Annotated in this window: 109 protein-coding genes, 1 tRNA gene and 1 riboswitch (1 of these 111 running past the window's edge); of the genes, 55 read left to right on the top strand and 55 right to left on the bottom strand. The window is 62.6% G+C overall.

Annotated features, from left to right (window positions below; translation table 11 throughout):
• The 4 genes in view from pgl to BLT42_RS06255 are tightly spaced (at most 39 nt apart) and all read right to left on the bottom strand, a layout consistent with a single transcriptional unit that may run on beyond the window.
• A protein-coding gene (gene pgl / locus BLT42_RS06270) for a 6-phosphogluconolactonase (RefSeq protein ID WP_091768515.1) crosses the window boundary here: on the bottom strand, positions 1–165 show its beginning. It extends 522 nt beyond the left edge of the window; only the first 165 of its 687 coding nucleotides appear in the window; it begins with the start codon at positions 163–165; its stop codon lies off the left edge, out of view.
• Positions 143–1,357 carry a glycosyltransferase gene (locus BLT42_RS06265; protein WP_143024066.1) on the bottom strand — a complete coding sequence of 405 codons (1,215 nt, stop codon included), beginning with the start codon at positions 1,355–1,357 and terminating at the stop codon, positions 143–145. Before BLT42_RS06265 ends, pgl begins: the two co-directional genes overlap by 23 nt.
• Before the next feature lie 39 nt (positions 1,358–1,396).
• Positions 1,397–2,860 carry an ABC transporter ATP-binding protein gene (locus BLT42_RS06260; RefSeq protein ID WP_091768504.1) on the bottom strand — a complete coding sequence of 488 codons (1,464 nt, stop codon included), beginning with the start codon at positions 2,858–2,860 and terminating at the stop codon, positions 1,397–1,399.
• A 12-nt stretch (positions 2,861–2,872) separates the two neighbouring features.
• On the bottom strand, positions 2,873–3,586 hold the full coding sequence (locus tag BLT42_RS06255) for an ABC transporter permease (protein WP_176780278.1): 714 nt from the start codon (positions 3,584–3,586) through the stop codon (positions 2,873–2,875).
• A 552-nt stretch (positions 3,587–4,138) separates the two neighbouring features.
• On the opposite strand from BLT42_RS06255, the gene gmd reads away from it, so the two are divergent.
• From gmd to BLT42_RS06235, 3 genes are read left to right on the top strand one after another with little or no spacing between them, the layout of a single operon-like run.
• Complete coding sequence (gmd, locus tag BLT42_RS06245; RefSeq protein WP_091768492.1) at positions 4,139–5,209, top strand: GDP-mannose 4,6-dehydratase; 1,071 nt, start codon at positions 4,139–4,141, stop codon at positions 5,207–5,209.
• Positions 5,193–6,194: a GDP-L-fucose synthase gene (fcl, locus tag BLT42_RS06240; RefSeq protein ID WP_091768489.1), complete on the top strand. Its 1,002-nt coding sequence runs from the start codon at positions 5,193–5,195 to the stop codon at positions 6,192–6,194. The genes gmd and fcl overlap by 17 nt, the downstream gene beginning before the upstream one ends.
• Before the next feature lie 58 nt (positions 6,195–6,252).
• A complete protein-coding gene (locus BLT42_RS06235) occupies positions 6,253–7,728 on the top strand; it encodes a glycosyltransferase family protein (RefSeq protein WP_091768485.1) in 1,476 nt (491 codons plus the stop codon).
• On the opposite strand, the gene BLT42_RS06230 is transcribed toward BLT42_RS06235, so the two are convergent.
• The 4 genes from BLT42_RS06230 to BLT42_RS06215 all read right to left on the bottom strand — a co-directional run bounded on the left by BLT42_RS06230 (position 7,685) and on the right by BLT42_RS06215 (position 13,823).
• Entirely contained in the window at positions 7,685–8,974 is a 1,290-nt protein-coding gene (locus tag BLT42_RS06230) for a glycosyltransferase (RefSeq protein ID WP_091768482.1), read from the bottom strand. The genes BLT42_RS06235 and BLT42_RS06230 overlap by 44 nt on opposite strands.
• An 18-nt stretch (positions 8,975–8,992) precedes the next feature.
• Positions 8,993–9,874, bottom strand: a complete 882-nt coding sequence (locus BLT42_RS06225; protein ID WP_091768479.1) for a 6-hydroxymethylpterin diphosphokinase MptE-like protein — start codon at positions 9,872–9,874, stop codon at positions 8,993–8,995.
• A 55-nt stretch (positions 9,875–9,929) separates the two neighbouring features.
• Positions 9,930–10,499, bottom strand: coding sequence for a D-sedoheptulose-7-phosphate isomerase (locus BLT42_RS06220; RefSeq protein WP_091768476.1), 570 nt, complete (start codon positions 10,497–10,499; stop codon positions 9,930–9,932).
• A gap of 141 nt (positions 10,500–10,640) precedes the next feature.
• On the bottom strand, positions 10,641–13,823 hold the full coding sequence (locus BLT42_RS06215) for an FkbM family methyltransferase (protein WP_091768473.1): 3,183 nt from the start codon (positions 13,821–13,823) through the stop codon (positions 10,641–10,643).
• A 412-nt stretch (positions 13,824–14,235) separates the two neighbouring features.
• On the opposite strand from BLT42_RS06215, the gene BLT42_RS06210 reads away from it, so the two are divergent.
• Together BLT42_RS06210 and BLT42_RS06205 are read left to right on the top strand one after the other, a co-directional pair.
• Positions 14,236–16,770, top strand: coding sequence for an acyltransferase family protein (locus BLT42_RS06210; RefSeq protein WP_091768470.1), 2,535 nt, complete (start codon positions 14,236–14,238; stop codon positions 16,768–16,770).
• A gap of 76 nt (positions 16,771–16,846) precedes the next feature.
• Positions 16,847–19,369 (top strand): acyltransferase family protein, encoded by a 2,523-nt coding sequence (locus BLT42_RS06205; protein ID WP_176780277.1) that lies wholly within the window; start codon positions 16,847–16,849, stop codon positions 19,367–19,369.
• A 24-nt stretch (positions 19,370–19,393) separates the two neighbouring features.
• On the opposite strand, the gene BLT42_RS06200 is transcribed toward BLT42_RS06205, so the two are convergent.
• The 4 genes from BLT42_RS06200 to glmM all read right to left on the bottom strand — a co-directional run bounded on the left by BLT42_RS06200 (position 19,394) and on the right by glmM (position 24,839).
• Positions 19,394–20,914 carry a phosphomannomutase/phosphoglucomutase gene (locus BLT42_RS06200; RefSeq protein ID WP_091768465.1) on the bottom strand — a complete coding sequence of 507 codons (1,521 nt, stop codon included), beginning with the start codon at positions 20,912–20,914 and terminating at the stop codon, positions 19,394–19,396.
• A gap of 123 nt (positions 20,915–21,037) precedes the next feature.
• The gene (locus BLT42_RS06195) at positions 21,038–22,348 is read right to left on the bottom strand and encodes a UDP-glucose dehydrogenase family protein (protein WP_091768462.1); all 1,311 of its coding nucleotides are present in this window, start codon (positions 22,346–22,348) and stop codon (positions 21,038–21,040) included.
• Positions 22,349–22,419: 71 nt separating this feature from the next.
• Positions 22,420–23,493, bottom strand: coding sequence for an acyltransferase family protein (locus tag BLT42_RS06190; RefSeq protein WP_091768460.1), 1,074 nt, complete (start codon positions 23,491–23,493; stop codon positions 22,420–22,422).
• Complete coding sequence (gene glmM, locus BLT42_RS06185) at positions 23,493–24,839, bottom strand: phosphoglucosamine mutase (protein WP_091768459.1); 1,347 nt, start codon at positions 24,837–24,839, stop codon at positions 23,493–23,495. Before glmM ends, BLT42_RS06190 begins: the two co-directional genes overlap by 1 nt.
• A gap of 134 nt (positions 24,840–24,973) precedes the next feature.
• On the opposite strand from glmM, the gene galU reads away from it, so the two are divergent.
• Positions 24,974–25,861 (top strand): UTP--glucose-1-phosphate uridylyltransferase GalU, encoded by an 888-nt coding sequence (galU, locus tag BLT42_RS06180; RefSeq protein WP_091768456.1) that lies wholly within the window; start codon positions 24,974–24,976, stop codon positions 25,859–25,861.
• On the opposite strand, the gene BLT42_RS06175 is transcribed toward galU, so the two are convergent.
• The gene (locus BLT42_RS06175) at positions 25,858–26,832 is read right to left on the bottom strand and encodes an NAD-dependent epimerase/dehydratase family protein (RefSeq protein WP_091768453.1); all 975 of its coding nucleotides are present in this window, start codon (positions 26,830–26,832) and stop codon (positions 25,858–25,860) included. The two genes, galU and BLT42_RS06175, sit on opposite strands and share 4 nt — an antisense overlap.
• Positions 26,833–26,880: 48 nt before the next feature.
• Positions 26,881–27,756: a glucose-1-phosphate thymidylyltransferase RfbA gene (gene rfbA / locus BLT42_RS06170; protein ID WP_091768450.1), complete on the bottom strand. Its 876-nt coding sequence runs from the start codon at positions 27,754–27,756 to the stop codon at positions 26,881–26,883.
• 159 nt (positions 27,757–27,915) lie between these two features.
• On the opposite strand from rfbA, the gene rfbC reads away from it, so the two are divergent.
• From rfbC to BLT42_RS15120, 4 genes are all read left to right on the top strand, one after another.
• A complete protein-coding gene (gene rfbC, locus BLT42_RS06165; protein ID WP_091768447.1) occupies positions 27,916–28,479 on the top strand; it encodes a dTDP-4-dehydrorhamnose 3,5-epimerase in 564 nt (187 codons plus the stop codon).
• A 17-nt stretch (positions 28,480–28,496) separates the two neighbouring features.
• Positions 28,497–29,555: a dTDP-glucose 4,6-dehydratase gene (rfbB, locus tag BLT42_RS06160; protein WP_091768444.1), complete on the top strand. Its 1,059-nt coding sequence runs from the start codon at positions 28,497–28,499 to the stop codon at positions 29,553–29,555.
• Positions 29,555–30,469: a dTDP-4-dehydrorhamnose reductase gene (gene rfbD, locus BLT42_RS06155; protein ID WP_091768441.1), complete on the top strand. Its 915-nt coding sequence runs from the start codon at positions 29,555–29,557 to the stop codon at positions 30,467–30,469. The genes rfbB and rfbD overlap by 1 nt, the downstream gene beginning before the upstream one ends.
• Positions 30,470–30,548: 79 nt before the next feature.
• On the top strand, positions 30,549–30,707 hold the full coding sequence (locus BLT42_RS15120; protein WP_176780276.1) for a hypothetical protein: 159 nt from the start codon (positions 30,549–30,551) through the stop codon (positions 30,705–30,707).
• Positions 30,708–30,856: 149 nt separating this feature from the next.
• On the opposite strand, the gene BLT42_RS06150 is transcribed toward BLT42_RS15120, so the two are convergent.
• Positions 30,857–31,825: a KpsF/GutQ family sugar-phosphate isomerase gene (locus tag BLT42_RS06150; protein ID WP_091768438.1), complete on the bottom strand. Its 969-nt coding sequence runs from the start codon at positions 31,823–31,825 to the stop codon at positions 30,857–30,859.
• 344 nt (positions 31,826–32,169) lie between these two features.
• Between BLT42_RS06150 and gpmA the strand changes: the two genes are divergently transcribed.
• From gpmA to BLT42_RS06135, 3 genes are read left to right on the top strand one after another with little or no spacing between them, the layout of a single operon-like run.
• Positions 32,170–32,895, top strand: a complete 726-nt coding sequence (gene gpmA, locus BLT42_RS06145; RefSeq protein ID WP_091768435.1) for a 2,3-diphosphoglycerate-dependent phosphoglycerate mutase — start codon at positions 32,170–32,172, stop codon at positions 32,893–32,895.
• Positions 32,896–32,897: 2 nt separating this feature from the next.
• Positions 32,898–33,551 carry a bifunctional diaminohydroxyphosphoribosylaminopyrimidine deaminase/5-amino-6-(5-phosphoribosylamino)uracil reductase RibD gene (gene ribD, locus BLT42_RS06140; RefSeq protein WP_233342353.1) on the top strand — a complete coding sequence of 218 codons (654 nt, stop codon included), beginning with the start codon at positions 32,898–32,900 and terminating at the stop codon, positions 33,549–33,551.
• A gap of 52 nt (positions 33,552–33,603) precedes the next feature.
• Positions 33,604–34,905 (top strand): pentapeptide repeat-containing protein, encoded by a 1,302-nt coding sequence (locus tag BLT42_RS06135; protein WP_091768429.1) that lies wholly within the window; start codon positions 33,604–33,606, stop codon positions 34,903–34,905.
• 89 nt (positions 34,906–34,994) lie between these two features.
• Here BLT42_RS06135 and BLT42_RS06130 read toward each other — a convergent pair whose 3' ends face one another.
• Positions 34,995–35,471, bottom strand: a complete 477-nt coding sequence (locus BLT42_RS06130) for an Hsp20 family protein (RefSeq protein ID WP_091768426.1) — start codon at positions 35,469–35,471, stop codon at positions 34,995–34,997.
• A 232-nt stretch (positions 35,472–35,703) separates the two neighbouring features.
• Here BLT42_RS06130 and BLT42_RS06125 point away from each other — a divergent pair, with 232 nt between their 5' ends.
• Together BLT42_RS06125 and BLT42_RS06120 are read left to right on the top strand one after the other, a co-directional pair.
• Complete coding sequence (locus tag BLT42_RS06125) at positions 35,704–36,642, top strand: class I SAM-dependent methyltransferase (RefSeq protein ID WP_233342352.1); 939 nt, start codon at positions 35,704–35,706, stop codon at positions 36,640–36,642.
• Positions 36,639–37,310 carry a hypothetical protein gene (locus BLT42_RS06120; RefSeq protein WP_143024065.1) on the top strand — a complete coding sequence of 224 codons (672 nt, stop codon included), beginning with the start codon at positions 36,639–36,641 and terminating at the stop codon, positions 37,308–37,310. Before BLT42_RS06125 ends, BLT42_RS06120 begins: the two co-directional genes overlap by 4 nt.
• Here BLT42_RS06120 and hisN read toward each other — a convergent pair.
• From hisN to BLT42_RS06105, 3 genes are all read right to left on the bottom strand, one after another.
• On the bottom strand, positions 37,307–38,104 hold the full coding sequence (gene hisN, locus BLT42_RS06115; protein WP_091768417.1) for a histidinol-phosphatase: 798 nt from the start codon (positions 38,102–38,104) through the stop codon (positions 37,307–37,309). The genes BLT42_RS06120 and hisN overlap by 4 nt on opposite strands.
• A gap of 61 nt (positions 38,105–38,165) precedes the next feature.
• Entirely contained in the window at positions 38,166–38,555 is a 390-nt protein-coding gene (locus tag BLT42_RS06110) for a helix-turn-helix domain-containing protein (RefSeq protein ID WP_091768414.1), read from the bottom strand.
• 121 nt (positions 38,556–38,676) lie between these two features.
• Positions 38,677–39,552, bottom strand: a complete 876-nt coding sequence (locus tag BLT42_RS06105; RefSeq protein ID WP_233342351.1) for an N-formylglutamate amidohydrolase — start codon at positions 39,550–39,552, stop codon at positions 38,677–38,679.
• 139 nt (positions 39,553–39,691) lie between these two features.
• Here BLT42_RS06105 and cpdR point away from each other — a divergent pair, with 139 nt between their 5' ends.
• A complete protein-coding gene (gene cpdR, locus BLT42_RS06100) occupies positions 39,692–40,057 on the top strand; it encodes a cell cycle two-component system response regulator CpdR (RefSeq protein WP_143024064.1) in 366 nt (121 codons plus the stop codon).
• A 131-nt stretch (positions 40,058–40,188) separates the two neighbouring features.
• Here the strand turns inward: cpdR and BLT42_RS06095 are convergent, their stop codons facing one another.
• Both BLT42_RS06095 and BLT42_RS06090 read right to left on the bottom strand, forming a co-directional pair.
• Entirely contained in the window at positions 40,189–42,216 is a 2,028-nt protein-coding gene (locus tag BLT42_RS06095; protein WP_233342350.1) for an alpha/beta hydrolase family protein, read from the bottom strand.
• Between the two features lie 202 nt (positions 42,217–42,418).
• On the bottom strand, positions 42,419–45,343 hold the full coding sequence (locus BLT42_RS06090) for a TonB-dependent receptor plug domain-containing protein (protein WP_233342349.1): 2,925 nt from the start codon (positions 45,341–45,343) through the stop codon (positions 42,419–42,421).
• A 334-nt stretch (positions 45,344–45,677) separates the two neighbouring features.
• Here BLT42_RS06090 and BLT42_RS06085 point away from each other — a divergent pair.
• Both BLT42_RS06085 and BLT42_RS06080 read left to right on the top strand, forming a co-directional pair.
• Positions 45,678–45,752: transfer RNA gene (locus tag BLT42_RS06085), tRNA-Val, on the top strand.
• 143 nt (positions 45,753–45,895) lie between these two features.
• Complete coding sequence (locus BLT42_RS06080) at positions 45,896–46,978, top strand: Mrp/NBP35 family ATP-binding protein (RefSeq protein ID WP_091768399.1); 1,083 nt, start codon at positions 45,896–45,898, stop codon at positions 46,976–46,978.
• Here BLT42_RS06080 and BLT42_RS06075 read toward each other — a convergent pair.
• The 5 genes from BLT42_RS06075 to BLT42_RS06055 all read right to left on the bottom strand — a co-directional run bounded on the left by BLT42_RS06075 (position 46,975) and on the right by BLT42_RS06055 (position 52,658).
• A complete protein-coding gene (locus tag BLT42_RS06075; RefSeq protein WP_143024063.1) occupies positions 46,975–47,733 on the bottom strand; it encodes an ABC transporter ATP-binding protein in 759 nt (252 codons plus the stop codon). The two genes, BLT42_RS06080 and BLT42_RS06075, sit on opposite strands and share 4 nt — an antisense overlap.
• Entirely contained in the window at positions 47,733–48,722 is a 990-nt protein-coding gene (locus BLT42_RS06070) for a FecCD family ABC transporter permease (protein WP_091768678.1), read from the bottom strand. Before BLT42_RS06070 ends, BLT42_RS06075 begins: the two co-directional genes overlap by 1 nt.
• On the bottom strand, positions 48,719–49,504 hold the full coding sequence (locus BLT42_RS06065) for an ABC transporter substrate-binding protein (protein WP_176780275.1): 786 nt from the start codon (positions 49,502–49,504) through the stop codon (positions 48,719–48,721). The genes BLT42_RS06070 and BLT42_RS06065 overlap by 4 nt, the downstream gene beginning before the upstream one ends.
• A 25-nt stretch (positions 49,505–49,529) precedes the next feature.
• Positions 49,530–51,425: a TonB-dependent receptor plug domain-containing protein gene (locus BLT42_RS06060; protein WP_091768390.1), complete on the bottom strand. Its 1,896-nt coding sequence runs from the start codon at positions 51,423–51,425 to the stop codon at positions 49,530–49,532.
• A gap of 107 nt (positions 51,426–51,532) precedes the next feature.
• A riboswitch (cobalamin riboswitch) is annotated at positions 51,533–51,727 on the bottom strand.
• A 37-nt stretch (positions 51,728–51,764) separates the two neighbouring features.
• Positions 51,765–52,658: a WecB/TagA/CpsF family glycosyltransferase gene (locus BLT42_RS06055; protein ID WP_091768387.1), complete on the bottom strand. Its 894-nt coding sequence runs from the start codon at positions 52,656–52,658 to the stop codon at positions 51,765–51,767.
• Between the two features lie 141 nt (positions 52,659–52,799).
• Between BLT42_RS06055 and BLT42_RS06050 the strand changes: the two genes are divergently transcribed.
• A complete protein-coding gene (locus BLT42_RS06050; RefSeq protein WP_091768384.1) occupies positions 52,800–53,039 on the top strand; it encodes a hypothetical protein in 240 nt (79 codons plus the stop codon).
• On the opposite strand, the gene mnmD is transcribed toward BLT42_RS06050, so the two are convergent.
• The 4 genes from mnmD to motA all read right to left on the bottom strand — a co-directional run bounded on the left by mnmD (position 53,036) and on the right by motA (position 58,933).
• Positions 53,036–54,886 carry a tRNA (5-methylaminomethyl-2-thiouridine)(34)-methyltransferase MnmC2 gene (gene mnmD, locus BLT42_RS06045; RefSeq protein WP_091768381.1) on the bottom strand — a complete coding sequence of 617 codons (1,851 nt, stop codon included), beginning with the start codon at positions 54,884–54,886 and terminating at the stop codon, positions 53,036–53,038. The genes BLT42_RS06050 and mnmD overlap by 4 nt on opposite strands.
• Positions 54,883–55,452: an RBBP9/YdeN family alpha/beta hydrolase gene (locus BLT42_RS06040; protein WP_091768379.1), complete on the bottom strand. Its 570-nt coding sequence runs from the start codon at positions 55,450–55,452 to the stop codon at positions 54,883–54,885. The genes mnmD and BLT42_RS06040 overlap by 4 nt, the downstream gene beginning before the upstream one ends.
• Before the next feature lie 164 nt (positions 55,453–55,616).
• The gene (locus BLT42_RS06035; protein ID WP_091768376.1) at positions 55,617–57,719 is read right to left on the bottom strand and encodes a HAMP domain-containing methyl-accepting chemotaxis protein; all 2,103 of its coding nucleotides are present in this window, start codon (positions 57,717–57,719) and stop codon (positions 55,617–55,619) included.
• Between the two features lie 341 nt (positions 57,720–58,060).
• Positions 58,061–58,933, bottom strand: coding sequence for a flagellar motor stator protein MotA (motA, locus tag BLT42_RS06030; RefSeq protein WP_091768373.1), 873 nt, complete (start codon positions 58,931–58,933; stop codon positions 58,061–58,063).
• Between the two features lie 157 nt (positions 58,934–59,090).
• Between motA and BLT42_RS06025 the strand changes: the two genes are divergently transcribed.
• Positions 59,091–60,365 carry an MFS transporter gene (locus BLT42_RS06025; protein ID WP_091768370.1) on the top strand — a complete coding sequence of 425 codons (1,275 nt, stop codon included), beginning with the start codon at positions 59,091–59,093 and terminating at the stop codon, positions 60,363–60,365.
• Between the two features lie 54 nt (positions 60,366–60,419).
• Here the strand turns inward: BLT42_RS06025 and BLT42_RS06020 are convergent, their stop codons facing one another.
• From BLT42_RS06020 to BLT42_RS06000, 5 genes are all read right to left on the bottom strand, one after another.
• Complete coding sequence (locus BLT42_RS06020) at positions 60,420–65,252, bottom strand: M10 family metallopeptidase C-terminal domain-containing protein (protein WP_091768367.1); 4,833 nt, start codon at positions 65,250–65,252, stop codon at positions 60,420–60,422.
• A gap of 101 nt (positions 65,253–65,353) precedes the next feature.
• A complete protein-coding gene (locus BLT42_RS06015; protein ID WP_091768365.1) occupies positions 65,354–66,550 on the bottom strand; it encodes a lytic murein transglycosylase in 1,197 nt (398 codons plus the stop codon).
• Positions 66,551–66,573: 23 nt separating this feature from the next.
• On the bottom strand, positions 66,574–67,347 hold the full coding sequence (locus tag BLT42_RS06010; protein ID WP_091768362.1) for a DUF1194 domain-containing protein: 774 nt from the start codon (positions 67,345–67,347) through the stop codon (positions 66,574–66,576).
• Entirely contained in the window at positions 67,344–68,129 is a 786-nt protein-coding gene (locus BLT42_RS06005; RefSeq protein ID WP_091768359.1) for a DUF1194 domain-containing protein, read from the bottom strand. The genes BLT42_RS06010 and BLT42_RS06005 overlap by 4 nt, the downstream gene beginning before the upstream one ends.
• A gap of 348 nt (positions 68,130–68,477) precedes the next feature.
• Positions 68,478–71,501 (bottom strand): TonB-dependent receptor, encoded by a 3,024-nt coding sequence (locus BLT42_RS06000; RefSeq protein WP_091768356.1) that lies wholly within the window; start codon positions 71,499–71,501, stop codon positions 68,478–68,480.
• A gap of 207 nt (positions 71,502–71,708) precedes the next feature.
• Here BLT42_RS06000 and BLT42_RS05995 point away from each other — a divergent pair, with 207 nt between their 5' ends.
• Both BLT42_RS05995 and BLT42_RS05990 read left to right on the top strand, forming a co-directional pair.
• A complete protein-coding gene (locus BLT42_RS05995) occupies positions 71,709–72,839 on the top strand; it encodes a sensor histidine kinase (RefSeq protein WP_176780274.1) in 1,131 nt (376 codons plus the stop codon).
• Positions 72,836–73,606, top strand: a complete 771-nt coding sequence (locus BLT42_RS05990) for a LytR/AlgR family response regulator transcription factor (RefSeq protein ID WP_091768349.1) — start codon at positions 72,836–72,838, stop codon at positions 73,604–73,606. Before BLT42_RS05995 ends, BLT42_RS05990 begins: the two co-directional genes overlap by 4 nt.
• Before the next feature lie 133 nt (positions 73,607–73,739).
• Here the strand turns inward: BLT42_RS05990 and BLT42_RS05985 are convergent, their stop codons facing one another.
• Positions 73,740–74,078, bottom strand: coding sequence for a hypothetical protein (locus BLT42_RS05985; RefSeq protein WP_091768346.1), 339 nt, complete (start codon positions 74,076–74,078; stop codon positions 73,740–73,742).
• Positions 74,079–74,304: 226 nt separating this feature from the next.
• Between BLT42_RS05985 and ykgO the strand changes: the two genes are divergently transcribed.
• The 11 genes from ykgO to BLT42_RS05930 all read left to right on the top strand — a co-directional run bounded on the left by ykgO (position 74,305) and on the right by BLT42_RS05930 (position 82,699).
• On the top strand, positions 74,305–74,430 hold the full coding sequence (ykgO, locus tag BLT42_RS05980; RefSeq protein ID WP_091768343.1) for a type B 50S ribosomal protein L36: 126 nt from the start codon (positions 74,305–74,307) through the stop codon (positions 74,428–74,430).
• A gap of 13 nt (positions 74,431–74,443) precedes the next feature.
• Positions 74,444–75,049, top strand: a complete 606-nt coding sequence (locus BLT42_RS05975) for an HAD family hydrolase (RefSeq protein WP_091768340.1) — start codon at positions 74,444–74,446, stop codon at positions 75,047–75,049.
• A 155-nt stretch (positions 75,050–75,204) separates the two neighbouring features.
• Positions 75,205–76,392, top strand: a complete 1,188-nt coding sequence (locus BLT42_RS05970; RefSeq protein ID WP_091768676.1) for an acyl-CoA dehydrogenase family protein — start codon at positions 75,205–75,207, stop codon at positions 76,390–76,392.
• A gap of 3 nt (positions 76,393–76,395) precedes the next feature.
• Positions 76,396–77,475 (top strand): acyl-CoA dehydrogenase family protein, encoded by a 1,080-nt coding sequence (locus BLT42_RS05965; protein ID WP_091768337.1) that lies wholly within the window; start codon positions 76,396–76,398, stop codon positions 77,473–77,475.
• A gap of 669 nt (positions 77,476–78,144) precedes the next feature.
• Entirely contained in the window at positions 78,145–79,107 is a 963-nt protein-coding gene (locus BLT42_RS05960; protein ID WP_091768334.1) for an aldo/keto reductase, read from the top strand.
• Between the two features lie 93 nt (positions 79,108–79,200).
• A complete protein-coding gene (locus BLT42_RS05955) occupies positions 79,201–79,599 on the top strand; it encodes an MAPEG family protein (RefSeq protein ID WP_091768331.1) in 399 nt (132 codons plus the stop codon).
• A gap of 85 nt (positions 79,600–79,684) precedes the next feature.
• On the top strand, positions 79,685–80,269 hold the full coding sequence (locus BLT42_RS05950) for a tetratricopeptide repeat protein (protein WP_091768328.1): 585 nt from the start codon (positions 79,685–79,687) through the stop codon (positions 80,267–80,269).
• A gap of 2 nt (positions 80,270–80,271) precedes the next feature.
• Positions 80,272–81,219 carry an alpha/beta fold hydrolase gene (locus tag BLT42_RS05945; RefSeq protein WP_091768325.1) on the top strand — a complete coding sequence of 316 codons (948 nt, stop codon included), beginning with the start codon at positions 80,272–80,274 and terminating at the stop codon, positions 81,217–81,219.
• An 89-nt stretch (positions 81,220–81,308) separates the two neighbouring features.
• Complete coding sequence (locus tag BLT42_RS05940; protein WP_091768322.1) at positions 81,309–81,593, top strand: DUF2312 domain-containing protein; 285 nt, start codon at positions 81,309–81,311, stop codon at positions 81,591–81,593.
• A gap of 29 nt (positions 81,594–81,622) precedes the next feature.
• The gene (locus BLT42_RS05935; RefSeq protein ID WP_091768319.1) at positions 81,623–82,129 is read left to right on the top strand and encodes a hypothetical protein; all 507 of its coding nucleotides are present in this window, start codon (positions 81,623–81,625) and stop codon (positions 82,127–82,129) included.
• A gap of 99 nt (positions 82,130–82,228) precedes the next feature.
• Positions 82,229–82,699: a hypothetical protein gene (locus BLT42_RS05930; RefSeq protein ID WP_091768316.1), complete on the top strand. Its 471-nt coding sequence runs from the start codon at positions 82,229–82,231 to the stop codon at positions 82,697–82,699.
• A 218-nt stretch (positions 82,700–82,917) separates the two neighbouring features.
• Here BLT42_RS05930 and BLT42_RS05925 read toward each other — a convergent pair whose 3' ends face one another.
• Positions 82,918–84,372 (bottom strand): sigma-54-dependent transcriptional regulator, encoded by a 1,455-nt coding sequence (locus BLT42_RS05925; protein WP_091768313.1) that lies wholly within the window; start codon positions 84,370–84,372, stop codon positions 82,918–82,920.
• 183 nt (positions 84,373–84,555) lie between these two features.
• Here BLT42_RS05925 and BLT42_RS05920 point away from each other — a divergent pair, with 183 nt between their 5' ends.
• Complete coding sequence (locus BLT42_RS05920; protein ID WP_233342348.1) at positions 84,556–85,389, top strand: CPBP family intramembrane glutamic endopeptidase; 834 nt, start codon at positions 84,556–84,558, stop codon at positions 85,387–85,389.
• A gap of 37 nt (positions 85,390–85,426) precedes the next feature.
• Positions 85,427–86,374, top strand: a complete 948-nt coding sequence (locus tag BLT42_RS05915) for an alpha/beta fold hydrolase (RefSeq protein ID WP_091768305.1) — start codon at positions 85,427–85,429, stop codon at positions 86,372–86,374.
• A gap of 43 nt (positions 86,375–86,417) precedes the next feature.
• On the opposite strand, the gene BLT42_RS05910 is transcribed toward BLT42_RS05915, so the two are convergent.
• Entirely contained in the window at positions 86,418–86,666 is a 249-nt protein-coding gene (locus BLT42_RS05910; protein WP_143024060.1) for a hypothetical protein, read from the bottom strand.
• A 214-nt stretch (positions 86,667–86,880) separates the two neighbouring features.
• Here BLT42_RS05910 and BLT42_RS15115 point away from each other — a divergent pair, with 214 nt between their 5' ends.
• The 9 genes from BLT42_RS15115 to BLT42_RS05865 all read left to right on the top strand — a co-directional run bounded on the left by BLT42_RS15115 (position 86,881) and on the right by BLT42_RS05865 (position 92,968).
• The gene (locus tag BLT42_RS15115; protein ID WP_176780272.1) at positions 86,881–87,186 is read left to right on the top strand and encodes an aa3-type cytochrome c oxidase subunit IV; all 306 of its coding nucleotides are present in this window, start codon (positions 86,881–86,883) and stop codon (positions 87,184–87,186) included.
• A 97-nt stretch (positions 87,187–87,283) separates the two neighbouring features.
• On the top strand, positions 87,284–88,417 hold the full coding sequence (locus tag BLT42_RS05900; protein ID WP_091768296.1) for a Re/Si-specific NAD(P)(+) transhydrogenase subunit alpha: 1,134 nt from the start codon (positions 87,284–87,286) through the stop codon (positions 88,415–88,417).
• A gap of 2 nt (positions 88,418–88,419) precedes the next feature.
• Positions 88,420–89,181, top strand: coding sequence for a hypothetical protein (locus BLT42_RS05895; RefSeq protein WP_091768293.1), 762 nt, complete (start codon positions 88,420–88,422; stop codon positions 89,179–89,181).
• 27 nt (positions 89,182–89,208) lie between these two features.
• Entirely contained in the window at positions 89,209–89,532 is a 324-nt protein-coding gene (locus BLT42_RS05890; RefSeq protein ID WP_091768290.1) for an NAD(P) transhydrogenase subunit alpha part 2, read from the top strand.
• Positions 89,529–90,101, top strand: coding sequence for a hypothetical protein (locus tag BLT42_RS05885; protein ID WP_143024059.1), 573 nt, complete (start codon positions 89,529–89,531; stop codon positions 90,099–90,101). The genes BLT42_RS05890 and BLT42_RS05885 overlap by 4 nt, the downstream gene beginning before the upstream one ends.
• Positions 90,102–90,126: 25 nt before the next feature.
• Positions 90,127–91,533, top strand: a complete 1,407-nt coding sequence (locus BLT42_RS05880; RefSeq protein WP_091768284.1) for an NAD(P)(+) transhydrogenase (Re/Si-specific) subunit beta — start codon at positions 90,127–90,129, stop codon at positions 91,531–91,533.
• 39 nt (positions 91,534–91,572) lie between these two features.
• Positions 91,573–92,007 (top strand): DUF3995 domain-containing protein, encoded by a 435-nt coding sequence (locus tag BLT42_RS05875; protein WP_091768281.1) that lies wholly within the window; start codon positions 91,573–91,575, stop codon positions 92,005–92,007.
• A 42-nt stretch (positions 92,008–92,049) separates the two neighbouring features.
• Entirely contained in the window at positions 92,050–92,337 is a 288-nt protein-coding gene (locus BLT42_RS05870; protein WP_233342347.1) for a hypothetical protein, read from the top strand.
• Positions 92,338–92,347: 10 nt separating this feature from the next.
• Positions 92,348–92,968 (top strand): class I SAM-dependent methyltransferase, encoded by a 621-nt coding sequence (locus BLT42_RS05865; RefSeq protein WP_091768275.1) that lies wholly within the window; start codon positions 92,348–92,350, stop codon positions 92,966–92,968.
• A gap of 6 nt (positions 92,969–92,974) precedes the next feature.
• On the opposite strand, the gene BLT42_RS05860 is transcribed toward BLT42_RS05865, so the two are convergent.
• Both BLT42_RS05860 and BLT42_RS05855 read right to left on the bottom strand, forming a co-directional pair.
• Complete coding sequence (locus tag BLT42_RS05860; protein ID WP_091768272.1) at positions 92,975–93,709, bottom strand: 2OG-Fe(II) oxygenase; 735 nt, start codon at positions 93,707–93,709, stop codon at positions 92,975–92,977.
• Positions 93,710–93,793: 84 nt separating this feature from the next.
• The gene (locus BLT42_RS05855; protein WP_091768269.1) at positions 93,794–94,114 is read right to left on the bottom strand and encodes a TraR/DksA family transcriptional regulator; all 321 of its coding nucleotides are present in this window, start codon (positions 94,112–94,114) and stop codon (positions 93,794–93,796) included.
• Positions 94,115–94,301: 187 nt separating this feature from the next.
• On the opposite strand from BLT42_RS05855, the gene BLT42_RS05850 reads away from it, so the two are divergent.
• A complete protein-coding gene (locus tag BLT42_RS05850; RefSeq protein WP_091768266.1) occupies positions 94,302–95,261 on the top strand; it encodes an ABC transporter ATP-binding protein in 960 nt (319 codons plus the stop codon).
• Positions 95,261–96,652: an ABC transporter permease gene (locus tag BLT42_RS05845; RefSeq protein WP_091768263.1), complete on the top strand. Its 1,392-nt coding sequence runs from the start codon at positions 95,261–95,263 to the stop codon at positions 96,650–96,652. The genes BLT42_RS05850 and BLT42_RS05845 overlap by 1 nt, the downstream gene beginning before the upstream one ends.
• Positions 96,653–96,742: 90 nt before the next feature.
• Here the strand turns inward: BLT42_RS05845 and rpsU are convergent, their stop codons facing one another.
• The gene (gene rpsU / locus BLT42_RS05840) at positions 96,743–96,979 is read right to left on the bottom strand and encodes a 30S ribosomal protein S21 (protein ID WP_091768260.1); all 237 of its coding nucleotides are present in this window, start codon (positions 96,977–96,979) and stop codon (positions 96,743–96,745) included.
• A gap of 152 nt (positions 96,980–97,131) precedes the next feature.
• Between rpsU and BLT42_RS05835 the strand changes: the two genes are divergently transcribed.
• The gene (locus BLT42_RS05835; protein WP_091768257.1) at positions 97,132–97,809 is read left to right on the top strand and encodes a COQ9 family protein; all 678 of its coding nucleotides are present in this window, start codon (positions 97,132–97,134) and stop codon (positions 97,807–97,809) included.
• Between the two features lie 14 nt (positions 97,810–97,823).
• On the opposite strand, the gene BLT42_RS05830 is transcribed toward BLT42_RS05835, so the two are convergent.
• The 3 genes from BLT42_RS05830 to purE are packed head-to-tail and all read right to left on the bottom strand — an operon-like array spanning position 97,824 to position 100,274.
• Positions 97,824–98,612, bottom strand: coding sequence for a metallophosphoesterase (locus tag BLT42_RS05830; RefSeq protein WP_091768254.1), 789 nt, complete (start codon positions 98,610–98,612; stop codon positions 97,824–97,826).
• Positions 98,613–98,668: 56 nt separating this feature from the next.
• A complete protein-coding gene (locus tag BLT42_RS05825) occupies positions 98,669–99,754 on the bottom strand; it encodes a 5-(carboxyamino)imidazole ribonucleotide synthase (protein ID WP_091768251.1) in 1,086 nt (361 codons plus the stop codon).
• Positions 99,755–99,761: 7 nt separating this feature from the next.
• A complete protein-coding gene (purE, locus tag BLT42_RS05820) occupies positions 99,762–100,274 on the bottom strand; it encodes a 5-(carboxyamino)imidazole ribonucleotide mutase (protein WP_091768248.1) in 513 nt (170 codons plus the stop codon).
• 158 nt (positions 100,275–100,432) lie between these two features.
• Here purE and BLT42_RS05815 point away from each other — a divergent pair, with 158 nt between their 5' ends.
• Positions 100,433–101,179: a GGDEF domain-containing protein gene (locus BLT42_RS05815; protein ID WP_233342345.1), complete on the top strand. Its 747-nt coding sequence runs from the start codon at positions 100,433–100,435 to the stop codon at positions 101,177–101,179.
• Between the two features lie 35 nt (positions 101,180–101,214).
• Here BLT42_RS05815 and BLT42_RS05810 read toward each other — a convergent pair whose 3' ends face one another.
• Together BLT42_RS05810 and BLT42_RS05805 are read right to left on the bottom strand one after the other, a co-directional pair.
• Positions 101,215–101,376, bottom strand: coding sequence for a YdcH family protein (locus tag BLT42_RS05810; RefSeq protein ID WP_233342344.1), 162 nt, complete (start codon positions 101,374–101,376; stop codon positions 101,215–101,217).
• A 208-nt stretch (positions 101,377–101,584) separates the two neighbouring features.
• Positions 101,585–102,172, bottom strand: coding sequence for a UbiX family flavin prenyltransferase (locus BLT42_RS05805; RefSeq protein WP_091768242.1), 588 nt, complete (start codon positions 102,170–102,172; stop codon positions 101,585–101,587).
• 87 nt (positions 102,173–102,259) lie between these two features.
• On the opposite strand from BLT42_RS05805, the gene BLT42_RS05800 reads away from it, so the two are divergent.
• The 3 genes from BLT42_RS05800 to BLT42_RS05790 all read left to right on the top strand — a co-directional run bounded on the left by BLT42_RS05800 (position 102,260) and on the right by BLT42_RS05790 (position 104,325).
• Positions 102,260–102,448 carry a YdcH family protein gene (locus BLT42_RS05800; protein ID WP_091768239.1) on the top strand — a complete coding sequence of 63 codons (189 nt, stop codon included), beginning with the start codon at positions 102,260–102,262 and terminating at the stop codon, positions 102,446–102,448.
• Positions 102,449–102,552: 104 nt separating this feature from the next.
• A complete protein-coding gene (locus tag BLT42_RS05795; RefSeq protein WP_091768236.1) occupies positions 102,553–103,407 on the top strand; it encodes a tetratricopeptide repeat protein in 855 nt (284 codons plus the stop codon).
• Positions 103,408–103,515: 108 nt separating this feature from the next.
• Positions 103,516–104,325: an SDR family NAD(P)-dependent oxidoreductase gene (locus BLT42_RS05790; RefSeq protein ID WP_091768233.1), complete on the top strand. Its 810-nt coding sequence runs from the start codon at positions 103,516–103,518 to the stop codon at positions 104,323–104,325.
• Between the two features lie 65 nt (positions 104,326–104,390).
• Here BLT42_RS05790 and BLT42_RS05785 read toward each other — a convergent pair whose 3' ends face one another.
• Positions 104,391–105,077: a DUF1013 domain-containing protein gene (locus BLT42_RS05785; protein WP_091768230.1), complete on the bottom strand. Its 687-nt coding sequence runs from the start codon at positions 105,075–105,077 to the stop codon at positions 104,391–104,393.
• A 151-nt stretch (positions 105,078–105,228) separates the two neighbouring features.
• Positions 105,229–106,215 (bottom strand): NAD(P)H-quinone oxidoreductase, encoded by a 987-nt coding sequence (locus tag BLT42_RS05780; protein ID WP_091768227.1) that lies wholly within the window; start codon positions 106,213–106,215, stop codon positions 105,229–105,231.
• Between the two features lie 71 nt (positions 106,216–106,286).
• On the opposite strand from BLT42_RS05780, the gene BLT42_RS05775 reads away from it, so the two are divergent.
• Together BLT42_RS05775 and rcdA are read left to right on the top strand one after the other, a co-directional pair.
• Positions 106,287–106,484, top strand: a complete 198-nt coding sequence (locus BLT42_RS05775) for a DUF1192 domain-containing protein (RefSeq protein WP_143024058.1) — start codon at positions 106,287–106,289, stop codon at positions 106,482–106,484.
• A 79-nt stretch (positions 106,485–106,563) separates the two neighbouring features.
• Positions 106,564–107,091 (top strand): protease adaptor protein RcdA, encoded by a 528-nt coding sequence (gene rcdA, locus BLT42_RS05770; RefSeq protein WP_091768670.1) that lies wholly within the window; start codon positions 106,564–106,566, stop codon positions 107,089–107,091.
• Between the two features lie 131 nt (positions 107,092–107,222).
• Here rcdA and rpmE read toward each other — a convergent pair whose 3' ends face one another.
• Positions 107,223–107,441: a 50S ribosomal protein L31 gene (gene rpmE, locus BLT42_RS05765; RefSeq protein WP_091768221.1), complete on the bottom strand. Its 219-nt coding sequence runs from the start codon at positions 107,439–107,441 to the stop codon at positions 107,223–107,225.
• A gap of 174 nt (positions 107,442–107,615) precedes the next feature.
• Here rpmE and BLT42_RS05760 point away from each other — a divergent pair, with 174 nt between their 5' ends.
• Entirely contained in the window at positions 107,616–107,906 is a 291-nt protein-coding gene (locus BLT42_RS05760) for a type II toxin-antitoxin system CcdA family antitoxin (RefSeq protein ID WP_233342342.1), read from the top strand.
• A complete protein-coding gene (locus BLT42_RS05755) occupies positions 107,907–108,212 on the top strand; it encodes a CcdB family protein (RefSeq protein WP_267887695.1) in 306 nt (101 codons plus the stop codon).
• 7 nt (positions 108,213–108,219) lie between these two features.
• Here BLT42_RS05755 and BLT42_RS05750 read toward each other — a convergent pair whose 3' ends face one another.
• The 6 genes from BLT42_RS05750 to thiE form a co-directional block, all read right to left on the bottom strand.
• Positions 108,220–109,209 (bottom strand): peptidoglycan -binding protein, encoded by a 990-nt coding sequence (locus BLT42_RS05750; RefSeq protein ID WP_091768215.1) that lies wholly within the window; start codon positions 109,207–109,209, stop codon positions 108,220–108,222.
• A 3-nt stretch (positions 109,210–109,212) separates the two neighbouring features.
• Complete coding sequence (locus BLT42_RS05745; protein WP_091768212.1) at positions 109,213–110,205, bottom strand: hypothetical protein; 993 nt, start codon at positions 110,203–110,205, stop codon at positions 109,213–109,215.
• Between the two features lie 110 nt (positions 110,206–110,315).
• Positions 110,316–111,113 carry an inositol monophosphatase family protein gene (locus BLT42_RS05740; protein ID WP_091768209.1) on the bottom strand — a complete coding sequence of 266 codons (798 nt, stop codon included), beginning with the start codon at positions 111,111–111,113 and terminating at the stop codon, positions 110,316–110,318.
• A gap of 5 nt (positions 111,114–111,118) precedes the next feature.
• A complete protein-coding gene (gene efp, locus BLT42_RS05735; protein WP_091768206.1) occupies positions 111,119–111,685 on the bottom strand; it encodes an elongation factor P in 567 nt (188 codons plus the stop codon).
• 102 nt (positions 111,686–111,787) lie between these two features.
• Positions 111,788–112,948, bottom strand: coding sequence for a tetratricopeptide repeat protein (locus tag BLT42_RS05730; protein ID WP_176780270.1), 1,161 nt, complete (start codon positions 112,946–112,948; stop codon positions 111,788–111,790).
• 82 nt (positions 112,949–113,030) lie between these two features.
• Positions 113,031–113,651: a thiamine phosphate synthase gene (thiE, locus tag BLT42_RS05725; protein WP_091768199.1), complete on the bottom strand. Its 621-nt coding sequence runs from the start codon at positions 113,649–113,651 to the stop codon at positions 113,031–113,033.
• Positions 113,652–114,023: the final 372 nt, after the last annotated feature.

Here is a 114,023-nt window from a genome sequence, read left to right as displayed (position 1 = left end):
CCCCGCCAGCCTGCGAAGCCGGCGGAAAATCAGGGGCGGGGTCGAGCCTCCCGAAAGCGCCAGATTGAACCGGTGCCCCTTGTGCCGGTTGACGGCTCGCACGATCGCGTCGGCGGCGGCACTGGCCACACCTGCCGGCGTATTATGAGTGAGTAGTCGCGCCATGCGTCCCCCCGGCCAGATCGTTCAGATGCCCCAGCAGTCGGGCCGCGCTCTTCTGCACCGATCGCTCGCCAGCCACGCGGCCGGCCAGCGCCTCATCCGGCCCCTGCCGCGCCGCGAGCGCGGCCCGGACCTGCGCGGCCATGGCGCCGGTGTCGAAGGCCGGGACCAGCCAGCCAGCGTCAAATTCCGCAATGAATTCCTCAGCCCCGCCCGTCCCGGCAAAGGCAATGCTCGGTGCACCGCTCAGCGCCGCTTCGATCAGAACCCGTGGATAGGGATCCTCACGCGAGCAACACAAGAGAAGCTCAGCCCGGCGCAAGACCGGCGTCACATCGGCAACCGCGCCGGGAAACAGGATGCGCTCAGCCAGGCCCGCCTCAGCCACCCGGGCGCGGCAAGCCTCCAGCCAGGCGCCATCGCCAAGCCAGACCGCCATGATCCGCTCTGGTCGGGGCGCTGGCTGTAGCACCTGCAGGACCGCATCAATGAACAGGTCTGCCCCCTTGCGCGAACCAACCGTTCCAGCGCTGGCAATCAGCCGGTCGCCAGGCCTGAGACCGAGTTCGCGCTCCACATCGGCGCGCTGCGCGTCAAGACCGGCCCTGTCCGGCACAGCCGCCGCGGGTGGCTCGACAGCGATACGCGCGGCCGCGACGCCGATCTCGACCAGGTCCACCCGGCCGCGTTCGGACACCGCCAGAACCGGTCCATCACCTGCAACAAGGTGCTGACGCCGGCGCGGGTCCAGGGCCAGCAGGCTCGGAGCCATTTCGCGGACATGCGTCAGCACGGGGAGGTTCAACCCGATTTGTTCAATCATGTCCGCACAATGCGATGTATTGGCGTAGATCGCGTCCGCCCCCCAGCCGCGATAATGATCGGCCAGGACGTCTGCGTGACGGCGCTCGGCAACGGAACGGCAATATGGCCGGTCCGGATTGCGTAGGCATTTTAACGCCATGACAGCATCGCTCTCCCGCATCATCGCTCCGGCATCGCGCAGGCCAAAGGCCGGGTTCGAGCGGTAGATATCGGTCGGCGCAACGGCTTCGAATTCGGGCCTCAAAACACCATCACGGCGCAGGAGAATGCGGACATCCAGACCCAGCCGGACCCATTCCTGTGCCAGGAGGAGCGCACTCCTGGGAGCACCGGTCCGGTCCGCCGCGTGCGACATGACGAGCAGTTTCAACACAGCCTCCCCGGCCGGCAAGCCAGCCTGGCCGCCTGCCTATTCGGCATCAGCCTGATCAACAGCCGTATAGACCTCATAGCTGTAGGGCAGATTGACATCGCCCCAGGTCAGCAGGTCGGAGGTTCGGACACGGAAAGCCAAAATCACATCGCGCCACAAATAGGGTTTGCCATCATGGATCGAGATGGTGACGACATAATCGCCCGGCGCCAGGACCATGTCCGGAACGCGCACCTTGCAGTGCACCAGTCCATCAGTGTCCAGCCCCTTGAGCAAATCCCTGTTCAGCGTCGAGATCGTGGCCAGGCGGCCGCTGCCTTCCTTGTGGAAGACCAGCGATACATTCAGATTGGCTGCCGGCTCGCGCAGCCGGAAGCGGTATTCGATTTCCACGCTCTCATGCGGGCGCACCTCATTGGTCGGCTGGCCATTGACCAGCATGACCGCGGCGAATTCATCGACGCCCGGCTCGGCTCTCTGACGGCCGTATAATTCATTGACCTCGGTGGCGGTAATGTCCGGCCGGATCCATTCGCCCGGCTGACCGGACAGGTGAAGCTCGCGCTCGACCGGACCCAGCGTTCGCACAGCCGGACTGCGGTCGGCAGCATTGAAAGCCGTACCCGTCACGCTCTTGATCGGGCTGGCCTCTGTGGCAGCTGCGCGGTCAGAGGCCGGAAGGAGCGGGCGGTCCCCCTCCTTCGCCGGCGCCGGCGTCGCCAGCGAGCTGGACTGGCGCTGTTCCACAAATTGCAGGTATTCATGCACCACTTCGCCGCTCGGACCGCGCGCACGGATCTGGCCATCATGCACCCAGATCGCGGAATCGCAGAACTGCCGGATTGACGTCATCGAGTGGGAAACCATCACCATACCGACGCCGCGGCGGCGCAATTGCTCAAGATAGAGCAGGCATTTCTGTTTGAATGACGCATCACCGACCGAGAGCGCCTCATCGATCAGGATCGCCTGTGGCGTCGCGCTGATACAGATGGCAAAGCCGAGCCGCGCCCGCATACCGCTGGAATAATAGCCAACCGGACTGTCGAAGAATTCCCCGAGTTCCGAGAAGGATTCGATGCGCGCAATCATTTCCTCGCGCTGCTCGACCGAGGTGGCGCGCAGCGCAACTCCGCTCTCGGCATTTTGCCGGCCGGTCAGCTTCGCATTGATGCCCGCCCCCAGGCTCAGCACGGCCTGTACATCGCCATTATGCACGACGCTGCCCGTATCAGGTTTGATCACCCCGGCCAGCAAACTCATGAGCGTCGTTTTGCCGGCCCCGTTCAGGCCGATGACACCGAGCGTATCGCCCGAGGAGACCGAGAGGTCCACATCCCGCAAAGCCCAGAATTCACCTTCCGAAAGCGCGACCGAATCTGATGTGCCCTCAACCGGCCCGACGATTTCGCGGAACAGGGCTCCCAGGCCCCGGCGGCGTGTCTGCTGATCGCGCAGGGAATATTTCTTGGATATCCCGGTTGCAGAAATGATTGGCATTTTTGGGGGTTCTCACAAGACGATTCTAAGCGTGCGCCGGAAGATGAATAGCGCGATTGCGAACACAATGAACATGATCGCCAGCCAGAGGCCGGCGAGACCGTAATCCACCCGGCCCACGTCGACAAGCGCACCACGAGCGGTGGATATTGCGACGGCTATCGGATTGTAAACCCCGAGAAAAGAGAATTGGTCGGGGATGGGAATGATCACGCCGGAGACGAAGAGCAACGGGCGCAGGGCCGAGGAGACCAGGATCTTCAAATCGCGATAGAGTTCTGCAAAGGGCGCCACCAGCAGACCGATCGCGACGCCGAAGAAGGGCGCCAGGAATGACAGCAGGCCGTAGGCAATCAGATTGACCGGGTCGTGAATGCCGAATGCGAGCGCGACCCCCAGGGCCACGACAAGCCGGAAGAGATGGAAGAAGCACGCGGTCAGGATCACGACCCAGACCACCGAGCCCGCCGACACCTGCGTCGTCTTCAACAGGGGACGCATACGGGTGATTGAGTTGAGCCCGCCATTGATACCGTCGACGCAGGTCTGCCAGACCATCAGGCTGGTCACCGCATAGACCGCGTACGGCAAGGTGATATCGCCGATCGAGATCATGCCCGAATGGCGCAGGAAGATGAATGCGGTCGCCAGGATGAGTGGTTCGAGCAAGGCCCAGACGAGGCCGAGCCCCGACCCGGCATATTGGGCGCGGATGTCGCGTCTCACGAGTTGAAAAGCCGGTTGACCCAAAATGCACCTTTATCTGGTTGCCAGGTATCAGCAGCGCCGCGCCGATATGGGAGAGGCCGGGCCGCGAAGTAAAGGCCTGGCCGGTATGATGGCTGTGCCCAGCCTGAAGCCATGGCTCCTTGAAATCGCCGAATTGCTCGCGGCAGTTTTGTATACATCCCCGGCCTGCATGGACCTATAGGACTTCTCAGCTTCGCACCCGGGGCCCGCCCTATTCCCGGCCGGCGGCGCGGCCGAATCTGCACCGGCGCATGTTGAAACGAATAATTCCGCCGCCCCCGGGGACATCCAGGCGCTCGCCCGTCCTTTGCATAGAAGCTGTGCCGCGAGGCCCTGCAATCCCGGATTCGCCACACTCCAATCGCAAAATCCCCCATCCCACATTGTGATAAGGGGTTGCGTGAGGCCGCCAAGTTTCTTAGACGATCCTCATTATCACTCATCGCGCGAACTGGCATGCGAAACGGAAGGCCAAGCTTGGCCTCTCGGCGCCCAATCAGGTCCGGCGATTGGTTCTAGGGGGAACTAATGGGCAATAAAGTCGCGCTTGTAACCGGTATCACCGGTCAGGATGGTGCGTATCTGGCGCGCTTGCTGCTCGACAAGGGTTATGTGGTTCATGGTGTGAAGCGGCGCTCATCGTCCTTCAACACCGGTCGTATCGACGACATCTATACCGACCCCTTTGCCAAGGATCAGAAGCTCCACCTTCATTATGGTGATCTGACGGACGCGACCAATCTCATTCGACTGGTGCAGCAGACCGAGCCGGACGAGATCTACAATCTGGGGGCCCAGTCTCACGTCCAGGTCAGTTTCGAAACCCCCGAATATACAGCCAATTCCGATGCCATGGGCGCCTTGCGCATTCTCGAGGCGATTCGCATTCTCGGCATGGAGCAGAAGACGCGCTTCTACCAGGCCTCCACCTCCGAGCTTTACGGCAAGGTCCAGGAAATCCCGCAGACCGAGAAAACCCCATTCTACCCGCGCAGCCCCTACGCAGCGGCCAAGCTCTACGCTTACTGGATCACGGTGAATTACCGCGAATCCTATGACATGCATGCGTCGAACGGGATTTTGTTCAACCATGAAAGCCCGCTGCGCGGCGAGACTTTCGTGACCCGGAAAATCACCCGCGCCGTCGCTGCCATCAAGCTGAAGCTCCAGGACTGCCTCTATCTCGGCAATCTCGACGCCCAGCGCGACTGGGGCCATGCACGTGACTATGTCGAGGGCATGTGGCGCATCGTCCAGCATGAGACGCCCGACGACTTCGTGCTCGGCACCGGCGAGATGCACACGGTCCGGGAATTCGTCGAAAAAGCCTTCGGGCATGTCGGCATCACGATCGAATGGCGCGGCAAAGGCGTTGACGAGACCGGCATCTGCGCCGAGTCCGGCCGGACGCTGGTGCGCATCAATGAGCGGTATTTCCGCCCGGCCGAAGTGGAACTTTTGCTCTCGGACCCGACCAAGGCGCGCGAAAAACTGGGCTGGACTCATACGACCAGTTTCGAGGTCCTCGTCCAGGAAATGGTCGCAGCCGACCTGAAGGTGGTCGCGATGGAAGGTGACCGCAATGACCGGTTTGAATGATCGCACGGCGCAGACGCCATGTGACCTTAAGGGCAAGCGGATATGGGTCGCCGGCCATCGCGGGATGGTGGGATCGGCCGTAGTTCGCCGGCTGGAGCGCGAATCTCCGGGCGAATTATTGACGGTCGGCAGCAAGACGGTGGATCTTCGCGACCAGCAGGCCACCCGGGCCTGGATGGCCGATGCAAAACCGGAACTCGTCATCATCGCCGCCGCCAAGGTCGGCGGCATCCTCGCGAATGACCGTTACCCGGCCGACTTCCTCTACGACAATCTGATGATCGAGGCGAATATCATCGAGGCCGCCCACCGGACCGGCGTCGAGAAACTCATCCTGCTGGGATCATCCTGCATCTATCCAAAATTTGCCGAACAGCCCATCCAGGAGGCCGCCCTCCTGACCGGTTCGCTGGAGCCCACCAATGAGTGGTATGCGCTGGCGAAAATCGCTGGCATCAAATTGTGCCAGGCCTATCGGCGCCAGCATGGCTGCGATTTCATTTCCGCCATGCCGACCAATCTGTACGGGCCGTACGACAATTACGACCTGCAATCCTCACACGTCATTCCGGCACTGCTCCGCAAGGCGCACGAAGCGAAAATGGCCGAGGCCGATTCGATGGAAATCTGGGGCAGCGGCTCGGTCCTGCGCGAATTTCTGCACGCGGACGACTGCGCCGATGCGATCGTGACCCTGCTCAAGGTTTATTCCGGTGATGAGCACGTCAATGTCGGCACGGGCGAAGACATTCGCATTGATGCCCTGGCGCAGCTGGTCATGGATGTCGTCGGCTTCCGGGGAAGCCTGCGCAAGGATGCGTCCAAGCCAGACGGCACACCGCGCAAACTGCTTGATATCAGCCGCTTGCGCAGCCTTGGCTGGGCACCCTCGATCGATCTGCGCGAAGGTCTGCAGGACGCTTACAAATGGTATCTGGCCAACAGCGTTGAAGGCCGGGGGCCGAACGACCGGGTTGCTGGCTGAAATACAGCCCTGAACATGGTATCGTATTGCCGCAAACGAAGATTAGGTCTGGAAGTTCATGAACCTGGAAAACGTTAATGTAATCAACGATCTGATTTCAAAAATCAGTGCGTTTGCGCTCCAGGTCAAATATGGCCGGATCCGCGGCGGGGCCAAGCTTGCCTCGGACTCGCGCCGGGTGATGATCTATTCCAGCCATCTTGGCGGCCACCGGCATCTCTACGCCGCGCGCTTTGCGGATGCCTTGCACAAGCTCGGTTTTGAGGTCGATGTCGTCTATTGCGGCGAGCAGGATTCCACCTCGCTGCAGTGGCTTCTGCATGATGCCACCCAGGCCAGCTGGAAGGAATTCACCTCGCCGAGCATGAAGAGTATCAAGGATCTCGATGGTGTACGCGTCGTGAGCCTGCGCAAGAGCATGCCAAGCGCAGCGTCCGAACTCGAAGCGATTGTCGAATACCAGAAGGCCGAGAATATCGCGGTGACATTCTTCATGGATGGCGACGCCATGTTGAAGACATTCCTCTCGCAGGGCCAGGCCGGAAAGCCCCGCTTTATCGGCAATACCTATGCGGTCTGCATCCGTTACGACTATCTCTATCGCCGCACCCTTCCCGCGCGCCGGCTCAAGCATCTGGATGAACGGCGCCACTGGCTGCGCGGCGTGATTTACGAGCATCTGCTCGTCCAGCCCGGCTATCTCGATGGCATTCTGGCGTCCGACGATGTCTACGCCCAGCGTCACACCGAGGCCGGCCGGGTCCACCTCATTGAGGAAGTCGGCCACTATGAATCCGAGGAAGTCCTCACCGAGGAGGAAACCACACTCTACAAACGCCTTGCCGGACGCTACCAGCAGTGGAAAGGCCGGCATAAGGGCAAGAAGATCGTTCTGCTGTTCGGCGATCTGGAAGTACGCAAGGGCTTCGATTTTCTGCTCCGGCTGGCGGCGGATCGTCCCGACCTGATCCTCGTCCGGCTCGGCCGGATCAAGCCGGGCTACCAGGTGCTCAACTGGCGTGAAGTTCGTGCGCGCGAAAAACTCATCGAGGATGACCGCCTGCTGGAATTCAGCACCTATTGCGGTTCACAGAAATTCATCGACCGCCTGTTCAGGGATGCCCACTACATCCCCCTCGCCTACCGCAATCACGCCAGAACCAGCGGCGTATGGCGCCAGGTCATGTCCTTCGGAAAGCCGGTGATCTTCCCGTCCTACGGCGTTTGCGGCTTCCGTACCGAGGCCAATCGGGTGGGCCTGACCTATGAGCCGAATAATTACGAATCCTTCGTCGCCGCATTCGACGAACTCAACAGTCATTACGACGAATATGCTGAACGGGCGCAGGAGTATTTCGACCGCCGCCTGTCGGACCAGGCCTTCGTGGCGACCCTGGAACACTGCCTGGCAGAATCCGGCCTGATGCCGCAGGCGAACCCGGTCAAGGCGATCGAGAATGAAACGTCGGCTCCGGCAACGCCCGTGGCGGCTACTGCGCCGCGCCCGAGAGCACCTGTTCGTACAACTGCATGAAGCGCTGACGCTGCAGCGAAACCGAGCAGTTCTCCCCCATGAAGCGCCGGGCGGCCTTGCCATGGGCCTTCGCCAGCTTCGGGTCGTCGCGATAGGCCTGGATTGCGGCCGACATGGCGACCACGTCAAACGGGGCAATGACGCGGCCGGTCTCGCCTTCCTTCACATATTCGGCATTGCCGCCGACGTCGAAACACACGGTGGGCAGGACACTCGCCGCCGACTCCAGCAGAACCTGGGCGGAATTATCGCATCGTGACGGGAAGAGGAAGGCATCGGCCGTCGACAGGATGGCCGCCTGCTCGGCTTCGTCACCGACAAAACCGGGGCTGACGATCTGAAGCCCTTCAAAGTCCGGATGGCCTTCCAGATCACCGACATTGCCGATGATCACCAGGCTGGTACGCTGTCTCTCCCGCAACTGCCCCGCCACTGCCGCGAACAGGTCGAAGGCCTTGCGGTGGTTCTTGGCATTGGACAGGACCGCGGCGATCACGAAATTCGGCTTGGGAATATCAAACCGGGCGCGGTTCGCCTGGCTGGCCGAACGCTTGAACACGTTGAGATCTACACCGACCGGAATATGGGTAAAGGATGCCGCCTGCTCGAGCAGGCTGACGCGCGCCTTCTCAAGCAACCATTCCGATGGAAAAACCATATGGAAAGGCACGCCCTTGAAGGCCTTGCGCCGGGCATTCCACATGATGGCGGAATTGTCCCGCTCCGGGCGACGCAATTCGGCTTTTTCCGGCTCGACAGTGAGCTGGGGACATGGGCCACACCCGTCCCGCCAGCGCTCACACTCCAGAGAATAGGCGCAATAGCCGGTAAAGGCCCACATATCCGACAATCGCCAGATCACCGGTTTTTCGCGCGCGATCGCACGAAGGGCCCGAAAGTTGAAGAAAGGCCGGTGCCCGCCGGCATGAAGCTGACGCACCTCGACGATGTCAGCCGAGCGGACGAGGTCCGTATCCTTGAGACCGAAACTCTCCGGTGCAGCCCACAGATCGCCAGCGCCGTCACGCTTTTGATGGCGGCGCGCGAGGGCCTCAAAGGTCCGGACCTTCGCATCGGGAACGTCCACCAGGTCCTTCAGACAATGGATATGGGGCGAGTCCCCTTTGACCGGTTCACCGACCACGACCTGGGAATCAATACCCTGGTCTCGCAAAGCCAGGTGGTGACGCCGCAAGGCCGTGCCGGCGCCGCCGCGGAGAGTATAGGTGAGATGGACGATGCGCATCGGAACTCTCTTTGAATGCTAGAAGAGGGAGTCAAAATTGACGCGGGGGAAGATGTCCAGTTTCGAGTTCTCACCCGCATTGAACACCTCGCGGCCGGAACCGCGGAAGACTTCAAGCGCGCGCTTGTAGGCATCTTCCTGGTAAGAGACGTAAGGGATGCCGAACGTGCCGCCCACCTTGTGATAATTGTCGATGAAATGCGCTTCCTTGAGCATTTCAAAGACCTCTGGTGTGATGCGGATCTTCCCGGGGGGATAGACCTTCGCCAGCGGCCCGTAGCTGTGATCACACCCGATAATGTAGACGGGGTTCAATCCGAGGAAGAAAGCGAGTTGCAGATTGATGTAGGTGATCGTCGAGCCGAGATAGACGATATTCGCGAAGTCGGTCGAGAAACCCGGATAGAATTCCTTCCAACGGTTTTTGGTCGGATAGCTCTCGACGGCAACATTCGCAAAAAGCGTGTCTTCATCGACCTTCTTGATCGCGTAGGAATTATGGAGACCATAGATCTTGACCGGCCCCTTGACCTCGGCAAGCTGGTCGCGCCGGTCTTCCACCTGCTGGATATCTTCCATGGTGAAATAGGTCGTGTGAAAACCCATTTCCTTGAATTTCAGGAAGATGCCATTCGACCCGATCGTGACCTCATCCTTGAGCTTGGTCAGATCCATCTGCCCCAGGCTCGGACCGTTCCCGATCACAAAGCCGCGCTTGCCCTTGTGCTTGTTCCACAGTTTCGCGATGCGGCCCTGATAGCCCGGATCGCGGGTGGTGAAGGGGAAGCCCTTGCTGAAATCCAGGCGCAAGGTCTCAAAATAGCGCGCCCGCGCGCGCCTCACACGGAGATAGCTCGCAAGCCGCTCCAGATGTGAAATATCCGAACTCCAGGATAACACATCGCCCCCCTAAATCGCCCTGCGCCGCAAATCTGCTGGCGCGCGTCGAGTTGTATCAGTTCACAGGATACTCGGCTTGACCGACAAGCATGTCGACCACGGCCATGAGCCAACCCATATGAATGCATTCGACGATATTATAGGCGCGACTATCGACCCAAAAGTCGATTTCCGCCATGCCACGCAATGGATTATCGCCGCCCGAGCCGGTGAAGGCGACAACGGGAATACCCTTGGACCTGGCATATTCGGCAGCCTTGACCGCATTGGGGGATTTGCCGCTGACGGATATCAGGACCAGCACGTCTTCCGGGTCGCTGTAAAACTCGACCGCTTTGGCGATCCAGTTTTCATAGCCGAAATCATTGGAGAAACAGGTGATGAGATTGGGTTCGTTGAAATCAACCGCCCGCACGCGCCCCTGCTTGGTGAAGTCGACAGCCCCGTGCGACGAGATCGAAGCGCTGGCACCATTGCCGGCAAACATCAGCTTGCCGCCGCGCTCACGAACACTCAGGCACAGCTTGTGGAATTCCAGCAATTTTCCATAGACCTGCTCGTCGAACATCAAGCCTTTGTACTTATTGAAATAATCACCAAGCCATGTGTGATCGACCTTCGACATGTCAGACTCCCAGAAATGATTTCGATCCAAGCCGCGCTCGCGACCGACCGGCTAGTGGTTCGATGCTAATTCTTGTAGCAATTTTTGTTCCATTTGGAACGCTCATTCTCCGGATTTGCACAGTCGGCAACAGTGCCGAGCCTAGTCCCGGAAGCGCTTGAGGCTGTCGCGCTTGATCGCCCAGACATTGAAGGTTCCGACGCCGGAGACGTGCGAAATCGGCCGGTGCGAGGTCGCGCGGAGATAGTTATAGGACTTGGCCACCCCGTAGGCGAAGCCCGCCCGCTCCAGACGGACGAGGGCCTCGGACAAGCCGTCTGCCGTCTTGTCCGGGTCGATATGCCACTCCATGGTGAGCTGATCGACCCATTTCAGCTTGTGCTCGATCTCGGCCAGCACCCTGGGCTCGGCGCCTTCGATATCCAGCTTGAGATAGTCCACCGGCCCGGTGATGTACTCGCTGAGCCGCACGGTATCGACCGTGATCTCATGGATGGCATCGCCGAACGCCGTACGCCGCTCGGTCAATGAGCCCGCCATGGAATGGTCTTCGGAGACGAAGAAGGTCTCCTGGCCACCATGGTCGGACAGGGCCGCCGTGTGCACGTCGACATTGGTGAAATCATTGCGGCGGACATTCGCCCTGACCAGATCGGCATATTCCGCGATCGGCTCGAAGGCGGTGATTTTTGCGTCGGGATAGAGCAGTTTCCAATAGACCGTGGACATGCCGAAATTGGCACCGCAATCGATGATCACCGGGTCCGGCTTGTCGCTGTGGAAGTAGTATTCCTCATCGATCAGGATTTCATTGACGAGGGTCCAGAGCGAGCGGCGGTCGATGAACTGGATCTCGCCGTGCGGCAGACGCATGACATTGCCCTCGCACAGCCGCGAAAGCATGTAGTCACGCACATCGGTTTCGCGGCCGAAACCCCTTTCAGGCGGGGCCACAGTCGCGGCGACCTCTTCCAGTCTTTCCTTGCCATAGATCCGTTCCAGTGATCGCCAGACAGTCGCGGCGCGCCCCGTGAAATCGAGCAGCTTGCCTTTGCCTTTCCACGGCTGATCCAGCAAGTTCGACAGGACGGCCGGGGAGCCGGCGAGCTTGGCCGCAAGGACCGGCTCATCACCGAGCGCGTGCTGCACGCTGTTCCGGAAACCGCCGACGCGAAGCAGGGTCGGGGTCGCTTTGGAGAATGCGTTGCGATCGGCGACAACCTTCAGGATCTCGGTCGTCAGCAGGCGCGCCGCATAGGCCTCATCGTCCCGCAGCGCACGCTTCGCAGCGTCAACCAACCGGTCGCTGGCAATCCGCCGCGCAGCGGGCTCGAGCACCATCGTGTCGTCCGCGACCGACTCGATAATCTCTTCATTGAGCAGAACGCGGGCGTATTCCAGATCGCGCATCATCAATCGCTGGATCGCCAGCTGCACACCGGTCGCCCGGATCGAGCCGGCGGCGACGGTTACGAAGGCCATTGTGTCTCTCGACTTGCGCAGGACAGCCTGGTCCAGCACGGCCCGCGCATAGGACGTATCCTCCAGCAGGAGCGTACGAACGGCGCGCACCAGAGGTTCGCTCGTGAGCTGTCCTGCGGCGATCGTCCGGAAGCCCGAAGATCCGGCCATCGCTTCAAGGGCGGTTTCAGTGATGATACGGCTACGATACCCGGCATCGGATTCAAGCGCCGCACGGATGGCGCCCTCTGCCGCCGCACTGCTGATCTCACCGGCGGCGGCCCGCTGGAATTCAGGCGTGCCGCGCAAGTGCTCCAGAATGTCCGCGTCAATAATCCGGGCCCGCAAGGCCGGGTCCGCAGTGATCGCGGCCCGCACCGCCTCGATCATGTAATCGCGGCCGACCTGCTGTGCCGCCACGTCGGCGAAGACCGGGTCCACCGACACGCGGTTGAGCGCCTCCCGCGAGATGATCCGGCGGGCATAATCCGCGTCCGTTGCCACAGCCTCGCGAATGGCGTCGACGACCGGCGTGTGGGCAATCGCGCGGGCGGCGGCCGCCAGGAAGACCGGATTGTCGGCCATCGCCTCCAGGACAGCCCCGGTGATGATCCGGCTCTGGTATCCGGCATCTGTTTCCAGCGCCGCGCGGATGGCACCGGCGAGCTCGTCGCTGCCGATTTCCAGCGCAGCAACGCGCCGGAAGTCAGGCGCGGCGCGCGTATGTTCGAGAATTTCGGCATCGATGAACCGGGCGCGCAGAGCCGGGTCGCCGGTGATCGCGGCGCGGACCGCATCGATCATGTAATCCTGCCCGACCAGCCCCGTGACCACATCGATAAAGCCCGGATCGTGGGCCAATCTGGTCAGGGCCTTCGGGGCAATCACCCGGCGGGCATATTCGACGTCTTCGGCCGCCGCGCGCCGGACAGCCTGGATGAGCCGCGCGCTGTGGATCGCCGCCGCCGCGGCGTCGAGGAATTCCGGGTCTTTGTGCGCGGCTTCATAGACGTCGGCGCCCAGGATGGCGGCACGGAAGGCAGCATCCTTCGCCAGCCGGCCGGCAATATGCCCGGCCAGTTCGCGGCTATCGAGGCGTTCCTCGATGATCGTCTGGAGGTCTTTACCCGCTGAAAGGTGACGCAAGGCGTCGAGGCCGATCACATGGCGGGCATAGGGCGCATGCTCGCCGGCCCGGCGGGCGACGGCATCGACCAGGGCCGGGTCATCGAGGCGTGAGGCGGCCGCGTCGAGGAAGACCGGGTCAGCCAGGACATGGCTCAACTGCTCGCGCGTCAGGACCGAGCGCGCATAATCCGGATTGCCGGCCAGGCGGCGTTTGACCGCCTCGCGAAGGGCCGGACGTCCCAGCCCCTCGGCGGCGATGGCGTCGAAGCGGGTCGACTCGCTCAGATTGCGCAGGACGCGGTCATTCACCAGCTGCCAGGTCAGCCCCATGTCCGACTCCATGCGCGCGCGCATGGCCTCAAGCATCAGGGGGCTGCCAGCCTGGTCAATGACACGCGCGACACAGTCCGGCCGGGCCAGCAGCGCGTCGAGGAAAGGCGGGCTCGACAATTGCGGCGAGATCGTCGCGGAGTCCGGAAGGCGCTGACGCAAGGCGTCGAGCAGCAGACTGTCCGGAATATGCGCCATGATGGCTTCGGCATGACCCGGCGCGGCGGCCGCGCGGGCGGACAGGTCAGGGCGCGCCAGAACGGCCGCAACGCGCTCCGGCTGGGCCGCGACAGCCGCATCCAGCACAGCCTGGTCTTCGGAACCGCCCAGGACGTCAATCAGCGCGGACCGAAAGTCCGCCCAACGCAAAAGCAGGCCCAGGATACGCGTCAGAAAACTTTGCATATTCGCGCCGTCGATCCATTCTTCCGGTGGACGCCCACCGACATCCTGAGGCTAACGCGCCCGCCGTATCGCGCGCGCCGCACGCAGCGCAAGGTTGAGTTCTACCCTCACACCCATGCGGTCAGATATAGCGGCGAAAGCTTTGCTGGCCACCCGCGCCGTCATATCGCTCAACTCCGGCGCAGACGCCCAGGCATCGTGAAGCGATCCCGGACCCGCTGCCGCACTACTCGAACATGTTGCGCAATATCGTTTCCAATGCCGACTATTTGCCCCAACAGCAGTCGCTCGATTGTCGCCATGTGGCCCACATTGACCGGCGAAACCCGACGGTCCATAAGCTCATGAACACACTATGATCATGAAGCTTTCACCGCATGATTTTTAACTTCTATCACCTGGGCCACGGCAAATGAAGCTACTCGCGACAGTCCGGGAGGGATACCGGGCAGATATCGACGGGCTCCGCGCTCTCGCCGTACTTTCGGTTGTACTCTTCCATATCGACAAGACCTGGGTGCCGGGCGGCTTCATCGGCGTCGATATCTTCTTCGTGATCTCCGGCTTTCTCATTACCGGCAATATCGCGCAGGACATCGAGCGCGGCAGTTTCAAGATCACCGAATTCTACCGGCGCCGGATCCGCCGGATCATGCCCGCATTGTCGGTCGTGCTGCTGACCTGCCTGCTGGCCGGACAGATCCTGTTCCTGCCTGATGACATGCAGAACCTGGCGTTCAGCGCCATCGCATCCCAGCTTTCCCTGGCCAATTTCTACTTCCTCTTCTCTCTCGACACGGGTTATTTCGCAGACGATTCAACCCTTCACCCGCTGCTGCACCTCTGGACTCTGGGGGTCGAGGAGCAATTCTACCTCCTCTGGCCGCTGGCCCTGTTCGCGGTTGGCGTGCGCGGCTTTACCCGCGTCCTGATCGGCGTCCTCTTCGTGATCGCGGCAGCGAGCTTCGCCGCGGCCCAGCTGATCGCGCCGGACGCGCCCATGGTCGCCTATTACATGTTGCCAACCCGCGCCGGACAGCTGATGGCGGGCGCCCTGTGCTATTTCCTCGTGCGGGAAAGACAATCCACCACCCCCTTTCCCGGCTGGTCCCGGGAATTGATGGGCTGGGGCTCGCTGGCCCTGATCGCGGCCAGCCTGATCTGGATCGACGAGAGCATGACCTTCCCGGGGATCCTCGCTATCCCGGTCACACTGGGATCGGCGGGCCTGCTCCTGACCGGCAGCGTCGGCGGCTCCTCGCTGTCGCGCGCCTTCACCTTCCGGCCCTTCGTCTGGATCGGCCTGATCTCCTACTCGCTCTATCTGTGGCACTGGCCGGTTCTGGCCTTTGCGCGCTATGTGACGGGCGAGCTCAACCTGCCGCAACAGGCTCTCGCCTTCCTTGTCATGATTGCGCTGTCCTGGATGTCCTTTCGCTGGGTCGAGGGGCCGGCGCGGCGCACGCGGGCCAGTTTCAGCCGCGTTTTCCTGACGCATTTCGCCCTGCCGACCGCCGTGTTGATCCTGGCCGTCATCGGGATCCGCGCCACGGACGGGCTGGGTGTCTGGACGCTCAATGCGGGCTATACTCAACGCCTGGCCCAGCTCGAACTGGACAATCTGCCCAGCACCGCTTCGCCCTTTGTCTGCCAGGGCCCCTATCTCGACCATGACGATGTCACCCTGCCGGCTTGCCGCATCAATAGCCTGGATGAGCCCAGGGCCTTGCTCTGGGGCGATTCCAATGCCGGCCATTATGTTGCGACCGTCCGCGCCATTGCCGAGGATCTCGGCTTTGGCTTCCGCAATATCGCCCACTCGGCCTGCCCGCCCCTGCTCGAGCACGCGCCAGAATTCGCCAATCCGCGCACGGCAGACGGGTGCGAACAATCGATCGCCGCGACACTGGACGTGCTCGACCAGTACCCGGCTGTCATTCTCGCTGCGAACTGGGAGAACCACATCAATCAATGGGGTGATCGCTTCCTGGATGAAGTCAGCGCCACGGTCACGCAATTGCGCGAACGCAATGTCGATGTTCTGGTCATCGGCCGCCTGCCGCAGCTGGCCTCGGTCGATCATGACTGCGAGCGCAAGCAATTGCGATTGCCCTTCATGGATTGCGGCAGCCGTGCAGTCATTGCCCGGACGCGCCCCGACCGGGTCAATGACGCCTTGCGCGATGTGGTCGTGGCCGCCGGTGCGCGCTATGTCGATTTCAACGACCATCTCTGCGAGGATGGCGTTTGCCATGGCGTCCAGAACGGCACGATGCTGTATTACAATGTCGGACATCTGAGCCAGCGCGGCGGCGAGATCCTCGGCGAGGCGGTCATCAATGACGAGGCCATTCTGCAAGCCTTCAGACCGCTGGTCGCGATCAGCCCCAGCGATATGCCGACGATCGCGCGTGGTCCGGCTGCCGAACAGCTTCCCTCGCTGACCCATCTCCTGTCACCGGATATCTGGTCGAATGACCGCGCCATCCGCATTTCCGGCGGGCTGTTATTCCGGGACGAGACCGAGACCGGCTACCAGTCCAGCTATCTCACCCTGGCGCCGGGCTCACTGCCGGCATCCGAGGCCCGCTCACTGACGGTCACAGCCATCTTCCGGCGGCTGGATGCAAGCCGTCCGCTCCTGCGCGTCACCACATCCGGCCCGGATGGCCGTTTCGACTTCATCGTCAACGCGGCAGGCGATGGTGTCGAGCTGCGCCGCGGCCGCCCGGACGCCTGGACGGAGCAAGTCGATGGAGACCTGATCCGGCTGACGGCGACCATCCCGTTCGATCCGGCCAATAGCGAGCTGAGACTCGATATTCTCCCGGCCGCCGCGACCAGCCTCAGCAATGAGTATACGGTCGCCGCGACCGGTAGCATTGTACTGGCGGATCTCGCGATCAATTATGCCACCACCAGCTCGCCTGCCGAACCCTCACCCTGATATCCGAGCGTGAAACGGGTCGTCTCCGCACATAAACGGGGCGGTCGCCCGCCAACACCGAATGAAGAGCCGATCGATGAGCGATACACACCCCGGGACAACCTCGAACTACCGGCCGGATATTGACGGATTGCGGGCGCTCGCCGTGATGGCCGTCGTGCTCTTCCATATCGACAAGACCTGGGTGCCGGGCGGCTTTATCGGCGTCGATATCTTCTTCGTGATCTCGGGCTTTCTCATCACCGGCAATATCACCAGCGATATCGGCCAGGGCCGCTTCAGCATTGCCGAATTCTACCAGAGGCGGATCAAGCGGATCATTCCCGCCCTCGTGGCGCTGATCCTTGTGACGCTCGTGGCCGGGCAGATCATCATGCTGCCCGCCGACTTCAAGGACCTCTCGCTCTCCTCCGTTTTCTCGGTCCTGTCGCTGGCGAATTTCTACTTCCTGTTCTCGGTCGACACCGGCTATTTCGCCGACGATTCCACCACCATCCCGCTGCTACATCTGTGGACGCTCGGCGTGGAGGAGCAATTCTACCTGCTCTGGCCGCTGATCCTGGCCGCCTGGGGGACGCGGGGCTATAGCCGCCTGGTTCTGGCCGGGCTCGCAATGGTCGCGCTGGCGTCCTTCCTGCTCGCCCAGTTCGTTGCGCCATCGGCGCCAATGACGGCCTATTACATGCTGCCGATGCGGGCCGGCCAATTGCTCGCCGGCGCGATCTGCCTGATGGCAGTCCGGCACCATTACCGGGACGCCCGGCTGCCGCGCCTCCTGCGTGAAATGCTCGCCCTGCTGTCGCTGGCACTGATTGCGGGCAGCCTCGTCTTTATCCATGAGGGCGACCTCTTCCCGGGCTTTCTCGCCATCCCGGTCACCCTGGGCGCCGTCGGTCTGATCTATGTCGGCAGCGCCGGCGGGTCGCTGGTCAATCGCGCCCTGTCATTCCGGCCCTTTGTCTGGATCGGCCTGATCTCCTATTCGCTCTATCTGTGGCATTGGCCCGTACTCGCCTTCGCGCGCTATCTGGCCGGCGATCTCGACCTGCAGCTCAAACTGATCTGTTTCGCGATCATGATGGCCGCCTCAATCCTGTCCTACCGACTGGTCGAGCAGCCCCTGCGCCGCACCAAAGCCTCGCTCGCGCGCATCTTCACCGTCTATTTTGCGGTGCCGACAGTATTTATTTTGGCAGTTTGCGGCGCGGTTTTCTCGACCGGGGGGTTTGGCGTCTGGCGTCTGGACTCGAGCTATGTTGCTCAAGTCGACCAGATGTTCAGAGAATCCGGCTCGTCAACTAGCGCCCCTTACGTCTGCCAGCGCTTCATGCTCCGCGACGACATGCTGACGAGGCCGGCCTGCCGCATCAATGCCAGCGAGGAGCCACCGGTTCTGATGTGGGGTGACTCCAATTCCGGGCACTATGTCGGCACCGTTCGAGAAATCGCCGATGCGGCCGGTTTCGGGTTCAGAAATATTTCCATCTCTTCTTGCCCACCGATTCTGGACGCCCCCGGCCAGTACGCGTCAGTTCGATTCAGCGATAGCTGCGACACGTCGGTCGATCTGGTGCGGAACATCCTTCCGAATTACGACCACATGATCCTGGCGGCGAACTGGGAAAATCACCTCACGCGACATGGTCAGCCATTCATCACCTCCTTGGGGGCGACGATTCAAGCACTGATCGATGACGGCAAAACAGTGATGGTGATCGGACGCATTCCCCAACTCACGCAAGCTGATCCAACTTGCCCGATCAAGGCTTTGCGCTTCCCCTTCCTGCAGTGCGCAGAGCGCGGATCGGTGGACCGAACCGCGATCATGGAAGTGAATCGGATTGTCCGGCTGACTGCTGAATCACTCGGCGCCACCTATCTTGATTTCAATGACTACCTTTGCGACGGAACGACCTGCCAGGGTTTGATAGACGGACAACCTTCCTATTACGACCGTGACCATCTTAATTGGCGCGGTTCGGAACGCCTGGGTGAAGCGGTGCGCACAGATGCCAGCATCTTGGCGCTCTTCGAGACATTTCTGTCCGCGGACGGGCCCTTGCCAATACGCGAAAACACCCCCAGCCCCGCGCTCACCGTCAATCCTGACCTGTCTTTGATGGACCCTTCCGACTGGCGCGCAACAGCTCTATATCGCTCCGGCTCGAATATCCTGCTCAGCGATGATCGCGCAGCCTCCTATCAGACTGCCAGTTTCGAGGTCGATGCCGCCACGCTTGCCACTTATCCCGATGCCCGGTCGGCGACGCTGGAGATCGTGCTTGATCGCCCACGCAGCGTTTTCCCGATGGTCCGGGTGAGGCTGGATCCCACCGGCGAGCGCTTTGAGTTTCTGGTTGATGGTGAGACCGGACGCACCTTGCCGCGCCGCGATGCCGGCGAAACGGACTGGCGCGAAAGCGTCACGGACGAGAATATGCGGCTGACCATCCCGTTCGACCTGCCGGCCGGAACCCGTAGCGTCATGATCGAGCTGATCCCGGCCGCCAGCGCGCCGGGGCAGGATTACGAATACTCACGCGCGCATACCGGCTCGCTCATCATCCGGGCAGCGGCGCTGGAGTTTCATGAGGAGTAGCGGCCCTTGGCGGAGCCGCAGCGGTCAGAGTTTCTGGTCGAAGGCGCCGATTTCCGGATAAGCCGAGAGCAGACCCTCAATCGCCGCGAACACGGATGCGACATCATCGGCCGATTCCGTGCTCTCGATCACGACAACGAGATTGGGCGTGTTGGAACTGGCCCGCACCAGACCCCAGGCCCCGCCCTCGAGCGTGAAGCGCACGCCATTGACGGTGTTGACGTCGACGATACGGCGCCCGGCCATCATCTCGCCGGCGGCATGTCGGGCCTGGATATCGGCGACGATGCGCTCGACCACCCCGTATTTCACTTCATCGGCGCAGGCCGGTGACATGGTCGGCGAACCGAAGCTGACCGGCATGGCCCGGCGCAGGTCGGCCATGCTCTTTCCGGGATTGCGATCGAGCATTTGCAGGATGGCGCGCGCGGCCACCAGGCCATCATCATAGCCGCGGCCAATCGGTGGCTGCAGGAAGAAATGGCCCGATTTCTCGAAGCCGGCCAGGGCGCCCAGCTCTCGCGAACGGCGCTTGATGTAGGAATGGCCGGTCTTGTAATAATCCGTCTTGCAGCCATGTTCGGCCAGCACCGGATCGATCGCGAACAGGCCGGTCGATTTCACGTCCACCACAAAGGTCGAATTGGGATAGAGCGGCGCCAGGTCGCGCGCCAGCATCAGGCCGATCTTGTCGGCGAAGATCTCCTCACCCTCATTATCGACAACGCCGCACCGATCACCATCGCCGTCAAAGCCCAGGCCGATATCGGCCTTGTGTTCGAGCACGGCATCGCGAATGGCGTGCAGCATTTTCATGTCTTCAGGATTGGGATTGTAGCGCGGGAAGCTGTGGTCGAGTTCGCAATCGAGTTCCACCACTTCGACGCCCATTGCCCGCAGGGCCTGCGGCGCGAAAGCACCGGCCGTACCATTGCCGCAAGCCGCAACCACCTTGAGCGGACGCGCGATCCGGGCGCCCTCCGAAACGTCGGCGAGATAGCGTTCAGCCACGCCCGTCTGTCGGACATAGCCGCCGCCGGCGCGGGACTGGCCCAGGCCGCCCAGCACGATCTCCTTCAGGCGTGACATCTCGTCGGGGCCGAAGGTGAGTGGCCGCTGGGCCCCCATTTTGACGCCGGTCCAGCCATTGGAGTTATGGCTCGCCGTCACCATGGCGACGCAGGGCAGGTCGAGATCGAATTGCGCGAAATAGGCGGTGGGCGACAGGGCCAGCCCGATATCATGCACCTCGATCCCGGCATCCATCAGACCGACTTCCAGCGCCTGTTTGACGCTCAGGGAATAGCTGCGGAAATCATGGCCAACCGCGATTTTCGGGCTGACACCCAATTCATGGATGAGCGTGCCCAGACCAAGTCCCAGCGCCTGGACGCCGTACAGGTTGAGATCCGGAGCGACATCGGAGGCCGGGTGCCCGAACCACCATCGCGCATCATATTCGCGAAAACCGGTCGGTTTGATCAGCGGCTCATTCTCGAAAGCGGAAGTGTTGGGCTTCAGTGTCGCTTGTGGGATCTGGCTCATTATGCGCTTCCATCTGCAAAACGGGTGGGTTGGCGCTGGCATGACCCTGCAAAACCGGGCGCCGGGACCAGAATCGGTCCGCATGATGCCGGCCGCGCCCGTGCAGGGCGCGGCGGCGAGGCGTCAGGCCGTCGGCCGTCCCACACTGGAATAGGCGAAGCCGGCGCTGGCCATTTCTTCCGGTGAGTAGATATTGCGCAAATCAACAATGACCGGCGCACGCATGACCGACTTGATCCGTTCCAGATCCAGCGCCCGGAACTCGTTCCATTCGGTGATGATCACCAGGACATCGGCATTCTCGGCGCAGAAATAGGGCCCCGAAACGAAGTCAACGCCGGTCAGGAGCTTTTCCGCTTCCAGGGTTCCGGCCGGATCAAAGGCCTTGATGCGCGCACCGGCCTTTTGCAGGGCCGGGACGATCTCGAGGCTTGGCGCATCGCGCATGTCATCCGTATTGGGCTTGAAGGTCAGGCCCAGCACGGCGACGGTCTTGCCGGAGACATCGCCATCACAGGCGGCAATCACCTTGTTCGCCATCGAGCGCTTGCGGGCGTCATTGACCTCGACCACGGTCTCGATCAGCCGCAGGGGGGCGCCGGATTCTTGCGCAGTGCGCGTCAGGGCCAGGGTATCCTTGGGGAAGCAGGAGCCGCCATAACCGGGGCCGGCATGCAGGAATTTGCCGCCAATGCGATTGTCGAGACCGACACCGCGCGCGACTTCCTGCACATTCGCGCCCACCGCTTCGCACAGATCCGCCATCTCGTTGATGAAGGTGATCTTGAGGGCGAGGAAGGCATTGGCGGCGTATTTGATCAGTTCGGACGTGCGCCGCGATGTGAAGACAATCGGGGTCTCATTGAGGAAGAGCGGCCGGTAGATATCGTGCATGACGGTGCGGGCGCGCTCGTCATCCGTGCCGACGACGACGCGGTCAGGATGTTTGAAATCGTCAATCGCGGCGCCTTCGCGCAGGAATTCCGGGTTGGAGACAACCGCAAAATCCGCGTCAGGCCGGGTTTCGCGGATAATGCGCTCGACCTCATCACCGGTGCCGACCGGCACGGTCGATTTGGTGACGACCACGGTATAGCCATTCATGACGCTCGCGATTTCGCGGGCTGCGGCATAGACATAGCTCAGATCGGCGAAGCCATCCCCGCGCCGGCTCGGCGTGCCGACGGCGATGAAAACCGCATCGGCATCGCGCACGGCTTCGGTCAGGTCATCGGTGAAGCTGAGACGGCCCTCACGGACATTGCGCTGGACCAGCAAGTCCAGGCCAGGCTCATAAATCGGGATGCCGCCAGAGCGCAGCGTCTCGACCTTTTCGACATTCTTGTCGACACAAATGACCTCATGGCCAAAATCGGCAAAGCAGGCACCAGAAACCAGGCCCACATATCCCGTCCCGATCATTGCAACACGCATGTCGAATTTCTCCTGCTTTGATTGCGACCGGTATCGCTGACCCAGCGAGCCTGTGCAAGGGAAGATTGCCGCTAGGCGGGGCCGGAGGCTGAGCGATCCGGCATCAGCGCGCTGATCGCCTTTTTCCCGAGTTTCAACAGCGGAACTTCTATCAGGCGATGGGTGAGCCAGGCCAGCACCAGGCTCGCCAGCAGCGCGGCCGTGTAAAAGACCGGGCTGGCGAAAACCGTGCCCGCCAGACGGGGCGCCAGGATTCGCGCCAGAATATCGAGTGCGAGGCTGTGGCCGAGATAGCCGGCATAGGACCAGTCACCGATGCGCGCCGCCAGCTCCGGCAGGCGTGGACGCCAGGCGAGCACCGCCCAGACCATGCCGATCGCGAACGGGGCGAAGACCAGGACGCGGATGGCCGGATCCCTCAGCCCCTCCAGCCCGTGGACCGCCGTCCAGGCGAGGCCGAGGGCAGATCCCGCAAGGGCCAGCGCCAGGGCGGTGAATTTGCGGCACATCAGCCGGTCGGCATACCGGGCGATCAGGGCGCCGGCCAGAAACAGCAGGTTGAACGGGCTGATGGCCAGCTCGATCCAGGCCGCCCGACCCTCGGCCAGGCCAAGAAATCCGCCGATCGTCAGGCCCGACCAGGCCAGCACCGCCCAGGGCCGCACACGCGCCGGCAAAGCGAGAAAGACGGCATAGGCGAGGTAGAAATACAATTCATGGGTCAGCGTCCAGGCGACCGGGAGAATCGGGGGCTGGCCGACCGGGAAGAGCGTGAGCGAGGCCAGCCAGTCCTTGTCACGCAGTGCCGTACCGGACCCATCGCCGAACACCAGCAGATAGCCGGCCACCGCGATCGCCGTATAGACCCAGTAGAGCGGGAAGATCCGGTTCAGGCGGGCGAGAAAGAAGCGGGGCCGCAAGCCGGAGAGGCCGCCATAGAGATGGTGGATGATAAAGCCGGAAATGACGAAGAAGACATCGACGCCGCTAAAGCCGAAATAGGCGAAACTGCCCAGCAGCGGGTCACCGAAGAAACGGCCCTCGCTCTGATGGGTATGGCCAAGGACGACCAGAAGGACAGCCAGCGCCCGGAGATATTGCAGCTCGACGATCTGACCCCGGACCGGTTTCGCCGCTGCTGGCACTAGGCGGCCGCCCGCTCGATCGCCGAACGCACATCATCCACCACGCTGCGGATCAGCTTCATCTCACCTTCGGCCATGACCCGGATCACCGGTTCCGTGCCGGAGGCCCGCACCAGCAAACGCCCGCTCGTGCCCATGCGCTGTTCCGCCTCGGCGATCGCGGCGAGAACGCCGGCGTCGGTGAGCAGGGCCTTGCCCTGGGTGACGCGGACATTTTCCAGCAATTGCGGCGCGGGCTTGAAGACCCGGAAGACCGAACTGGCCGGCTGACCGGAATCGACCAGCACCCGCAGCACTTGCAGCGCCGCGATCAGGCCGTCGCCGGTCGGGGCGAAATCCGGCATCACGATATGGCCGGAGGCTTCACCGCCGAGATTGATACCGGTTTCCTTCATGCGCTCGGAAACATAGCGGTCACCGACCTGGGTGCGTTCGAGCGCAATCCCCTCACCTTCGAGAAAACGTTCAAGGCCGAGATTGGACATCACCGTCGCGACGATGGCCGGTTTGGCCAGCTCGCCGGTCTTGTGCCAGTGACGCGCCAGCATGGCGAGGATCTGGTCGCCATCAATGACCCGGCCCTTCTCGTCGCACAGGATGAGGCGATCACCATCACCGTCGAGCGCGATGCCGAGATCGGCGCGATATTTGACCACTTCCTTGGCCAGCCGGCCCGGCGCGGTCGAACCGCAATCCTCATTGACGTTGAAGCCATTCGGCTCAACCCCGATCGGGATCACATCGGCACCAAGCTCCCACAGCGCCGTCGGGGCGACCTTGTAGCCAGCACCATTGGCGCAATCGATCACCAGGCGCAGGCTCGACAGGCTCTGATTGCGCGGGAAGGTCGATTTGACGATTTCGACATAGCGCGCCTGGGCGTCGTCGATCCGCTTGGCACGGCCGAGATCGGATGGCGCCGCCAATTCCTCGCTGAGGCCGCCATCCATCAGCGCCTCGATCTGCAATTCGGTTTCATCGTCGAGCTTCTTGCCCTCGGGCCCGAAAAGCTTGATGCCATTGTCATGATAGGGATTGTGCGAGGCGGTGATCATCACGCCCAGATCCGCGCGCAATGACCGCGTCATCAGCGCCACCGCGGGCGTGGGCAGCGGGCCAAACTGGAAAACATCCATGCCCACCGAGGTGAAGCCGGCGACCAGGGCGGATTCGATCATATAGCCGGACAGGCGCGTATCCTTGCCGATCACCACGGAGTGCCGCCCGGTATGGCGGACAAAATGCCGCCCCGCTGCCATGCCGAGCCGCAGCGCGGTCTCGGCCGTCATCGGGAAGGAATTGGTGAGGCCGCGAACGCCATCCGTGCCGAAGTATTTCTTGCCCATGTGCGCTTCCAAATGCTGGTTTGCGCAAAACATATAGGACAGCGACCCTTACGCGAAGTGAATGCGTAAGCTGGACGGCAGCAAAACGATCCGATAGGCGTGCCTTGACCAAAAACACGAGGGGAGTGCCTGTCATGAAACGAGTCCGCAAAGCCGTTCTGCCGGTTGCCGGCCTGGGAACACGTGTCCTGCCAGCCACCAAGTCCATCCCCAAGGAAATGCTCCCCGTTTTCGACCGCCCGGCGATCCAGTATGTCGTCGATGAAGCCATCGCCGCGGGTATCGAGCATTTCGTCTTCGTGACCGGACGCAACAAGGGCGCGATCGAGGATTATTTCGACCGCGCCTATGAGCTCGAGGCAACCCTGCAGGACAAGGGCAAGACCGAAATCCTTGAAATCCTCAACCGCACGCGCGCCGCGCCGGGTTCGATGAGCTTCGTGCGCCAGCAGGCGCCGCTCGGCCTCGGTCACGCCATCTGGTGCGCCCGCGACATTATCGGCGACGAACCCTTCGCCATCCTCTTGCCGGACGTGCTGGTCCGCGCCGAGCCGAGCTGCCTGGCCCAGATGGTCGCCGCCTATGAAGACACCGGCGGCAATATCATCGCCGTCGAGCAGGTCGCGCCTGAGAATGTCGACAAATACGGCGTCATCGACCCGGTCGAGCGCCAGGGCAACCGGATCCGCATGCGCGGCATGGTGGAGAAGCCTGCGGTCGACAAGGCGCCGTCAAACCTGGCCATCACCGGCCGCTACATCCTGCAAGGCACGATCTTCAAATATCTCGAAGACCAGGCTGCCGGCGCCGGCGGCGAAATCCAGCTGACCGACGCGATGGCCCGCCTGATGCAGAACCAGGACTTCCATGCCGTCGAATATGAGGGCCAGTCCTATGATTGCGGCGACAAGCTGGGCTATCTGCGCGCCACCCTGTCCTACGCGCTGCATGACCCGGAACTCGGCGGCGCGGCGCGCCGGGTTGCCGAGACCGTTCTGAACACCGAGATCACCGGAAACTAGGCCTCGCGCTGACGCCACTCGCGATACCATTCGGCGAAGCGGCCGAGGCCTTCCTCGAGCCGCACGCCGGGCTTGTAGCCATAGACCCGCTCCAGCTTGCTGGCATCGGCATAGGTGCGGGTCACATCGCCGGCCTGCATCGGCAGCATGATTTTCTCGGCGGTCATGCCGAGCGCGTTTTCCAGTGTCGAGATCATGTCCATCAGCTTGACCGGTGAGGCCCCGCCAATATTGAACACATCGTGATGGCCGCGCGCCGGGCTGTCGTCGAGCACGCGCAGGAGCGGCGCGATAATGTCGTCGATATAGGTGAAGTCGCGCTCCATCTCGCCATTATTGAAGACCTTGATCGGCCGGCCTTCGAACATGGCGTCGGAGAAGAGCCAATAGGCCATGTCCGGCCGGCCCCAGGGCCCGTACACCGTGAAGAAGCGCAAGCCGGTGGCGGCGATCCCGTAGAGGCTGGCATAGGCCGAACTCATCAGTTCATCCGCCAGCTTGGTGGCGGCGTAAAGCGAGGCCGGCTGCATGGTCACATCATCTTCGCGGAAGGGAACGGCGGAGCGCTCGCCATAGACCGAGCTGGATGACGCATAGACCAGGTGTTTGAGATCATCGCCGAGATGGCGGGCGGCCTCCAGCACGGACAAATGCCCGTGCAGGTTTGAATTGGCATAGGCGAAGGGCTGGTCAATCGAATAGCGCACACCGGCCTGGGCGCCCAGGTGCAGGATCCTGTCCGGGCGGACCCGGTCGACGAGAGCCAGCACGGCCTCATTATCCGCCAGCTCCATTTTTTCGAAGGTAAAACCGGGCCGGTCTTTCAAATGATCCAGACGGGCCTGCTTCAAGGCGGGATCATAATAAGCGTTCAGATTGTCGATGCCGACAACCGTCTCGCCGCGATCGAGCAGCGCGTTGATCGCATGAAATCCCACAAAGCCTGCAGCACCTGTCACTAAAACCGTCATTCAATTTCCCCACGCCAATTCGCACGCCAATGCTGGCAGCAAATATCGTTAATTAGCATCAACTTCCAACAATTTGGCCAAGTATTTCCCGTAGTCCGAACTGGCGAAGCGTTGCGCCGAACGCTGCAGCTCGGCGCGGTCGATCCAGCCATTGAGATAGGCCGTTTCCTCAAGGCAGGCGATCTGCAGGCCCTGGCGGCGCTCCAGCGAACGGACATATTCCGACGCCTCGAGCAGGGCTTGTGGTGTGCCGGTATCGAGCCAGGCAATCCCCCGCCCGAGCTTTTCAACGCGCAGATCGCCGCGCTCCATATAGGCGCGATTCACATCGGTGATTTCCAGCTCGCCGCGCGCCGATGGCCGGATCGAGCGGGCGATTTCAATCACGTCATTATCGTAGACATAAAGGCCGGTGACGGCGAGATTCGAGCGGGGCTCCAGGGGCTTCTCGTCAATCGCGACCGGCGCACCATTCTCGTCGAGCACCACCACGCCATAGCGCCGCGGCTTGTTGACATGATAGGTGAAGATCGTGGCGCCGGTGGTGATGGCGGCCGCCTTGCGCACCAGCTCATCGAAGCCGTGGCCGTAAAACAGATTATCGCCGAGGATCAGGGTCACCGGCTCGTCACCGATGAAATCCTCGTCGAGCAGAAAGGCCTGCGCCAGGCCCTGCGGGCTGGGCTGCACGACATAGCTCAGGCGGATTCCGAACTGGGAGCCATCGCCCAGCAATTGCCGGAAACGCGGCTGATCATCCGGCGTCGTGATGATCAATATGTCCCGGATCCCGGCCAGCATGAGGACCGAAAGCGGGTAATAGATCATCGGCTTGTCATAAACGGGCAGTAATTGTTTGGACGTGCAAAGCGTCAACGGCCACAGCCGGGTTCCGCTGCCTCCTGCAAGCACAATTCCTTTCACGTTACACCCCAGTCAGTTACAGCTCTCGCCCCGGATGGGCTGCTACACGCATACAAGACCTCGGTCGGTCTGGAAACAGCGTGACGCCGGTTGCTGCCCGGCCAGACTTGAGTTGCCCGGCAAACCTGCGCATATCCCCTGTTGGTATGGAGCGCCGACATGCAGATTGAACACCTCGACATTCCCGGCGTGATTCAACTCATCCCGCCGCGCTATGGCGATCATCGCGGCTATTTCTCCGTCACCTATAATCGCAAAGATCTGGCGGCCCTCGGCATCGACGCCGACTTCGGGCAGGACAACCAGTCCTGGTCGGCCGCGGCCGGCACGGTGCGCGGCCTGCATTTCCAGCGTCCGCCAGCCGAACAGGCCAAGCTTGTTCGCGTCGTGCAGGGCCGCGTGCTCGACATCGTGGTTGATGCCCGCCGTGGATCGCCGGCCTTCGGCCAGCACATCAAATCGGAGCTGTCGGCGAGCAATGGGGCGCAGATTTTCGTGCCCCGCGGCTGCCTGCACGGCTTCGTCACGCTGGAAGCCGATACCATCGTCCAGTACAAGGTGGACAATGATTACGCCCCCGGCCTGGATGCGAGCCTGCGCTGGGACGATCCCGAGCTGGCAATCGATTGGGGAATTGAGCGCAGCGCCGCGACCCTGTCGGAAAAGGATGCGAACGGGATTGCCTGGGCTGATTTCGAGACGCCCTTCCGGCTCGGCGACTAGACGCGAAGGGGGACGGCGTGAAACTTCTCATCACGGGCGGCAGCGGCTTTATCGGCTCCACACTGGTGCTCACAGCGCTCGCCCGCGGCCATGAGGTGGTCAATCTCGACGCCCTGACCTATGCGGCCAATCCCAACAGTCTCAACGCGGTCCGGGACAATCCGGCCTACCGGTTTGAACATGCCGACATCCGCGACAGCGGCGCGCTGACGCGGATTTTCGCTGAACACCAGCCGGACGCGGTGATGCATCTCGCCGCGGAATCCCATGTCGACCGCTCGATCGACGGCCCGCAGGTTTTCGTCGACACCAATGTCGGCGGCACGGCCCGATTGCTGCAGGCCGCGACCGACTATTTCAAGGGTCTCGACGCCGGCCGCACCGCGCGCTTCCGCTTTCACCATGTCTCGACCGATGAAGTCTACGGCTCGCTCGGCGCGACGGGCCGGTTCACCGAAACGAGCCATTACCGTCCCAATTCGCCCTATGCCGCCAGCAAGGCCGCCGCCGACATGATGGTGCGCGCCTGGCACGCGACCTATGCCCTGCCGACCCTGATCTCGAATTGCTCCAATAATTACGGGCCGCGCCAATTCCCGGAAAAACTCATCCCGGTCGTGATCCTGTCGGCCCTCAAGGGCGCGCCGATCCCGGTCTATGGCCGTGGCGCAAATGTCCGTGACTGGCTGCATGTCGAGGACCATGCCGACGCCCTTCTGACGATCCTCGAGCGCGGCCGTATCGGTGAAGTCTACAATGTCGGCGGCGATGCCGAATGCAGCAATCTTGAACTCGTCCGGCTCTTGTGTGCGGAGCTGGACCGGCAACACCCCCGTTCCGGCGCGTCCAGTGACCAGATCACCTTCGTGACCGACCGTCCGGGCCATGATTTCAGATATGCCATCGACGCCGCCAAACTGCACGGCGAACTGGGCTGGTCGCCCCGCTTCACCCTGGCCGACGGCCTGGCCCAGACGGTCGGCTGGTATCTTGAACATGCCGACTGGTGCCAGCAATGCCTGGCCCGGACTGACGGCGAGAATCCACTCGGGCGGCTCGGCCTCGGTTCCCGCTGATGGCCGGTCAGATCATCATCATCGGCAGGCTCGGCCAGGTCGCCGACGCGACATCGGCGATCGCGGCCTCAACCGGGCACACCGTCCGGCACCTGGCGCGCCCCGAGATCGATCTGGCGCAACCCGGCCTGATCGCGCGCGCGCTCGACCCCGTCCTGCAGGCCGCGCCTCCCGGCAGCGTCCTGGTCAATGCCGCGGCCTATACCGATGTGAACGGGGCGGAATCCGAACCGGAGCTGGCGCAGGCGATCAATGCCGTGACGCCGGGCATTATCGCCGAGCGATGCGGGCAGGCGAATATCCCCCTCATCCACCTGTCCACCGATTATGTGTATGACGGGCGGAAGGGCACGCCCTATCTCGAGACCGACACCGTCGGTCCGCTCGGTGTCTATGGCCGCTCAAAACTCGCCGGCGACGAGGCCGTTCAGAGCAGCGGCGCACGGCATGTCATCATGAGAACCTCGGCCGTCTTCTCCGGCAGCGGCCAGAATTTCTTGCGCACCATGCTCAGACTGGGCAGCCGGCAGGACCAGGTCCGGGTCGTGCACGATCAGCGCACCTGCCCGACCGCGGCGGCCGATATCGCAGCCGCCATCATCGCCATTGCCGGCCAGTTGACCGATGACCAGTCCAAAACCGGGATCTTCAATTTCTGCGGCGACACGCCGAGAAGCTGGGCCGAGTTTGCCGCCGATATTTTCCACACCGCCACACGGTTTGGCGAAACACCGGTCAGGGTCGAACAAATCAGCTCGGCTCAATTTCCCAGCTCCGCCAGCAGACCGGCCTATTCCGTGCTCGATTGCGGCGCGATCTTCCGGACCTTCGGCATTTCCCAGCCCGATTACCTCAAGGCATTGAACCAGAATGTCGCCCACGCCCTCGCTGCGCCCGGGCCCGAGCCGCGCTGACACAACCAAAACTTGCCAAAATGGCCAAAATCGGCAAGACTGGGAGCCTGTTGTAAAGCGTGTGTGGGGTTTGGGGGTTATGGAGATCGCGTTCCGCCTGGTCACCTGGGGACTGCTCTGTCTGTTCGCCGGCTTCCTCACCTATGGTGCCGCAATGGCAAGCTACACACTCTTCCGTTTTTACCGGCAGGAATTCGCCAAGCTCAACCGGGCCCGGCATTCCAAAGCGCTGAGCTAGAGCCCGGATCCGTCGCAGAACGGCTACCCGCACGGGCAAACGCAAGGGTCCGGCAGGCCAACAGACGCTCAAGGGGTAATCTGCGGCAATGATACCGCAGGCTGGCGGCAGTCAAACAGACCATCAGGCCAACCGCCCGAAATCGGAGCCTATTTCAGGCCTGCACGCAGTAAATCATGCAGATGCAAAATCCCCTGCGGCCGATTTTCCTCATCAACAATAAAGAGTTGCATGATTTTCGCCGCCCCGGCCGTCATCTCACGCAAGGCATCGGCAGCCAACATGCCCGGCGACCCCGTTTTCGGACGGGCCGTCATGATCGATCCGGCAGTTTTTTCGATCAGGGCATCACCCATATGACGACGCAAATCGCCATCGGTTATGATCCCGGCGAGGCGGCCCGACTCGTCGAGAATTCCGGCGCAACCAAAGCTTTTCACGGTCATTTCAATCAGCACATCGCTCATCGGTGCACTCTGTGAAATCAGGGGCATAGCCTGTCCGGCATGCATGATATCCGCGGTCGTCGCCAGCGCTGCGCCCAGGGCTCCGCCCGGATGGAATGTCTTGAAGTCCGCCGCCGTGAACCCGCGCTGCTCCAGCAGGGCAATCGCCAGCGCATCACCCAGCGCCATCATCAATGTCGTCGAAGTCGTCGGTGCCCGGGTCTCCCCGCACGCTTCCGGCGCATCGGGAATAATCAACTTGTAATCCGCGGCCCGCGCCAGCGTACTCTCGACCTGGCTCGTCATGCCAATCAACGGAACAGAGAAGCGGCGGCAATAGGCAATCAGATCGCCCAGCTCGCGGGTCTCACCCGATTTCGACAGGGCCAGAACCGCATCATCCGGGGTGATCATGCCGAGATCGCCATGACTGGCCTCGGTCGGATGGACATAATAGGCGAGCGTACCGGTCGAGGCGAGGGTTGCCGCGATCTTGCGCGCGACATGTCCAGACTTGCCAACCCCCGAGCAGATCAGGCGCCCCTGGACCTTGCCCAGTCGCTCAATCGTGGCCGAAAATGCACTGTCCACCGACCGGATGAGCGCATCCAGGCCGTCTCGTTCAAGCGCTATGACGCGTCGTGCGGACGCGACGGGGTCGAAATCATTCATGCCAGCTTCCAGAATGTCCAAGGGATACTCCCTGCCTCCATAACAGAACCGCGCACGTCCCGGAAAGGGAGGTGCGCGGCTCGTCTGGCGGCAACAGGTCCGGAACTGCGCAGGGGGGGCGCGCAGGGCCGGAAATGTCTCGCCGTCGGACCGGGCAGGCAAGCGTCTGCCCGGAGGCGCGACTTCAACCCAGATCTCTGCTCAGTCGGGATAAATGGTAACATAACTCGCCTCAAAAGCGTATAAAAATCGACCTGCACGCGCTCGCGACAGCGACCGATCCTTGCCCGGAACACCCGGGCGGGCTATCGCTCTGCGATCAGGACGCGCAAGGAGATACTGCGATGCCGCAACTCGCCCTTATCCGCCACGGCCAGAGCGCGTGGAACCGGCAGAACCGGTTCACCGGATGGGTTGATGTCGACCTCACCGATGAGGGCGAAGCCCAGGCACGCCAGTCGGGCGCCCTCTTGGCAGCGGCCGGTTTCAAACCGGATCGCGCCTTCACCTCGGTCCTGACACGCGCGATTCGCACCATGAATTTCAGCCTGGAAGGGCTTGATCGCGTCTGGATCCCCGTCGAGAAGACCTGGCGGCTCAACGAGCGTCACTACGGGGCTCTCGCCGGCCTCGACAAGGATGAAACCCGCGCCAAGCACGGTGATGCGCAGGTCAAGATCTGGCGCCGTTCGTTTGATACCCCGCCACCGCCGCTCGCCGAGGACGACCCGCAACATCCTGCGAAGGATGAGCGCTATCGCAATGTCCCTGCGGCCCTGCTCCCCAATTCGGAATCACTCAAGATGACGCTTGAGCGCGTTGAGCCCGCCTGGGAAGGCATGATCGCGCCGCGCCTCGCAGCCGGGGAAAATGTGATCATCGCTGCGCATGGCAACAGCCTGCGCGCCCTCATCAAATTCCTGTTTGAGGTCAGTGACCAGGACATCATCGACATCGAAGTACCGACCGGTAATCCGCTGCTGATCGACCTCTCCGACGACGAACTCAAACCGGTCTCGGCTCGCTATCTCGACCCCGAGCGCGCCAGGACCCTGCCGCCCCTGCCCTGAGCATGTTTACGTCTGCGGACTACCGCTTCATGGATGCCGCCCTGGCGCTCGCCCAGGCACAGCTCGGGCGCACCGCACCCAATCCCGCCGTCGGCTGCGTCATCGTCCGGGACGGGATGATTACGGGATGGGGTGCGACCGCCGATGGCGGCAGACCTCATGCCGAACGCCAGGCGCTCGATCGCGCCGGCCCGCACGCCCGTGCAGGTCGCGCCTACGTCACCCTGGAACCCTGCGCCTTTCACGGACAAACTCCGCCATGCGCGACGGCGCTGATTGAGTCCGGGGTGGAAACAGTCCTGATCGCCTGCCTCGACGAGCACCCGAAAGTCGCCGGCCGCGGTGTCGCCCTGTTGCGCGATGCCGGCATCGCCGTCGAGACGGGTTTGCGCAATCCTGAGGCGGCCCAGCTCTATGCCGGTTTCTTCCACCGCCTGCGCACCGGCCAGCCTCTGGTCTATCTCGACGCCAATTCCGCCCGCTATGATGCGGTGCTGACGGACGCCGCGATGCACGCGCCCACTACTGAACTCGATCGCCTCGGTAAGGCTGGAATGAATCGGGTCTGCGTCGCACCGGGCAGCGCGCTCGCTACCCGCCTCGTCGAGGCCGGAATGGCGACAACGCCCGTGACACAGGCTCATACGGCCCGTTAATACTCCTTCACTAGGCTGGTTGCTCAGTTTCCCTACCAACAGGGTTGAACCCATGGCCCGGCAAAAAATCGAGCATACCAGACTCGACCAGACGCAGGTCGACCAGATCTGCGACCGGCACGAGCGGCTCTGGTCGGGCCGGTCCGGCGGCGCGCGCGCCAATTTTGCCTATACAATCCTGGAAGACCTCAATCTTTCCAATCGCGAATTGTCCGATGCGGACTTCAGCGGCGCGGTACTGCGCGGGGCCAATCTGTCCGGTGCGACCCTCAACAGCGCAATCTTTTTCGCCGCCGATTTGCGCCGCGCATCACTCGAGGGCGCCTGTCTGCGACGGGCGGACCTGCGCGGCGCCATCCTGCGCGGTGCCAATCTGACCGGCGCCGACATGAGCGAGGCCGATTTGAGAGAAGGCGCAATCGCCCAGGTCGACAAGGAAAAGGGCCTCGCCATGCTCACGCATACGGCCCAGCAGAGCGATGCCGGCAAGGCCAATTTCACCGGAGCCAATCTGTCAGGCTCGAAAATGGCTGGAATGACGGCCCAGACAGCCGATTTCACGGATGCCGTTCTTCTGGGCGCCCGGATGATCCGCGCCAATCTGCGCGGCTCGTCCTTTCATGGCGCCAATCTGGAAGGTGCGGACCTGTCCGGGGCCGATCTGACGGGTGTCGACTTCACCGATAGCGTGATGGTCGGCGTCAAGACCACAATGGCGAAGACCGAAGGCATGAAAACCGAAGGTGCGCTGACGAATGCGGCTGTGGGCATTGATCCGAGCACGCTGGACAACCCCGTTGCCGACCAGATCTCCGCGCATGTGACCTGGTGCGAGACTGATGGACGTGAGGGCAAGCCCTCGCTGTTCGACGGCATGGATCTGCGCGGTCTTCACTCGCTGGCGGGCAAGACACTGACAGCTTTCCATGCCCGCGGAGCGACGCTCTACGGACTCGATCTGGAAGGCGCGCAATTGCAGGGTGCCCGGCTTGAACGCGCCGACCTGCGGATGGTTTGCCTGCGAGGTGCCGATCTGCGGGGCGCCGATCTCACCGGTGCCAATCTGTGCAATGCCGACCTGCGCGACTGTCAGTTTGGCCCGCTCGTACTGGAAGGCGACCGGATGCTGCCTGCATCGCTGGCCGGCAGCAAGGCACGCTATGCCGATCTTCGCGGCGTCGATCTGCGGCAGGCCAAGGCGACCGGTGCCGACTTCTCCTATTCGCGGCTGGACGGCGCAAATGTCCGCAAGGCCCGCTTCAGCGGCTCGTGTTTCACCGGTGCCACCCTTGATCGCGACTTCCTCGACAATGTCGAAGCGATCGACGGCGCGGTCGATGTTCACGCCGCCTGACGACCGGACTTATCCCGAAAAAAGGGGCGGTGAACCCGGGTTCACCGCCCCATTTCGGAGGGGTAGAATCGTGTGATGCGATGCGGTTATCAGGCCGCCTTGGTCTTGCGGGTTTCGATCAACCGCGCCTTTGACTTGCCGGAAATATCCGAGATCGCAATCTTGCGCGGCTTGGCCGCTTCGGGGATCTCGCGGACCAGATGCACCGTCAGCAGACCATTGAGCAATTCCGCATCGGCCACCTTGACGTGATCAGCCAGATGGAAACGGCGCTCAAATGCGCGCTCGGCGATGCCGCGATGCAGGAAGCGGCGCGATCCGGCGTCATCCTTCTCGACGATCTTGCCGGCGATGGTCAGGATATTCTCCTGGACCTCGACCGTCAGATCGGCTTCGCCAAATCCAGCGACGGCGAGCTCGATCAGATACTCATTCTCGTCCACATGCTGGATATTGAATGGGGGATAGCCCTGGGACTCGATCTTGGTGGCAGAGTCCATCATGTCCGCCAGACGGTCGAAACCGACGATGGAGCGGTAAAGGGGGGTAAAATCAACAGTTCTCATCTCAACTTATCCTCTTATTGAGCGACAAGGCCGACTGGCAAACCGCTTGCCAGCGTTGAGCCAACCCTGATTGCGCCGACTGGCCGCAACCGGGTCGCGAACCCCGTAAAGGCGGCTCGCAACTACCAGATGGGAACTGAATATCGCCGCCGCAAGCCCTGTCGGAAGTGCGAACGATTGCCATGCCAGCGCAGCTTCTCTAGGACTGTCCCGGTCGCAACGCCGGAGTAGAATGATGAATCAGAATTTCCCGCTGGGGGCCATCGCGGCCTCGTTCCTGCTTGTCACAGCCTGCAGCGAGCCCACGGCCCCGACCGCAGAGACTGAAATGCCCGCCACTGAAGCGGCCGAAGAGGCTGCGGTGGTGCCCATGGATCCGGCAGCTGATCTGACCAATCTGGCCAATGTTCTGGCAGGCGAGTGGCGCGAGTCGGATGCCGAACGCGATGCCTATCGTCACCCGGCCGAAACCCTTGAATTCTTCGGTATTGATCCAAGCGGCACCGTCATCGAAGTCTGGCCCGGCAGCGGCTGGTATGCCGATATTCTGGCCCCCTGGATCGCGGCGAATGGCGGTCAGTATATCGCGGCCCATTTCCCGCTGAGTTCAGAGAGCACCGCGCGGCGCAATTCCCGCGCCGGCTTTGAAGCACATGTCAGCGATCACGATATCTTCGGCAATGTCCGGATCATCGATTTCGGCCAGGGCAGTGGTGCCCTCGTTGAGCCTGGCACGGCCGATGCCGTGCTCACATTCCGCAATGTCCACAACTGGATGATGTTCGGCTATGCCGAACGGGCCTTTGGCGACTTCCATGCGGCATTGCGCCCGGGCGGATTGCTCGGCGTTGTCGATCACCGTCTGCCCTCGACCCGCGAGCAAGACCCCCAGGCGCGCTCCGGCTATGTCCAGCAGGCCTATGTCATCGCAATGGCCGAGGAAGCCGGGTTTGAACTGGTTGCGACCTCCGAAATCAACGCCAATCCAGCCGACACCGCCGATCACCCCTTCGGTGTATGGACGCTGCCGCCGGTCGGCCGTTCCGCCGGCAGCGGCGAGGAGATGGCGCCGGACTTCGACCGGGCCCATTATGATGCGATCGGCGAAAGCGACCGCATGACGCTGTTGTTCAGAAAGCCCGAAACCGCACCGGAAGCATCAGCTGAATGAAGCCATGGATTGCAATAGCTGCTGCGTTTGTGACGGCCGCCGCGCTGGTTTCCAGCGCGGCCGGTCAGGCTGACGCGCGGCAGGTCGGGCCACTGGTCCGCCTGTTTCCGCACTGGCAGGACTATCTTGACCTGCCAGCGGATGAGCGCAGCCATTTCACCCTGGCCTATGTCATCGCATCCACGCGCGGTGTGCCGGCCGAGGACATCAATATCTGGTATGAAAGCGGCGGGAATGAAACCGGCCTCGCGCTCGATTCCACGGGGCAGGTGCTCAATCCACCGGATTTGGACACGCTCGCCTCTGACCCCGTCGCCTGGATTAATCAGCCACAAGGCGGCATGTCGGTCAGCCTGTCATTCCAGGCGAACCTCGAAATGGAGAGCGAGATTGCCCGCCTCGACACCCTGCTCGCCCTGGAGCAGGCCAATCGGGCCATGCGCAGCGTTGGCGGGGTTGCCTCGCTGTTTGCACCATCCTTCAAGACTTTGATCTTCGTCTTCGAGGGCCCGGCACCGGATGCCTGGGCCGTTACCGCCGACGGTCGGCGCACGCCGCTGATCGTGCAGGAGAGCCAGGCGATCTATCGACCCAATGACCGGGATTTGCGCGAGGTCGACCACCTCGTGTTTGGACGGCCGCCGGCGCGAATTCTGATTGAGTCCTAGACGGCCGCTGATCGCAGCGAGTTGAGCGCCTCGGCATGCAGGGCCGGATGAGCCGCCGCCAGAACCTGTCCGCCGCCGCTGCAATCCCCGCCACGCCAATTGGTGATCACACCACCAGCGCCCTGCACCACCGGGATCAGTGCCTGAACGTCATAGGGCTGGAGCCCACTCTCAACGACCAGGTCCAGACCGCCCATCGCCAGCATCGCATAGGCATAGGCGTCGTAACCGTATCGGCAGAGACGGACCGCCTGCCGCAAACCGTCAAACGCACGCGATTCCTCACCCTGGAACAGATAGGCATCCGTCGTTGCCAGGATGGCATCTGCCAGAACACCGGTCTTGCGGGTGGCCATCGGCCGCGTTTCGGCGCCCCTCGAACAGGTCGCACCGCCGTGCCAGCCCACGAAACGTTCGCCGATATGGGGCTGATCAATCATGCCGATGCGCGGCAGGCCGTTTTGCGACAAGGCGATCAGAACCGTCCAGGTCGGCAGGCCGGCGATAAAGGCCCGTGTGCCGTCAATCGGGTCCAGCACCCATTTCCGGCCGTTCAGCGAGGGCTGATCGGGAAACTCCTCGCCGAGAATACCGTCTTCAGGGGCAAGGTCTGCGAGCACGGCCCGCATCGCGGTTTCCGAAGCGCGGTCAGCGGCCGTGACAGGATCGAATCCACCTGCAAGCTTATTGTCGACCTGAATCGTCTGCCGGAAGTAGGGCGCAATGGCTTGACGCGCCGCATCCGCCATTCGATTGGCAATTTCAATATCCGCCTGGGACCGGGAATAGGACATGCGGTTGCGCCTATCATGACGGCGTCAACCGCACCAGCCGGTAAGCAAGGCGCTACCGCTTTCAGGCAGCGGCATCATTTGCGGCTTCCTCGGGCTCCAGGGATTTGGCCAGCTCGAGCAAGCGTTTGCGTGGTCGCTCACCGAGCCGGTAATAGGCCCGGATCAGGTCGACCGTTTCCTTTTGCGAGAGTACATCGGCAGCGAGATGCCCCTCCCCGTCGACCTCGTCACGATGCGACAAGCCCTCGTAGAAATACTGCACGGGCACATCGAGCGATTCGGCCAGCTCGAACAGGCGGCTGGCGCTGACGCGGTTGGCGCCGCATTCATATTTCTGGATCTGCTGGAAACGGATCCCGACGGATTCAGCCAATTGTTGCTGGGTCAGTCCCAGAAGCCGGCGCCGGCGGCGCAGACGCTTACCTACGTGAAGGTCGATATCATTTGTCATAATCGTGTGCCGCCCATTCTTCGCCTGTTGAAGTGCGCCGCTGTGGGACGCTCACCTGAGACGAGAGCAAAGCGCGTGCCGCGCGAAGCCGGGCTATCATGCTCGCCTTATATGGGCATGATTATGACGGTGTGAATCCGCTCCAGCTACGGGCCGCGAACTCCTCGATAAACTGTTGTAAATTCTCGCGAAAAATATCGAACTTCGCGTTAGGCACAACCCTGGTTTCATGCAGATACAAGCCGCGATTGATCTCGATCTGAATGACATGAATGCCCGTAGCAGGCTTGCCGTAATACTCGGTGGTGTGCCCGCCGGCATAGGGAGTGTTCCGAACTGTGACGAATCCCCGGGCCCGCAAGCCCGCTTCAACTGCAGCTGTAATCCGGGGGTCGCAGGACTGCCCATGGCGGTCACCGAGGACGAAATCCACGCCCGGCGCACTGTGCTCGGGCATGGAATGCATATCCATCACAATCGCAAAACCGAACCGGTCCCGCACCTCCGCAATCAATCCGGCCAACCCATCATGATAGGGTTCGTAGAATCGTGACAGCCGGTCCTGTGCATCCTTGAAGTGCAGCCGGCGCCGGTAGAGCTGCTGCCCCTGGGACCCGACCCTTGGGATCACGCCCAGACCGGAGGCGACCCGCCGCGAAGGCGGATCAGCGCACACATCCATACGATCACGATACATCGCTGGATCAAGCTCGCCGCGCGCGCGGTTCACATCAACGAAGACGCGCGGAAAATGGGCGCAGACAAGGCTCGCGCCATAGGCGGCCGCGCCCTCGATCAGGACATCGACATAAGCATCTTCGGAGCGGCGAAGCTGCTCGACAGGGACAGGGGTCTGGTCGCATAATTCGCGCGCATAATCGCGCCCGGAATGGGGCGAAGAGAGGATGAGCGGTTGAGCGATCAACGGATCCGGCCGCACCAGGCTGACGGCCCGGCCCCGGTCTTGTTCATGTGGCGCGCCTGGCGGATCGGACATGATCTGGGGAGTGACTGTCATGCGTGTCAGAGTGATCGGCTGCACATCGCAGGTCAAGCGGCAGCGCGTTCAGCGGGCTTTTACCTTAGCCGTGTATGGTGACATCAACTATCGGTTTTCCTGAGGGTGGGACCCAATTATGTGCAAGATTTTGTTGGCTGAAGATGATGATTCCATGCGCGACTTCCTGGCCAAGGCGCTGAAACGCGCCGGCCATGACGTGACGGTCTGTTCCGACGGCGAGGAAGGCCTGGATGCAATCGGCGAGAAGGCGGCGCAATTCGACCTCCTGCTGACGGATATCGTGATGCCGGGCGTTGACGGTATCGAACTGGCCCGGCGGGCCGCGGAAGTCGATCCGGCCCTGAAGATCATGTTTATTACCGGCTTCGCCGCCGTGGCGCTCAATCCCGGCTCGGGCGCTCCGACCAATGCGAAAGTCCTGTCCAAGCCCTTCCATCTGCGGGAACTGGTCGATGAAGTGGCCCGGGTCATGGCCGCCTAGCGCCACCAGCAGAACTTGCCGCGATCAAACAGGCGTCGCCCCTCCGGGGCGGCGCCTTTTGTCTGTCCGGAATAGAAAAAGGGCCCACCGACGGATCAGTGGGCCCCTTCGCTCAGATCTGGAAGCTTGTCTTACAAGCCGCCGGGACCGCAATCCTCAGCGAGGTAGCGTTCGATCGCCGGAAGCGTTTCCGTCTGATGACGTGGATACCACGGCATGCTGTGCGGCATGTCATCGACAACGATCAGTTCCGCAGGAACCCGCCCACGAACCGCGTTGTAGAAATCGACCGAATGGAACAGCGGAACCCGAACATCACGATCGCCGTGGAACAGCAGGATCGGGATATTGGCACGCTCGGTGTTCTGCATCGGATCCATACCGGTAACGGTCCAGCCCTGAACCGCGCGTTGAACGCGGTTTTCGCTCCAGTTATTACCGATCCGGGCCAGATTGCTGACGCCAGCGCCGGCAATGGCGCACTGGTAAGGACTGTTTTCACGCACCACGGCTGCGATGGCGGCAAAGCCGCCATAGGAATAGCCAAAGATCGCGATCCGGTCCGGGTCGGCGATGCCTTCGGAAACCAGCCAGGCAGCGCCGTCATCCTTGTCGTCCTGCATGGACAGGCCCCACTGGGCATCACCGGCACGCCAATGATCAAGGCCCCAGCCAGACGAGCCGCGATACTGCGGCCGCAAGACGGCGTAGCCGCGTGAGGTCAGGAATGGCACCCAGCCGCTCCCGTCCCAGCCGACGCCATCGCGTGCCCATGGTCCACCATGCGGGTGAATAATGGTTGGCAATGGACCGTCAGACGGTTCCCAGCCTGCGGGCAGAGAGAGAATGCCCGGGATCTCGCGACCGTCGCGCGCTGTATAATGAACAAGCGTCGATTCACGCAGGTCCGCCGGGTCAATCCAGGGGCGTGAATTACCCAGCAGGGTGATCCGGCCCTCACGGAAGACATAATAGGTGGTCGGCATCGCGCCGCTGCCAACGCCGAACAGAACGGTGCCCATACCATCAGTATAATCGATGATGGAAACGCCGGCCGTCGGGAAGAGGCCTTCGAGCGTCGTCTGGGTCGCCGACATGGTCGGGTCGATCCAGTAGACGTCATTGCCACCAGGGCCGCTATAGCGGAAGCCCAGGACTTCGTTGAAATTGCTTGGCTTGGTGCCGAGGATGAGACCCGTCACACCGTAACTCGGGTGTGCCAGGATCGGGCCGTCTGAATAGCGACGGCTGACCGGGTCATAGGCATAAATCTGTGTCAGGTCGGAGAACTGGTCCGTGATCACATAATACTGACCGGTCGCTTCATCACGGCCCGCCACCGAAACGGTGTGGCGCTGGCGCAGGCGGTAGGTCAGCGGATCATGGATCTCGAACTCGCCGGTCGATTCATTGCGAATGAAAGTCCGGGCCTCGAAATCACCACCGTCGATCGACTCAAGACTGCTGCGGACGAGAATATCGCCGGTGCGCGGATCGATCAGAGAGACGTCGGTCCGGCCATTGGCGCGATACATCATCTCGGTTTGATCTGTGCGCAGGTTATAGCGATAGAAGCTGGCCGCCAGGGTGGAGACGTTCAGACGCTGGATCACGATATTGTCAGGGTCCAGCGGCAGAAAGGCTGCGACCGAAGCTGTGCCGGCAAGCTCGAAACACCGTTCGGTGTCGCGGCTGACGCCGATCGCACGACGGTTGCCCGTAAAGGCCGGCTCGAAGCTCGATTGCTCGCTGTCGGTCAGGTAGACCTGCGTTACGAAGGTTGCCGTCGCGCCGGTTCTGCGGCCCTCGCCACACCCACCAAGCTGGCCGGTCCATTCCTGGCGACCAAAGGCCAGCACACGGCCCGCTTTCAGCGCCGTGGCGCCGATGAATTTCATATTGTCACCACTTGGGGTCACGATCGGCGGTGCCGACATATCCGTGAGATCCCAGGTTGCGAGCGCGGTCGCCTGATTATCCGATCCCGGAGCCGCGACGAGGGCGACAACGAAATCGCCTTCGGTGCTCATGCTGACGGACTGGATGTTTGAGACGCGGGCAAAAGCCTCCGCGGGGATCGGGTTGACGCGCATCTCGGCACTGGCGGCCGATGCGAGCCCCATTGATATCGCGAGCGAGAATAGTGTTCGCTTCAACATGACTGAGCTTCTCCTCTGGTCGCGCTGTCCAATCAGCGCGGTGTGGTCTGTGGCCGGACAACGATAATCCAACTGGAAGCAGACTCCCAGCGAGTCGTGTCGTCCCGCAAATCTGCAACAAGAATGCAGATTTCTTCGTTCGGATGAAGAAAAGGGGCGGCGGTCTCCCGTCGCCCCTGATCATCACTCGTTTTTCAAAACCTTAGAAGGTTTTGGTTGCACGCACGAACAGAGTGCGACCGCGCAGGTCATACTGTGTTCCGGTCAGAGCAGCATTACCACGACGGGTCGTTGTGCCGGTAGAAACCGTTGGCGGCTCTTCGTCCCACATGTTGCTCAGGCCGGCGAGGATCGACAGATCGCTGCCCACCCAACGGACCGAGACATCATGGTACAGCGTACCTTCGATATTGACGTCGTAGAAGGCGTTCGGCTGGCCGAGATAAGAGGCCGTACGATCAGCGTACTGCAGGTTAGACGTGCCATCGACGTAGTTCATGAACCAGGAATAGGTCCAATCGCCGCGTGTCAGGGAAGTCCGCATGTTGGCGACGAATTCAGGATCGCCAATCGTGCCGTTGAAGTCATCGCTATCGAAGCCGGATTCGCTGTTGGCATCGAACAGGAGAACTTCGTCTTCAAACGTCCAGGTACCCTGACCTTCGATCACGAGATCGCCAATGTCGAACTCATGCTCGTAGCGCACGGTCAGATCGATACCCGAAGTGACCTGGGAGTTCACGTTGAGGAACGAGTCACGGACTTCGGTAATCGTGTAACGATTGACCGCGCCCGCTGTCGTATCACGCTCGAACAGATCGCAGAACGCGTTCGGGAAGTTGTCGGCGCCGTAGCAGCCGCCCAAGATCGCGCCGGCACCCAGACGGGAGACCTGGTCGTTCACTTCGATGTTGAAGTAATCAACCGCAACGCTGAGGGCGAGGCTCTCAGGCGTATAGACGAAACCGACAGTACGAGCTTCGGAGGTTTCTGGTGCCAGGACACCGGCACCGCCGCCGCTGATCACAGTCGCCGAAGAACCAACACCGGTGTGGTTGTTCGGGATGCCGTCAGCCGCACAGTTGGCGCGGATGTTGGCATTGGTGCTGTTGCCCCAGTCGATGCAGGGGTCAATAGCAGCCTGCGACTGGAACGCTGTCTGATTGCCGAGGAAGAGCTCATACAGTGCCGGAGCGCGGTACGAAGTGCCCTGCGTGGCACGCAGACGGAAGGTCGGCGTGATCTGCCAGTTGGCACCAGCTTTCCAGACCGTGTCGCTGCCGGCGGAGTCATAATCGAACATCCGGGCGGACAGGTTGACGGTCAGGGATTCAAACAGAGGCTGGCCAGAGATCAACGGGATTTCGAGTTCGCCGAAGATTTCACGGACAGTGTCTTCACCCTTGGTGATCTGAGCGCTCGAGGAGCCCCACAGGTCGCCGTTCTGGGCTGCTTCATCCGGCTGATCATCGATGGAGAAGGTGCGGTATTCGGCACCAACGGCCAATGCGAGAGGACCGGCAGGCAGGTCAAACAGATCGCCAGTTGCGACTGCGGACAACACGGTTTGTTCGTAAACAGTGTTACCCAGCGTGTTCACGGTCAGGTGATCGTAGACAGCGTCGCTATAGTTGCCGCTGAGGAAGTCAGCCGACAGTGGATCATAGACAGGCGAATTGTCGTCGAACTGAACGTCGCCGGAATTCGATGCCAGGATGCCATTGCCTTCATAGTCGCCGTCCGAACGGGAATACTGACCCGAAACGCTCCAGGACCAATCGCTCAGGAAACCCATGCCGCTGCCGAAGCCGCCCGCGAACTGCGTGTTCAACGAGTAGTAGTCGACGCCAATACGGGAGTTCGAAGGCCAGATGCTGACCGGCTGGAACAGGGCCAGTGGTGTGTCGTAGGCAGGGTCATTGGCATAGCCATAGACACCGAACAGGCCCTGGACAGTCGCGCCGCCGATGAGCGGGAAGAACTGACGCCAGCCATCGGACTCGGTTTCACGACGGGTGAACATGGCCTCGGAAGACCAGTCAACGCCACCCAGGAAATCAAGCGCGAAATCGGCAGAACCGTAAAGGCTCAGACGTTCCTGACGGTTGATCGCATCGCTGGTCAGATAGCGAGCGTCGTTGAGGACGTCTTCATAATAGGCTTCGCCAGCTGGATCATCGTAACGACCGTTGTTGCGTGGACGATAGCCAGGCACTGCCGCCGTACCGACACCTTGCGGATCGGGGACGTAGCGAGCGCCACCAAAGGCGCCGTGGACGATGGCCGTGTTGAAGTAGATGTTGTTACATCCACCCAATTCGGTGCCAGCAAGGACCGAGCGATCTTCGCGGTCGATGATGTTGCCACCAGGTGCGTCACGAACCAGATCCTGACCACAACGCAGATATTCACGATCGCCGATATCGAGCGACTCGCGGAGCTGGTATTCAGCGGCGAGAACAACGCTGCCACGGTCGAAGTTCAGACCGAACGCACCGCTGACATTGTAGGTTTCACCACCACCGCCGAGCGGGGAGTTCACCGAAACGGTGATTTCAGGACGGTCAACTTCGCGACGGGTGATCACATTGATCACGCCGGCAACGGCGTCGGAACCATAGATGGAGGACGCGCCATCCTTCAGGATTTCAAAACGCTGAACGATCGAGGACGGAATCACGTTGAGGTCGAACGAGCCGACCTGACCGCGGGTACCGGCAGGACCAGGGCGATGACCGTTGACCAGAACCAGCGAACGCTGGGCACCAAGGCCACGCAGCGAAATCGAGTTCACGCCGGTGCCGCCTTCGACGACATAGCCGCCGAACTGGTTGTTCAGCTGAACCGAACCGGATGCAACGCTGGCACCCTGAAGCATCTCGGCCGTATCGACCAGACCTTCGAGCGTGGCGATTTCGGCGTTGATCACCTGGATTGGCGCGGCAGATGTAAATTCGCTACGACGGATAAGCGAACCCGTAACGACAACGACTTCCTGGTCGCTGCTGGATTCGTCTTCGTCATTTTCCGACTGTGCATAGCTTGGCGAAATTGCCAGGCCCGCTGCAGCCAGACCGGCGATAATTGTCGAACGCAACAAGCGTTCGCGATCCCAGATATTGCTCACGATCATACCCCTTTGTGTCTTCGTGGTGCTTGGCACGAGCCATTTTCAGCTTTCGCGCCTGGCCAGGCTACCCTAACCGATCGTCGCATATGAGGAGATGATGACATCATCGACAAGCGGTTGTTGCGGCAACAACGGCTTTCGTCGCCGCTTGTTGTAAAAAAGCCATATTCTCAGCGCGCGCGTCAAACCTGCAATCCGTTGCGACATATGGCCTTGAGGCCTGCAAGACGCCCTCCTGACGCGACCAACTGCGGAGCAGCTGAAATAGACCGACATTTCCGTCTTGCCTCGCCAGTCTTCGAACGCTAGACACTCGGCTCCTTGCACGGATGGGCGATTAGCTCAGCGGGAGAGCACTTCGTTGACATCGAAGGGGTCACTGGTTCAATCCCAGTATCGCCCACCATCCACTTCCCGCCAGCGCGGCCCCGGGCCCAGGCAAAGCGGGAAGTGCGGCATACACGTCCCCGCAATCAGACCAACATCAGCGATCAGGCTTTCGGCCCGGACAACAAAGGCCTATCTCTGCGTCAAATCGTGGAGGACCTGATGGACGAACGCCTGCGCAAAGCCCTGACCAACGTCACCGAACGCCAGTCCGGACGCAATATTGTCGATGCCCACCGGGTTGATTCCGCCAGCGTCGCCGGCGACACAGCGACCATCGTCCTGACACCGCCCGTGGCCGGCAATGCCGATTTCGAAACCCTGCGCCCGCTGATTGAAACCGCGGTCACGGCGATCAAGGGCATCAACCGCGCCCGTGTCATCATGACGGCCCACCGCGAACAACCCCAAAAGCAGGCCCATGCCCAGCCGCCCAGGCCCGCCGCCAAGGCGGTGCATAAGCCGGCCCGGCGCATTATCGCCGTCGCCTCCGGCAAGGGCGGAGTCGGCAAATCGACGGTCGCCGCCAATCTTGCAGTCGCCCTGGCGCGCGACGGCATGAAGGTCGGCCTGCTCGATGCCGATATTTACGGGCCTTCCGCACCGCGTCTGTTCGGCATCACCGATGCGCCCGGCCTGCGCAAGACCGATGCGGGCGTACAACCCATCACCGCCCATGGCGTCAAACTGGTCTCGATCGGCTTTGTCATCAAACCGGGCGCACCCGTCGTCTGGCGCGGCCCGATGGTGCAGGGCGCAATCCGTCAATTCATGACCGATACCGATTGGGGCGATCTCGACGTCCTGATCCTCGACATGCCGCCGGGCACGGGCGACGCGCAATTGGCGATCGCCCAGGATTTGCCGGTCGATGGCGCCGTCATCGTCTCGACACCGCAGGACCTCGCGCTCGACGATGCCCGCAAGGCGATCGGCATGTTCGAACAGACCCACATCCCCATTCTCGGCATTGTCGAGAATATGAGCAGCTTCATCTGCCCGCATTGCGGCGGGAATAGCGATATTTTCGGCCATGGCGGCGCGAAGGATGAGGCCGAACGGCTCGGCGTCGCCTTCCTCGGCGAGATCCCGCTTCACCCGCAATTGCGCACCTCATCCGATGAAGGCACCCCGGCGGCGCTCGGCGACAGCCCGGTCGCCCGCGCCTTCCTGAAGGCCGCAAAGGCGGCGCTGGAAGCAGCCGAACTGGCCTCCAAGCCGGCGCCGGAAATTATTTTCGGCTAGTCCGTCAGGCGTAGCGGAGTCGGCGTGATCCCGCCCGGCGCGACGACGCCGAACACTTCGGCGATGTGCGCCTCGGACAGGCTCTGGGCCGGCGGCGCATCAGCCATGATGCGCCCCTCCTGCATCAGCAGGGCGCGGTCGGCATAGCGCGCGACGAGGTCGAGCGCATGCGCCGCGACAATCACCAGGGCGCCGCGATTCGCCTCGGCGCGCAGGATATCCATCACTGCGAGCTGATGGCGCGGATCGAGCGCCGCAGTCGGCTCGTCCAGCAGGATGAGATCGGCCTGGGTTGCGAGGGCCCGGGCCAGCAGCACCCGGGCACGCTCGCCCGAAGAGAGCTGGTCGAAGGGCCGTTCGGCGAGACCGGCGATCCCGGCCCTGTCCAGCGCCGTATCAATCGCCGCCTCATCCTCGGCGGTCAGACGCCGCAAAGGTTTGAGATGGGGTACCCGCCCCAGCGCCACAATCCGGCGCACCGGCATTGGCCAGGCCGAGGATCCGTCCGGCGGCATATAGGCAATCCGCCGGGCCCGCTGACCGGGTGCCAGCTCCCGCAAGTCGAAACCGTCGAGCACGATCTGGCCCCGGGCCGGATCAAGCAGCCCGGCGCACAGCCTGAGCAGGCTCGACTTGCCGGCGCCGTTCGGCCCCACCAGCGCGATGATCTCACCACCTGAGGCTTTAAATCCAACCGCCCGGACAGCTGTCCGGCCGCGATAGCCAAATCCGACGGAAGACAATTGCAGACGCATCAGACCGCCCTCCCCGGCAAGGACCGCACCAGCCACAGGAAGAAGGGTGCGCCGATGAGGGCCGTCAGAACACCGAGATAGAGCGGCATGCCCGGCCCGGAAACCAATCGCGTCGCCAGATCCGCGAGCTCGATCAATATCGCACCGCCCAGCATGGAAGGCAGGATCAAAGCGCCCGGACGATGTCCGACCAGCGGCCGCAGTAAATGTGGCACCACCAGCCCGACAAAGCCGATCGCGCCGGCCACGGCCACGCCGCCGCCCACTGCGAGGGCGGTACCGCCGACCACGATCAGGCGCAGACGCCGCAGATCCACGCCGAGGCTGCGTGCGCTTTCCTCACCCAGGCTCAACGCATCCAGCGCCCGCGGCGTCAGCGCCAGCAGGCCCAGACCCGCCAGCACGATCGGCGTGGCGAAGCGCAGTTCGGTCCAGCTGGCATCCTGAAGTGACCCCATCAGCCAATAGGCGATCTCGGCGAGGGCCCAGGGGTTGGGCGCGAGATTCATCAATAGAGCCGTCAGCGCGGTGGCAATGGAACCGGTCGCGACACCGGCGAGGATGAGTGTGGTCGCACTCGCGCGCGGCCCTGCCAAGAAGAGAAGGAGCGACACGCCAAGCCCGGCTGCGGCAACTGCCGCCAGGGGCAGGATCAGCACGCCCAGCGCCGTTACGCCAAAATACATCGCCGCCACCGCACCCAGCCCGGCACTGGCCGAGACCCCGATCACACCGGGATCGGCGAGCGGATTTCGGAAAAACCCCTGCAAGACGGCACCGGCACCGCCCAGCCCGGCGCCAACGACGAGGCCCAACAAGGCGCGTGGCAGACGCAATTCACGCATCAGCAGGGCCGGCAAATCTTCGCCTCCGGCCAGCGCATCGCCCAGACTGGCCAGGCTCAGGCGCGCATCGCCGAGAAACAGCGACGCGGCAAGGCTGGCGAGAAGGCCTGCGGCGAGCAACAGGTTGAGGGACAGGGTCTTCATGAGCGCTGCGCCCATTCGTCCAGCGCATCGGCAATCGCCTCGGCGGCGTCGATCAGGCGCGGACCGGCGCAGGGCCAGTCGGCGCTGGCAATATCAACGCGCCCGGCACTGCCGAGCAGGCGGCGATAGGCGGCGTGGCGTGTCGCCCGGCTCAGCGTACCGGCGAAACCGTCGGTGAAATAACTGGTCAGGATGATATCTGCCTCCAGTGTCAACGCCAGCTCCGGATCGGAACGCCCCCAGCCGGCAACTCCGCTCTCAGCCACAGTATTGCGGCCGCCGGCCGCTGTGATGGCGGCATCGACATAGGTACCTGCACCGGCCGATCCCCCCGAAGCGCTGAGATAGGCCACGCCGGGCACTGCACCGCGCCGGGCGCTGCGTTGCCGCAACTCCGCCAGGCGCTCATCGAGCGCCTCGACGGCGGCGGCCGCCTCAAGCTCACGGCCCAGCGCCGCCCCCAAAGCCAGAAGATTGACGCGGACGCCATCGAAATCCTCGGCCCATTCCAGCTCGAAGCCTTGATAGCCGCTGCGCTCCAGCATGGCGCTCGCACGCCCGCCCTCACCTGCCCCAAAAACGACAAGGGCCGGATCGAGGGCGAACAGCCGCTCGGCGTCCGGCCAGGCGCGGGGCAGTTGCCGCGCCCATTCCGGCGCCGCCGAAATCGGCTGATCGACCTGCCAGGACAGGGCCTGGATCCCCGCGACCGGCTCAAGCGCCAGCACATAGGCGTCAGCACACAAGGAAGCGGACACGACCCCGCCTTGCGGCGGGGTCATTTCCTGCGCCGGTGCCCATGAGGCACTAGCCATGGCGAAGACGCAGGCCGAGATACAAAGCACGGCCGGGCGTGTGATAGCCAAAGACATCCTGATAGTCCTCATCAAGCAGGTTTTGCCCGCGCAGATAGAGTTCGACACCCTCACGGGCCTGCCAGCGCAACTGGCCGCCGACCAGCGTATAGGCGTCCAGCGTCACATCCTGGAATGTGCCGAAATCGGTATCGAGCTGTTCACCCGTGTGGTCGAACGTCATCGAAGCCGACCAGCTGGCGTCCGGGTGCCAGTCGAGCGTCAGTGAAGCGAGGCGTTCGGGGCGTCGGATCTCGGCCGCTCCGTCCTGCTCGCTGTCCATCAAGGTCGCCGAGCCGAACACCGCGAACCTGTCGGTCACGTCCCAACCCGCCTCAAACTCCAGACCGGATCGGTCGGACTGGCTGGAGGCATTCCTCGCCGTGGCCGGGAAGACCCCGAAATCCGTATAGATTTCATCGGTCAGCTCGGACCGGAACCAGACCGCCGAGGCATGACCGCGCCCGCCGGCAAATACCTGCTCCCAGCCCAGCTCCCAACCGCGCGAACGCTCCGGCTTCAAGTCCGGATTGCCAATGAAATAGGCCGGGAAATAGCCAAACAATTCAAAAACGCCCGGATTCTTGACGCCCTCGCCGCCACTCAGCCGCAGGCGACCGTCAAGGCTGTCAAACGACCAGGCCAGACCGGCGCGCCAGGTCAGCGCATCCTCGAAACGCTGATTGCTTTCATGCCTGGCCGACGCCGTCAAATCGAGCGGCCCTCGGCCCAGCCCGTAATCAAAGGCGAAGGCAGCGCTCGACAAATTCTGCCGCTGGTTGGCGAGCGAGCCGGGACCGGCATCATTGCTGGTTTCGTCCTGCTCATACTCGACCAGACCGGTCAGGCGGTGTTCGATTGCGCCCGCGGACCAGCGGCCGGTCAGCTGGTAATGTGTCTGGCTTCGCTGCCCCTGCGACAGGGCCGTGCGGCTGGCACCGTCGAAACTGCGCGAGACATCATCGGTGAACTGCATCGCGAATTCATGTGCCAGGGCAAGCTCGCCCACCTCATGGTCGAGCGACAGCGCGGCGCGGGCCAGGACCTGGTCGCCGCGGCGACTGTCACCGGTATTATCGAGGCGTCCGTCATAATCCGTGTCGGAATCGGAGGCAGTGTCATAGCCGACCCAGCGCAGGGCCGCCTCGACCCTGAGACCATCACCCAATTCATGCCCGGCCTGGAGATTGGCCGAGCGATTGGAATAGCCATCACGCTCGCCGCCAAGGCCGGAGACATCAATGCCGTCAGTCTCGAATACGCCAACACCCGCAGCGAGATAACCCCGCTCAAGCGCCTTGCCGAGGCGGGCGCTGAGACGGGTCGTACCGAAGGAGCCGGCCTCCAGCCGCAGCGCGGCTTCGCGCCCCTGTTCAGGCAGGGCCGAACGCAAGGAAATCACGCCGCCAATCGCGTCCGCACCCCATAGGGCGGATTGCTCACCGCGGGCGACCTCGATCGAGGCCAGGTAGTCAAAGGCATAGTGCGCAAAATCGGCTTCGCCGGTGAACGGGCTCGCCGCCTCGATACCGTCGATCAGGACCAGAACATGATTGGCCTCCGATCCGCGGGCGCGGATCTGGGTCAGGGCGCCGGCGGTACCGGAACGCGATACGGCCAGGCCGGGGATAGCGCGCAGGATATCGGCGATGAAAACCCCGCTGCGGGCCTCGATCATGGTGGTATCGAGCACGGAAATGCTCGCCGTCGCATCCTCGGATGCGAGCGGGGTGCGCGCGGCGGTGACGTAGATCGTCTCCTCCGCACGGGTCTCCTGCGCCAGGGCGGTGGCCGGGACGGCCAGCAAGGCGGTGGCACAGAGTAGTCGGGAGTGGAAAGTTACGGGCATGCACGTCTCCAAAGCTTTGGAGCCGGCGCGTGACGACGCCGGCACGAGTGGCAGGAGTCGTCAGAAAACGGATAGACCGCGTCAGTCTCGTGTAACACCGCACGAGCGGACAGACGACGGTGATGGCAGGTCTTCCGGCTTGCGGGTCGTCACGAACGATGCGCCTTCCCGGATTTCACCCCAGTGGCATTTTGCATCGCCGCTCACCGCCTACGGCTGCGGGTACAGCGCCGGACTGGGTGTTACCACCGTACCGGCTTCTCGATTAATCCCGTGAGGGAACCATCACGCGGGGGAAACTATGCGGATGCCGGACAGAAGACAATCCTGCCAGCGGCGCTAATCGGCGTTCGGCGCCTGCAGCAGGCCTTCCAGGGCGCGAATCCTCTGGTGCAGGGCGCGCTCGCGGAGTTTTTGCGGGTCGGAGAGCGAACGCTCCAGGGCCAGCAATTCGCGCTGCGCCTTGCGCCAGCGCCGCCAGAGCAGGAAGACTTTCGGCCCGTCGACCAGATATCGGCGCCACATGCGGCGAGGCTCGGAGGCCAGCCTGTGCAGCCATTCCAGCCGCGAGCGTTGCATCCAGGCCGGTGCGCGTTCGGTCTTGCCGCCGAGGAAATCAAGCGATGCCCCGACGCACAGACCCAGACCGGTGCAGTCACCCCGATCAAGACAGGCTTCGGCGACCAGTTCCTGTTGCGGCGAACCGACGCACATGAAAATGAAGCGGGCCGGATTCTCGGCGACGAAGCGGGCGCATTCTTCCAGCGCCTCGCGATTATGGCGCAGCCCCATGGGGGGTTCATGCCAGCGCACATCGGTCAGGCCGTAACGCGCCGTGACGGCGTCGATCACATCGCCGGACGCGCCAATAACCGTAACAGTTTCATCCGGATCGATCACCGTCTCGAACAGGCGTGCGGTCAGGTCGGAGCCCGGCGTGACATCGATCTTCTCGCCGGAAAAGCGGCCGATCAGCTCGAGCACGCGGCTATCGCACACGGTCAGCCAGGCCTGGGCATACAGGGTCGCCAGCACAGTATCCGTCTCAAGCCGCACCAGATGATCAACATTCGGTGTGACGACGAAGGCGAAAGGCTTGCTGGCATCACGGTCACTGATCCGTGTCAGCGCAACGTCGAGATCGATCTTGTCAAACGCCGAATTGAGAAACCAGATATGACGCGATCCGGAACGGCGGTCCTGGAATTGCGCGGTGTCAGCAAGTTGATTCATCGTTTTTCGTCCCGTTTCGCGTCACAAGCGAAGTTATTGCGATGCATTCTGCAAATCCCGGGCCGGAAAATCACATCACCCTGCATCCAAACCGCATCCCGGCGGCATCCTTATCCAGAGGGTAAACGCGGGATAAATGAGATGATCGTCAAACCATTCCTGATCAGCCTGGCGCTGGCGGCGCTGGCGAGCGCGCCGGTGGCTGTGCCGGCCGCTGCTGGTATTCCTGTCGCCCTGGCGGTGGGGCCGATTGCGGTGACCTATGACCGGGAAAACGCGCTGGATCTTGATCTCGACATTGCCTGCCTGAGCACAGAATGCCCGATCATCGAGCTTCGCTATGGCGCCAACGGGCAGGAGACGTTGAGAATCGGCCTTTAATGACTGCGCTTTAGCCGGCGCCAGGCAAAACGGGTCGATTGCAGGCACTCGCGGCCGGCGCGCTCGAAAGCGCCGGGCTCGCCGCTGAGATCACTGGCCAGGGCTTCGGCCAGAAGCGGGGCGTGGGCAAAGCCGCGCGAGCCGAAACCGGACAGGATGAATTGCCGGCACGGTCCGGGCGGCCCCGGTTTGATGCGTGGCATACGCCCCGTGGAATATTGCCGCCACCTTGCCGTAAACTCGCTGCCGGCCAATGGGCCACTTACCGGTAACTGATCGCTGGTCACGGCCCGCACACCGGACCAGGTCTGCAACACGTCCGCGCCGAGCCCGGCGGCGATCTCCGGCCGGTGAATGGCGAGATCGGCACGTAATCCCTCGATCGCGTCCTCGACAAGGCCGGCATCCTCACCGCGCACATGTGTGGTCCCCAACATCACCCCGCCACCGGGTGCAGCGCAGGCATAACCACCCCAGACCACGGCGCGCTGCGGCGCCGTTCCGGCGAGCACGGCGAGCTGGCCGGAATTGGCGTCGAGCGCGTCAAACACGGTATGGGCGCCCCAGCCGCTGGCATGGATGACGAGATCGGCCTCGAGCACCACATGGCCGCCATCATCCAACAGGCGCACGCTGGTTTCGCTTTCCTCGACCCGGGCGATTTGCGCGATCACGACCGGCGTATCGGCGAGCAAGCCTTGCACAAGGCGGCGCGGCTCGAACCGGGCGGCCCGGGGCTGCCACAAGCCCTCGCCATCCCAGATATGTTCGGCATCCATTCGGCTGGCGATCAGGGCGAGGCGGTCGCGGTCCTCCGCATCGCGCGGCAGACGCAAGACGCCCTCGGGATAGAAGCCGTCGAGCCCGGCATAGGTAAGCCGTGCGAATTCAAAGGCTGCCAGTGTGGCGCGGACATGCGGGCGGTCGGTGCGTTCCAGCCGCGGTGTCAACAGACCGACCGGGGCGCCCGAGGCCCCGCCGGCGGCCCCGATGGCATCGACCACCACAACCTCGCGGCCCCGGCGGCGGAAGGCCAGCGCCAGGCTGGCCCCGGCAATACCGGCCCCGATAATCGCAACGCGGCCACTGCAAGGCCGGGTTCGCTCGACCGGCGAGATATCCGGCGGCGTGGCCGCTCCGGCATAGATCGCTTCAAGACGTTCGCGCTTGCGCCCGAAACCGGGACGCTTGGCGACCGAGAACCCCGCCTGTTGCAGCCCGCGCCGCACCGCACCGGCAACGGTGAAGGTCGCGACCCGGCTGCCGGCACGTGACAGCCGGCCCATCCGGTCAAACACGGCCTGCGACCACATCGCCTCATTGCGGGCCGGCGCAAACCCGTCGAGGAACCAGGCATCGACCCGGGCTTCGATCTGGGCCAGCGCCAGTTCGGCCTCGTCCTGGAACAGGGTGATGGTGAAACGGTCGTCGGGGAAGATCAGCCGATGGGCGCCTTTCAGGGCCGAGGGCCATTGCGCCAGCAATTGCGCGCTCAGCCCGGCCAGCGACGGCCAGGCGGCGAAGGCGCGCGCGGCATCCTCGCGGCGCAGCGGGTGTTTCTCGATGCTGACGAAGTGGAGCCAGCCTTTGGCCGGCCCCTCGCGGCGCCATAAATCCCACAGCGCCAGCGCGTTGAGCCCGGTGCCAAAGCCCAGCTCGCCAACGACATATTGCGTCTTGCCCTGCCAGTCCTGCGGCAGATCACAACCCTTGAGGAAAACCGCCCGGCTCTCCTCCAGCCCGTCTTCGGCGGAAAAATAGATATCGCCATAATCCGGCGCGCGCGGACCGGACGCCTGCGACCAGTCCAGCTGCGGCGGCTGGCAATACAGCCCGTCCGCGCTCATGGGGATGGCGGTGTCAGGGTCGCGATGAATTGGGCGAAGGTCATCAGGCCCTCCGGCCAGGGACCATGACCGCTGGCGGCATTGAAATGCCCCATCTCACCGGCGACCACAAAGCGCGCACCCCAGGCCCGGGCCCAGACTTCGGCGCGTTCGACATCGCAGGTCGGATCATTGGAGCTGGCCAGCAGCAGGGCCGGAAAGCCGAACGGCTCATGCGGCACCGGGTCAAAACCATGATCGCCGAATTTCTCCGCCATTTCCGGCCGTTCCCAATCGGAAACACCCACCAGGAACGCGCCCGCGATCTTGCTCTTGTCGAGCAGGGGTGACGCGTGGGCGATGGTGAGGATGCCGACCGAATGGGCGATCAGGACGACGGGCTTCGTCGCTTCGGCAACGGCCTCGACCAGGGCATCGACCCAGGCCTCGCGCTGCGGCTTGTGCCAGTCGTGTTGTTCGACCCGGCGGGCGGTGGGCATGCGCGCCAGCCAGCGCCCCTGCCAGTCATCATCAGCAGCATTGCCCAGACCGGGCAGGACAAGCAGATCGGTATCGCGGATTTTCATGGCCTTGTTCTAGCGCCTGGGATCTCGGATTGGCCAGCCCCGGATGCAATGCCCGCAGCGCCCGGATATGACGGCCCTCGATGAGGTCGGTGGAATCAGGGACGGGACCAGCTTGCCTGGCCCCTCGCCCGGCATGGTAGCGAGGCACCGGCCCGGATCGGGAACTAGGCCGCGCGGATCCCGTGCAGGAAGTTATCAACTTCGCGGCGGAGGGCTTCCGATTGCTGTGAGAGCTCACGGGCCGACGAGAATACCTGACTGGCCGACGCGCTTGAAGTTGTCGCGGCCTGTTGCACCATCCCAATATTGCTTGAGACGTCCTGGGTCCGGACCGCGGCCTCCTGGGTGCTGGTGGAAATCTCCTGGGTGACAGTCGCCTGCTCCTCGACAGCTCCGGCGATCGACGTCGAAATCTGGCTCAGCTCCGAAATGGTTGCCGAGATCGATGTAATGGCATCGACGGATGTGTTGGTGGCCTTCTGGATTTCCGTGACCTGGTCGGAAATATCGGTGGTTGCCCGGGCAGTCTGTTCTGCAAGCGCCTTGACCTCGGTTGCGACGACGGCAAAACCCTTCCCGGCCTCGCCGGCCCGCGCCGCCTCGATCGTTGCGTTCAGCGCCAGCAAATTCGTCTGTTCGGCAATATCCTGGATCAGGGATACGACATCACCGATTCTTTGCGCGGCTTCGAACAGGGCATTGACATTCCCCACCGTATCACCCGCCTGCCCCTCTGCCGCCTTGGCCTTCGAAGAGGTTGATGCGGCCTGGCGACCAATCTCCTGGACCGAGGCCGACATTTCTTCCGACGCCGTCGCAACGGTGGCAACATTGGCCGTCGCTTCCTCGGCCGCTGCGGCGACAGCCTCAGCCTGGCCACGCGTCTGCTCCGATGTCACCGACAGGGATTCAGCGGCCTGTGACAGCTCGGTCGCCGCACCCGAAATGGAGAGCACAATCGAACCCACAGCACTTTCGAAACGCTCGGCCAGCTCCAGCCGCTGCTCGCGCTGGATTTTGGCGGCATTCGCTTCTGCCGCCCTTTGTTGAGCCTCCAGCTCGACTTTCTCTATCCCGTTGCGTTTGAAGACCTCGACGGCCTGGGCCATCATTCCGATTTCATCTTTCTGGTTCAGATTCGGAATGGCAACCTCGAGGTCGCCGCCGGCCAATTGCCCCATGACCGAGGTCATGCGCGTAATCGGCGGAACGATGGACTGCATCGTCAGGAAGGCAATCCCCCCGGCCAGAGCGACACCGGCCAAGAGCAACACCCACTGCACCCGCACGAGTTGATTGACCTGGCGCGTCGCATGGGCGGCGTCGGCATGGAGCAGATCGGCCTGGCTGTTGGCCATTCCGCCGGATCTGCTGCCGTCCCCCTGAAGCGAACCGGCAAGCAGGGTCATCAATTGATTGGCCCGCGGCGCAGCTTCCTGCTGCAGGGTGAAACTGGCCATGTCCCAAGCCTCAGACCCCCTGATCTCGAACATTTGCTCGGGCAAAGCCTCGAATCCGGCGCGCTGGGAGACCAGAATCTCGTATTGCCGGGCTTGCGCGGACGAGAGGAGATGTCTTGCGGCATTCAAGTCAGCAAGGCGTCGACCATTCGTGGTCCATTGCACGGCAAACTCCTGTTCGAAGGCGGGGTCACCGCTCAACAAATAGGCCCGGATATTCGCCAGACTCAGGGCGAGACTGCCCCTTACATCCGCCAATGCGCCAAGCAATTGCTTGCGCTCATTATCGCCAGATGGATTGCGCAATTCCAGATCGATCATTTCCGTAATGGCTGCGATCATGCGCGATGCCCGCGGCGCCGCATCCTGAACCAGGATGACTGTCGCTGGAAACTGGGCGTCGGTATTGGCGATGGTCTCGACCTCGTTCTGGGCCGCGGAAAATTCAGCGAGGATGGATTTGAACTCGTCCCATTGCGCAATATTGTCCGCATCAGTCCAGCTTTGTGACAACCGGTCCATGGTGGCCCGTTGTTGGGCAATCTCGCCCCAGATGGCCGCCCTCTGGGTCCGGTAGGTTTCATCCCCGGTCAACATCCAGCCTCTGAGCGAAGCCAGAGAGGCGCTGATATTGCCCGTCAGGGCGAGGCTTGCCTGTGACGTCGGGGTGCGAAGTTCAACAATCCGGTCATTCGTCGTCTTGATCACGCCCACACCCAGAAGCGTGCCACTGATGGCCAGAATCAAGATCAGCCCGATGACGGCGAAGCCTGCGGACAGACGATAGGACAGTTTGATGTTCTTCATAGCAGGGCCCCACTCTTGAGATATATCAATTCTCCTAAAGTGTTATGTTTGAAATGGTTAATGAATTGTCGACGCCTCGCCTCAATCGCTAAAGCAATGATTTGATGGTTCTTTTATCTGTGCATCGGGCCTTGAGGACCAGGAAGCTGATGGCGGGAAGACCGGCTGCAAGCGTCCGGCGCTAGGATTTTGTTTACTTCACCCCGGCCGGGCTCTGGCCGGCCCGGCCAGACGGCCAGCTGGCACGCGCCGCCCGCAAAACGACCCGCACAGCCCCCAACGCAAAGGCGCGCAGCCCTTGGGGGCCACGCGCCTGTGTTCGGTCCACTTCGGTGATAGTCCTAGCCGACTTCGGCGGGGATTTCGTCGAGGGTTTTTTCCATTTCCAGGAAGGAAGGCTGCATCTTGGTCGGGATGCCGCCGCGGCCGATTTCGACCGAAATCTGGGCCGCATTGCCGTGCAGATGGGCGACCAGGACGCTCTGGATGATTTTGTAGAACTGGCTCTCTTCGTCGTAGATCGCCGTCATATAGGCGGCGAAGGGGCCGACAAAGCCATAGGCGATGAAGACGCCGAGGAATGTCCCCACGAGCGCGCCGCCGATATAGCCACCCAGCACGGCCGGCGGGCTCTCGATCGCGCCCATGGTCTTGATCACGCCGAGCACGGCGGCCACGATACCCAGTGCAGGCAGGCCATCGGCCATGGTCTGCATGGCATGGGCTGGATCCGCGGCCTCGTGATGGTGTTTTTCCAGCTGATTTTCCATGTGGTCTTCAACCTGGTGCGGATCTTCCAGGTTCATGGTCATCATACGCAGCGTGTCGCAGATGAATTCAACGGCGAAATGATCCTTCATGATCCGCGGATAGCGCGTGAAAATCGCGCTCTCTTTCGGATTTTCAATGTGAGATTCAAGCGCGATCACGCCCTTGGTCTTCATCATCTTGGTCAGGAGGAAGAGCAGGGAAAGCAGGTCGGTATAGTCCGACGCCTTCCATTTGGAGCCGGTGAAAACCTTGCCCAGATCGCCCATGGTTTTCATCACGGTCTTGGGCTTGTTGCCGATCAGGAAGGCCCCGGCAGCCGCGCCGCCAATCATCATCATCTCGTAGGGCAGCGAGTGCAGGATGACGTCGAAATGGCCGCCCGAGAGGGTGAACCCTCCAAAGACCATCACGAACACGACCACAATGCCGATAATCTGAAACATTTAAACGTCCACCCGTTCCACATCCGGACATTGATGCCGCCCGATTTGAGAGCACTATGACGCGTTAAGCTTAATGTCCGGTTGAACAGGCGTTATCGGGAGGTTTACGGAACAGTGGCTTGCCAATTCATGCAAAGCTGCTGAAGCTTGCCGCCCGATGACCCCGCTCTACGACCCCACCAACCCGTCAGGCCCGAGACAGCGCACGGCGGCTTTTCGCCTGCTCTTCATCTGCCTGATGGCGACGGGGATCGGCAATAATATGCTGTTCGCCATCCTGCCACCGCTGGCGCGGCAATTGGCGGTGCCGGAATACTGGGTCGGGGCAATCTATACGGTCTCGGCAACGCTGTTCATGACGATGACCCCGATCTGGGGCGCCCTGTCCGACCGGCGCGGCCGCAAACCGCTGATTATTTTCGGGCTCTGGGCCTTTGCCGGCTCGACCCTGATGTTTGGCGCCGCCGCCTGGGCCGGCGAATCCGGCTGGGTACCGCCGCTGGCCGCGATCTTTGCCATGGCGCTGGCACGCACCCTGTTCGGCTCGCTCGGCTCGGCCACCAATCCGGCAGCCCAGGCCTATGTCGCCGACCGGACCAGCCCGGAAGAACGCACCGAAGCCCTGGCCGGGCTGACGGCCGCCTTCGGGCTCGGCGCCGTGATCGGCCCGACGCTCGCCGCCGCCTTCGTCGATATTGTCGGCGTCCCGATCTTCATGGTGATGATTTCGGCTTCGGTGGCTGTGAGCGCGATTGCGGTTTGGAAATTCCTGCCGGAGCAGACGCCGCCGCGCGTGCAGCAACGCCCGCTCAACCCGCTACGGCAATTCGGTTTCGCCGCCGATCCGCGGATCGCGCCCTTCATGATGTATGGCGCCGTGATCTGGATTACCCAGTCGCTGAGCCTGGCGACCCTGTCCTTCTTCATCATGGATGCACTCGGCCTGGATGAGAGTCAGGGCCTGCAAATGTCGGCCATCGCCCTGGCCGCCGGCGCCGGAGCGCTGATTGTGGCGCAGCTGATCGTCATCCCGGCCCTGAAAGCCAGCCCGCGCGTGCTGATGTCGCTGGGCGGACTGATCACCGCGCTCGGCAGCGGCGTGATGCTGATCGCGCCGAATTATGCCGGCATTGTCTTTGCCTATCTGATGACGAGCTTCGCCTTCGGTCTGGCGCGATCCGGCTTTGTCGGCGGCGCCTCGATCGCCGTCACCCCGGAAGAACAGGGCCGCGCCGCCGGGCTGACCACCGCGACCGCCGGTCTCGGTTTCATTATCGGGCCGGTGGGCGGCTTGATGATGTATCACCAGCTGGGCCATCACAGCCCCTATATCGCGGCGGCTGTGCTGAGCATCGCCGCCCTGGCCCTGGCCTGGTGGCATCCGGGCATTGCGCGTGTGACCGCGCCGGTGACGGTGAAAACCGAGCCCTAGATAAGGCCCGGTTCCTGTCATCACCGCCTGGCGCAAGGCCAGGCAATTTGCCGGCTACCAGCCGTCGGTCGTATCCAGGCCGATCAACGGATCGATAATCTCGGCCGGAAGCGGCGCATCCTCGACCCAGACCGGACGTGGCAGATCCTGCGCCCAAAGCGGCGCCTCATGGACCGGGTCGATATCCGCGAGCAGGTCATCATCGGTCAGGCCGAGATTGAGAGGCAGCGCATCATCGCCCGGCAATTCGAAACCCTGCACATCGGTGGCGACCAGAGACGGGACATCCCCGATCATGTCCGTTGGCACGCTATCAATGCCCGCAAATTGCGAAATCCCGGCAACCGCCGCTCCGCCATCGGCAGAGAGGGGGGTGAGAATTTCGCCACGGACATGCCGGTTCCCGGCCTCGTCAGTCAGCCGTGCCAGATCGCGGAAATCATGGAAATCCGTCCAGGCCGCATCAAGCATGTCCTGAAGCGAGGGCGAAATCAGACCGGTTTCGATGCCAACCACGGCACCGGCCAGATCCTGCCAGCCATCGGCCGTGCCCATGACATCAACGCCGGCCTTGTGCGCCGTATCGATCAGACCGGGCCTGTCCGAAGCATCGAGCTCGGGCATGATCTGGACAAACTCCGTGCGGATATCCGCCCCGAACCGGCTGACATGGGATGGGCTTGCCAGCTCGGCCGTTTCGCCTGCCGGCATGGTCCCGACCGGGCCCTGGTCGGGCGCCGAAACGCCATATTCGATAATGCCGATGCTGACCAATTCCGTCACACCATCGGGCGAACCGGTGCGATTATCGGTGACGACCTGGTTTCCCGCACCATTGGTGGTGATCGTGTAGTCACTGGCCTGGCCACTGAAAATGACCCGGTCGGCGCCGCTGCCGCCGTAGAGCACATCCGAGCCGCCACTGGCATAGAAGACATCGGTGCCGTCACCGCCCCGCAGGATATTGTTGGCGCTATTGCCGATCAGCGTGTCATTGCCATTCCCGCCGGTGGCATTCTCGATCACGGTGCCGCGCGCGATCCCGACATTGCCGGTGCCGCCCTGCACGCTGGAAAAATGCTCGGCGCGCAGATCGAGCGTCTGGTTGGCGTTGGAGAGGCCGTAATTCATCGTATCCGTGCCGCCCGTATCCACGATCGTGTAGCTCGTGATCCGGGTGAAGGACGTCGCATCATAAATCGCGTTGCCGGCATTCGAATTGAAGCCGTAAATCGTGTCTCCGCCCCGGATAGTGCTGGCGCTGCCATACATGTTCTGCATGGCAATAATATCGGCGATCTGGGGCGACAGGACGAAGGCATAAGACGCCGTGACATAGGTGTTTTCGGTCTGGCTGAAATAGGACATCACGGTCGATTGCCAGGAATCATTGAGATAGGCAGCATCCACCGCGTAATCCGCGGCGCCATTATAGGGGCCGGCATGCCCGAGTCCGAGCGCATGGCCGATCTCGTGGATATAAGTCTGGAAGGAATAGGAATCGAGCTCGGTACCATAGTTTGTCAGCCATTCCGTCGAGACATTCACGACGGCGGACTGGATCGTGGTCCCGGACAGGACAGAGGTCGAGAACGCGCCTTCCTCGTCATCATCGAACACCATTGATCCACCGCTGAGCACTTCAGTGAAGTTGATGCCCGTCAGATCCGACCAGAGCTGTAGCGCCGCACGCGCCAGGGTTTGCCCGCCCGAGGTCAGGCCAACCAGGCTGACCGTGATCGTACCGCCTTCAGTGACACTCCACTGCCGGGCCGTCTGGCCATTGCCAGCCCAATAGCCTGTCTGCAGGAAGTCCGCGATCTGGTCATTGGTGAAGACCTCGAGCGGCGGCGCGGTTTCAAGCCCGAGCGTGTAGTCGCCGGTGTATCCATCATCCCAGGCTGCAGCCTCGATATAATAGGTCCCGCTCGAATTGGCGGTGTAGCTCAGGAGGGCATTGCGGCCCGGACCGCCATCATCATTGCTGGCGATCAACTCGCCCGTCGCATCATAGAGCCGCACCAGCGGGTCGATGAGTGCGTCACCGCCTGTGCCATCAAGCGAGATCGCATAGCGTTGCCCGGCCGTCAGCTCCACCCGGATCCAGTCCCGGTCACCGACGGTTTCCAACTCGCCGGAATAGGTTTCACCGAGCGCGATCTCGACCTGTGTCGACGGATCGGCCGGCACATCTTCCACCGCTTCGACAACATTGGTCACTGTCACCGCAAGGGACTGGACCGTGCTGTTTGACCCGTCATTCGCGACAACGGACAATTCATAGACATTGTCGGCGTCATCATCGCCCGGCGCTTCAAAATCAGGTGCCGACAGGAAGCGGATAATCCCGGTTGCGCTGTCGATCCGGAACAGGCCGGCATCGTTGCCACCGAGCGAGAAGGTCAGGGTATCGCCCTCGGCATCGGTCGCCCGTGCCCTGACGACGGCAATCTGGTTCTCCTCGACCGAAACCGCATCCGGTGAGGTGAAGACCGGCGCAATGTCATTCACGTTTTCAACCGTGATCGAGATATCCTGCGAGGTCGAGAAAACGCCGTTGGAGACATCCACGGTGATATTATAGACATTATTGCCGCCGGCATCGGTCGGGGCCTCGTAGTCCGGGGGCGCCAGGAATAACAGGCCGCCCCAGTCACCGGCCATTCGGAACAGCGCGGCATCCGGTCCGGACAGCGTGTAGGTGTGAACTTCCGGGTCGCTGTCGGAGACCTGGATCGTGATGGCATCGGTCAGGTTTTCCGGCACGGTAAAATTGGCACCAGAGGTGATGACCGGCCTGGTGTCCGTAACATTCGACACCCGGATTTCCACGTCCTGCTCGGTGGTAAACCGGCCGTCGCTGACGCTGACGACAATATTATAGGCATTGTCGCCGTCAGCGGATTCAGGCGTCTCGTAATCCGGCGCGACCTTGAAGGTCACGACGCCCGTTGCCGGGTCGATATCGAAGAAGGCCGCATCGGTGCCGGCCAGCGAATAGCTCAGCGTTGCCGCCCCCGAATCACCGTCCGTCGCGGTAACCGTAAAGGCTGCGGTCTGGTTCTCGGGAGCGTCCACGCGCACCGCTGATGTGATCACCGGCGGGTTGTCATTGACGGGTTCGAGCACGATCCGCACCAGCTGATCATCAAACTGCAGGGCTTCGATATTGGTCAGGGTGTCGATGCCATCGGCGCCGGTGACCGTCGCGGTCAAACCCGCAATCTCGACCGTGTAGTCCGCGTAATTGCCGGAAAAGACCGCCGTGTCAGTGCCCTCACCGCCATCGATGACGTCATTGCCGAGCCCGCCGGAGAGGACGTCATTCTCGGTCCCGCCGTCCAGCGTGTCGCGGCCCTCGCCGCCATAGAGCCAGTCGCCACCGGCGCCGCCCTCAAGCCGGTCATCACCGGCATCGCCATAGAGCTCGTCGCGGCCATCATTGCCGTAGAGCCGGTCATGACCTGCGCCGCCGCGGATCACGTCGTGACCATTATTGCCGTAAAGCTGGTCATTCTCGGTCCCGCCGTCGAGGTCGTCATTGCCCTCGCCGCCATACAGCCAGTCGGCGCCAGCGCCACCCTCGATCGTGTCATTGCCGGCATCGCCATAAAGCTCGTCACGGCCATCATTGCCGTAGAGCCGGTCATGGCCCTCGCCGCCATGGATCAGATCATGGCCTTCATTGCCATGCAGCTGGTCATTCTCGGTCCCGCCGTCTATCTCGTCATTGCCCAGACCGCCATACAGCCAGTCCGCACCGGCACCACCCTCGATAGTGTCGTCATCGGCATCGCCATAGATGGTGTCACGCCCGGCATTGCCAAACAGCTGGTCCCGACCGTCGCCACCATTGAGCCGGTCATGGCCATCATCGCCAAACAGCTCATCATTGCCGGCCTCACCATTGATGGTGTCATTGCCCAGCCCGCCGGAAATGACATCATTACCCAGCCCGCCCCAGATCTGGTCATTCTCGGAACCGCCATCGATCGTGTCGCGGCCTGCGCCGCCAGCGATCCAGTCGGCGCCGGCACCGCCTTCAATCCGGTCATCACCGGCATCGCCATGGATCTCGTCGCGACCATCATCGCCGTACAGCCGGTCATTGCCCTCACCACCACGGATCAGATCGTGACCCGCATTGCCGTTGATCTGGTCGTTTTCCGTGCCGCCATCGATCTCGTCATTGCCGACCCCGCCATAGAGCCAGTCGGCACCGCTGCCGCCCTCGATCGTGTCGTCGCCCGCATCGCCATAGATCTCGTCGCGGCCGTCATTGCCGTAGAGCCGGTCATGACCCTCGCCGCCATGGATCAGGTCGTGGCCCGCATTGCCCTGGATCTGATCATTCTCGGTTCCGCCGTCGATGTCGTCATTGCCATCGCCGCCATACAGCCAGTCCGCACCGGAACCGCCGTCAATGGTGTCATTGCCGGCGCCGCCGTAAATCTCGTCGCGGCCACCGCCGCCGTTGAGCGTATTGGCCGATCCGTTGCCGGTCAGGATATCACTGGAGCCTGAGCCCACCAGATTTTCGATCCGGCTCAGCGTGTCGCCGGCCGCGTCGCCGCCGCTTCCGGTTCCCGCTTCGAGGTCGACCACGACACGGCGACCGGATTCGGAATAATCGGCCACATCAGTGCCGGCACCACCATCCAGGCTGTCTGCACCGGCGCCGCCAATCAGCGTGTCATCGCCGTCACCGCCGTTGAGCGTATCATCGCCCGCGCCACCGCGCAGGACATTGTCGCCGGCATCGCCGGTCAGCACGACACCGGCATCCGGTGTCACGGCGTCCGGGAGCACGACCCGGCTTCGATTATCGCTGTCCTGGGCAATGCGCGCCTGCTCGGCATCGCGCCCGGTGCCGGTGAAATCCTTCATCTCTTCTCTCCTGAACACCATGCGTGCCAACACGCCGTCGCCAATACATCTCCGGGGACAGAAGAATATGCCCGTCCGCCCGCGTCAATGCTCAGACGGAGCTACTCGCCCGAGGTCACTACGGCACTTGCCGCCATCACCGCATCATACATCGCCCGCCCGGCATAACCATCGGCAGCGTGGCCATTCCCACGCTGGAAGGCGCGCAAGGCCTCGCGGGTCCGCGGACCGGCGAGACCATCCGGTGTGCCCGAATCATGGCCGAGCGCATTCATCGCCGCCTGCATTTCGCGCGTCTGGGTACGGGTCAGCGGGACATCATCGGTCGGCCATGGGCCGACAAATGGTACAGCGCCAGCGATGCGGTCGGCGAGATGGGCGACGCCGAGCGCGTAGGCAGTGGAATTGTTATAGCGCTTGATGACGCGGAAATTCGGGAAGGTGAGGAAGCCTGGCCCGGCGATGCCGGCGGGCAATTCCAGACGTGCCGTCAGCATCAGGCCGTCGGCGCTCCAGCCATGGCCGTCGGCGCGGCTGATGCCGCGCATCGCCCATTCGCTGACGAGGCGGTTCTGGTCGGGATTCCAGCGGCTGACGTCAAAATCATCCGGTACCGAGACTTCGATCACGGTTGGCGCACCGGTCTGCCAGCCGGCGCGGGCGAGCAGATTGGCGGCCGAAGCGAGGGCATCGCCATTATTCGTCCAGATATTGCGGCGGCCATCACCATCGAAATCAACGGCGCGTTCCAGATAGGTGGTCGGGATGAATTGCATCTGCCCCATGGCGCCGGCCCAGGAGCCGGTCAGCTGGTCGCGCGTGGCATAGCCATTATCGATCATGTGCGCGACGGCAATCAATTGATCCTCGGCCCAGCCGCGGCGACGGCCTTCCCAGGCCAGGGTAGCGAGCGCCTGGATGATGTCATTATTGCCCGGGATCTGGCCGTAGGAGCTTTCCAGCCCCCAGATGGCGATCAGGGTTTCGGCCCGCACACCGTATTGGGAGGCGACCGCATCGACGAGCGCGCGATTGCTCTCATAGGCAGAGCGCCCGTTGGCGATCCGCAGGTCAGACGCTGCAATATCGAGATAGGACCAGATCGGCCGCACGAATTCCGGCTGGCTGCCATCGCGTTCGATAATCCGTATTTCCGGTGTCAGCCCGTCGAGCATGGCGGCAACGGTTTCAGGGCGTGCGCCGGCCTCGCTGAGGCGTCCACGAAAAGCATCGCGCCAGATATCAAAGGTCTCGCCCTCGGGTTGGGCGTGAACGGACGGGGCAAGAATCAGGGCCATCAGGCCAATTATGAGCGCGCGGATTATCCCCTCCTGAGGAATTGCGCCGGATCGAGCCCGGCGATTTCGATTATAAGTTTGCGCTTCAGCGCGTCCACGAAATCCTCATGCTCATTTGTGGGCGAAATGAAGGCGCCCGGCCCGGCAATCACCTGTTTCTCAAAATAATCCGCAACATCAATGCTGACCGAGGGCCGAAACGGGCTTTGCCGCTCGGACTGGATCGGCAGGCCATTAATGGTGATCAGCGCGGTTTCAGCACGGGTGCGGGCCTGGGAGAGCGAGGATCCGGAATTCTGCGGCCCGTCACCGGACAGGTCGATCACCCGGCGCATGCCCTGGTAGTCATTGTCCTCGATCAGCGTGATCGAACTCTCGATTGCCGCGCCGATCGCGGTGCGGCGGCCGGAGATGAAGGGCGCAGTCGCCAGGCTGGCCGCGAAAATACGGGCATCGGCCTCGGTGCCAATCACCGTCCAGGGCGCGACGACACGCTGGAAATCGCCGTCCGCCCATTCCAGATACATCACCGCGATACGGCCATAGCCGCCGCCCTGGATCGCCGAGATCACTTCCGGATCGGCCAGCGCCGCCACATGGCCTTCGCGCTGGCGCCGCGCCTCGACCTCATCGATCGAGGAGGAGACATCCACCGCGAGCACGAGTTCGAGATCGACATATTCGCGGCCATCGGCGGTGTATTCCACCGGCCGGGAAAGATAGTCGGGCGGCGCCTCGCTACCGCCGATCAGCAGGGGCGCGATGAGCAGGCATGCCAACGCCAGACCCGGCCTCACGGCGCGCGTCCCACGACGGGCGTGCCGGCATCCGGCAGGGCCAGCTCGGAGCGCGACGGCATGGCACCGGCAATCTCGAGCACAAGCTTGCGCAAGATGGCAACGCGGAACTCATCCTCGGCCCGGGCCGGCAATACGAAAGCCCCCGGACCGGTAATGACATGCTCACGAAAATAGCCTTCGAGATTGACCTCAACCGGTCTGACCCAGCGCCCCTCGCTGGCCGAAATGACCGGCAGGCCATTGACGACGACGCCCGACTGGTTGGCCAGCGCATGAGCGCCTTCCAGCGGCATGCCCTGGTTTTGCGGTCCATCCCCGGAAAGATCGATGATCAGGCGCGGTGCGGTGTAGTCATTGGCGTCGATGCGGCGGACAGCATCAGCGATCGCCGAACCGATCGCGGTGTAGTGGCCACGCTCGAAGGGAGCCGCGGCGACCTGCGCGGCAAAGCCCAGCGCATCTTCCTCGCTGGCGATCACGGTCCAGTCGGCGGCGGCGCGCTGAAAACCGGTATCGGCCCATTCGACATAGGTGACGGCGATCCGCCCCAGCGGCCCACCCTGGATCGAGCGGATCACATCTTCATGCGCCAGGGCCGCGACATAGCCCTCACGCTGGCGATGCGCCTCTTCCTCGTCGACAGAATAGGAAATATCGACCGCGAGCACGAGTTCGACATCAACATCGACGCGATCATCCTGCGCGGCGGCATTGGCCGCCAGCCCGCTCACACAAACGGCCGCGAGGGCGGCCGAAACGCAATTACCAAAATGGATCATGCGGGCGAAACTATGGGGGCCGCCGGGCAAGGGCAACTGACGATGTTGTAAGCTGGAGAAATTGGCCGGCGCGGACGCCGGCCAATCCAGTTCGGAGGTAGTAAAGTGAGCAGGAAGTTTCGCATCGACCTGGAGCTGCAGGCAACGAGTCCATGCGACCTCGTGTATTCCAACCCGGACACAGAATATGCGGCGCGCCGCCGCCGCGCGACGGCTTGGCGACCAACGGCGGGAAGACTGCGACCAGTCGAGCCAGAACCGTTCAATGCATGGAAAAAAGGGGCGAGCCAAACAGGCTCGCCCCTCTCATTCATTCAACTTGCAACCGGGATCCGGTTGAAGCGGCTGCTAGAATGCCCAGTCGAAACCGATCCGGACAGACCGTGGTGGCTGATAGCTGGTCACAGCCTGGTAGTTCGGATTCGGGGCCCCGGAACCGAGGTCGCCATTCTCGTTGAAGTCCGTGCCCGCACTGCTATCGAGCAGATTGAAGACATCGGCCCGCAAGACAAGGTCGCCAAACTGTGCGCTTGGAACCGTGTAACGCGCGGAGAGGTCGAGCCGGGTTTCCCATTCACCCTCAAACTCGGACCCGCGACGCGAGGCCTCGCCCTGGCAATACCAGGAGGCTGCCTGATACGCCGCAGCTGAAGGATCCGTCGGGTGCACACCGCGGCAACCGAACTGGCGCGGCGAGGTGATCGCCGCATTGGCACCGAGCAAAACGTCCTCGGTCAGCTGGTAGGAACCCCACAATTTGAAGGCATGACGACGATGGTTTGGCAGGAAGCCATAGGCATTGTCGGTCAGGCCGGGGTGATCGTAGAGGATCGTCGTGCCGGCATCGGTCTGGCCATTATCGGAGAGCACAGTGCCCTCATAATTGCCGATCGAGGTCGACCAGACATAGGAGCCACGCAGCCCCCAGACGCCGTCAAAGGCGCGATCAAAGGTCAGCTCAAGCGCGGTGTATTCGCGTTCAGCCACCGGGATGTTGAGCTGCTCGGCCGTCAGGTGGATCAGGCTGATATCGGTATCGCCAGGAAGCGGTTCACGCGTCCAGACATCGATAGCCTCGCCTGGATTCATGATCACGTACTGGTGATCGCCCGTCCAGTTCGCCTCACAACCGACGATCCCGTTATCGGCACAATAGGCGACGATGGCATCATCAATGGCGACATCCTCGGAGACGTCATTCAGCACACGCCATGTCGCGCGCAGGCCGAGGGTCCAGTCATCATTGAGCTGGTGTTCAAAGCCGAGTGCGAACTCGTCTTCGCTGGTCGCGGTGAGCTGCTGCGAGGTTTTCGAGATCGCCTGCTCCTGACTACCGTCCCCGAAAACCGAGCAGCCGAGATCGCCGACCGCCTGGAGAACGCCAGCCGGACAGGCAGAGCCGCCACCGATCGCCGTGATGCCGGAGTTGAGCGCGGTGATCGCAGTACCGGGAACAATCGAAGCATTGTTGATATCAGCCGAAGCCAGCTCGAAATACTCACGGACATAGAGGTCAGCACCCCGATAGTTCATGTTCAGTGCTGGCGGAATGAAATAGCGACCGAAGCTACCGAAGACGCGCGTCCCGCCATCGCCAAACACGTCATAATTGAAGCCGAGACGCGGGCCCCAATTGTTTTCGAGGTCGATCGGCGTTTCGCCAATGAGATTGTGCGTGACGAAGTGATCATTGCGCAGACCAATCTGCAGGTTCAGCTGATCCGTCACGTCCCAGGAATCCTGGATATAGAAGGATTCATTCTCACCTTCCACAAGACCACCAAACCGGCCGGTCTCGCTGCGGGCCACGTCTGCACCCGCTGGCAGGCCATAAATCGCAGACGTCCCTGCGGTGACCGTGAACAGGCGCCAGTAGACACCGCCGGAGCGTTCGCTGATGTGATTCAGCGTCAGAGCCTCATTATCATAGCCGACACGCAGATGGTGCTCGCCCATGAAATCGAAGAAGAAGTCGCCATCGATCCGATAGAACTCACGACGCGTATCGTTGAAGTCATTGCTGAACGTGGTCTGCGGACCAACCCGGGTGGCCGTGCCGGAGCGCACATCAATGATGTAGGGCAGGGTTGGATCGAGCGCGGTTGTGGTGCCGGAATCTTCACTGATGCCATAGGCGGCGGAAATCGTGAAATTATCAGTGATATTGCCGGTGTATTTCGCGACGTAGCTGACGCCACCATTCTCGTAGCTCGTCCCACCGATCACGCCGCCGATCGTGTCCACGCCGTCGAACGCAAGCGCTGTCCGTGTCGTTGTCCGCGTTGTGTCAAAATAGGTGAACTCAAGATGATGATCGTCGGTGACATAGCCATCGAGCTTGAAGCCGAAGAACGGATCATCCCGCTCGTCGATATCAACCGATCCGCCCGAGATGGAGGCGTTCGAGTTGTAATAGTCATTGTGCTGGTAAAGCCCATAAGCGAACAGACGGTCCGGGATAAGTGCACCGCCCGCTTCGACCGTGACATCCCAGGTCGTGTTGTCGTCAAGCGCATTGCGCGAGAGATAGGTGTCCGGGCTCTGTGCACGCAGAGCCTGAGGCGTCCAGTTGCCGTGGATCGCGAACATGAACTCATTGGTGCCCGATTTGGTAACACCATTGATCACGCCGCCAGTCGCACGACCGAACTCGGCCGGATAGCCACCATTCTTGACCTCAACCGTCTGGTAGAAGTCGAACGGCACGGTTGCGCCACCGACATAGGTGTCGAAGTTCGTGATGTTCAGACCGTTGATATAGAATGCATTCTCGGCAGAGGACCCGCCGCCGATGGCCGGCACATTCGCCGCGCCGCCGACTGCGCCAAAGGCGGTGTCGCCCTGCACAACCGTCGGAGCCAGCTGGACCAGCGCCTCGATCGAACGACCGATCGGCATGGTGGCCATCATCTCGCCCACATCCATATTCAGGCCGGACGTGGTTTGCTGGAATTGCAGCTGCTGCACCGCAGAACCGGTCACCGTGATGACATCACTCGAGCCGGCCGGCATGGCCTGGAAGCTGTAATTGGACTGGCCACCGACCGTAATGCGGATCGTGTCGGCCATGTCGGCGAAACCCGGGGCCGTGATCGTCACGGAATAGTCGCCCTGAGGCAGCAAGGTCGCGCGGAAGACACCGTTGGAGCCGGTGGTCAATTCGCGCGTGAAACCCTGGGACTGCGACACGAGCGTGACATTGGCACCGGCGACCGGCTCGCCGCCTGGCGTTGCCACGGTGCCCGAGATGGCGCCCGTCGTGTAATCCTGCGCGCTGGCGACCGGCGTCAGCATGGGCACTGCGACAACCCCCGTCGCGAGCGCCATTGCGTAGGCGGTCGAGCCCAGCAAGGCATGTTTGATGCGATTCATGATATTCCCCTTGGATTATGCCCTGCATCACTCGATGCGCGGCCATGAAGAAGGGGGTTTCTAGAGGCCGTCCCGGAGCCGTCACCGGGCGCTGCGACGGACGCATGATGTGCATCGACCAATGATTGTGATTTTCGACGAAGCCGCTGTCTGGCGCATGAAGACCCGATCATCCGGCCCGTTTTTCTGTAAGCTGAACACATGAACATGACACTGAACGCTCTGATCGCCCCGCTGCGGCGCCTCGATCCGCTCCTGCAGATCCGCCTGTGGGCCGTCGCGCTGACGCTGGCACTGACCCTGACCGACACGCTCGGCGCACTCAGCATGCCCGGCGCTGACAATCGCAGTGGCGGACAAATCATACTGGCGCACATCTTCGTCTATGCCTTGGGCAGTCTGACTGTTTGCCAACTGGTGCTCACACCATTCCTGCACCCGGGCACAGCGATGATCTGGCGTTGGATTGCGGTGATTGCCGGGGTGTTCGCCAACCCGGTGGTGGAGGTGACGGCCTATGGGCTTTTCATCACCCCGGACGTCCTGTCTTCGACCACAAAATTCTGGAACATTTATCTTTTCAGCATGCTGGCGACCGCCGGTCCACGGGTAATCCTGTGGCTTTCGCTGATGCTGGTGTTGCTGCATCAGATGAGGCGCCGGGCGGAAGAAGCCCGGGTCCGGGGGCTGGAAATCTCCTTTACCCGGGCGCGCCTCGCGCGGCTGGAGACCCAGATCAATCCACATTTTCTGTTCAATGCATTGAACACCATCTCCGCGCTCGTCACGCTGGAGCGCAAATCTGATGCCGTCGACGCGGTCGCGTCGCTGGGTGAACTATTGCGGCGCAGCCTGAAGCACAGCGCCAGCCCGCTGGCCTCGATTGCCGACGAGATTGAATCAACCGAGCTCTACCTGCAGATTGAAGCCTTGCGCTTCCCGGACCGCCTGACCGTCGTCTGGAACATCCCGGACCGCTATCTCAACGTGGCGATCCCGCGCTTCACGCTCCAGCCTCTGCTGGAGAATGTCGTCAAACATAGCGTCGCCAGATCCGTCACCCTGGTGACCGCGACCGTCGAGGTCACCGCCGCACCCGGCTCGAAATGCTGCATCAGCGTCCGCAATGATGGCTATGTGCCCGCCGGCCCGGAAGCCTGCGACGAGATGGCCAACGACGGGATCGGCATCGCCAACCTGAAGCTACGCACGGAAATCCTGTTCCCCGGGGCCGGAGAGTTGACGTGCGGCCCGCTCGACGAAAACCAGTTTGAGTGCCGGCTCACCATCCCCGTCAGCCGGGCCGAACCCTCAGAATCTTCGGAGGATGACGCATGATGAAAGTACTGATCGTGGATGACGAACCGCTCGCGGTCGCCAATCTTGAGCATTTACTGGCCTCGATGGACGGTATCACCGTGGTCGCGACGGCTAAGAATGGCCTGGCCGCACTGCACGCCTTTGACGCGAGAAAGCCCGACCTGGTACTCGTCGATATCGACATGCCGGGTATGGACGGGCTCAGCCTGGCGCGGGAATTGAGTACACGTGGTGCGCCGCAGGTGATCTTCGTGACCGCATTTGACCAGTTTGCGTCGCAGGCCTTCGATGTCGCCGCAACCGATTTTGTGCTCAAGCCCATTCATCCGCAGCGTTTGTGCGAAGCTCTGGAGCGCGTGCGGCAGCGGCTTTTGGTGGCACCGATTCTCAATGCGGTCCGAAATGCCGCCCGCGAGCTCGACCAGATGTCACCGTCCAATGGCGCAGCCAGCCCTCCGGACAGGTTCTACTGGGCCAAGACAGGCAATCGCTCACAGCGCATCGCGATGGCCGATGTCACGAGAATTGAGGCCTGCAAGGACTATGTTTTCATCCATACGCGACACGAGAAGGTGATGGTTCGAGCGACGATGGCGAGTCTGGAGAAGGAATTCTCAGGCACATCAATCCGGCGCGTGCATCGGTCCCATATGGTCAATCTGCAGGATATCAGCGAAGTCGTCAGCGACGGTAATTCGTGCACCGTCAATCTTGCGAACGGTGCCGAGATCCCGGTGGGCCGGCATTATCGCGCCCAGCTGGGCGCGATGCAGGAGCACAATTAGGGCGGCGTCCAGAACCTGCCCCGCAAAATACCCGTCCTGCCGGCGCAATAATCTCAAACCGGCAAAGCCACCAGATCGCACCCGGGTCTGAAGCCCGGATACGATCTGGCAGTCTCAGTTCAGTCTGCCCCGATTACTGGGGTTCGTCGGTCGCTGGCTCGTCGGCTGGCGTGACGGCTTCTTCAATGGCTTCAGCCGCATCCTGGATGGCATCACCCGTTGCGTCGGCTGCGTCCTGCATTGCTTCGCCGGTAGCTTCGGCAGCATCTTGCAGGTCATCGCCGATGGAATCCTCGGTGAGGCCCATGTCTTCGCCTGCTTCTTCAGCGGCATCGCCCATGGCATCAGCGGCATCTTCCATGTGCTCGGCAGCCGATTCCATATTGTCATCGGCGCTCTCGCCCGTACCATCGGAACAGGAAGCGAGCAGTAGTGCTGCGGCCGAAGCCGCGATCATCAGTTCAAAACGCATGTCATTCTCCTTGTGACCGCACACATATAGCAGATTTTGTGGCGCAGGAATGCAGTTTTCTTAACCGCGTGTAATATATTTCGCACTTGCGGCATCGCAAGCGCCGCAATCGACTTTTTTTTCGCTGAGCCAGGCCGCCGAACCGCACGTCCCCGTTGACACTGCCACGGCCCTCCGCTACTCCGCGCCCTCCTTAATCAATGCGTGTCAACACGAAGGCCTTGCCATGAAAGTCCGCAGCTCTCTCAAGTCGCTGAAAAATCGTCACCGTGATTGCAAGGTCGTGAAACGTGGCGGTCGTGTCTATGTGATCAACAAGACCGATCCCCGCTTCAAAGCCCGTGCCGGCTAGGCTTTCACAGTCGATGGCTCACAAGGCTGTCCTGTGGGATCTGGGCAAAGTCCTTCTGGACTGGTCGCCCGCCTATCTCTATCGCAAGATTTTCAGAAATGAAGACGCGGTCCAGGACTTCCTGGGCCGTGTTTGCACGATGGAATGGCACCAGGCGCATGATCGCGGCGTGCCAATGGCGGAGAATCGCCGCGCCCTGATTGCGCAATATCCCGAGCATGAAGCGGCCATCACCGCCTGGGAAACCCGCTTCCCGGAAATGCTCCAGGGCTCCGTCCCCGGCACCGCCGAAGCGATCGAAGCCCTCGCCGCACGCGGCATCCCGCAATATGCCCTCACCAATCTGCCCGCCGAATGGGTCGAGCCCGTCAACCGGCTCTACCCGGCCATGCGCCATATGCGCGACACCATCGTCTCGGCGCATGAGGGCGTGATCAAGCCGGACCGGCGCATTTACGAGATCACGGCCGCGCGCCTGCCGCATGATCCAGCCGATGTGATCTTCTTCGATGACCGCGAGGCCAATGTCATTGCAGCGCGCGAATTCGGCTTTGATTCCGAGCTGTTCACTGACGAAACCAAGCTGCGCTCAGACCTGGCGGCCCGCGGCCTGCTCTAGCGTCGGGCCGGTGCGACAAGATTCCGGACCGCGAGAATCAGCAACCCCCTATCCATGCCGCTCCGCTTGGCCTTAAATGCATACCGGAAACACGAAAGCACCGGAGGCTGGCATCAGACCCGCCCCGCCCATTGGTCGATATCGAGGAGCACACCATGGATCTCAACTTCACGCCCGAGGAAGACGCCTTCCGCGCGGAAGTACGCAGTTTTCTGAAGGATAATCTGTCCGAAGAGCTCGCGACCAAGGTTCGCAATGGCGAAGAGCTTGGCAAGGCTGACATCGAGAGCTGGCACGCGACCCTGCAGAGCCGCAACTGGCTCGCCGCGACCTGGCCGGTCGAATATGGCGGCCCGGGCTGGAATGCCGTGCAGCGCCATATCTTCGACGAGGAATGCTGCCTGGCGAACGCGCCGCGCATCGTGCCCTTCGGTCTGGGCATGCTCGGCCCTGTCCTGATCAAATTCGGTACCGAGAAGCAGAAAGCCGATATCCTGCCGCGCATTCTCGATGGCAGTGATTGGTGGTGCCAGGGCTATTCCGAGCCCGGTGCCGGTTCCGATCTCGCCAGCCTGAAAACCCGCGCCATCCGCGAGGGCGATGATTACATCATCAATGGCCAGAAGACCTGGACCACGCTGGGCCAGTATGCCGACAAGATTTTCTGCCTCGTGCGCACCTCCACCGAGGGCAAGCGCCAGGAGGGGATTTCCTTCGTACTGGTCGACATCAAGACCCCCGGCATCGAAGTGCGCCCGATCAAGCTGATCGAGGGCGGTTATGAAGTGAATGAGGTCTTCTTCTCCGATGTCCGCGTGCCGGTCTCAAATCTGGTCGGGGTCGAGAATGAAGGCTGGACCATCGCCAAATTCCTCCTCACCCATGAGCGCACCGGCATTGCCGGTGTCGGCGCCTCGACCCAGGCCCTGCACGAGCTCAAAGCGCTGGCCCGCAAGCTGAAACGCCGCGGCAAGCCGCTGATCGAGGATCCGCTCTTCGCGGCTCGCATCGCCGAAGCCGAGATCGATCTGGAAGCCCTGCGCATGACCAATCTGCGCGTTCTGGTCGATGCCTCCGGCGGCGCCGCCTCCAACACCATTGCCTCCATGCTGAAGATCAAGGGCACGGTGATCCGGCAGAACCTCGACGATCTGGCCCGTCGCGCCCTCGGCCCGGCTGCGGCCCCCTTCCCGATGGAGGCGCTGGCCGGCAATCTCGCCGTTGCGCCACCGGAAGCGGCGGCCAGTGCTGCGAGCTATTTCAACAATCGCAAGCTTTCGATCTTCGGTGGGTCCAACGAGATTCAGCGCAATATCATCGCCAAAGACATTTTCGGAGCCTGAGCCATGAACTTCAATCAAACCGACGACCGGCGCATGATCTCCGACAGCCTGCGCCGCTATCTCGCCGACCAGTATCCGGTCGAGCACCGCATAAAGATCGCCTATGACGCGCCCTTCCACGATGCCAAGAAATGGGGCGAACTGGCCGAGCTCGGCATTCTCGGCGCCCTCGTCTCCGAAGACCAGGGCGGTTTCGGCGGCGAAGGCTTCGACATCGCCATCGTGTTCGAGGAATTCGGCCGCACACTCTGCCCGGAACCCATGCTGGGCAATCTGATGGGCCTGCGCCTGTATGCGGCGTTTGGCCAGTCCGACAAGGTCGACGCCATCATCGCCGGCACCGCCCGCACGGCACTCGCCGTGTTCGAGGCTGAGGCCTTCACCGATACCAGCGAGATCGCAACCTCGGCGACCCAGTCCGGCGAGAACTGGACGCTGAGCGGCCGCAAGAGCCTGGTCTATGGCGGTCATGCCGCTGACACGCTGCTGGTCGCGGCGCGCACGCCGGCCGGCAAGATCGGCCTGTTCGAGATCGAGGCCAAGGCGGCCGATATCCATAGCTACGCCATGATTGATGGTGGCGGCGCGGCCGAAGTCGGGCTCGACAATGTGTCCGCCAAATGCCTCTCCGGGGATGCGGGCGAGACCATCGAAGCCGCCCTCGATGCCGGCCGTCTGGCGCTGTGCGCCGAAGCCGTCGGTGCGATGGATGTGCTCAAGGAGATGACCAAGGACTATCTCATGCAGCGCCAGCAATTCGGCCGCCCGATCGCCACCTTCCAGGCCCTGCAGCACCGCCTCGTCGACCTCTCGATCGAGATTGAACAGGCGCGCTCCATCACCATCCACGCCGCCGGCGCCGTCGACACGCCGGGCCGTGCCCTGGCCGTCGCCAAGGCCAAAAACCTGATCGGCCGCGCCGGCAAGCTGGTCGCCGAAGAAGCCGTCCAGATGCATGGCGGCATCGGCATGACCTGGGAGTATGCCGGTTCCCACTACGCCAAACGCCTGACCATGATCGACGCCCAGCTGGGCGATAAGGAAGATCAGCTGCGCCGGGTTATGGAGCTGATGTCGGCCTAGAAACGGTTGGGGGGCATGCGCCGGTGGTGCGTGCCCCCTCACCCCGCCAGCGCGTTCAACACTTGTCAGCCTGATGGCTACTTGGGAGGTGGGTCTGCGGGAGACGAAGGTTTACCTGTGATTTCGGACTGTCGGAGACAGGGCTCGCACCTGAGGCTGGTCCGACGCCTCTAGTTGTGGTATCCGCGAAACACAGACTAACAATAGTCTGACCAAGGCTCGCCAACCGGCGAGCCTTTTTTGTTGGAGCCTGCCATATGGACGATTTCCATGGGTGGCTGCCTGCCTTGCTGAAAATTGTGATCGACCTTTTCTTACGGCCGAGAAACTCGAGCCCCAATTTCGAGCAGTCGGAAACGTCTGTTCGCTTGGGCAATTTCGAGTACCGTCACAAGTCTACAAAGCTGCGCCACTAATTCAGTCAATCTGAATCTTGGAACTCTGGATCATATGGCCCATTGGTCAGGCTCTTTCTTGCGACTAACACGCATTCGCAAACTTATTCGCCGCACCCTATGCGGAGATTGGCACCTCTATTCACCGCATCTGATGCGGTGAATAGGTGGCTCGGGCACTTTCGGTGCGGCCGCCACAGGAGAAGAGGAGCCTTCCCCGGGGCGCGCACCAGAGGTACATGTCCCTATCCCTCAGCCTCACAGGACACCCGCCATGCCCAAGCTCCGCCCCCTCGGCTCCAGCGGTCTTTCCACGCCAGCCCTTGTCTTCGGCGGCAATGTGTTTGGCTGGACGCTGCAAACCCCGCAGGCTTTCGACGTGCTCGACCGTTTCATTGAAGCCGGCGGCACGATGATCGATACCGCTGATGTCTATTCGGCCTGGGTGCCGGGCCATGTCGGCGGCGAATCGGAGACGGTGATCGGGGACTGGCTCAAGCGGCGCGGGCGGCGCGATGATGTGCTGATCGCGACCAAGGTCGGCATGTTGCCGATCGACGGGCCCAAACCGCTCGATCCGGAATTGATTGCGCGCCATGTCGAGGCCTCTCTCAACCGGCTGCAGACCGATTATATCGACCTCTATTACGCGCACCAGGACGATCCCGACACGCCGATGGACGAGGTATTGCACGCGTTCTCCAAACTGGTTGATGCGGGCAAGGTCAAGGCGCTCGGAGCGTCCAATTTTTCGGCCGAACGGCTTGGGCAATCGCTGGAGATGAGTGCCGCGCGCGGCTGGGCCGCCTATTCGGTGCTACAGCCGGAATTCAACCTGATCCGCCGCCACCGTTTTGCCGGGGCGCTGCGTGATCTGTGCATCGAAAAGAATATCGGGGTTCTGAGCTATTTCGGCCTCGCCTCGGGCTTCCTGACCGGGAAATACCGCTCGAAGGCGGATATCGGCAAAAGCGCGCGCGGCGACCGGATGACGGCCTATTTCACTGAGCCGCACATGACCTTGCTCGGCGTGATGGACGATGTCGCAGCTCAGACCGGTGCCAGCCTGTCGCAAATCTCCCTCGCCTGGATCGCCGCCCAGCCCGGCATCACCGCCCCGATCGCCAGCGCCACCAGCATCAAACAGCTCGACGAGCTGCTCGGATCGCTGACGCTGGAGCTGAGCGCGGAGCAATTGGCGCGGCTGGATGCGGCGGAGATTCAGGCCGGGGCGTGAGCCCGCCGGAAACCGGCTTCCCCGTTGCAGCTTCCCCGGTTACATCTGTCTGACACTTCACGCCGAATCCCGGCCCAATGAAAGAGACCCACCATGGCAGCCTACCCCTTCACCATGCTCGGCACACTCGCTGCCGTCCTCCTCACACTGCTCTTCGCGATCCGCACCGGGATGATGCGTGGCAAGACCGGCGTCAAGGCGCCGGCCATGTCCGGCTCCGAAGAATTCGAGCGCGCCAATCGCGTTCATCTCAACACGGTCGAGCAGATGGTGCTCTTCCTGCCTGTGCTATGGATTTTCGCTACGCTGGCCGGGGATCTCTATGCGGGCATTGGCGCCCTGGTCTGGCTGATCGGGCGCGTGCTGTTTTCGCAAGGCTATATGGCCGACCCGGCCAAGCGCGAACTCGGCTTCATGATCGGCGCCCTCGCTGTCATCGTGATGTTCCTCGGCTCGACTGGCCTGCTCGTCTGGGGCCTGTTCACCGGCTGATACCGGCGGCAGCCGTGCCTTAAATCCTGGCAAGATGCGGCGGCGCCCTCTGGACGCCGCCGCAAGAGCCTCTATCCTCGTGACCATGATGATCCTGCTCGCTTCCGCCCTGCTGACCTTCGCCGCCGCGCAGGATGCCCCGCCGCTCACCGAGACGGTGCAGATTGCGCCGCAGGTCGAGTTCCAGACACCGCAGGAAAGGCTGACAGCCCGGCTTGATGCGCTGGCGACAGCCGATGAGGCGGCCGCCCGTCCGCTGGTCGACGAAATCCTTGCCCTCTGGTCCCATTCCGGCAGCGACACCGTCTCGCTGCTGATGGATCGCGGCTATGCCGCCGAGGCCGCTGGCGACAATGATATCGCGGCCCGTATGTATGACCATGTCACCGCGCTGGCGCCGGACTTCGCCGAGGGCTGGCTCGCCGCCGGACGTGTCGCGACGCAGCTGGAAGACTGGACCTATGCCTTCGAGACGCTGAACACCGCCCTGACCCTCGAACCGCGCCGTTTCGACGCCTATGTCACGCTCGGGCGGGTGCTCGAAAATGCCCAGGCCCTCAATGCCGCGCTTGACGCCTATGAGGAAGCGCTGGAAATCCACCCGACCTATGCCCCGGCCGTCACTGCCAAGGCCCGCATTGATGCGGCGCGCGCCGGACGCGCGCTGTAGCGGTGCCGCCAGCCGGTCTCATCGCGCTGATTGCCCTGGCCGGACTTTTTCTCGGTGCCTTTGGTGGCTGGCTGGTCTCGCGCCGGATCGGCAAGACCCACCCGCCCGAAGGCGAATTTCTCGAAATCGGCGGCATTCGCCTGCATTACCGCCGCAGCGGCGATCCCGCCCGCCCGGCCATTCTGGTCCTGCATGGCGCTGCCTCCAATCTGGAAGAGCCGCGAATGGCCCTTGGCGAGGCCTTCGCCGGCGAGAATGTCATCTGGCTCGACCGCCCCGGACTGGGCTGGAGCGAACGGCCAAAGTCGAGACGCTGGTCGCCCGCCGATGAAGCGGCGCTGATCGACAATTTCCTCGACCGGCTGGAGATTCCCGAAACCGTGGTGATCGGTCATTCCTGGGGCGGCGCGATCGCGATGCGCCTTGCCATGGACCATCCTCGCCGCATCACCGGCCTGGTGCTGGTCGCGCCGGCACTGTCCGCCTGGATCGGCGAAGCGGCCTGGTTCAATTCTGCCAGTGGCTGGCCGCTCGTGGGGCCCTTGCTGACCCGCATCATCATTCCGCTGGTCGGGCATGGCCAGCTGGCGGCCGGTGCGCGCTCGGCCTTCCATCCCGAAACTGTGCCGGACGACTATGTCGCGGCATCGCGCCTGCCGCTCATCCTGCGCCCGGGCAACTGGATCGCCAATGCGCGCGACATGATGCAGGTCAATCGGCATCTGGAAATGCAGGAAGAGGGCTACGAGAATATCACCCTGCCAACCGTGTTTCTGGCCGGGAAGGCCGATACGGTGGTGTGGACGCATCGCCATTCCGGCCAGGTCGCAGCGCGGATGGCCCAGGCCGAGTTGCGCCTGATTTCCGGCGCAGGGCATAATCTCCACCACCATCACCCGCGCGCTGTGCTCGAGGCGGCGATCGCCGTGCGCGAACGGGCACAGGACTGAAGATTCCGGTGGAAACCACTGGCCGACCGGCTTGAGGCTGACGCCTTGCCAGCCTAGTGTCGCGCTCCGCCGCAGCAAAGGTTACACAGATGGCTTTCACCGATACCGCACCGACAGGCCCGATTGACGATTCCGACGCCATGGGCGGGGTCGCGCGCGATCATCTGAAGTCTTTTGTCGCCCGCATCGAGCGGCTTGAAGAAGACAAGGCCAATGTGATGGCCGACATCAAGGAAGTGTATGCCGAGGTCAAATCCATGGGTTTCGATCCCAAGGTGATGCGCAAGGTGATCTCCCTGCGCAAGATCGACCGCAATGAGCGCCAGGAAATGGAAGCGCTTCTTGAATTGTATCTCGGCGCCGTCGAGAGCTAAACTGCCCGCCTCCCCCAAAGGAGGATCGCGTGCCCCGCAAGATCGACGAAAAGAAGACCCGCAAGGCCCTGCGCCGGCTGGAGCGTGCCAAGCGCGCCGCCGAGCAGGCCGGCACCCCGGATGCTTCCCTGTCGGAATGGGAGGGCGAGTTCCTCGGCTCGCTGGAGGAAAGGCTCGAGACCTATGGCTCGGCCTTCAATGATCCCGGCAAGGGCGATACCGAGGAAGCGCTCTCGGCGCGGCAGGCGCTGAAACTGCGCGAGATCGAGAAAAAAGCCGCCGGCAAGGCGCGCAAACCCATGTCGCAGGGCAAGGGTTTCAAGCGCAAAACGCCCGCTCCCGGCCCGCGTTCGCGCGATATCCATGAGGATTTCGATCCGTCTCCGCCGCCCGCATCCAGGCCGGTGGCGGGTCGCGCGACCGGCCCCGTCGCGGTGCCTGCACCGGAGGACGCCGTCCCGGCACCAAAGCCGGCGGCCAGCCGGCCTGGCGGTTTCACGCCGCGCGTGATCGAGGGCGGCAAGACTCGCCTTTGAGGCAAGGTGTTAGCGCGGCGTTAAATCTAATCCCACTCGCAAGGCGCGCCGGCTGCGTAAACGCGTATCATTGCCCTACGATCAGAGGAGATCAGAGCAATGTTCGATACCCGGTTTGACCCGATGGATCAGATAAACCTCATGCAGGAGAATGTTCTGGACTGCCTTGGTTCGGCTGTCGAAAACACGCTCTCCTCGGTACGGGGCGCAGCCGCCTTCCAGCGCGGCATTGATCAGCTCGACCGGCTGAGCGCCTTCAAGGCCGATCATGTCTACGCCCCGCTGTCCGCCGATCCGCTGGCGCGGGAATATGTCGCCCATCTTGACGAGCAATTGCTTGACCTGATGGCCCGGATCGATGTCCTGCGCACCCATGTCGAACTCGGACTCGAAGTCGGCAGCGACAATGCCGAAGGCATGGCGGATTCGCTGCTGGCCCTGGTCCGGCAATTGAGGATTTCCTTTAGCCGCGAGGCCGCCTTGATCCCGGTCTATGCCGCCTGGCAGGAACGCGCGCCCCTTCACACCGCTCCGCCCCGGGAGCTCCAGCTGGCCGGCGCCCACCTCTGACGTCCCACCCCTGACGCATCCCCCCGGTCCCCGCGCTCTCCCCCCGGCGCGGCGGCCCGGAATTCGGGCCGGCTCCCCCGGGAGACGGCCCGTTTTTTTGGGATTTTGCGCATCCCGAAACCAGAAACGGACCAGCTCCCATGGGGAACCGGCCCGCTTCACAGCCTGCCACACAACACGTGGCAGGCATCCCGTGGCTGGGAAGCTCGTCTGGAGATCTAGCCGGTGGCGCGGACGCCTTCGACATCGAGATCGTATTCGCGGACCTTGCGATACAGGGTCGAGCGGCCGACACCGAGGCGGCGGGCGACTTCGCTCATCCGTCCGGCATAGGTCTCGATCGCGAATTCGATCAGGTCACGTTCGATATCCTCGAGTGACCGCAGATTGCCGCCGGCATCCATGATCTCCACCGGGGCCGGCTCGCCAGCACCCGCCATCAGTTCGACCGCGGCCGGAGAGATTTCGCCGGCACTCGGCGCACGGCTCTGGATATCGGGGATGAGACCGGAGATTTGCGGGAAATCGGCCGGCGTCAGATAATCACCATCGGCCAGGATAACGGCCCGGAAGACCGCGTTCTCCAGCTGACGCACATTACCCGGCCAGTCGAACTTGCTCAGCATGGCGTGCGTTTCCGGCGCCGCATCGACGATCGCCTTGCCTTCCTGGGCATTGAAGCGGCCGATGAAATGACGCACCAGGGCTGGCACATCATCCTGGCGCGAGCGCAGGGATGGCACTTCGATCGGGAAGACATTCAGGCGGTAGAACAGATCCTCGCGGAAGGCACCGGCGGCGACGCGTTCGGTCAGGTCGCGATTGGTTGCCGAAATGATGCGGGTATTGACCTTGACGGGGCGTTTGGAGCCGACAGGATCGACCTCGCCCTCTTGCAGGGCCCGCAGCAGTTTGACCTGCATGTCGAGCGGCAGCTCACCGACCTCATCCAGGAAAAGAGTGCCACCATCGGCCTCCTGGAATTTGCCCATATGCTTGCCGGTCGCGCCGGTGAAGGAGCCCTTTTCGTGACCGAACAGGGTTGATTCCACCAGATTTTCCGGAATTGCCCCGCAATTGACCGCCACGAAAGGACCACCGGCGCGCTTGGAGGCGGCCATGATCGACTGGGCGACCAATTCCTTGCCAACGCCGGATTCGCCGGTGACCAGGATCGGGATATCCGATTGCGCGGCGCGTTCACCGAGCCGGACGACCTGCTGCATGGCTGCAGCATCGGCGATCATGTCGGCAAAGCCCGACATATTGGCCGCCTTGCGGGTCAGGCGCTTGACCTCACCACTGAGGTTTTGAACCTTCAAGGCATTGCGGATCGACACCGCGATGCGTTCCGGACTGGCCGGCTTGACGAAGAAGTCCGACGCGCCGGCCCGCATGGCCGCCACCACGGTTTCAATACCGCCGCTGGCCGTCAGCACGATGACCGGAAGATCGGGCAATCGCTTCTTGACCGCCTCCAGCGTCTCCATGCCATCCATCCCCGGCATGATCAGATCGAGCAGCATCACATCGACAGGCGATGAAGCCACACGGTCCAGGGCCGCATCGCCGCTTTCTGCGGTCTCTACGCGGTAGCCCTGTTTTTCGATCACCGCCTGAAGAAGGCGGCGTTGCGTCGGATCGTCATCAACGATCAGAACTGATTTCACCATCACACCCACGCCTTTTCGGTCGCATTGTTTTCGCCGGGTCTTTTGACCTCGCTGCCGTTGCCGACAGGGCGTCTATGCGGACCGTTATGGGACACTCTTCTAAATTTCACGTTTAAGCGGCGGCAAGGACCGGTTAAGCATAAGCTTGCCGAGAGGGGTTTCCCTCGCCGTCGAGACGCGATGATGAACGATTCAGCGAGCCGTATTTCCCGGAACAGCGTGCGCTGGCCGTTTGCAGCGCAGGACGGGTTTTCGGAATTGCACGAGCACCAGCGCCTGCTCTTCATCCATTCCCTGCCCGGCATGCTGGTCTGGCCCGGCCTGTTATTCGGCCTCGCCATCCTGTTCCAGATTCTCTCCCAGGGGGCCTGGGCCCTGATCGATGGCAAGACGTTGGGCCTGACGATGGAGACCGCGCAATTTGCCGGATCGACCGTAGCCTATGCAGTCCTGGCACTGTTGATGTGGCATCATTTCGGGATTTATGCCGCCCATCGCGCCGCCTTCTCGGTGATCCCGCTCAGGCTGCACGATTATCTCGCCGGCCTGCTCATCCTCGTATTCATGCTGACCATTGGCAGCCCGCTGACGCTCTGGTTCCACCAGATTGCAATGCTCGATCCGGGCCTGACCCTGGCCGGGGGAGCCGAGCTGGAGGATGTCTCCAATGTCGATGATTTCGTCAGCAATGGCGCGGCCCTGTGGGCGATCATCCTGTTGACCATGCTGGCCGCACCGATTGTCGAGGAAGTCCTGTTCCGCGGCTGGATGCTGCCCATGCTGATCGCGCGCGGCGTGCCCGGCCTGTTCGCCGTGCTGATTTCGGCGGCCGCGTTCGGACTGATCCATATCGGCCAGGGTCTGATGGTGATGACATCGACCGCCCTGCTCGGCGTGGCACTGGGGGTGGCGCGGCTGGTGACCGGCCGTGTGGCCGCGCCGGTGCTCGGGCATATCGCCAATAATGCATGGGCGGTATTCGCCATCCCGCTTTTGACCGGAATGCAGCCTGGCTGAGATTGACGCAGCGCAGCATCGGCGCTAGCGCTGGATCATGACAAAGACCTCCCCCCGTCCGGCGCGTCCGCCTGCTCCGCTTGTCCAGTATGAAGGCGCCAAGCCCCCCGCACCGGCCTGGTTCGAGCGCGCGCTCGCCGTGCCGACCGAAACCGGTACTGTCATCGTCGACAACGCCACCATTCACTGGAAAGCCTGGGGCGAGACCGGCCTGCCCGGCCTGATCCTGGTGCATGGCGGTGTGGCCCACAAGGACTGGTGGGATTCCATCGCGCCCTTCCTGGCCGAGACAAGGCGCGTCGTTGCGCTGGATTTGTCCGGCATGGGCGGTAGCGATCACCGCGACGCCTACCGCATGGACACCTATGCCCTGGAAGCCATTACCGCCGGCCGCGCCGGCGGGGCCTTCGCGGCGGGTGCGCCCTTCATGGCCGGGCATTCCTTCGGCGGATTTGTCGCGCTTGCGACGGCGGCGGAATACGGTGCTGAACTGGCCGGGATCGCCGTCCTGGACAGCCCCGTCCGGCCCGAACGCGAGCAACGCAACTCGCCCCCGCCCAGCCGTGGCGGCAGCGTGTATGCCTCCTTCGAGGCCGCGCTCCAGCGTTTCCGGCTGCTGCCCGAACAGGAGTGCGCCAATGCCTTCCTGCTGGACCATATCGCGCGCCAGTCATTGAAACCCGCCAAACGGCCGGACGGCAGCGATGGCTGGACCTGGAAATTTGATCCGCATCTGTGGAGCAAGCTGACCTATGACCGCGGCTCGCCGGCCGATATCGCCGCCAGCCTGAAATGCCGGGTCGCCCTGTTCCGTGGGTCTGATTCAAGCCTGGTCACGGATGAAGTCTGGGGATTCATGCGCGAGACTTTTGGCGCCGACACCACAATGGTCTCGATACCCGACGCCAAGCACCATCTGATCCTCGATCAGCCGATCGCCGTCGCCGCGGCGCTCGAAGTCCTGACCGGACCGGGCTGGGGTTGAGGCTTTCCCAAGGCTGACACCGCCGCCAGAGCAGCAAGCGCGCTCAGTCCTCGTGCTGCCGGAGCTCACGGGCGATGTCATCGGGCAGGGCGGAAGGACGCACGGTCATGGAGCGGCGCAGCGCGCCAAAAATCGCAACCAGAACGACAAGACCCAGCCAGATCGCACCGATCAGGCGCACCATCGGCCACATCGGGTCGAAGGCGCCGAAATTGAGATATTCCACTCCGGCCAGCCCTGCATAGACAAGCAAGGCGAGAAATCCGGACCAGATTGCGAATGGCATGCGCATCGGACATTCCCCCGTTCCGGTTCAACCCATACTGAAAGCGTTTCAGCGTCACAACCGGCCGCCCGGGAAAAACCCGGACCGTGGCGTTGCCGCAACATCCATGCCGCGCGGCCGCGGCCACCGGCCTGACCTGCGGCAGTCGCGCATCTTGGCCTGCGCTCCGACGCATGCTATCGGCAGAATAATATCAGTGACTCAAACAGGGGCAGTCCTCATGGCAGCTGACTACACGCGCGGCGAAATGAATATCACCAGCCAGAAGAACACGTTTGACGGCTTCATCGCGGTCAGTCTCTGGACGTCGCTGGTACTGATTGTCACCCTGCTCTATCTCACCCTGGTTTTCGCTGTTGGCACCGACTGGATGAGCTCGCTGATCGGCGTGGCCATTGTTGGCGTCGTGCTCGGCCTGCTGACCTCGATGAAGACCAGCTGGTATGTCACCGTCGGCGGACTATTCGTGTTCGGCGTGATTTGTGGCGGCCTGGCCCAGCTGTTCAGCGCCTTCCTCGCCGGCTGATTTCAGACCCGTATGGCAGGAATTTTTCCGGCAGGACTTCCCCTGACCGGCGAATTCGCGCATCGTAGCCGTCTGCAACATCAAGCGGCGGGACACTATGCGAATAGCCATTCTGAAAGAACGACATGCGGGCGAGACACGGGTCGCTGCAACACCCGACACGGTCAAGAAATTCACCGCAGCCGGCCATGTGGTCGCGGTTGAAAAAGGCGCCGGTCTCACCGCTTCCGTAACCGATGATGCCTATGCGAGCGCCGGCGCCGAATTGGGCACGCTGGCCGCGACGCTGAAGGGCGCTGACGCCCTCTTCTCCGTCCAGATGCCTGATGATGCGACCCTGGCCAAATTGCCCAAGGGCATGTTGCTCGTCGCGCATCTCGATCCCTATGGCGCACAGGAGCGCGCCAAGGCGCTGGCCAAGGCCGGGATTGACGCCCTGGCGATGGAATTCGTACCGCGCATCAGCCGGGCCCAGGCGATGGATGCGCTCTCCAGCCAGTCCAATCTCGCCGGCTATCGCTCGATCATCGAAGCCGCCCAGATCTATGGCCGCGCCTTCCCGATGATGATGACGGCTGCGGGCACGGTCGCTCCGGCCAAGGCCTTCATCATGGGCGCCGGCGTTGCCGGCCTGCAGGCGATTGCCACCGCGCGCCGCCTCGGCGCTGTTGTCTCCGCCACCGATGTCCGCCCGGCCTCGAAGGAACAGGTCGCCTCGCTCGGCGCCAAATTCGTCGCCGTCGAGGATGAGGAATTCAAGCAGGCCGAGACCGCTGGCGGTTATGCCAAACAGATGTCGCCGGAATACCAGGCCAAACAGGCCGAACTCGTCGCCGGCCATATCGCCAAGCAGGACATCGTCGTCACCACGGCACTGATCCCGGGGCGTCCGGCGCCGAAACTGATCACCAAGGCGATGGTCGAAGCGATGAAGCCCGGCTCTGTGATCATCGACCTGGCCGCGCCCAATGGCGGCAATTGCGAACTGACCAAGGCCGACGAGATCGTCACCCACCAGGGCGTGATGATTGCCGGCTTCTCCAATCTGCCCGGCCGTCTCGCCGCCGACAGTTCGGCGCTCTACGCCAAGAACCTCGCCAATCTCCTGCCGCTTCTAGTCGGTGAAGACGGCGCCCGCGCGCCGCACTGGGACGATGAAATCATCCAGGGCATGGCCCTGACCCGCGACGGCGCGGTCGTGCATCCGACCCTGGTGAAGGAGAGCGCGTGATCATGATGCGACAAACCTCGCCGCTGCTGCTCGCATTGATTGCCGCCCTGGGCGTCGGCCCGATGGCGGCTGCCGAGTCTGTTCCCCGAGCCGAAAATGGCCGCGTCGACCTCTTGACCTACCCGCCGCAAGGCCTTCAAGAGCCGCGCCTCGTTAATCGGGGCGAAGTCGCCTGGGTGGAGACCGTCCGGCCAGAATATGCGGTGCGCCTGCTCGATGATGCCGCATCACGGGTCCGTCCGCGACATGGCGCAATCATTCCGGCGGGAAGCCTGCTGTTCGGGATGCGGGTAACGCGTGGCTATGCCTATTGCCCGCGCATTGATTTCAATGCGCCGGTACGGCGGGTCCAATGCCTGCGGGATTTCAACGATGACGGCGTCTTCGATGGCGGTTACCTGACCCGCAATAGCGGCGTGAACACGCAGTTTCTGGCCAATATCGTCCATGCGCTCGATCGCATTGTCCCGGTGCGATACGAGGCTGTGGAGCCATCCGACGCGCTGGAAACAAGCTCCCGCATAGTTTTTGAACGCCTGCGCGGGGGCCAGGCCCAGTTCTCCAGATATGTCGACAATGAGAGAATTGTGACCAATCAGGCGTGCGAGCCCCTCGCGGACAGTCCCGAATTATGCAGTTTTCTCGGCGTGACCCTGCGTGTTGAACCGGTTGGCGATGCCATTCGCATCACCCTGATCGACTCGCCCGACATCCGCCAACTCAATGTCGTCATGACCAACACCGCCCTGCCGACGCGAAACTAGAGCCCTGAACCGGGGAGGAATAATCTTATGGAAGCCGTAGATCCCGTCATCTTTCGCCTCGCGATCTTTATCCTCGCGATCTTCATTGGTTATTACGTCGTCTGGTCGGTCACACCCGCCCTGCACACGCCGTTGATGGCCGTCACCAATGCGATCTCCTCTGTGATCATTGTCGGCGCCCTGCTGGCCGCAACAGCGACCGGCGTCACCGATGATGGCAGCGGCGGGGCCGGCTTCTCGCGCGGCCTCGGCACGCTCGCCATCGTCCTCGCCAGCGTCAACATATTCGGTGGCTTCCTGGTCACCCAGCGCATGCTGGCGATGTACAAGAAAAAGGAGCGCAAGGCATGATGAGATCCTTGTTAGTCCTCTCCCTCCTTGCGGTCGGCGCCTCGGCCGCCGGGGCCCAGGACCAGGCACAACCCCAGACCCGGACCAATTTGCCAACCCTTCGCAACCCGGCCATCCTCCGGCAGCTGACCGCAGAGCAGGATCCCGAGGTCGAGGACAACCCATCGGATGCCCCGGTCCTGAACCAGCGCACGCTCGAACTCTATCGCGAAGCCCAGGAAGCAGAGCAGCGCCAGGCTGCCGGTCCACGGCCCCGTTATTATGAGGTCGAGTGCAATACAGTGACCGAATTGCGCATCGACGTCTCGGATTTGCGGATCACCTGCGACCGGAATGATCCTTACGGGCAAGATTTTTACATTCTCTGGCTCGACATGGATCCCTTCCCGGCCCAGGACGCTGGCACCAATGAGGAACGCCGATGGCGCGCCGAACGCCTCGTCGAGGCGGTCAACATGACCCGCAATGATCCGGGCGCGAACCTGACCTTGATGATTGGACCACTGGAGTTGAACGGCGGCTTCCCCGTCCGTGACATCAACGGTTACAAGATCCGCTACACCGACTAATCGCCACAACCCGCAAGAGAGCGCCATGTCTGCAAATCTCGCCGCACTGCTTTACCTCCTTTCGGGGATTTTGTTCATCCTCGCCCTGCGCGGGCTGTCCAGCCCGGAAACCGCGCGCCAGGGCAATTTCTTCGGCATGGCCGGCATGGCGATCGCCATTGTCACCTCCCTGCTGGCAGCCCAACTCGATGGCGCCTCGATCGCCCTGATCATTGGCGGCGTGATGGTTGGTGGCGGTATTGGTGCGGTAATCGCGCGCCGCATCTCGATGACGTCGATGCCGCAACTTGTCGCCGCCTTCCACTCGCTGGTCGGCATGGCGGCCGTGCTGGTGGCCGCCGCAGCCCTGTTTGCACCCGAGGCCTTCCACATCGCAGACCCGGTCAGCGGGCATTTGCACAAACTCTCCCTGTTCGAGCTGTCGATCGGCACCGCGATTGGCGCCATCACCTTCTCCGGCTCGGTGATCGCCTTTGCCAAACTCAACGGCAATATGTCTGGCGCACCAATCCTCCTGCCACTGCGTCACGCGATCAATATCGCACTGGCGGCCTTCATCGGCCTGATGATCGCCTTCCTGATGGCGTCGGGCGGCGATGCCAAAATGGCCTTCTGGATGATCGCCCTGGCGGCCTTCGTGCTCGGCGTCACCCTGATCATCCCGATTGGCGGCGCCGACATGCCGGTCGTCGTCTCGATGCTCAATTCCTATTCCGGCTGGGCCGCCGCTGCTCTGGGCTTCACCCTGGAAAACACCGCGCTTCTGGTCACCGGCGCCCTGGTGGGTTCGTCCGGTGCGATCCTGTCCTACATCATGTGCAAGGGCATGAATCGCTCCTTCATCTCGGTCATTCTCGGTGGTTTTGGCGATGATGGCAGCGCCGCCGCCGTCGCCGGCCCGCAAGGCAATGCCAAACAGGGCTCGGCGGAAGACGCCGCCTTCGTGCTCAAGAATTCCGGCAAGGTCATCATCGTGCCCGGCTATGGCATGGCCGTCGCCCAGGCCCAGCACGCGCTGAAGGAAATGGCCGACATCCTCAAGGAAGAGGGCGTTGAGGTTTCCTATGCGATCCATCCGGTCGCCGGCCGCATGCCCGGACACATGAATGTCCTGCTCGCCGAAGCCCAGGTTCCCTATGATGAGGTATTCGAGCTGGAGGATATCAATTCGGCCTTCGCCAATGCCGATGTTGCCTTCGTGATCGGTGCCAATGACGTCACCAATCCGGCCGCCGAGGATGATCCGTCCTCACCGATCTATGGCATGCCGGTATTGCAGGTGTGGAAGGCCAAGACCGTCTTCTTCGTCAAGCGCTCGCTGGCGTCCGGCTATGCCGGCGTCGAGAACCCGCTCTTCTTCCGCGACAATACGATGATGTTGCTGGGTGATGCCAAGAAGATGGCGGAAGAGATCAACAAGGCGATGGGCTAGCGTGACGGTGACCATCGCTCCGGGCAAGGGAAGACCAATATGATGCCTGCTATGGGATGGTCGGTCTTTGCGGTCATGAGCGTGATTGCTGTCCTGCACGCCTATTGGGCCTTTGGCGGTCTGTGGCCCGCAGCGACGGAAGCGGATCTGGTCAAGACCGTGATCGGCATCACCCGGTCGCAGACCATGCCGCCAGCCCTGCACTCGCTGGCCGTGGCGGTACTGGTATTGGCGGCGGCCGGCTTTGCCCTGGCCCGCGGGGTTTTCGGCTTCGATTCCGTGATCTTCGTTCGCATCCCGCTCGGCGTCGTCGCCGTCATCATGCTGGCACGCGGAATCTATGCCTATCTGCCAGGCCTGTTCAGCCGCGCGAGCGAACCCTTCGCGACCCTGAACGCGATGTTTTTCTCACCCGCCATTCTTGTGTTGGGCCTTGCCTTCACCATCCTGGCGCTTGCTCCGACCGCCCGCTAATGGGTCATCTTTCGTTCAGCCGGGATGCGACAGGATCTCCCCATGTTCGCTGAACTCATCCTTCTCCCGCTTGGCCCCGTCGCCGAAGACTGCACCTGGAACGGCATCCCGCTGCATGGCGAGGTGCAGATCGTCGAGGGCTTTCCCGATATCCGCGTCCAGATCGTCGAAAGCTTCCCCGATCTCAAGGTCAAACAGGTCACCAGCTTTCCCGATAATTGCGGCGAATGGACCTGGGTGACGAGTTTTGCTGATTTCACGATCCAGTTCGTCGACTCATTTCCCGACATCAAGATCAAATACGTGGAGAGTTTCCCCGGCCTGCCCTAGGCTGGCGGCCATGAGCTTTTACCACGAACACATCCTGCCGCACGTTATCGGTTTTGCCTGCGGGCAGCCTCAGATCATGAAGAAGCGCTCCCAGATCGTGCCCCTGGCGACAGGCCGCGTGCTGGAAGTCGGCTTCGGTGCCGGACCCAACCTCTCCTTCTATGATCCGGCCAGGGTTTCCCACCTCTATGCGCTTGAACCCTCCGAGGGCATGCGGCGCAAGGCGGCGGATGCGATTGCCGCCTGCCCGGTGACGGTGGAGTTGATTGATCTGCCCGGCGAGGAAATCCCGCTCGAGGACGCTTCTGTCGATACAGTGGTTCTGACCTATACGCTGTGCACCATACCCGATGCCGAGGCCGCACTGGCGCAGATGCTTCGCGTGCTCAAGCCGGGCGGCAAGCTCTTGTTCTCCGAGCATGGCGGCGCACCCGATGCCGATGTCGCGAAATGGCAGCGACGCATTGAGCCGGTCTGGAAACCGCTGGCCGGCGGTTGTCACCTCACCCGTCATCCCGACACGATGATGCAGGCGGCCGGCTTCGGGATTGAACGGGTTGAGGCGATGTATCTGCCCAAAAGTCCGAAATTCGCCGCGTTCAATTATGCCGGCATCGCCGTAAAGGCCTGATCCCGGCTAAAGATCGATGCCGGGATCCTCGCCGGAGCGCAGCCAGCCGGTGATCGCCAGTCGCGGCGTGGTGACATAATTGGCCACCATCGAGACCGCATGCGGTTGCGGCACCTTGAACAGCGACAACGTGTTCATGCGCGGCACATAGGCGGCTTCGACATTGCCGTCCGGGTCGTAGAATTGCAGCTGCCCGCCCCAATCGCCCTGCCAGCCGGAGCTCAGACCGAGCACAAAGGCCGCGACGCGGTTCTTGCCGGCGACGCCATCATCATGCCGGGTGAGGAAATGGCCGCCGCGATAGCAGGTCAATTGCCCGTCGGCGAAACTGATTTCCGGCGCGTCGAGCACATCGCGCATCGCGCCCAGGAAAGTTTCACCATTGAGGAAGGCAAACAGCCTGGCCAGGACCGGCGCCTCGGCTTCAAGAATGCCGGCATGGGCCTTGTCATAAAGCGGATAGGTCTCATAGAGATACTGGAAACCGGCGCGCGCTGCCGCAGCGACACGCTCGTCGAACTCGGCGCGCTGGGCAGGGGGCAGATCGCGCATGGCCGCGGCATCGAGATTGAGATGTTTCTCCGCCAGCCGCGTCACCAGCAGCCATTTGGACACATCCGAGATCGCAGCCGTGAGCTGTCGCAGGGCTTTGGGCGCCAGAAGGCCGGAGATTCGCGCCCGGCCATCATCGCGCAAACCGGTCCGGGCCGGCTCAACGTCAAGCTTGTCGGACAATCGCATGGGCAGGGTTCAACACGTCAGCGCCGGACCACTTCGCCCGACCCGGCTAGGTTTCGCACACGGCCGCCGAGCCTGGCAACCGGATCAGGCGCAGCCGGCACACCGTGCCGCAGCCAGATCGATCTCCAGCCGCTTCGGATCGATCGCCTCCCCGCACTCGACACACCAGCCGTATTCATCCTCATCGACCCGTTTCAACGCCGCCTCGATCCGGCGAATTTCCTGGATGCGGCGAACATCAGAGGCGCGGGCCATCGCCTGGACCTGCATCGAGTCCAGCCGCGAGAGCCGGCCAATGGATTGCTGGTCGAGTTCGACCGGTTCGCGGTCTCCGGTTGAAGCCTCGGACAGGGCGAGCAGTTCGGCCTTCAGGGCCAGAAGGCTTGCGCGGGGGTCTTGCGCCATAAGATCTCACTTATCGTCATCATCGCCGGGCGGGCGATAGCGCAGGAGCGTCAGCATAGCGCCTTATGGCAGGGCAGGCGCGGTCTTGCGGCAGTCCTGTAGCAAATGGGGGGATAGCGACCTGCTCAATACCGGTAGCTTGGCACGACCGGTCTGCCTAGACTTGGGGTTCACTCCTGGGGGTCTCATGTCCGAAATCATTTTGTCGCTCGATGGCGTCTCGAAAACATTCAGCGGCAAGCCGGCCGTCCGCGATCTGAGCTTCACCGTCAGGCGCGGCGAGATCACCGGTTTCCTCGGCCCCAATGGTGCGGGCAAGTCGACCAGCCTTCGCATGGCACTCGGCATCCTCACCCCGGACGCCGGTGAGGTCAGCCTGTTCGGCGGCCGGCCACGCGCCAACGCTCTGGAACGCGTCGGATTTCTCCCTGAAGAACGAGGCATTTACCGCAAGATGAAAGTGATCGACGTGATCATTTTCTTCGCCCGCCTGAAAGGCGTCACGCCGGTCGATGCCCGCCGCCGCGGCCTGGCCATGCTGGAGGAATTCGGCCTCGCCGATGTCGCCGACAGCAAGGTCAAGACCCTCTCCAAGGGCATGGCCCAGAAGATCCAGATCATTTCGACCCTGATCCATGACCCCGAATTCATCATTCTCGACGAACCCTTTTCCGGTCTCGATCCGGTCAACCAGAAAGCCCTGGAACAGATCGTCCGCGCCCGCGCCGAAGCCGGCGCGACCATCCTCTTCTCCACCCATGTCATGGAACATGCCGAACGCCTGTGTGACCAGATCGTACTGGTCGCCAAGGGTCGCAAAGTGTTCGACGGCAATGTCGAGGCCGCCCTCGCCATGATCCCGCGCCGCGTCATTCTCGAGACGGTCTCAGAGCAGGATCTGGCGCAGACCTTTGCGCCGCTCGGCGAGGTCGTGCAGGAAGCCGGTGCTGCCGATGGCGCCCGGCGCTGGCTGATCGATCTCGGTCCCGGCATTGATGCCCAGGACGTGCTCAAGGCCTGTGTCGACGGCAATATCCGCTTGCTGCGCTTCGAACCGGCCCGCGCCCATCTGCACGACGCCTTCGTCCATCTGGTTGAAACCAGTGGCCAGTTCTCAAATGAAACACTTGCAGGGGAGGCCGTCTGATGCGCGCTATCTATCTCATCGCACGACGCGAATACCTCTCCTATGTCGCCACCTGGGGCTTCTGGCTCTCGCTGGCCTCAATGCCGATGTTCATGGCGCTGGGCTTTGGCTTGCCCATCCTGATCGAAAGCTCCCAGCCAACCCGCTATTACGCCCTGATCGACGAGTCCGGCGGCGCACTTGAGGCGGCCATCGAGAGCCAGCGCTCCGCATCCCGCGATGCCCGGGCCGAAGCGACCCGCGAAGCCACCGCCGAACTCCTCGGCGATAATCCCGCCATTGCCGCAGCGATCGCCGATGCGCCCGAACCGGCAGAGAAATACATCCGCGTCTATCCCGATGTAACCGATATCGAGACCCTGCGCCCCTATCTGCTGGGCGAACAGACCGTCGAGACGAGCGACGGGCCACAGCCCTTGTTCGCCGCCATCTATCTGCGCCAGGCCGCGGGCGGCGCGATCGATGTGGAGTATTGGAGCACCAATCTCACCGATGGTGAATTGCGCTCGGAAATCCGCCGCACCCTGCGCGAATACATGCAGCTCAATCGGCTGCTGGAAAGCGGTGTATCTCCTGAACTGGTCGCGGCTGCGGGCGAGCTGACGCCGACCGTGCGCGAGCTCAATCCCGAACGCAGCGCCGAAGCCGCCGAAGTCACCACGGCCGAACGCCTGCCGATCATTGTCGCGATCGCCGTCGCCTTCGGGCTGTGGATCGTGATCTTCTCGGTCGTCAACATGCTACTCACAGCCATGATCGAGGAGAAGGGCAACAAGGTGCTCGAAATGATGCTCGCCTCGTCACGACATCATGAAATCCTCACCGGCAAGCTGTTGGGCGTCGCCCTTGTCTCGACCACGCTTCTGCTGGTCTGGGGCGGACTGGCCGCGACCGTGGGGCTGGGCCTCCAGCAAATGCCATTCGCAGCCGAGCTGCCGCTGGGAGAAATCATGGCCGCGGTGCTCGATCCGGCCCTGGTCTTTCCGGCGATCGGCTATTTCATTATCGGCTATCTGATGTATGGCGCGATCTTCCTCGCCATCGGCTCGCTGTGCGAGACGCTGCAGGATGCGCAAACCCTGATGAGCCCGATGATGCTGATCATGATGGTGCCGCTCTTCCTGGTGATGGTGGCGGCCGATGCACCCGATTCGCCGATCATCGTCATCGCCAGCTGGGTGCCGCTGTGGACGCCCTTCATCATGCTGGCCCGCCTGCCCCAGGACCCGGCCCTGTTCGACATCATCGGCACGACTGTGGTGATGGTGGCGACGGCGGCGGCTGTGATCTGGGGCGCCGGCGTGATGTTCCGCATGGGCGCGCTCAACCAGGCCAATCAGGACACGGTGAAGGGCTGGTTCCGCCTCGGCGGCAAGAGCAAGCCGGGCTGAGGCCGGCGCCCTCCTGATTCAGAACGAAAGAAAACGCCGCGTCCCTGAGGGACGCGGCGTTTTCCTGAATTCTACAGGCTCTGGCGAACCCTAGCGACGAACGGTGCCACCACGGACGGCCACAAGGCCTTCGCGCTGTGCCCGCTTGCGGGCGAGCTTGCGCGCACGGCGAATGGCTTCAGCCTTCTGGCGAGCCTTCTTCTCCGAGGGCTTCTCGTAATGGTTCCGACGTTTCATTTCACGGAAGGTACCCTCCCGTTGCATTTTTTTCTTCAGCGCGCGGAGCGCTTGCTCCACATTATTATCGCGCACAACGATCTGAACGATGGCTCTCTCTCCATTTTGCTGGACGCGAGGGCCACCCCCACGTCGCTAGTTTGCCAGCTTCGCGGCTGATACCAGAGCCGCGAAGCTGAGTCTACTCTGTCAGCGCACTCGCACCAGGTGACGCCGCGAGCCCAGTCCGGTACATATGGCACATGATCGACACCGAAACCGCCCCCCGCACTCACACAGAGACCGTCCGCACACAGTTGCTCGAGGCGGCACTGGCCCATGCCGCCTTCGATGGCTGGTCATCCTCGACCTTCAAAAAGGCCTGTGATGACGCCGGCCTGTCGTCAGGCGATGCCCGCAATGCCTGCCCTGGCGGCGATCTTGAGCTGATCGGTTTCTGGTCGCGCCAGCTTGATCGCCAGGCCGGGCGCAAGATCGTCAAGGCCGAGCTGGCCAAGATGAAAATTCGCGAACGCGTCACCTTCGGCGTGCTGTGCCGGCTGGAAGCCATCGCGCCGCACGAGGAAGCCGCCCGGCGTGCCCGCGCACGACTGCTATTGCCGGATGCTGCGGGCCAGGCCCCGCAATTGCTGTGGGCGACAGCCGACACGATCTGGCGTGCGATCGGGGACACGTCCACCGATGCCAATTTCTACTCCAAGCGGGCGATTCTTTCCGGCGTCTTCGGCACGACGCTCTCGAGCTGGCTCAATGAGGACAGCGCGGACAAGCCGCAAGCGCGCGAATTTCTTGATCGCCGGATCCAGAATGTGATGGATTTCGAAAAGACCAAGGGCCAGATTCTCAAACTGACCGCCGACCTGCCCGATATTGGCGGTCTGCTCGGCCGGATGCGTTACGGGCCCGGGCCACGCAGCTAGCTGCCATCAGGCCGCTAGCGCGGCCGCAGGGAGGCGTAATAGGTCTCCAACGCCCCGACTGTCACCAATTTGCGTTCCGGCCAGCGCAGGGCCGTCAGTTGGCCGCCAAACACACATCCAGTGTCGATGCAGATCGTTCGATTGACCCAGACCGCCTCCGTGACCGCCATATGGCCGTAAACCACGTGGGCATCACCGGCATAATCCTGCGCCCAGTCGAGCCGGACCGGCAGGCCGTACTCATCCTGCTCTCCGGTCGTCGCGCCATACAGCGCAAATCCGCGCGCCTTACCGCCACTCTGGTAATGCATGTCCTCGACGAGCCCGGCATGGGCGACGATCAGGCCGCCGCCATCGAGAACATGATGGTGGGCCAGCTGGTCAAGAAACTCATGGACCGTGTCACGAAACCCGTCCGGCTGGGTCTGGAATTGGGATATCGTATCACCCAGCCCATGCGAGACCTTGACGTCACGGCCGAGCAGCCAGCGCCGCAGCTTGTCATCATGATTGCCGGTGACGCACAGCGCCCGCTCCGCTTCAACCATCGACATCGCCAGGCGCAGAACGTCCGGCGAGCGTGGCCCGCGGTCGACCAGATCGCCGAGAAAGACGACGCGGCGGCCTTGCGGGTGTGAAACCTCATAGTGACGATGTCCCTCGGGACCGTCATGCTCAACGAGATAGCCAAGCTTGCCGAGCAGGAGTTCCAGCTCACCGGCACAGCCATGTACATCGCCGACAATGTCGAACGGACCGCGATCATGGCGGCGATCAAAGTGAAGGGTGTTTTGGGGCAACATCTACGCTCCAGGTAAGGTCAGCGGGGAGCGAGAGCAAGGTCCGGCGGGAGGACAGGCTAGCCTGGCAGCGTCCCCAGCCGGTTCACATGGCCCATTTTGCGGCCCTTGCGGGCCTTGCGCTTGCCATAGAGATGCAGGCGCATGTGCGGGTCTGACGCCATCGCTTCCCAATCATCAACATCATGCCCGATCAGATTGGTCATCACCGCCGACGAATGCGGCGCCGGGTCGCCGAGCGGCCAGCCGGCCACAGCGCGGATATGCTGTTCGAACTGGTCGCAGCCACAGGCATCCATCGTCCAGTGGCCGGTATTGTGGACGCGCGGAGCGATCTCGTTGACCAGCAGCGTGCCGCCGCCCAGATCGAACAGCTCGACCGCAAACACGCCGACATGGGCCATGCCATCGCCCAGCGCCGTCGCGATCTCGAGCGCTCTTTCCTGCAGCGCCGCATCGACGCCTGGTGCCGGGGCGGTGCTCTGTTTCAATATGCCGTCGCCATGGACATTTTCCGACAAGGGCCAGGCCTTCACCACACCATCAACCGAGCGCGCCGCGACGACGGACAATTCGCGCTCAAAGGCGGCCGCGCCCTCGAGAATCGCGGGCTGCTCACCGATGGCTTCCCAGGCCGCTGCGGCATCCTCCGGCGTTCGGATCCAGGCTTGGCCCTTGCCGTCATAGCCGAAACGGCGGGTCTTGAGCACGGCGGGCAGTCCGGTCACCGCAATCGCTTCCGGCAGGTCAGCCAGGCCGTCGACCGGCGCAAAGGGCACGGTGGCGACGCCGGTTTGATTGATGAAACGCTTTTCGGTGATGCGGTCCTGGGTCAGTTCCAGGGAACGCGCGCCGGGCCGGAGTGGCGAGGTCGCCGCCGCGACTGTGACGGCCTCGACCGGTATATTCTCGAACTCATAGGTGATGGCATCGCAACGCCCGGCGAAGGCCTCGACGGCGCCGGCATCAGCCCAGGGCGCGGCCCAGGACCGCGCCGCGACCCGCGCGGCCGGACAATCCGGCTCGGGGTCAAAAATATGCATGTCGAAACCCAGCCGGGCCCCCGCGATCGCCAGCATGCGGCCAAGCTGGCCGCCGCCGAGAATACCGATGACAGAGCCAGGCGCGAGCGGGCGTTTACTCATTGCGGGTTCAATCCTCGACCGATTCCGCGACGCTGTCCGTTTGCGCCTGACGCCAGGCCGACAGCGCGGCCTCGATCTGCGAATCGGAGAGCGAGAGAATGGAGGCCGCCAGCAGGCCGGCATTCTTGGCCCCGGCATCGCCAATAGCCAGCGTACCGACGGGAATGCCGCCCGGCATCTGGACGATGGAGAGCAGGCTGTCCTGGCCGTTCAGCGCCTTGGATTTGATCGGCACACCAAGCACAGGAAGGCTTGTCATCGACGCGACCATGCCGGGCAGATGCGCCGCCCCGCCGGCACCGGCGATGATCACCTTGATGCCCCGGCCACGCGCCGCTTTCGCAAACTCGACCATTCGGTCGGGTGTACGATGGGCCGAGACCACACGGGTTTCGTAGCCGATCTTCAATTCGTCCAGAATGTCAGCGGTTTTCCGCATGGTCGGCCAATCTGACCGCGACCCCATGATGATGGAGACGTCGACGGGATGAACCGGAGAAGTCGGCGAAAAATCGCTCATAATGCTTCCTGCGTGTGAAAAGGAAGCGCGGGACCATAGCTTTCAGCAGCCGCAGGTCAAGATGGCCCGTCGCGCCAGCGGGTTTCTTTTCATTTTTGAGGGTTTCTTAACCACACTTGGCGAGCCTGAGCATGAAAAGAATCGCCCAGGACGCTCCCATGCGCATCGGACCCACAAATACGACGCGAAACGTCGCGCGTGCCGGCAAGACCGGCGCGGCCAAGAGCACGGGCCCGGCAGGTTCGGCCGAGGCTCCGCGCGATGCCGCTTCCATCATGGGTGTGCCGGAAGCCGAGCTGACCCCCAATGTTCAACGGGCCCTGCTGTCGCTGATGGGCGAGGTCGATCAGCTTCGCAAGGATACCGAGCGCCTGCGTGGCCGGGTCCGCGAACTGGAATCCCTCGCCGATCATGATGTCCTGCTGCCCGTGCTCAACCGGCGCGCCTTCCTGCGCGAAGTCAGCCGTGCACTCGCCCTGGCCGAACGGCATAATGCACCCTCGGCCCTGATCTATCTCGACCTGAACGGGTTCAAGGACATCAATGACACGTATGGCCACGCCGCTGGCGATGCGGCGCTACACCATGTCGCGGCCCAACTGACGGCCCATGTGCGCGAAACCGATGCCGTTGGCCGCCTGGGCGGAGATGAGTTCGGCGTGGTTCTGACCCTGACCGGCCCGGCCGGTGCCGACACCAAGGCGCGTGAGCTGGTCGAAATTCTCGAGACCGTGCCCTTCGTGCATGGCGGCAAGGAAATGCATGTTGGTGTCGCCTGGGGCGCCCATCCGCTCGAAGCCGGTCACAACGCCGCCGAGGCGATGGCAGAGGCCGATGCGATCATGTATGCGCGCAAGCAGGATCAGAAGCGCCAGCTCGAAGCGGCCGCGCGCAAGAAAGCCTGATACCGGCTCCCGGTTCGCCGGAGCCCAAGGCCATGTCAGGCAATGATATCGGGTGTCAGCTGATCATTCAGCGCCGCGAGACTGTCCTTGATTCGCAGCTTTTCCTTTTTCAGGCGCGCCAGCTTGAGCTGGTCTACGACACCGTTTTCCGCCAGCGCGTCGACCTCATTATTCAACGCCGCATGCTCATCACGCATCAATGAAATACGTGAGCGCAATTCCTGCTGATCCAAGATTTCTCCGTCCATTTCAGTACGGTCTCATTTCTGGCCGAGGCGGCCGTGCGGATCCTGCGGAGGCTGAAAGCGTCCGTCGGCACCCGTCGCGCCGATGCCGACATGATAGCGCTTTTTCGGTCGCAAAGAAATCACCGAGTCTGCGGGCCAGCGATCAGCCTGCGGCCCGTCAGCGGCGCCCGCCTTCAAGATCCTCACCCCAGCGGCGCGTCGGCGTCCAGTCGAGATCGAACAGGTCGAGTGCCCGCCCGACCGATTGATCGATGAGATCATCAATGGTTTCCGGCTTCGCATAGAAGGCCGGCATTGGCGGACAGATGATGGCGCCCATCTCGGTCAGGCTCGTCATGGTCCGCAAATGGCCGAGGTGCAGAGGCGTCTCGCGCAACATCAGGACAAGGCGCCGGCGCTCCTTCAGGACAACGTCAGCGGCGCGCGTCAGCAGGCTTGATGTCACCCCGGATGCGATCTCCGACATGGTGCGCACCGAACACGGGGCGATCAGCATGCCGCGGGTCTGGAAAGAACCCGAGGCGATGGGTGCGCCGACATCGGGCATTTTATAAACATGATCAGCGCCGGCACGAAAATCGGGAATCGACAGGCCGGTTTCATACCGCAGCGTCATCTCGGCAGCCTTCGAGGCCACCATATGGGTCTCGATTCCAAGCGCCCGCAGGGCCTCCAGGGCCCGAATGCCATAGATGATCCCGGAGGCCCCGGAGACCCCGACAATCAGGCGGTCTGACTTCACCATCTTCTAACCCCGAAACGTTTCGTGAGTAGACATAGCGCCGGAACGTGCTTCAATCCATTCATCCACTTCACCAGAGGAGTTTAATCCATGCCAATCGCAGCCCGCATTCGTGAGCTCGACGCCCGTCATACGCGTCTGGACGCCCAAATCGACGAGGTTTTCAATCACCCGTCGGCGGATTCGCTTGAGGTCGCGCGGATGAAGAAGGAGAAGCTTCGGCTCAAGGAACAGATAGAGGCCCTGCGAACGGGCGAGCTGAAAACGCTCGTTGGATAGTGAATTTCACGGGGGCGGCTTTCGGGTCGCCCCTTTTACGTTGTAGACTGAGTGCGTGTGAGACGAGGACGCAAGAGATTGCGGTCAGGGAATCGGAGATCGAAATGCGTGTCCTAATCGTGACCGCGTGCGCCTTGTGCCTTGGGTTGCCCGCTGTCGCTGCGGCCCAGAAGACGGCCGATACCTGCCTTGATGGCCGTGCAGCCATGGATGCCGGCGACAGCGCCCAGGCAGCAGATCTGCTCCTGGAATGCCTGGCGACCAGCGAACAGGAACCGGAGGCCGAGGTTCAGACCTACGCCGCCCTTGGCGCGGCCTATCTCGCAGAACGGGCCTTCGAGGACGCCCTGTCCGCCTATAATATGGCCTTCGCGATCGCTGACACCCAGCAGGCCGCGATCGCCAACCCAACCCTCTGGCGCAATCGTGGCATCGCCCGCGCCGAGCTCGGACAGCTCGAGGGCGCCCTGACCGACCTTCAGCATGCGGCAACGGACATGCCGGATGATGTCCTGACCTATCTGAATATGGGATTCGTCTACCAGCAGATGGAGCGGCACGCCGACGCCGTGGTGTCCTATGACCGGATCGTCCGGCTCGAGCCGGAATGGATGGGGGCCTGGCTCAATCGGTCGAGCGCCCTGCTTGACGCAGGGATGACTGCAGCCGCCGTGGCCGATGCCCGCCAGGCCGTGGAGCTGGAACCCACCAATGGTTCGAGCCTGAACATGCTGTGCTGGACGCTGATCCAGGACGGGCGCGCCGACACCGCCCTGCCCCTGTGCGAAGAGGCTGTCGCGATCGAGCCGGACACCGGTGCGATTGTGCACTCCCACGCCACAGCCCTGGAAGCTGTCGGCCGTCTGGACGAGGCGCTGGTGCTCTACCGTCGCGCCCATCAACTCGATCCCGACGACCCGCAGATTACCGCCGACTTCGAACGCACCCGGCATCCCTGAACATCGCTCCGGCCACGCCGGCCGCTGAATTGCCTAACGCATCAGCGTATGCGAGTGGAGACAATTGAACGGCGCTCAATGCGCCGGATTTACAGGAAGGTTTTTCCCATGGCCTCTGGCGATCGCGTTGCAATCATTACCGGCGGTGCAAATGGCATCGGCAAGGCCTGTGCCCGCCGTTTGAGCGAGGATGGATGCCGTGTGGTTATCGCCGATATCGACACGGCAGCGGGCACGGCACTGGCCAGCGAACTGGGCGGCGAGCGCGGCCGGGCGCTGTTCGTTCCCTGCGATGTCTCGGATCGCCTGTCGGTCAGCAATCTTCTGGCAGAAACCCGGTCAGCCTTCGATCGCCTGGACATTCTGGTCAATAATGCGGGCATCGTCGCGCGCGGCGATATCCTCGAATTGTCGGAAGCCGATTTTGACCGCGTCATCGGGGTCAATCTGCGCGGCGCCTTCCTGGTCGCCCGGGCCTGTGCCAAACAGATGGTCGAACAGATCGAGGACAGCAGCGAGCGCGCCGATGATGCCCGGCGTCGCTACGCGATTATCAACATGTCCTCGGTCAACGGGATCATGGCGATTCCCGACCAGCTGGCCTATTGCACCAGCAAGGGCGCGCTGAACCAGCTGACCAAGTCGATGGCCCTGGCCCTGGCCAAATACGGAATTCGCGTCAATGCGATCGGGCCCGGCAGCATCAATACCGATGTGCTCAAGGCGGTGAATGACGACAAGGCGGCGATGGACAAGATGCTGTCGCGCACGCCGATGCACCGGATCGGTGACCCGGACGAGATCGCCTCGGTCGCCTCATTCCTCGCGTCAAAGGATTCGAGCTATATCACCGGCACCACGATCTATGCCGATGGTGGCCGCCTGGCGCTCAACTACATCGTCCCGACGGACCAGTAGCGAAAACAGGACCGGCATGCGTGGCAGGCGATTGACCTGCCGCCGGCATGCCGGTCCCGCTGATGCTATTCTTCGTCTTCTTCGGCGTTCTTCTTCGACGGGCTGCCGAACAGGGTTTCGAGATTGATCTCGCTATTGGCGCGTTCATCAGCCTCGGGAACCAGCTGCTCTCTCGGCTTCAGCGTATCGGCCAGCAGCTCGGGATTGTCTTCCTCGATCTTGCGGCGGCGCGACGAGGCCTTCTTGACCTGTTCGTCGAGATCAATCTGGCTGCAAAGGCCAAGCGAAACCGGGTCGGTCGGCTTGATGCTGCTGGAATTCCAGTGTGTGCGATCACGCACCGCGCCAATCGTCGTCTTGGTCGTACCGACCAGTTTCGAGATCTGCGGGTCCGACAATTCCGGGTGATTGCGGACCAGCCATGCGATCGCGTCCGGGCGATTCTGGCGGCGCGAGAGCGGCGTATAGCGTGGACCGCGGCGCTTGGCCGGCTGGTGCAGGTCGGAATATTTCGGCTGCACCGGTGTCATCCGGAATGTTGACTTGCCTTCGGCCTTGGCGATTTCCTCGCGGGTCAATTGCCCGTTGGAGATCGGATCGGCACCGCGCACACCAACGGCGACATCGCCATCAGCAATACCTTTGACTTCCAGCGGATGCAGACCACAGAAATCCGCAATCTGGTCAAAGGTCAGCGAGGTGTTGTCAACGAGCCAGACCGCCGTGGCTTTCGGCATCAGGATCTCGGTCATGTCTTGCTCCTTCGGAGAAATAAAAAAAGCCCGACGCGGTGCCGGGCTTGGGCTTCCGACGCTAGCGGTCTGAGTATCAGTCCAGCCAAGCGATTTGCCGCTTCTATATCGCAGCGAGCCCGGTCTGCAAAGCGGATATCGCTTCCATGGATCAGGGCAGTAGCAGAATCTTGCCGGAATGCGCTCCTGAATCGAGCCGTTCGTGGGCGGAACGGACATCAGCGAGAGCAAAACGGGCATCGATGACCGGCCGCAGCTGCCCGGCTTTGATCCATGGCCAGACGGTCTTGCGCAGTGCGGCGGCGAGCCTCGCCTTCTCCGCGACAGGCCGCGCCCGCAGCGTGGAGCCGGTGAGGGTCAGGCGTTTGAGCATGACGCGCATCATGTCCAGCTCGACCCGGCTGCCCTGAAGAAAGGCAATCGAAACCAGGCGGCCGCCGGGGCGGGCCAGATTGACATTTTTCTGCACATAACTGCCGCCGACCATGTCGAGCACGACATCAGCGCCGCCTGCGTCCGTCACGATCGCCTCGAAATCCTCGGTGCGATAATTGATCGCGCGATCGGCACCGAGCTGCCGGCACAAGGCGCACTTCTCGTCCGTTCCGGCTGTGGTGAAGACCCGGGCACCTGCGGCCTTGGCCATCTGGATTGCCGTCGTCCCGATTCCGCTCGATCCGCCATGAATCAGAATTGTTTCACCGGGCAACAATGCGCCAATCTCGAACACATTCGCCCAGACGGTGAAAACTGTTTCGGGTAATCCCGCCGCCTCGACCAGGTCGAGACCGGTCGGCACAGGCAGAACCGAACCCGCCGGAGCGACCACATGATCGCTATAGCCACCGCCGGCGACCAGGGCACAGACCGGCTCGCCCGGTGCGAAACCCGTCACGCCTTCACCCAGCGCCTCGACATGACCGGAGACTTCCAGACCGAGGCCTTCGGGTGCACCGGGCGGTGCCGGGTAGAAGCCCATCCGCTCAATCTGGTCAGGCCGGTTGACGCCGCACGCAGCGGCCCGGATCAGGATTTCACCGGGCCCGGCCTGCGGCACGGGCCGCGTTTCGATGCGCAAAACCTCAGGCCCGCCAGGCGGATTGGCCGTAACGATGCGATTTGTTCCGGTGCCGGGCATGGGCGTTTTCCACTCTTCAGGTTATGCTGTGACGCACAGATTGCGGTGTCAGGATTTTGATGGAGGTCAACATGTTCCATGACGATGAGACGGTCGCAAGTAGCCTCAAGCCGGAAGCCATCATCCCCGGCGCCGATTTGAGCGCGCTCTCCCTCTCCGATCTCGCCGAGCGGCGGGTATTGCTGGAAACCGAAATTCAGCGAATTGACGCCATTACTGAGAAAAAGCGGGCCGGACTGAGCGCGGCGGACGCCGTCTTCAAGATTTGATCAACCAATTGGGTCACTCTGGCCCGAGCTTTGCTACGAATCGCCAGAAGCTGAAGATAGACGGACAACTGGACGAATGATGACCGATAGCCAGACCCCTACCCTTTTCCCGGCCGGCTCCGCACCGGCAGCCCGGGCCATGGACTTCTGCAAATCCGAGATGTTCGGCAAGCTCTTCCGCGAGGGCATGGACCTGGTCGAGGAAACGGCGAGCTATCTCGACGGCGCGGGCCGCGATGATGCCAAATCCCTCAACCGGGCGGGTGCACTCTCCTACGCAACGGAAAGCATGAAGCTGACGACGCGGCTGATGCAGGCCGCATCCTGGCTCCTGGCGCAGCGCGCGGTCGCCGAGGGCGAGATGACCGCTGAAGACGCGACCGACGGCAAGTACCGGCTCGGCAGCGACCGGCCAACCGAACAATTATGGCCCGAAGGCGAGACCCCGCCCGCCATTCTGACCAATCTGGTCGAACGCTCGCGTTCGCTCTATGCGCGCCTCAAGCGGATCGATGACAATCTCTATGCCGATGGCATGCCGGAGATCGAGAGCAATCCGGTCGCCGACCATATGGAAAGACTGCGCGGCGCCTTCAGCCAGGCCTGATAAACCCGCCAGTTTGCAAAAGGCCCTCCGAAGCAATTCGGGGGGCCTTTTGCATTTCACGATGCCAGACAGAGAAAAGGCGCGATCCGGTGAGGATCGCGCCTGTTTCAATCAGGTCAGTGCGTAAAGCCTCAAGCGAAGCCTTTGAACTTGTCCTTGAAGCGCGAAACGCGGCCGGCGCGGTCAAGCAGGTGTGCATTGCCGCCGGTCCAGGCCGGGTGCGAGGTCGGATCGATATCGAGATTGATCGTGTCGCCTTCCTTGCCATAGGTCGACTTGGTCTGGAAGGTTGTCCCATTGGTCATCACGACATTGATGATGTGATACTCGGGATGGATATCTTGTTTCATCGGTCCGGCTTTCTTCTCTCGCTGTGCCACGCCAACTCGCGTGACGCACACAGCTGATATCTCTCAGGAGCGGGGCTGATACCTGAAGAAGTTGAGCGAGGCAAGCGAGGGAATGAGTCGGGTGACTCGCGTTTCGACCTAGCTGGCGTGAAATTCTCGACATGCGCATGTGGCATGCGTACAAGCATGCTCAAAAGTCAGAAGGCGCGTGTGATGAAATATGAAACGCCAGCGAATCGCAAACGGGTCAACCTGACCGTCCGCGAGGACGTCATGTCGGAAGCCCAGGCCCTCGACATCAACATTTCGCGTGCCGCCGAAGCCGGGATCGAGGCTGCCCTGAAGGCCGAGCAGTCGCGACGCTGGCGTGAAGACAATGCCGACGCGATCAGGGCTCACAATGAACGTATCGAACGCGAGGGCATGGCGCTTCCCACTCCCTGGTGGGCAGAAGAGGAAGTGTAAGTGGCCCGCTTTGACCTTTTCCGGGTCAACAGCCGACGAATTCCGCTGATGGTGGATGTCCAGGCTGAGATTCTCGGCGATCTGGCCAGCCGTGTCGTCATCCCGCTGCGTGTCGTCGATCAGGCTGGAGAGCCGCCACTGCCGGGACTGAAGCCGGTCCTCGTAATTGGCGGCCAGTCTTATCTGCTCCTGGCGACGGATACTGGGGCCCAGCCAATCCATTGGCTCGGCAAACCGGTTGGAAATATCAAGGAGCATCGCGACGAGATCACGTCCGCGATGGACTTCCTGTTTCAGGGGTTCTGAAAGTCCCCTAACGCGACGTCAGCTTCAGCTCGATGCGGCGATTACGGGCATTGTCTTCGGCCGTGCGGCCAGACACCAGAGGGTGGAACTCGCCAAAGCCGGCCGCAACCAGGCGTTCCGGCGGCACCCCCAATTGCTCCATCCATTGCACAACCGAGATCGCCCGTGCTGCGGACAAGTGCCAGTTGGACGGATAGGTCGTGCGGATCGGCACCGGATCGGTATGACCGTCAATGCGGATCACCCATTCCAGATCGGAGGGAATTTCCGACGTCAGCTGGATGATCGCATCGGCGATCGGGCGCAGGCTCTCGCGGCCCTCATTCGACAGCGCGGCTGACCCGGACGGGAAGAGCACGTCGGTCTCGAACACGAAGCGGTCACCGACTATGCGCACCCCGGTACGATTGCCGAGAATGGCGCGCAGGCGGCCGAAGAAGTCGGAACGATAGACCGCCAGTTCCGCAGCACGCTCGGCCAGGGCGGCATTGAGGCGTTCGCCGAGATTGATGACCTGGACCTCCGCCTCCTCGGCGCGCTGTTCCGAGGCTTCAAGGGCAGCATTGAGCGTCGCGATCTGGTCGCGCAGGACCTGCATCTGCTGGTTCAACAGCGCCAGCGCCCGCAGGGACTCGGAGGACATTTCGCGCTCGGCCTCAAGCTCGGCACTCAATGACTCGGCCTGGCCATAGGCCATCGCCAGCGCGCTGTTGAGGGCATCGCGCTCATCGACCAGCCCGGTGATGCGCACTTCCAGCTCAGCATTCTCGTCGCGCGCCAGATCGAGCTCATTGGCGAGCTGGGAGAGCTGGGCATTGAGGTCGGCCAATTGCTGGTCACGGCCCGTCAGGGCGCGGCTGAGGGCAAATTGTCCGGCCACGAAAATCGACAGCAGAAAGACAATGACCAGCAGCAACGTCGCCAGCGCGTCGACGAAGCCGGGCCAGTGGTCGCCGTTGTCAGCCTCCTGGAAACGCGAGAAACGCGGCGACGCCATGATCTATTCCCCCGCCCGGTCCCGGGCCTCGAGCGTTCGGATCAGGACGCGAATCTCATCGCGCAGGGCACGCGCAGCCTCCTGCTGCCCTTCGCGGGCATCTTCGGCAAAGCGCTGCATCGTGGTGTCGAGCTGGCGCGTATGGCGCTCCAGCGTGTGCGAGAGACGGTCGAGGGTTTCGGCGGTCTGCTCGAGCAGGGCCCCGACATAGGCCGAGGAGGTCTCGCCATCGCCACCGCTTGCCGGTCCGGCGGCCGAGAGGCGCGAAATGGAGGAGAGCCATTCCTCGATCTCATTGTAGAAACGGTTCTGGGCCCGGCTGGCCTGCAGATCGAGGAAGCCGATCACCAAGGAGCCGGCGAGACCAAACAGCGAGGAGGCAAAGGCGGTGCCCATGCCCTCGATCGGGTCCTGGATCGCCGCCATCAACCGCATCACATCGGCTTCACCACCGGTCGAGCTCTCGGTCACGGCGCGCACGGCCTGACCGACATCGGAGACCACGGAGAGCAGGCCCCAGAATGTGCCGAGCAGGCCGAGGAAAATCAGCAGGCGGCCGAAATAGCGCGTGAAAGCGCCCGCTTCCGACATCCGCGCACCGACCGAGTCGAGCACGGTGCGCACCGAGCCGGCCGAGAGGCGGACACGGCCATCGGTCTCACCGATCATCGAGGCCATAGGGGCGATCAGGGCGGGCGGTGGCGGCAGGGTGATGCCGGCCTCGGCCGAGCGGAAACGCTTGAGCCAATTGGCTGCGGGGCCGATGCCCAGCGCCTGGGCGAATGTGTAGAGGACGCCGATCACCAGCACGCCGAGGATGACGCCATTAATCGCCGGATTGGCCTGGAAGGCCTCGATCAGCTGGGCATGCAGGAAGACCGCGAGGGCGATCACCACGGCGGTGAATAATGCCATCCAGACGATATAGCGCCAGGGGCCTGTGAAATGGACGTCCGGCCGGATCGCGCTCATCCGCTCATCATGCTGTACAGGCATCACTTCCCCTCACATCGCTCGCTGCGATACTCATCCCAAGGCATTGGGACGATTTGGTGGCGAGGTCAAAGCTGAAGCGGGAAAATCTGCACGCAAGACCGCGACCGCGATCAGACCGCGGCGACTTTCAGCCGTTCGAGCAATTGTGCCAGCATGCTCTCATTGCCAGCCGCGATATTGCCGCTGGAGAGCACATCCTTGCCACCATCGATATCGGCGATATAGCCCCCGGCTTCGCGCACCAGCAACAGGCCGGCAGCGATATCCCAGGGCTTCAGATCGCGTTCCCAGAAGCCGTCGAAACGTCCCGCGGCCACCCAGGCCAGATCGAGCGAGGCCGCACCCATGCGGCGGATGCCGGCGGTGCGTGGCATGACCTGGTGCAATTCCTTGAGGAAGCGCGCATGGCCGGTCTTGCCGACGAAGGGCATGCCGGTCGCGAACACGGCTTCATCGAGCTGATTGCGACCCGCAACACGCAGTCGGCGGTCGGCCAGCCAGGCCCCTCGGCCCTTTTCAGCATGGAACATCTCATCCGTCGCCGGATTATAGACGACGCCGGCCACCAGTTCGCCCTCACGCTCGAGGGCGATGGAGACGGCGAAATGCGGCATGCCGTGCAGGTAATTTGTTGTGCCGTCGAGCGGATCCACGATCCAGCGGTGCGAACGGTCAGAGCCTTCGACAATGCCGCGCTCTTCCATCAGAAAGCCATAGCCCGGACGCGCCGTCATCAGGCGGTCATAGATGATCTCTTCGGACTTGTGATCGGCCATCGTCACGAAATCGGCCGGACCCTTCTTGGAATATTGCAGATGTTCGACATCGCGAAAATCGCGGTTGAGCTTGCGCCCGGCGCGGCCGGCAACATCGACCATGACGGTCAGAAGAGGAGAGAGAGCACCCATGAGGACTATTCCGCCCGTTTCACGTAAGAACCATCTTCCGTCGCAATCACGACGCGCTCGCCGGTGCCGACGAAGGGCGGGACAGCTGTGCGGATGCCGTTTTCCAGGATTGCAGGCTTGAAGGAATTGGCAGCGGTCTGCCCCTTCACCACCGGCTCGGTCTCGGTGATTTCCAGCGTCACGAATTGCGGCAGGGTAATGCTGATCGGGCGCTCCTCGTGGAATTCGACCACGACATTCATGCCGTCCTGCAGATAGGCGGTGCTTTCCTCGCCCACGAAATCCTTGCGCAATTCGATCTGCTCATAGGATTCAGCATCCATGAAGGTCAGCGTATCGCCGCTGTCGAACAGGAAGGTCTGGTCGCGCTGCTCGAGACGGACGCGCTCGACCTTGTCGGCGGCGCGGAAACGTTCATTGAGTTTGCGGCCATCGAGCAGGTTCTTCAGCTCGACCTGGGCAAAGGCACCGCCCTTGCCCGGCTTGACGTGGTCGGTCTTTACCGCGACCCAGAGCGAATCCTGATGTTGCAGGACATTGCCGGGGCGAATTTCGTTGCCATTGATCTTCATGCCGTCACCTATCGGAAAACCGTGTGTACTGCCCTTGGGCCGTAGAGTGGCGCTCTCCTATCAGCGGCGGCAGGTATCGGCAAGCGGCGCGGCACCTGACCGCTAGCGCAAAGCCTCGACCTGGCCCCGGATCCGCTCCTGGACATCGGGCGGCAAGGCTCGCTCCAAACCGGCCTGAAGCCGGTCACGATCGGGATCGCCGACCGGAGCACCGAGCGCATCGACCGCGGCCATCAGCGTCCAGCCATAAGCGGTTTCCAGATCGGCCGTCACGCCATCACCGCGGGCCAGGGCAAAGGCATAGAGAAACTGGCTTTCGGCATCGCCGCCGCGAGCCCCCTGGGCGAACCAGACAGCTGCCGAGCCCGGATCGGGCTCGCCGCCGCGCCCCTGATACAGCATCAGCCCGTACTGGCCGGCGGCCGGAGCATAACCGCTCTCGGCAGAAATCCGCATCCAGCGCAGCGCCGCCGCGTCATCCTGATCGCCGCCTTCGCCATTGGCCCACATCATCGCAGCCTGGAAGGCCGCTTCGGCATGGCGATTACTCGCGGCGCGTTCATACCAGCTGCGGGCGCCGGCGGAATCGACCGGGCCACCGGCGCCGGCATCGAGCATTTGCGCCAGTTGATACATCGCTTCGGGCGAGCCTTGCTGCGCAGCGCGCTCGGCCCATTCGCGGGCCGGGATCGCATCCTGCGGCACCGGGGAATTCTTCAACTCGACCGCCAGGCCCAGCATGGCATTGACATGGCCGGCCCGCGCCGCGCGTTCAAACCAGCCGCGTGCAGACCCAAGTCCGAGACCCGGATCGCCGCGGCGTGCCAGCAGGGCGAGCTGATAGAGTGCGACGGGCGCGTCGTCCTCGGCGGCACGGCGGAACCATCGCGCCGCGGCAGCATGGTCCGGCTCTCCCGTCAGCCCGTCGCGGGCGATCATGCCGGCCAGCATCGCCGCCTCGGTATTGCCACCGGCGGCAGCGGCCTCGGCATATTGCCGGGCGAGAACCCAGTCCTGGCCGATATAGGCGATCTGGGCGCGGTAATAGGCAGCGTCCGCCGCATTGAGTCCTGTCGGGACTTCGGCCTCGGCCGCGTCCATTCCGGCAATTGCCGCGTCCTGGATATCCTGCGGTAGCAGCATGAGCTCGGCAGGAAAGGCCTCCTGCGGCTCGGCGGCTTCGGTCGGTGTGTCCACCTCGAACTGCGCCAGCGCAGGTGCGGCGAGGACAAGGCTCAGGCAAAGGGCAGAGAATATTTTCATACCGCCTATCAGCGATGCGATTGCGGCAAGGTCAAGACCGCGGATTGATAACTGAGGCATTTGTAACCTGGAGAGCGCCGCTTCAGCGGGCCGCGCACAGGGCCTGGAAGGCGGTCGCCGCGGCGGCCGGTCCGTCCGGATGCTGCCAGACGCCCGCTGAAACGGCGATAAAATCAGCGCCCGCGTCGATCAGCGAACCCGCATTGTCCACCGTAATGCCGCCGATCGCGACGCAGGGCAGCTCAAACACCTCAATCCACCACTGGATCAGGTCGATATCGGCCTGATGGGAGACAGCCTTGGTGGTGGTGGGGAAAAAGGCACCGAAGGCGACATAATCGGCACCCGCCTCGCCGGCCAGCATCGCCAGATGGCGGCTGTCATGGCAGGTCACACCAATCGTGCCGTCCTTGCCGAGCAGCTCGCGGGCGGCTTTAACGCTGCCATCGCCCTGCCCCAGATGCACGCCATCACAGCCCAGTTCGACCGCCAGTTCCACGTCATCATTGAGGATGGCGGCAACGCCATGGGCCTGGGCGAGCGCGATCAGCGGCGGCGCCAATTCGCGGATCTCGTCGGGCTGATGATCCTTGAGCCGGATCTGCAGCGCCGCGACGGCGCCGGTTTCCAGCACTTCGACGAGGGTTTCGGCGAATTGCGCATCGATGCGCGGCGGGGTGATCAGGTAGAGCTGGGTTGTCATGGCGGCGTTTTGACCGATTTCAGGCCGGGTGGCTAGTGGGCCTGCATCGCCGCGCACACGAAAATCTCCACGCGGCTCGCCGCTGGAGGTTTGAGTGGGCCTCCCCGGTTTGGGAGGTGTGCGGGACGCCGGCGAATGCCGGAGCTGTTGTAGGTTTAGGGGGCATCCGAGACGTCCCGCACGTGGAGATTTGCTCAGGTCCCTCGCGGGCCCTGCCTCGAAATGACCGTGGACGAACAGTCGAGCATTCATGCTGCCCTTCCCCGATCATGGCCTCACCAGAGCTTGAGGATGTCACCCCTCTGCCCGGACGAGCTCCACGCTCCCGATCGCCGCGAATGACTGAGCTCACGCCTCCCGTGCGACCGGAAC

Origin of the sequence: Maricaulis salignorans, from assembly GCF_900103475.1 — a bacterium.
GTDB lineage: Bacteria > Pseudomonadota > Alphaproteobacteria > Caulobacterales > Maricaulaceae > Maricaulis > Maricaulis salignorans.
Note: the sequence above shows the minus strand (reverse complement) of the source record. Positions and strands in the feature narration are given on the sequence as shown.

Coding starts and splice junctions, on each gene's coding strand:
- BLT42_RS06260 (WP_091768504.1), bottom strand. CDS start 2,860: ATGCCAATCATTTCTGCAACCGGGATATCCAAGAAATATTCCCTGCGC.
- gmd (WP_091768492.1), top strand. CDS start 4,139: ATGGGCAATAAAGTCGCGCTTGTAACCGGTATCACCGGTCAGGATGGT.
- fcl (WP_091768489.1), top strand. CDS start 5,193: ATGACCGGTTTGAATGATCGCACGGCGCAGACGCCATGTGACCTTAAG.
- BLT42_RS06235 (WP_091768485.1), top strand. CDS start 6,253: ATGAACCTGGAAAACGTTAATGTAATCAACGATCTGATTTCAAAAATC.
- BLT42_RS06230 (WP_091768482.1), bottom strand. CDS start 8,974: ATGCGCATCGTCCATCTCACCTATACTCTCCGCGGCGGCGCCGGCACG.
- BLT42_RS06220 (WP_091768476.1), bottom strand. CDS start 10,499: ATGTCGAAGGTCGATCACACATGGCTTGGTGATTATTTCAATAAGTAC.
- BLT42_RS06215 (WP_091768473.1), bottom strand. CDS start 13,823: ATGCAAAGTTTTCTGACGCGTATCCTGGGCCTGCTTTTGCGTTGGGCG.
- BLT42_RS06210 (WP_091768470.1), top strand. CDS start 14,236: ATGAAGCTACTCGCGACAGTCCGGGAGGGATACCGGGCAGATATCGAC.
- BLT42_RS06205 (WP_176780277.1), top strand. CDS start 16,847: ATGAGCGATACACACCCCGGGACAACCTCGAACTACCGGCCGGATATT.
- BLT42_RS06200 (WP_091768465.1), bottom strand. CDS start 20,914: ATGAGCCAGATCCCACAAGCGACACTGAAGCCCAACACTTCCGCTTTC.
- BLT42_RS06195 (WP_091768462.1), bottom strand. CDS start 22,348: ATGCGTGTTGCAATGATCGGGACGGGATATGTGGGCCTGGTTTCTGGT.
- glmM (WP_091768459.1), bottom strand. CDS start 24,839: ATGGGCAAGAAATACTTCGGCACGGATGGCGTTCGCGGCCTCACCAAT.
- galU (WP_091768456.1), top strand. CDS start 24,974: ATGAAACGAGTCCGCAAAGCCGTTCTGCCGGTTGCCGGCCTGGGAACA.
- BLT42_RS06175 (WP_091768453.1), bottom strand. CDS start 26,832: ATGACGGTTTTAGTGACAGGTGCTGCAGGCTTTGTGGGATTTCATGCG.
- rfbC (WP_091768447.1), top strand. CDS start 27,916: ATGCAGATTGAACACCTCGACATTCCCGGCGTGATTCAACTCATCCCG.
- rfbD (WP_091768441.1), top strand. CDS start 29,555: ATGGCCGGTCAGATCATCATCATCGGCAGGCTCGGCCAGGTCGCCGAC.
- BLT42_RS15120 (WP_176780276.1), top strand. CDS start 30,549: ATGGAGATCGCGTTCCGCCTGGTCACCTGGGGACTGCTCTGTCTGTTC.
- BLT42_RS06150 (WP_091768438.1), bottom strand. CDS start 31,825: ATGAATGATTTCGACCCCGTCGCGTCCGCACGACGCGTCATAGCGCTT.
- gpmA (WP_091768435.1), top strand. CDS start 32,170: ATGCCGCAACTCGCCCTTATCCGCCACGGCCAGAGCGCGTGGAACCGG.
- ribD (WP_233342353.1), top strand. CDS start 32,898: ATGTTTACGTCTGCGGACTACCGCTTCATGGATGCCGCCCTGGCGCTC.
- BLT42_RS06135 (WP_091768429.1), top strand. CDS start 33,604: ATGGCCCGGCAAAAAATCGAGCATACCAGACTCGACCAGACGCAGGTC.
- BLT42_RS06130 (WP_091768426.1), bottom strand. CDS start 35,471: ATGAGAACTGTTGATTTTACCCCCCTTTACCGCTCCATCGTCGGTTTC.
- BLT42_RS06125 (WP_233342352.1), top strand. CDS start 35,704: ATGATGAATCAGAATTTCCCGCTGGGGGCCATCGCGGCCTCGTTCCTG.
- BLT42_RS06120 (WP_143024065.1), top strand. CDS start 36,639: ATGAAGCCATGGATTGCAATAGCTGCTGCGTTTGTGACGGCCGCCGCG.
- hisN (WP_091768417.1), bottom strand. CDS start 38,104: ATGTCCTATTCCCGGTCCCAGGCGGATATTGAAATTGCCAATCGAATG.
- BLT42_RS06110 (WP_091768414.1), bottom strand. CDS start 38,555: ATGACAAATGATATCGACCTTCACGTAGGTAAGCGTCTGCGCCGCCGG.
- BLT42_RS06105 (WP_233342351.1), bottom strand. CDS start 39,552: ATGTCCGATCCGCCAGGCGCGCCACATGAACAAGACCGGGGCCGGGCC.
- cpdR (WP_143024064.1), top strand. CDS start 39,692: ATGTGCAAGATTTTGTTGGCTGAAGATGATGATTCCATGCGCGACTTC.
- BLT42_RS06095 (WP_233342350.1), bottom strand. CDS start 42,216: ATGTTGAAGCGAACACTATTCTCGCTCGCGATATCAATGGGGCTCGCA.
- BLT42_RS06080 (WP_091768399.1), top strand. CDS start 45,896: ATGGACGAACGCCTGCGCAAAGCCCTGACCAACGTCACCGAACGCCAG.
- BLT42_RS06075 (WP_143024063.1), bottom strand. CDS start 47,733: ATGCGTCTGCAATTGTCTTCCGTCGGATTTGGCTATCGCGGCCGGACA.
- BLT42_RS06070 (WP_091768678.1), bottom strand. CDS start 48,722: ATGAAGACCCTGTCCCTCAACCTGTTGCTCGCCGCAGGCCTTCTCGCC.
- BLT42_RS06065 (WP_176780275.1), bottom strand. CDS start 49,504: ATGACCCCGCCGCAAGGCGGGGTCGTGTCCGCTTCCTTGTGTGCTGAC.
- BLT42_RS06060 (WP_091768390.1), bottom strand. CDS start 51,425: ATGCCCGTAACTTTCCACTCCCGACTACTCTGTGCCACCGCCTTGCTG.
- BLT42_RS06055 (WP_091768387.1), bottom strand. CDS start 52,658: ATGAATCAACTTGCTGACACCGCGCAATTCCAGGACCGCCGTTCCGGA.
- BLT42_RS06050 (WP_091768384.1), top strand. CDS start 52,800: ATGATCGTCAAACCATTCCTGATCAGCCTGGCGCTGGCGGCGCTGGCG.
- mnmD (WP_091768381.1), bottom strand. CDS start 54,886: ATGAGCGCGGACGGGCTGTATTGCCAGCCGCCGCAGCTGGACTGGTCG.
- BLT42_RS06040 (WP_091768379.1), bottom strand. CDS start 55,452: ATGAAAATCCGCGATACCGATCTGCTTGTCCTGCCCGGTCTGGGCAAT.
- BLT42_RS06035 (WP_091768376.1), bottom strand. CDS start 57,719: ATGAAGAACATCAAACTGTCCTATCGTCTGTCCGCAGGCTTCGCCGTC.
- motA (WP_091768373.1), bottom strand. CDS start 58,933: ATGTTTCAGATTATCGGCATTGTGGTCGTGTTCGTGATGGTCTTTGGA.
- BLT42_RS06025 (WP_091768370.1), top strand. CDS start 59,091: ATGACCCCGCTCTACGACCCCACCAACCCGTCAGGCCCGAGACAGCGC.
- BLT42_RS06020 (WP_091768367.1), bottom strand. CDS start 65,252: ATGAAGGATTTCACCGGCACCGGGCGCGATGCCGAGCAGGCGCGCATT.
- BLT42_RS06015 (WP_091768365.1), bottom strand. CDS start 66,550: ATGGCCCTGATTCTTGCCCCGTCCGTTCACGCCCAACCCGAGGGCGAG.
- BLT42_RS06005 (WP_091768359.1), bottom strand. CDS start 68,129: ATGATCCATTTTGGTAATTGCGTTTCGGCCGCCCTCGCGGCCGTTTGT.
- BLT42_RS06000 (WP_091768356.1), bottom strand. CDS start 71,501: ATGAATCGCATCAAACATGCCTTGCTGGGCTCGACCGCCTACGCAATG.
- BLT42_RS05995 (WP_176780274.1), top strand. CDS start 71,709: ATGACACTGAACGCTCTGATCGCCCCGCTGCGGCGCCTCGATCCGCTC.
- BLT42_RS05990 (WP_091768349.1), top strand. CDS start 72,836: ATGATGAAAGTACTGATCGTGGATGACGAACCGCTCGCGGTCGCCAAT.
- BLT42_RS05985 (WP_091768346.1), bottom strand. CDS start 74,078: ATGCGTTTTGAACTGATGATCGCGGCTTCGGCCGCAGCACTACTGCTC.
- ykgO (WP_091768343.1), top strand. CDS start 74,305: ATGAAAGTCCGCAGCTCTCTCAAGTCGCTGAAAAATCGTCACCGTGAT.
- BLT42_RS05975 (WP_091768340.1), top strand. CDS start 74,444: ATGGCTCACAAGGCTGTCCTGTGGGATCTGGGCAAAGTCCTTCTGGAC.
- BLT42_RS05970 (WP_091768676.1), top strand. CDS start 75,205: ATGGATCTCAACTTCACGCCCGAGGAAGACGCCTTCCGCGCGGAAGTA.
- BLT42_RS05965 (WP_091768337.1), top strand. CDS start 76,396: ATGAACTTCAATCAAACCGACGACCGGCGCATGATCTCCGACAGCCTG.
- BLT42_RS05960 (WP_091768334.1), top strand. CDS start 78,145: ATGCCCAAGCTCCGCCCCCTCGGCTCCAGCGGTCTTTCCACGCCAGCC.
- BLT42_RS05955 (WP_091768331.1), top strand. CDS start 79,201: ATGGCAGCCTACCCCTTCACCATGCTCGGCACACTCGCTGCCGTCCTC.
- BLT42_RS05950 (WP_091768328.1), top strand. CDS start 79,685: ATGATGATCCTGCTCGCTTCCGCCCTGCTGACCTTCGCCGCCGCGCAG.
- BLT42_RS05940 (WP_091768322.1), top strand. CDS start 81,309: ATGGCTTTCACCGATACCGCACCGACAGGCCCGATTGACGATTCCGAC.
- BLT42_RS05930 (WP_091768316.1), top strand. CDS start 82,229: ATGTTCGATACCCGGTTTGACCCGATGGATCAGATAAACCTCATGCAG.
- BLT42_RS05925 (WP_091768313.1), bottom strand. CDS start 84,372: ATGGTGAAATCAGTTCTGATCGTTGATGACGATCCGACGCAACGCCGC.
- BLT42_RS05920 (WP_233342348.1), top strand. CDS start 84,556: ATGAACGATTCAGCGAGCCGTATTTCCCGGAACAGCGTGCGCTGGCCG.
- BLT42_RS05915 (WP_091768305.1), top strand. CDS start 85,427: ATGACAAAGACCTCCCCCCGTCCGGCGCGTCCGCCTGCTCCGCTTGTC.
- BLT42_RS05910 (WP_143024060.1), bottom strand. CDS start 86,666: ATGCGCATGCCATTCGCAATCTGGTCCGGATTTCTCGCCTTGCTTGTC.
- BLT42_RS15115 (WP_176780272.1), top strand. CDS start 86,881: ATGGCAGCTGACTACACGCGCGGCGAAATGAATATCACCAGCCAGAAG.
- BLT42_RS05900 (WP_091768296.1), top strand. CDS start 87,284: ATGCGAATAGCCATTCTGAAAGAACGACATGCGGGCGAGACACGGGTC.
- BLT42_RS05895 (WP_091768293.1), top strand. CDS start 88,420: ATGATGCGACAAACCTCGCCGCTGCTGCTCGCATTGATTGCCGCCCTG.
- BLT42_RS05890 (WP_091768290.1), top strand. CDS start 89,209: ATGGAAGCCGTAGATCCCGTCATCTTTCGCCTCGCGATCTTTATCCTC.
- BLT42_RS05885 (WP_143024059.1), top strand. CDS start 89,529: ATGATGAGATCCTTGTTAGTCCTCTCCCTCCTTGCGGTCGGCGCCTCG.
- BLT42_RS05880 (WP_091768284.1), top strand. CDS start 90,127: ATGTCTGCAAATCTCGCCGCACTGCTTTACCTCCTTTCGGGGATTTTG.
- BLT42_RS05875 (WP_091768281.1), top strand. CDS start 91,573: ATGATGCCTGCTATGGGATGGTCGGTCTTTGCGGTCATGAGCGTGATT.
- BLT42_RS05870 (WP_233342347.1), top strand. CDS start 92,050: ATGTTCGCTGAACTCATCCTTCTCCCGCTTGGCCCCGTCGCCGAAGAC.
- BLT42_RS05865 (WP_091768275.1), top strand. CDS start 92,348: ATGAGCTTTTACCACGAACACATCCTGCCGCACGTTATCGGTTTTGCC.
- BLT42_RS05860 (WP_091768272.1), bottom strand. CDS start 93,709: ATGCGATTGTCCGACAAGCTTGACGTTGAGCCGGCCCGGACCGGTTTG.
- BLT42_RS05855 (WP_091768269.1), bottom strand. CDS start 94,114: ATGGCGCAAGACCCCCGCGCAAGCCTTCTGGCCCTGAAGGCCGAACTG.
- BLT42_RS05850 (WP_091768266.1), top strand. CDS start 94,302: ATGTCCGAAATCATTTTGTCGCTCGATGGCGTCTCGAAAACATTCAGC.
- BLT42_RS05845 (WP_091768263.1), top strand. CDS start 95,261: ATGCGCGCTATCTATCTCATCGCACGACGCGAATACCTCTCCTATGTC.
- BLT42_RS05835 (WP_091768257.1), top strand. CDS start 97,132: ATGATCGACACCGAAACCGCCCCCCGCACTCACACAGAGACCGTCCGC.
- BLT42_RS05830 (WP_091768254.1), bottom strand. CDS start 98,612: ATGTTGCCCCAAAACACCCTTCACTTTGATCGCCGCCATGATCGCGGT.
- BLT42_RS05825 (WP_091768251.1), bottom strand. CDS start 99,754: ATGAGTAAACGCCCGCTCGCGCCTGGCTCTGTCATCGGTATTCTCGGC.
- purE (WP_091768248.1), bottom strand. CDS start 100,274: ATGAGCGATTTTTCGCCGACTTCTCCGGTTCATCCCGTCGACGTCTCC.
- BLT42_RS05815 (WP_233342345.1), top strand. CDS start 100,433: ATGCGCATCGGACCCACAAATACGACGCGAAACGTCGCGCGTGCCGGC.
- BLT42_RS05810 (WP_233342344.1), bottom strand. CDS start 101,376: ATGCGTGATGAGCATGCGGCGTTGAATAATGAGGTCGACGCGCTGGCG.
- BLT42_RS05805 (WP_091768242.1), bottom strand. CDS start 102,172: ATGGTGAAGTCAGACCGCCTGATTGTCGGGGTCTCCGGGGCCTCCGGG.
- BLT42_RS05800 (WP_091768239.1), top strand. CDS start 102,260: ATGCCAATCGCAGCCCGCATTCGTGAGCTCGACGCCCGTCATACGCGT.
- BLT42_RS05795 (WP_091768236.1), top strand. CDS start 102,553: ATGCGTGTCCTAATCGTGACCGCGTGCGCCTTGTGCCTTGGGTTGCCC.
- BLT42_RS05790 (WP_091768233.1), top strand. CDS start 103,516: ATGGCCTCTGGCGATCGCGTTGCAATCATTACCGGCGGTGCAAATGGC.
- BLT42_RS05785 (WP_091768230.1), bottom strand. CDS start 105,077: ATGACCGAGATCCTGATGCCGAAAGCCACGGCGGTCTGGCTCGTTGAC.
- BLT42_RS05780 (WP_091768227.1), bottom strand. CDS start 106,215: ATGCCCGGCACCGGAACAAATCGCATCGTTACGGCCAATCCGCCTGGC.
- BLT42_RS05775 (WP_143024058.1), top strand. CDS start 106,287: ATGTTCCATGACGATGAGACGGTCGCAAGTAGCCTCAAGCCGGAAGCC.
- rcdA (WP_091768670.1), top strand. CDS start 106,564: ATGACCGATAGCCAGACCCCTACCCTTTTCCCGGCCGGCTCCGCACCG.
- rpmE (WP_091768221.1), bottom strand. CDS start 107,441: ATGAAACAAGATATCCATCCCGAGTATCACATCATCAATGTCGTGATG.
- BLT42_RS05760 (WP_233342342.1), top strand. CDS start 107,616: ATGCGTACAAGCATGCTCAAAAGTCAGAAGGCGCGTGTGATGAAATAT.
- BLT42_RS05750 (WP_091768215.1), bottom strand. CDS start 109,209: ATGGCGTCGCCGCGTTTCTCGCGTTTCCAGGAGGCTGACAACGGCGAC.
- BLT42_RS05745 (WP_091768212.1), bottom strand. CDS start 110,205: ATGCCTGTACAGCATGATGAGCGGATGAGCGCGATCCGGCCGGACGTC.
- BLT42_RS05740 (WP_091768209.1), bottom strand. CDS start 111,113: ATGGGTGCTCTCTCTCCTCTTCTGACCGTCATGGTCGATGTTGCCGGC.
- efp (WP_091768206.1), bottom strand. CDS start 111,685: ATGAAGATCAATGGCAACGAAATTCGCCCCGGCAATGTCCTGCAACAT.
- BLT42_RS05730 (WP_176780270.1), bottom strand. CDS start 112,948: ATGAAAATATTCTCTGCCCTTTGCCTGAGCCTTGTCCTCGCCGCACCT.
- thiE (WP_091768199.1), bottom strand. CDS start 113,651: ATGACAACCCAGCTCTACCTGATCACCCCGCCGCGCATCGATGCGCAA.